Annotated in this window: 105 protein-coding genes, 1 pseudogene and 3 riboswitches (2 of these 109 cut by a window edge); of the genes and pseudogenes, 82 read left to right on the forward strand and 24 right to left on the reverse strand. The window is 54.8% G+C overall.

What is annotated here, in order from left to right; translation table 11 throughout:
• The 4 genes from DNH61_RS13425 to DNH61_RS13440 all read left to right on the forward strand — a co-directional run.
• Positions 1-827, forward strand: the 3' portion of a protein-coding gene (locus tag DNH61_RS13425; RefSeq protein ID WP_111147156.1) for a UDP-glucose dehydrogenase family protein. 496 nt of this gene lie to the left of the window's left edge; only the last 827 of its 1,323 coding nucleotides appear in the window; its start codon lies beyond the left edge, outside the window; it ends in the stop codon at positions 825-827.
• Between the two features lie 303 nt (positions 828-1,130).
• Positions 1,131-1,403, forward strand: a complete 273-nt coding sequence (locus tag DNH61_RS13430; protein WP_111147157.1) for a hypothetical protein — start codon at positions 1,131-1,133, stop codon at positions 1,401-1,403.
• Positions 1,404-1,591: 188 nt separating this feature from the next.
• Positions 1,592-2,545 carry an ABC transporter ATP-binding protein gene (locus tag DNH61_RS13435; RefSeq protein ID WP_111147158.1) on the forward strand — a complete coding sequence of 318 codons (954 nt, stop codon included), beginning with the start codon at positions 1,592-1,594 and terminating at the stop codon, positions 2,543-2,545.
• Positions 2,529-3,323, forward strand: a complete 795-nt coding sequence (locus tag DNH61_RS13440) for an ABC transporter permease (protein WP_245948168.1) — start codon at positions 2,529-2,531, stop codon at positions 3,321-3,323. Before DNH61_RS13435 ends, DNH61_RS13440 begins: the two co-directional genes overlap by 17 nt.
• Positions 3,324-4,161: 838 nt before the next feature.
• Here the strand turns inward: DNH61_RS13440 and DNH61_RS13450 are convergent.
• Together DNH61_RS13450 and DNH61_RS13455 are read right to left on the reverse strand one after the other, a co-directional pair.
• Positions 4,162-5,478, reverse strand: coding sequence for a glutamate-1-semialdehyde 2,1-aminomutase (locus tag DNH61_RS13450; RefSeq protein ID WP_111147160.1), 1,317 nt, complete (start codon positions 5,476-5,478; stop codon positions 4,162-4,164).
• 180 nt (positions 5,479-5,658) lie between these two features.
• Positions 5,659-6,741 (reverse strand): LCP family protein, encoded by a 1,083-nt coding sequence (locus DNH61_RS13455; RefSeq protein ID WP_111147161.1) that lies wholly within the window; start codon positions 6,739-6,741, stop codon positions 5,659-5,661.
• 173 nt (positions 6,742-6,914) lie between these two features.
• Between DNH61_RS13455 and DNH61_RS13460 the strand changes: the two genes are divergently transcribed.
• From DNH61_RS13460 to purD, 21 genes are all read left to right on the forward strand, one after another.
• Positions 6,915-7,994, forward strand: a complete 1,080-nt coding sequence (locus tag DNH61_RS13460; RefSeq protein WP_111147162.1) for an ABC transporter ATP-binding protein — start codon at positions 6,915-6,917, stop codon at positions 7,992-7,994.
• Entirely contained in the window at positions 7,987-8,781 is a 795-nt protein-coding gene (locus DNH61_RS13465; RefSeq protein ID WP_111147163.1) for an ABC transporter permease, read from the forward strand. The genes DNH61_RS13460 and DNH61_RS13465 overlap by 8 nt, the downstream gene beginning before the upstream one ends.
• 4 nt (positions 8,782-8,785) lie before the next feature.
• Complete coding sequence (locus DNH61_RS13470) at positions 8,786-9,580, forward strand: ABC transporter permease (protein ID WP_111147164.1); 795 nt, start codon at positions 8,786-8,788, stop codon at positions 9,578-9,580.
• Positions 9,581-9,683: 103 nt separating this feature from the next.
• Positions 9,684-10,154 carry a thioredoxin-dependent thiol peroxidase gene (bcp, locus tag DNH61_RS13475; RefSeq protein ID WP_111147165.1) on the forward strand — a complete coding sequence of 157 codons (471 nt, stop codon included), beginning with the start codon at positions 9,684-9,686 and terminating at the stop codon, positions 10,152-10,154.
• A gap of 159 nt (positions 10,155-10,313) precedes the next feature.
• The gene (gene guaA, locus DNH61_RS13480; RefSeq protein WP_111147166.1) at positions 10,314-11,852 is read left to right on the forward strand and encodes a glutamine-hydrolyzing GMP synthase; all 1,539 of its coding nucleotides are present in this window, start codon (positions 10,314-10,316) and stop codon (positions 11,850-11,852) included.
• Between the two features lie 226 nt (positions 11,853-12,078).
• Positions 12,079-12,918, forward strand: coding sequence for an HD-GYP domain-containing protein (locus DNH61_RS13485; protein WP_111147167.1), 840 nt, complete (start codon positions 12,079-12,081; stop codon positions 12,916-12,918).
• 61 nt (positions 12,919-12,979) lie between these two features.
• Positions 12,980-13,663 carry a Crp/Fnr family transcriptional regulator gene (locus DNH61_RS13490; RefSeq protein ID WP_111147168.1) on the forward strand — a complete coding sequence of 228 codons (684 nt, stop codon included), beginning with the start codon at positions 12,980-12,982 and terminating at the stop codon, positions 13,661-13,663.
• Positions 13,664-13,754: 91 nt separating this feature from the next.
• Positions 13,755-13,854, forward strand: a riboswitch (purine riboswitch).
• A 121-nt stretch (positions 13,855-13,975) separates the two neighbouring features.
• Positions 13,976-15,364, forward strand: a complete 1,389-nt coding sequence (locus DNH61_RS13495; protein WP_111147169.1) for an NCS2 family permease — start codon at positions 13,976-13,978, stop codon at positions 15,362-15,364.
• 157 nt (positions 15,365-15,521) lie between these two features.
• The gene (locus DNH61_RS13500; protein ID WP_111147170.1) at positions 15,522-17,690 is read left to right on the forward strand and encodes a transglycosylase domain-containing protein; all 2,169 of its coding nucleotides are present in this window, start codon (positions 15,522-15,524) and stop codon (positions 17,688-17,690) included.
• Between the two features lie 195 nt (positions 17,691-17,885).
• Positions 17,886-17,987, forward strand: a riboswitch (purine riboswitch).
• A gap of 290 nt (positions 17,988-18,277) precedes the next feature.
• On the forward strand, positions 18,278-18,763 hold the full coding sequence (purE, locus tag DNH61_RS13505) for a 5-(carboxyamino)imidazole ribonucleotide mutase (protein ID WP_111147171.1): 486 nt from the start codon (positions 18,278-18,280) through the stop codon (positions 18,761-18,763).
• Positions 18,760-19,932 (forward strand): 5-(carboxyamino)imidazole ribonucleotide synthase, encoded by a 1,173-nt coding sequence (gene purK / locus DNH61_RS13510; RefSeq protein WP_111147172.1) that lies wholly within the window; start codon positions 18,760-18,762, stop codon positions 19,930-19,932. The genes purE and purK overlap by 4 nt, the downstream gene beginning before the upstream one ends.
• A 6-nt stretch (positions 19,933-19,938) precedes the next feature.
• Positions 19,939-21,234 carry an adenylosuccinate lyase gene (gene purB / locus DNH61_RS13515; protein WP_111147173.1) on the forward strand — a complete coding sequence of 432 codons (1,296 nt, stop codon included), beginning with the start codon at positions 19,939-19,941 and terminating at the stop codon, positions 21,232-21,234.
• A 75-nt stretch (positions 21,235-21,309) separates the two neighbouring features.
• Positions 21,310-22,206 (forward strand): phosphoribosylaminoimidazolesuccinocarboxamide synthase, encoded by an 897-nt coding sequence (locus tag DNH61_RS13520; protein WP_111147174.1) that lies wholly within the window; start codon positions 21,310-21,312, stop codon positions 22,204-22,206.
• A gap of 100 nt (positions 22,207-22,306) precedes the next feature.
• Positions 22,307-22,549 (forward strand): phosphoribosylformylglycinamidine synthase subunit PurS, encoded by a 243-nt coding sequence (gene purS / locus DNH61_RS13525; RefSeq protein ID WP_111147175.1) that lies wholly within the window; start codon positions 22,307-22,309, stop codon positions 22,547-22,549.
• A 4-nt stretch (positions 22,550-22,553) separates the two neighbouring features.
• A complete protein-coding gene (gene purQ / locus DNH61_RS13530; RefSeq protein WP_111147176.1) occupies positions 22,554-23,249 on the forward strand; it encodes a phosphoribosylformylglycinamidine synthase subunit PurQ in 696 nt (231 codons plus the stop codon).
• Positions 23,227-25,470, forward strand: a complete 2,244-nt coding sequence (gene purL, locus DNH61_RS13535; protein WP_111147177.1) for a phosphoribosylformylglycinamidine synthase subunit PurL — start codon at positions 23,227-23,229, stop codon at positions 25,468-25,470. The genes purQ and purL overlap by 23 nt, the downstream gene beginning before the upstream one ends.
• Positions 25,455-26,942 carry an amidophosphoribosyltransferase gene (gene purF / locus DNH61_RS13540; protein ID WP_111147178.1) on the forward strand — a complete coding sequence of 496 codons (1,488 nt, stop codon included), beginning with the start codon at positions 25,455-25,457 and terminating at the stop codon, positions 26,940-26,942. The genes purL and purF overlap by 16 nt, the downstream gene beginning before the upstream one ends.
• 35 nt (positions 26,943-26,977) lie before the next feature.
• A complete protein-coding gene (purM, locus tag DNH61_RS13545; protein WP_111147369.1) occupies positions 26,978-28,021 on the forward strand; it encodes a phosphoribosylformylglycinamidine cyclo-ligase in 1,044 nt (347 codons plus the stop codon).
• Complete coding sequence (gene purN / locus DNH61_RS13550) at positions 28,021-28,629, forward strand: phosphoribosylglycinamide formyltransferase (protein WP_111147179.1); 609 nt, start codon at positions 28,021-28,023, stop codon at positions 28,627-28,629. Before purM ends, purN begins: the two co-directional genes overlap by 1 nt.
• Before the next feature lie 71 nt (positions 28,630-28,700).
• A complete protein-coding gene (purH, locus tag DNH61_RS13555; protein WP_111147180.1) occupies positions 28,701-30,248 on the forward strand; it encodes a bifunctional phosphoribosylaminoimidazolecarboxamide formyltransferase/IMP cyclohydrolase in 1,548 nt (515 codons plus the stop codon).
• Positions 30,249-30,303: 55 nt separating this feature from the next.
• Positions 30,304-31,569, forward strand: a complete 1,266-nt coding sequence (gene purD / locus DNH61_RS13560; protein ID WP_111147181.1) for a phosphoribosylamine--glycine ligase — start codon at positions 30,304-30,306, stop codon at positions 31,567-31,569.
• Between the two features lie 423 nt (positions 31,570-31,992).
• Here the strand turns inward: purD and sspI are convergent, their stop codons facing one another.
• Positions 31,993-32,226 (reverse strand): small acid-soluble spore protein SspI, encoded by a 234-nt coding sequence (gene sspI / locus DNH61_RS13565; protein WP_111147182.1) that lies wholly within the window; start codon positions 32,224-32,226, stop codon positions 31,993-31,995.
• Between the two features lie 136 nt (positions 32,227-32,362).
• Between sspI and DNH61_RS13570 the strand changes: the two genes are divergently transcribed.
• Together DNH61_RS13570 and DNH61_RS13575 are read left to right on the forward strand one after the other, a co-directional pair.
• Positions 32,363-33,043 carry a potassium channel family protein gene (locus DNH61_RS13570; protein WP_111147183.1) on the forward strand — a complete coding sequence of 227 codons (681 nt, stop codon included), beginning with the start codon at positions 32,363-32,365 and terminating at the stop codon, positions 33,041-33,043.
• A gap of 3 nt (positions 33,044-33,046) precedes the next feature.
• A complete protein-coding gene (locus tag DNH61_RS13575; protein ID WP_111147184.1) occupies positions 33,047-33,859 on the forward strand; it encodes a TrmH family RNA methyltransferase in 813 nt (270 codons plus the stop codon).
• Positions 33,860-33,989: 130 nt separating this feature from the next.
• Here DNH61_RS13575 and DNH61_RS13580 read toward each other — a convergent pair whose 3' ends face one another.
• Together DNH61_RS13580 and DNH61_RS13585 are read right to left on the reverse strand one after the other, a co-directional pair.
• Entirely contained in the window at positions 33,990-34,361 is a 372-nt protein-coding gene (locus DNH61_RS13580) for a hypothetical protein (protein ID WP_111147185.1), read from the reverse strand.
• A gap of 39 nt (positions 34,362-34,400) precedes the next feature.
• Positions 34,401-34,775 (reverse strand): winged helix-turn-helix transcriptional regulator, encoded by a 375-nt coding sequence (locus tag DNH61_RS13585; protein ID WP_111147186.1) that lies wholly within the window; start codon positions 34,773-34,775, stop codon positions 34,401-34,403.
• 214 nt (positions 34,776-34,989) lie between these two features.
• On the opposite strand from DNH61_RS13585, the gene DNH61_RS13590 reads away from it, so the two are divergent.
• The 4 genes and pseudogenes from DNH61_RS13590 to thrS form a co-directional block, all read left to right on the forward strand.
• Positions 34,990-35,526, forward strand: a complete 537-nt coding sequence (locus DNH61_RS13590) for an NAD(P)H-dependent oxidoreductase (protein ID WP_245948169.1) — start codon at positions 34,990-34,992, stop codon at positions 35,524-35,526.
• Positions 35,527-35,754: 228 nt separating this feature from the next.
• The gene (locus DNH61_RS13595) at positions 35,755-37,632 is read left to right on the forward strand and encodes an RICIN domain-containing protein (RefSeq protein WP_181438702.1); all 1,878 of its coding nucleotides are present in this window, start codon (positions 35,755-35,757) and stop codon (positions 37,630-37,632) included.
• 326 nt (positions 37,633-37,958) lie between these two features.
• Positions 37,959-38,711, forward strand: a complete 753-nt coding sequence (locus tag DNH61_RS13600) for a hypothetical protein (protein WP_181438703.1) — start codon at positions 37,959-37,961, stop codon at positions 38,709-38,711.
• 783 nt (positions 38,712-39,494) lie between these two features.
• Positions 39,495-41,171 (forward strand): annotated as a pseudogene (gene thrS / locus DNH61_RS13605) (threonine--tRNA ligase); the annotation flags it as partial.
• Between the two features lie 61 nt (positions 41,172-41,232).
• Here the strand turns inward: thrS and DNH61_RS13610 are convergent.
• Complete coding sequence (locus tag DNH61_RS13610; RefSeq protein WP_111147191.1) at positions 41,233-42,168, reverse strand: DMT family transporter; 936 nt, start codon at positions 42,166-42,168, stop codon at positions 41,233-41,235.
• Between the two features lie 305 nt (positions 42,169-42,473).
• Here DNH61_RS13610 and DNH61_RS13615 point away from each other — a divergent pair, with 305 nt between their 5' ends.
• Genes DNH61_RS13615 through DNH61_RS13625 form a run of 3 tightly spaced genes read left to right on the forward strand, consistent with a single transcriptional unit; the run spans position 42,474 to position 44,972 of the window.
• The gene (locus DNH61_RS13615) at positions 42,474-43,373 is read left to right on the forward strand and encodes a Cof-type HAD-IIB family hydrolase (protein ID WP_111147192.1); all 900 of its coding nucleotides are present in this window, start codon (positions 42,474-42,476) and stop codon (positions 43,371-43,373) included.
• The gene (locus tag DNH61_RS13620; RefSeq protein ID WP_111147193.1) at positions 43,373-44,005 is read left to right on the forward strand and encodes a YczE/YyaS/YitT family protein; all 633 of its coding nucleotides are present in this window, start codon (positions 43,373-43,375) and stop codon (positions 44,003-44,005) included. Before DNH61_RS13615 ends, DNH61_RS13620 begins: the two co-directional genes overlap by 1 nt.
• The gene (locus DNH61_RS13625; RefSeq protein WP_111147194.1) at positions 43,998-44,972 is read left to right on the forward strand and encodes a LacI family DNA-binding transcriptional regulator; all 975 of its coding nucleotides are present in this window, start codon (positions 43,998-44,000) and stop codon (positions 44,970-44,972) included. The genes DNH61_RS13620 and DNH61_RS13625 overlap by 8 nt, the downstream gene beginning before the upstream one ends.
• 50 nt (positions 44,973-45,022) lie before the next feature.
• On the opposite strand, the gene DNH61_RS13630 is transcribed toward DNH61_RS13625, so the two are convergent.
• Both DNH61_RS13630 and DNH61_RS13635 read right to left on the reverse strand, forming a co-directional pair.
• Entirely contained in the window at positions 45,023-46,327 is a 1,305-nt protein-coding gene (locus tag DNH61_RS13630; protein ID WP_111147195.1) for an amidohydrolase family protein, read from the reverse strand.
• A gap of 305 nt (positions 46,328-46,632) precedes the next feature.
• Positions 46,633-47,748, reverse strand: coding sequence for an NADH-dependent flavin oxidoreductase (locus DNH61_RS13635; RefSeq protein WP_111147370.1), 1,116 nt, complete (start codon positions 47,746-47,748; stop codon positions 46,633-46,635).
• 322 nt (positions 47,749-48,070) lie between these two features.
• Between DNH61_RS13635 and DNH61_RS13640 the strand changes: the two genes are divergently transcribed.
• Positions 48,071-49,342: a copper amine oxidase N-terminal domain-containing protein gene (locus tag DNH61_RS13640; RefSeq protein WP_111147196.1), complete on the forward strand. Its 1,272-nt coding sequence runs from the start codon at positions 48,071-48,073 to the stop codon at positions 49,340-49,342.
• A 68-nt stretch (positions 49,343-49,410) separates the two neighbouring features.
• On the opposite strand, the gene DNH61_RS13645 is transcribed toward DNH61_RS13640, so the two are convergent.
• Genes DNH61_RS13645 through DNH61_RS13660 form a run of 4 tightly spaced genes read right to left on the reverse strand, consistent with a single transcriptional unit; the run spans position 49,411 to position 53,633 of the window.
• The gene (locus DNH61_RS13645; RefSeq protein WP_111147197.1) at positions 49,411-50,511 is read right to left on the reverse strand and encodes a glycosyltransferase family 4 protein; all 1,101 of its coding nucleotides are present in this window, start codon (positions 50,509-50,511) and stop codon (positions 49,411-49,413) included.
• Between the two features lie 13 nt (positions 50,512-50,524).
• Positions 50,525-51,505, reverse strand: coding sequence for a GDP-mannose 4,6-dehydratase (locus tag DNH61_RS13650; RefSeq protein WP_111147198.1), 981 nt, complete (start codon positions 51,503-51,505; stop codon positions 50,525-50,527).
• The gene (locus DNH61_RS13655) at positions 51,502-52,551 is read right to left on the reverse strand and encodes a glycosyltransferase family 4 protein (RefSeq protein WP_111147199.1); all 1,050 of its coding nucleotides are present in this window, start codon (positions 52,549-52,551) and stop codon (positions 51,502-51,504) included. The genes DNH61_RS13650 and DNH61_RS13655 overlap by 4 nt, the downstream gene beginning before the upstream one ends.
• Complete coding sequence (locus DNH61_RS13660) at positions 52,548-53,633, reverse strand: mannose-1-phosphate guanylyltransferase (RefSeq protein WP_111147200.1); 1,086 nt, start codon at positions 53,631-53,633, stop codon at positions 52,548-52,550. Before DNH61_RS13660 ends, DNH61_RS13655 begins: the two co-directional genes overlap by 4 nt.
• Before the next feature lie 183 nt (positions 53,634-53,816).
• Here DNH61_RS13660 and DNH61_RS13665 point away from each other — a divergent pair, with 183 nt between their 5' ends.
• Positions 53,817-54,419: a coiled-coil domain-containing protein gene (locus DNH61_RS13665; RefSeq protein ID WP_181438704.1), complete on the forward strand. Its 603-nt coding sequence runs from the start codon at positions 53,817-53,819 to the stop codon at positions 54,417-54,419.
• Between the two features lie 17 nt (positions 54,420-54,436).
• The gene (locus tag DNH61_RS13670; RefSeq protein WP_111147202.1) at positions 54,437-54,637 is read left to right on the forward strand and encodes a hypothetical protein; all 201 of its coding nucleotides are present in this window, start codon (positions 54,437-54,439) and stop codon (positions 54,635-54,637) included.
• Here DNH61_RS13670 and DNH61_RS13675 read toward each other — a convergent pair.
• Positions 54,634-55,905, reverse strand: coding sequence for a glycosyltransferase family 2 protein (locus DNH61_RS13675; protein WP_181438705.1), 1,272 nt, complete (start codon positions 55,903-55,905; stop codon positions 54,634-54,636). The two genes, DNH61_RS13670 and DNH61_RS13675, sit on opposite strands and share 4 nt — an antisense overlap.
• Before the next feature lie 107 nt (positions 55,906-56,012).
• Between DNH61_RS13675 and DNH61_RS13680 the strand changes: the two genes are divergently transcribed.
• From DNH61_RS13680 to DNH61_RS13695, 4 genes are all read left to right on the forward strand, one after another.
• Positions 56,013-57,209 carry a glycosyltransferase family protein gene (locus DNH61_RS13680; protein WP_111147204.1) on the forward strand — a complete coding sequence of 399 codons (1,197 nt, stop codon included), beginning with the start codon at positions 56,013-56,015 and terminating at the stop codon, positions 57,207-57,209.
• Between the two features lie 49 nt (positions 57,210-57,258).
• Positions 57,259-58,032, forward strand: a complete 774-nt coding sequence (locus DNH61_RS13685) for a sulfotransferase domain-containing protein (protein WP_111147205.1) — start codon at positions 57,259-57,261, stop codon at positions 58,030-58,032.
• A gap of 543 nt (positions 58,033-58,575) precedes the next feature.
• Entirely contained in the window at positions 58,576-58,812 is a 237-nt protein-coding gene (locus DNH61_RS13690) for a DUF2249 domain-containing protein (protein ID WP_111147206.1), read from the forward strand.
• 122 nt (positions 58,813-58,934) lie between these two features.
• Complete coding sequence (locus DNH61_RS13695) at positions 58,935-59,660, forward strand: Crp/Fnr family transcriptional regulator (RefSeq protein ID WP_245948170.1); 726 nt, start codon at positions 58,935-58,937, stop codon at positions 59,658-59,660.
• A gap of 431 nt (positions 59,661-60,091) precedes the next feature.
• Here the strand turns inward: DNH61_RS13695 and DNH61_RS13700 are convergent, their stop codons facing one another.
• Entirely contained in the window at positions 60,092-61,408 is a 1,317-nt protein-coding gene (locus tag DNH61_RS13700; RefSeq protein WP_111147207.1) for a hypothetical protein, read from the reverse strand.
• 384 nt (positions 61,409-61,792) lie between these two features.
• Here DNH61_RS13700 and DNH61_RS13705 point away from each other — a divergent pair, with 384 nt between their 5' ends.
• The 18 genes from DNH61_RS13705 to DNH61_RS13790 all read left to right on the forward strand — a co-directional run bounded on the left by DNH61_RS13705 (position 61,793) and on the right by DNH61_RS13790 (position 75,771).
• Positions 61,793-62,833, forward strand: a complete 1,041-nt coding sequence (locus tag DNH61_RS13705) for a hypothetical protein (RefSeq protein ID WP_111147208.1) — start codon at positions 61,793-61,795, stop codon at positions 62,831-62,833.
• Positions 62,820-65,009, forward strand: coding sequence for a molybdopterin oxidoreductase family protein (locus DNH61_RS13710; RefSeq protein WP_111147209.1), 2,190 nt, complete (start codon positions 62,820-62,822; stop codon positions 65,007-65,009). The genes DNH61_RS13705 and DNH61_RS13710 overlap by 14 nt, the downstream gene beginning before the upstream one ends.
• A 4-nt stretch (positions 65,010-65,013) precedes the next feature.
• Positions 65,014-65,580, forward strand: a complete 567-nt coding sequence (locus tag DNH61_RS13715) for a 4Fe-4S dicluster domain-containing protein (protein WP_111147210.1) — start codon at positions 65,014-65,016, stop codon at positions 65,578-65,580.
• A gap of 27 nt (positions 65,581-65,607) precedes the next feature.
• Positions 65,608-66,159, forward strand: a complete 552-nt coding sequence (locus DNH61_RS13720) for a Rieske (2Fe-2S) protein (RefSeq protein WP_111147211.1) — start codon at positions 65,608-65,610, stop codon at positions 66,157-66,159.
• Positions 66,149-66,337, forward strand: a complete 189-nt coding sequence (locus tag DNH61_RS13725; protein ID WP_111147212.1) for a hypothetical protein — start codon at positions 66,149-66,151, stop codon at positions 66,335-66,337. Before DNH61_RS13720 ends, DNH61_RS13725 begins: the two co-directional genes overlap by 11 nt.
• A 63-nt stretch (positions 66,338-66,400) precedes the next feature.
• Entirely contained in the window at positions 66,401-66,724 is a 324-nt protein-coding gene (locus DNH61_RS13730) for a hypothetical protein (protein WP_111147213.1), read from the forward strand.
• Positions 66,721-66,996 (forward strand): hypothetical protein, encoded by a 276-nt coding sequence (locus tag DNH61_RS13735; RefSeq protein ID WP_111147214.1) that lies wholly within the window; start codon positions 66,721-66,723, stop codon positions 66,994-66,996. The genes DNH61_RS13730 and DNH61_RS13735 overlap by 4 nt, the downstream gene beginning before the upstream one ends.
• Before the next feature lie 173 nt (positions 66,997-67,169).
• The gene (locus DNH61_RS13740; protein WP_111147215.1) at positions 67,170-67,532 is read left to right on the forward strand and encodes a group I truncated hemoglobin; all 363 of its coding nucleotides are present in this window, start codon (positions 67,170-67,172) and stop codon (positions 67,530-67,532) included.
• A gap of 166 nt (positions 67,533-67,698) precedes the next feature.
• Positions 67,699-68,409, forward strand: coding sequence for an iron-sulfur cluster repair di-iron protein (gene ric, locus DNH61_RS13745; protein ID WP_111147216.1), 711 nt, complete (start codon positions 67,699-67,701; stop codon positions 68,407-68,409).
• A gap of 194 nt (positions 68,410-68,603) precedes the next feature.
• On the forward strand, positions 68,604-69,137 hold the full coding sequence (locus tag DNH61_RS13750; RefSeq protein WP_146241015.1) for a hypothetical protein: 534 nt from the start codon (positions 68,604-68,606) through the stop codon (positions 69,135-69,137).
• Between the two features lie 79 nt (positions 69,138-69,216).
• Positions 69,217-69,573, forward strand: a complete 357-nt coding sequence (locus DNH61_RS13755; protein WP_111147218.1) for a nucleotide excision repair endonuclease — start codon at positions 69,217-69,219, stop codon at positions 69,571-69,573.
• A gap of 201 nt (positions 69,574-69,774) precedes the next feature.
• Complete coding sequence (locus tag DNH61_RS13760; RefSeq protein WP_111147219.1) at positions 69,775-70,104, forward strand: hypothetical protein; 330 nt, start codon at positions 69,775-69,777, stop codon at positions 70,102-70,104.
• 4 nt (positions 70,105-70,108) lie between these two features.
• A complete protein-coding gene (locus tag DNH61_RS13765) occupies positions 70,109-70,666 on the forward strand; it encodes a DUF2249 domain-containing protein (protein WP_111147220.1) in 558 nt (185 codons plus the stop codon).
• A gap of 19 nt (positions 70,667-70,685) precedes the next feature.
• The gene (locus DNH61_RS13770; RefSeq protein ID WP_111147221.1) at positions 70,686-71,915 is read left to right on the forward strand and encodes a hypothetical protein; all 1,230 of its coding nucleotides are present in this window, start codon (positions 70,686-70,688) and stop codon (positions 71,913-71,915) included.
• Positions 71,916-71,966: 51 nt separating this feature from the next.
• Positions 71,967-72,287 carry a metal-sulfur cluster assembly factor gene (locus DNH61_RS13775; RefSeq protein WP_181438706.1) on the forward strand — a complete coding sequence of 107 codons (321 nt, stop codon included), beginning with the start codon at positions 71,967-71,969 and terminating at the stop codon, positions 72,285-72,287.
• 74 nt (positions 72,288-72,361) lie between these two features.
• Complete coding sequence (locus DNH61_RS13780; protein ID WP_111147222.1) at positions 72,362-73,324, forward strand: multicopper oxidase domain-containing protein; 963 nt, start codon at positions 72,362-72,364, stop codon at positions 73,322-73,324.
• Positions 73,325-73,345: 21 nt separating this feature from the next.
• Positions 73,346-73,789, forward strand: a complete 444-nt coding sequence (gene lpdD / locus DNH61_RS13785; RefSeq protein WP_181438707.1) for a prenylated flavin chaperone LpdD — start codon at positions 73,346-73,348, stop codon at positions 73,787-73,789.
• A gap of 152 nt (positions 73,790-73,941) precedes the next feature.
• Positions 73,942-74,140: riboswitch (cyclic di-AMP (ydaO/yuaA leader) on the forward strand.
• A gap of 263 nt (positions 74,141-74,403) precedes the next feature.
• The gene (locus DNH61_RS13790; protein ID WP_111147223.1) at positions 74,404-75,771 is read left to right on the forward strand and encodes a TrkH family potassium uptake protein; all 1,368 of its coding nucleotides are present in this window, start codon (positions 74,404-74,406) and stop codon (positions 75,769-75,771) included.
• 386 nt (positions 75,772-76,157) lie between these two features.
• On the opposite strand, the gene DNH61_RS13795 is transcribed toward DNH61_RS13790, so the two are convergent.
• Positions 76,158-77,792: a LysM peptidoglycan-binding domain-containing protein gene (locus tag DNH61_RS13795; RefSeq protein ID WP_111147224.1), complete on the reverse strand. Its 1,635-nt coding sequence runs from the start codon at positions 77,790-77,792 to the stop codon at positions 76,158-76,160.
• A 281-nt stretch (positions 77,793-78,073) separates the two neighbouring features.
• Between DNH61_RS13795 and DNH61_RS13800 the strand changes: the two genes are divergently transcribed.
• Positions 78,074-79,390 (forward strand): cell wall-binding repeat-containing protein, encoded by a 1,317-nt coding sequence (locus DNH61_RS13800; RefSeq protein WP_111147225.1) that lies wholly within the window; start codon positions 78,074-78,076, stop codon positions 79,388-79,390.
• Positions 79,391-79,481: 91 nt separating this feature from the next.
• Here the strand turns inward: DNH61_RS13800 and DNH61_RS13805 are convergent, their stop codons facing one another.
• A complete protein-coding gene (locus DNH61_RS13805; RefSeq protein WP_111147226.1) occupies positions 79,482-80,507 on the reverse strand; it encodes a LacI family DNA-binding transcriptional regulator in 1,026 nt (341 codons plus the stop codon).
• A gap of 572 nt (positions 80,508-81,079) precedes the next feature.
• Between DNH61_RS13805 and DNH61_RS13810 the strand changes: the two genes are divergently transcribed.
• The 7 genes from DNH61_RS13810 (at position 81,080) to DNH61_RS13840 (ending at position 93,687) form a co-directional block, all read left to right on the forward strand.
• Positions 81,080-87,391 (forward strand): alpha-amylase family glycosyl hydrolase, encoded by a 6,312-nt coding sequence (locus DNH61_RS13810; protein ID WP_111147227.1) that lies wholly within the window; start codon positions 81,080-81,082, stop codon positions 87,389-87,391.
• A gap of 752 nt (positions 87,392-88,143) precedes the next feature.
• Positions 88,144-88,725, forward strand: a complete 582-nt coding sequence (locus tag DNH61_RS13815; protein ID WP_111147228.1) for a nitroreductase family protein — start codon at positions 88,144-88,146, stop codon at positions 88,723-88,725.
• 91 nt (positions 88,726-88,816) lie between these two features.
• A complete protein-coding gene (locus DNH61_RS27125) occupies positions 88,817-89,236 on the forward strand; it encodes a TFIIB-type zinc ribbon-containing protein (protein ID WP_111147229.1) in 420 nt (139 codons plus the stop codon).
• A gap of 184 nt (positions 89,237-89,420) precedes the next feature.
• Positions 89,421-90,446 (forward strand): LacI family DNA-binding transcriptional regulator, encoded by a 1,026-nt coding sequence (locus tag DNH61_RS13825; protein WP_111147230.1) that lies wholly within the window; start codon positions 89,421-89,423, stop codon positions 90,444-90,446.
• Positions 90,447-90,572: 126 nt separating this feature from the next.
• Positions 90,573-91,739 carry a Gfo/Idh/MocA family protein gene (locus DNH61_RS13830; protein ID WP_111147231.1) on the forward strand — a complete coding sequence of 389 codons (1,167 nt, stop codon included), beginning with the start codon at positions 90,573-90,575 and terminating at the stop codon, positions 91,737-91,739.
• An 83-nt stretch (positions 91,740-91,822) separates the two neighbouring features.
• Positions 91,823-92,548 (forward strand): ThuA domain-containing protein, encoded by a 726-nt coding sequence (locus DNH61_RS13835; protein ID WP_111147232.1) that lies wholly within the window; start codon positions 91,823-91,825, stop codon positions 92,546-92,548.
• A 26-nt stretch (positions 92,549-92,574) separates the two neighbouring features.
• Positions 92,575-93,687: a Gfo/Idh/MocA family protein gene (locus tag DNH61_RS13840; RefSeq protein ID WP_111147233.1), complete on the forward strand. Its 1,113-nt coding sequence runs from the start codon at positions 92,575-92,577 to the stop codon at positions 93,685-93,687.
• Between the two features lie 97 nt (positions 93,688-93,784).
• Here the strand turns inward: DNH61_RS13840 and DNH61_RS26410 are convergent, their stop codons facing one another.
• Together DNH61_RS26410 and DNH61_RS13845 are read right to left on the reverse strand one after the other, a co-directional pair.
• Positions 93,785-93,946 carry a hypothetical protein gene (locus tag DNH61_RS26410; RefSeq protein WP_181438708.1) on the reverse strand — a complete coding sequence of 54 codons (162 nt, stop codon included), beginning with the start codon at positions 93,944-93,946 and terminating at the stop codon, positions 93,785-93,787.
• A 9-nt stretch (positions 93,947-93,955) separates the two neighbouring features.
• Positions 93,956-94,372: a DUF2500 domain-containing protein gene (locus DNH61_RS13845; RefSeq protein ID WP_245948171.1), complete on the reverse strand. Its 417-nt coding sequence runs from the start codon at positions 94,370-94,372 to the stop codon at positions 93,956-93,958.
• Positions 94,373-94,599: 227 nt separating this feature from the next.
• Between DNH61_RS13845 and yunB the strand changes: the two genes are divergently transcribed.
• Positions 94,600-95,436, forward strand: coding sequence for a sporulation protein YunB (gene yunB / locus DNH61_RS13850; RefSeq protein WP_245948172.1), 837 nt, complete (start codon positions 94,600-94,602; stop codon positions 95,434-95,436).
• Between the two features lie 136 nt (positions 95,437-95,572).
• Here yunB and DNH61_RS13855 read toward each other — a convergent pair whose 3' ends face one another.
• The gene (locus DNH61_RS13855; RefSeq protein ID WP_111147234.1) at positions 95,573-96,640 is read right to left on the reverse strand and encodes a M23 family metallopeptidase; all 1,068 of its coding nucleotides are present in this window, start codon (positions 96,638-96,640) and stop codon (positions 95,573-95,575) included.
• A gap of 133 nt (positions 96,641-96,773) precedes the next feature.
• Here DNH61_RS13855 and lipA point away from each other — a divergent pair, with 133 nt between their 5' ends.
• The gene (lipA, locus tag DNH61_RS13860; RefSeq protein ID WP_111147235.1) at positions 96,774-97,679 is read left to right on the forward strand and encodes a lipoyl synthase; all 906 of its coding nucleotides are present in this window, start codon (positions 96,774-96,776) and stop codon (positions 97,677-97,679) included.
• 29 nt (positions 97,680-97,708) lie between these two features.
• Positions 97,709-98,698: a YutD-like domain-containing protein gene (locus DNH61_RS13865; RefSeq protein ID WP_111147236.1), complete on the forward strand. Its 990-nt coding sequence runs from the start codon at positions 97,709-97,711 to the stop codon at positions 98,696-98,698.
• A gap of 144 nt (positions 98,699-98,842) precedes the next feature.
• On the opposite strand, the gene DNH61_RS13870 is transcribed toward DNH61_RS13865, so the two are convergent.
• Entirely contained in the window at positions 98,843-99,457 is a 615-nt protein-coding gene (locus DNH61_RS13870; RefSeq protein ID WP_111147237.1) for a superoxide dismutase, read from the reverse strand.
• A gap of 345 nt (positions 99,458-99,802) precedes the next feature.
• Here DNH61_RS13870 and DNH61_RS13875 point away from each other — a divergent pair, with 345 nt between their 5' ends.
• The 7 genes from DNH61_RS13875 to folE all read left to right on the forward strand — a co-directional run bounded on the left by DNH61_RS13875 (position 99,803) and on the right by folE (position 104,486).
• Positions 99,803-100,225 (forward strand): GNAT family N-acetyltransferase, encoded by a 423-nt coding sequence (locus tag DNH61_RS13875; RefSeq protein WP_111147238.1) that lies wholly within the window; start codon positions 99,803-99,805, stop codon positions 100,223-100,225.
• 215 nt (positions 100,226-100,440) lie between these two features.
• Complete coding sequence (locus DNH61_RS13880) at positions 100,441-100,992, forward strand: DUF402 domain-containing protein (protein WP_111147375.1); 552 nt, start codon at positions 100,441-100,443, stop codon at positions 100,990-100,992.
• A gap of 1 nt (position 100,993) precedes the next feature.
• On the forward strand, positions 100,994-101,623 hold the full coding sequence (gene lepB / locus DNH61_RS13885) for a signal peptidase I (RefSeq protein ID WP_111147239.1): 630 nt from the start codon (positions 100,994-100,996) through the stop codon (positions 101,621-101,623).
• A 171-nt stretch (positions 101,624-101,794) separates the two neighbouring features.
• Positions 101,795-103,027, forward strand: coding sequence for a tRNA epoxyqueuosine(34) reductase QueG (gene queG / locus DNH61_RS13890; protein ID WP_111147240.1), 1,233 nt, complete (start codon positions 101,795-101,797; stop codon positions 103,025-103,027).
• Positions 103,008-103,541 carry a methylated-DNA--[protein]-cysteine S-methyltransferase gene (locus tag DNH61_RS13895; RefSeq protein WP_181438709.1) on the forward strand — a complete coding sequence of 178 codons (534 nt, stop codon included), beginning with the start codon at positions 103,008-103,010 and terminating at the stop codon, positions 103,539-103,541. The genes queG and DNH61_RS13895 overlap by 20 nt, the downstream gene beginning before the upstream one ends.
• Before the next feature lie 97 nt (positions 103,542-103,638).
• Positions 103,639-103,857, forward strand: a complete 219-nt coding sequence (locus DNH61_RS13900; protein ID WP_111147241.1) for a YneF family protein — start codon at positions 103,639-103,641, stop codon at positions 103,855-103,857.
• A gap of 38 nt (positions 103,858-103,895) precedes the next feature.
• Complete coding sequence (folE, locus tag DNH61_RS13905; protein WP_111147242.1) at positions 103,896-104,486, forward strand: GTP cyclohydrolase I FolE; 591 nt, start codon at positions 103,896-103,898, stop codon at positions 104,484-104,486.
• A gap of 83 nt (positions 104,487-104,569) precedes the next feature.
• On the opposite strand, the gene DNH61_RS13910 is transcribed toward folE, so the two are convergent.
• Both DNH61_RS13910 and DNH61_RS13915 read right to left on the reverse strand, forming a co-directional pair.
• The gene (locus DNH61_RS13910; protein WP_111147243.1) at positions 104,570-105,739 is read right to left on the reverse strand and encodes a Fe-Mn family superoxide dismutase; all 1,170 of its coding nucleotides are present in this window, start codon (positions 105,737-105,739) and stop codon (positions 104,570-104,572) included.
• Between the two features lie 86 nt (positions 105,740-105,825).
• Positions 105,826-106,860, reverse strand: coding sequence for an alpha/beta hydrolase (locus DNH61_RS13915; protein WP_111147244.1), 1,035 nt, complete (start codon positions 106,858-106,860; stop codon positions 105,826-105,828).
• A 227-nt stretch (positions 106,861-107,087) separates the two neighbouring features.
• On the opposite strand from DNH61_RS13915, the gene DNH61_RS13920 reads away from it, so the two are divergent.
• Positions 107,088-107,837, forward strand: a complete 750-nt coding sequence (locus DNH61_RS13920; RefSeq protein ID WP_111147245.1) for an IclR family transcriptional regulator — start codon at positions 107,088-107,090, stop codon at positions 107,835-107,837.
• Between the two features lie 69 nt (positions 107,838-107,906).
• On the opposite strand, the gene DNH61_RS13925 is transcribed toward DNH61_RS13920, so the two are convergent.
• Positions 107,907-108,461: a GbsR/MarR family transcriptional regulator gene (locus DNH61_RS13925; RefSeq protein ID WP_111147246.1), complete on the reverse strand. Its 555-nt coding sequence runs from the start codon at positions 108,459-108,461 to the stop codon at positions 107,907-107,909.
• A 233-nt stretch (positions 108,462-108,694) separates the two neighbouring features.
• On the opposite strand from DNH61_RS13925, the gene DNH61_RS13930 reads away from it, so the two are divergent.
• From DNH61_RS13930 to DNH61_RS13945, 4 genes are all read left to right on the forward strand, one after another.
• Positions 108,695-109,894 (forward strand): quaternary amine ABC transporter ATP-binding protein, encoded by a 1,200-nt coding sequence (locus DNH61_RS13930; RefSeq protein WP_111147247.1) that lies wholly within the window; start codon positions 108,695-108,697, stop codon positions 109,892-109,894.
• The gene (locus DNH61_RS13935) at positions 109,894-110,733 is read left to right on the forward strand and encodes an ABC transporter permease (RefSeq protein ID WP_111147377.1); all 840 of its coding nucleotides are present in this window, start codon (positions 109,894-109,896) and stop codon (positions 110,731-110,733) included. Before DNH61_RS13930 ends, DNH61_RS13935 begins: the two co-directional genes overlap by 1 nt.
• Before the next feature lie 16 nt (positions 110,734-110,749).
• On the forward strand, positions 110,750-111,643 hold the full coding sequence (locus DNH61_RS13940) for a glycine betaine ABC transporter substrate-binding protein (RefSeq protein WP_111147248.1): 894 nt from the start codon (positions 110,750-110,752) through the stop codon (positions 111,641-111,643).
• Positions 111,644-111,917: 274 nt separating this feature from the next.
• The gene (locus DNH61_RS13945; protein WP_111147249.1) at positions 111,918-113,456 is read left to right on the forward strand and encodes a methyl-accepting chemotaxis protein; all 1,539 of its coding nucleotides are present in this window, start codon (positions 111,918-111,920) and stop codon (positions 113,454-113,456) included.
• Positions 113,457-113,633: 177 nt separating this feature from the next.
• On the opposite strand, the gene acnA is transcribed toward DNH61_RS13945, so the two are convergent.
• Positions 113,634-115,343 carry the 3' portion of an aconitate hydratase AcnA gene (gene acnA, locus DNH61_RS13950; RefSeq protein ID WP_111147250.1) on the reverse strand. 1,002 nt of this gene lie beyond the right edge of the window, so 1,710 of the gene's 2,712 nt are visible here — the last part of the coding sequence; its start codon lies off the right edge, out of view; it ends in the stop codon at positions 113,634-113,636.

Here is a 115,343-nt window from a genome sequence, read left to right on the forward strand (position 1 = left end):
TGATCGGCTCCGACAGCGAGCAGGCTGCTGCCAGAGCAGCTGATCTGCATGCTCCTCTTACTTCTAATATACTGCATACCGATCTGCGGACGGCTGAGATGATCAAGTATGCGTCAAATGCTTTTCTGGCCACGAAAATTTCATTCATCAATGAAATGGCGAATCTGTGCGATAAGGTAGGTGCAGATGTTCAGGTTGTGGCGGCAGGCATGGGCATGGACCCGCGGATTGGAAATGCCTTTCTTAAGGCGGGGATCGGCTACGGAGGCTCCTGCTTTCCTAAGGACACCCATGCGCTGCTGCAAATTGCCGGCCATGTTGATTATGATTTCAAGCTGCTTAAGGCGGTTATTGAGGTTAACCAGACCCAGCGCAAGCGGGTGCTTGTAGCTCTCGGGGAACAGCTAGGCGCGTTGGAGGGATTAACCATTGCCGTATGGGGAGCCTCTTTTAAGCCGGGGACCGATGATGTCCGTTCTGCTCCATCACTTGATATTGTGCCTGAACTTGTCTCCAGCGGGGCTGCTGTGCGGATGTGTGACCCGGCTGCGGAACTTGGCTTCCGGCGGGCGTACGAACATCCCCAGGTAACCTGGCACAAGGAACCATTATCTGCGGCTGAGGGCGCTCATGCCGTCTGCCTGCTTACGGAATGGCCTGTTTTTACGGAGGTCGATTTGACTTTGCTCCGATCTGTAATGGCTGCGCCAGTGCTGATTGATGGGCGTAATGCCTATCAGGGTGAGGCAGTCAAGGAAGCGGGTCTTTATTATACGGCGGTAGGCCGTCCGGTACTCCGTCAGCTGCGACCTTTTTCCCCGGACTAAAGTGGGGCATGGATAGGGAGAATCCGGCTCTTGACAGTCTGACGGCAGGATTTTTAAGTTTTTGTAGAGAAAATTGACGAATTATGTTTAACGAGTGTGGGGCCTGGGTAATAAGAGATGGTCTGGGTAGGAGATGGACTGCTTACTATTGTGACAAAATAGAACAATGTAAGCGTGATATACCTTGACATGAATCGAGTTATGTCATAAATTATAAGTGTGGATGGATACGTACTGTAACATAGTTGAATATATATGATACAAATGGTATACACACTTTACATTTAAGGGAGTGAATTACTAATGCACGGATCAAATCAGTTCTACTGTGTCTGCTGTAACAAGCTGGAGGAAATGGGCGAAGCGGATGTTCTGTTTAAGACAGGTTATTTCCGTGTCATTCATCCGCTCGGCTGCTGCGAAAGCTGCACACAGGCGGCGGCAGGCAGCGGGCCGGATGACCTTCTCTATGCAGAGCTTGCCGCGGCTGAACCAGGCGGAGACATTTATGACCCCAGCCAGAAGCTCAGGGATGAACGGTTTGACTCGCTGCTTGCCCGCTTGGTGTCTGCGTAGCGCGCGTGATCTTCTTTTGCGGAATAATGAATAAGTTTATACGATCAGCCCGGCATGGATCATGGATCCCGGCCGGGCTGTTTGGTTGTCTCTCTAGAACACTTGGACAATCTCAAGGTTTGATAAAGAACCTTCCAATAGTTTCCTAGCTCCTATATAATAGCAGGAGTATAAAGGGAGGGGAAACAATGCATGAACAAGTACCTGCATCCGCGGCAGCTGGCAAAGACCCGGTCGTCCGCCTGCAGAATGTTACGAAACGGATTGGCGGCAAGACCATCATCGATAAGCTGACGCTGGATGTCCCGACCGGTGAAGTATTCGGCTTTTTGGGACCGAACGGCTCGGGTAAAACAACGACAATCCGGATGATGGTTGGCCTCATGGGACTGACCGATGGGGAAATCATGATTAGAGGCTGCAGCATCAAGACGGAATATGAGAAGGCCATACGCCACGTTGGGGCCATTGTCGAAAATCCTGAAATGTATAAGTATTTGACGGGTTATCAGAACCTTCTGCACTATGCCAGGATGATACCGGGCATTACCAGGCAGCGGATTGACGAAGTGGTCGCGCTGGTTGGGCTTAAGGAACGCATTAATGATAAGGTGAAGACATACTCGCTTGGTATGCGCCAGCGCCTTGGTGTCGCTCAGGCAGTTATGCACAAGCCTTCCTTGCTGATTCTGGATGAACCGACCAATGGTCTCGATCCAGCGGGTATCCGGGAGCTTCGCGACTATCTGCGCCAGCTGGCAAGAACAGAAGGCATTACCGTATTTGTCTCCAGTCACTTGCTGTCCGAGATGGAGCTGATGTGTGACCGTGTGGCGATTATTCAGAGCGGGAGGCTGCTTGATGTCCGGGCTCTGAACGGAGCTGCAGAGACTGGTCTGACCGGCACGGTCGTCCATTTCGAAGTGGACCGCCCGGAGGAGGCGGTGAAGCTGCTTGAAGCCGAAGGTGTACCAGTGACCCTTGCTGGCGCCTTGCTGTCCATGAACATAGACCGGGAAACGGCAGCCGGCATTAACGCACGTCTGGTCGGCGCAGGCTTTAAAGTGTACGGCTTCCGCTCGGTAGCCAAATCGCTTGAAGACCAGTTCCTAGAAGTGACCGGAGGTGAGGGGATTGTTTGATTTCATGCAGCTAGTCGCCAATGAGAATATGAAGATTTACCGCAGAATCCGCACCTGGATTATGCTCGGAATATTACTTGTGCTTGCAGCGGGAACGACTATTGTCTTCTATAGTATTGCCAATGAAATGCCGAACATGTGGATGGTCACGGAGTTGGAGGCAACCTTCTTGTCTTCGCTGATAACCATCTTCGTCGTTATAGTGGCAGCCGAGAGTGTGGCAAGTGAATTCTCGACAGGTACGATAAAGCTGCTGCTCATTCGCCCGTGGAGCCGTTCGAAGATCCTGCTCTCCAAGTACATATCGCTGATGCTGCTGGCTGTATTTTTTACGGCTGTCGTGTTCGTATTTACCGTTCTGATTAATATGATCGTCTTTGGATATTCCAGCGAGCTGGAGCTGGCCGTTGGCTCTGCGGATAACATGGCACCGCTGCCGTATATGCTGATGTTCTATCTGTATAACTTCATCAGCCTGGTCGTGGTGGCTACACTGGCGTTCATGATTTCGTCCGTCTTCCGGTCGTCGGGACTGGCGATTGGTCTGTCGATCTTCCTGACGGTTGGCGGAGGAAACATCCTTGTGGCCGTTCTGGGTATGTTCCAGGCGGATTTGGTGGATTACATCTTGTTTACGCATCTTGACCTAACGGGCCACCTTTCTGCTGGTGAGACCGAGTATACGCTTGGCTTCTCACTCGGCGTGCTTGCCGTCTACTATGCCATCTTCATGGCGCTTGCCTGGTACGTGTTCAAGAAGCGTGACGTGGCAGCGTAGCCGAGAGCTGTTCAGCTGGCTGTGCAGCGAATAGTCTGCATTGAAGGCCGACTTGTCCGGCCATGGTATGCCTGGCGTGCATGCTGTGCCTGCAGTAGCATGCAGTGTAAGCAGTAGCATGTTGTGCATGCAGTAGTATGCTGTGCATGCTGTGCCTGCAGTAGCATGCTGTGCCTGCAGTAGCACGCTGTGCAAGCTGTGCCTCTTGTCCATCCCGTACATCCTGTGCAAGCAGTAGCATGCTGTGCATGCTGTGCCTGCAGTAGCACGCTGTGCAAGCTGTGCCTCTTGTCCACCCCGTACATCCCGTGCTTCTGCTGATATTCACCGCCTGCAAAAAGCCTGCAAATCTGCAGGCTTTAAACCCTGGACAACCCGGAAATATAGATATACCTGCAATAGTGCAGGTATTTGATAGCGAGGGAGCGCTGCGGCTCCATAGCAGCGAAAATACCTGCAGATTTGCAGGCTTTTCGATTAATGGTAGGCAAGCAGCGGAAGAACCTGCACTTTTGCAGGCTTTTCAATCGCTTGGTCGATAGGCAGTGGAAGAACAGAAGCGCCAGCTGGAAAAAGCGGTCCATGACGGTTGGAATCCCAAGCAGCCTCACGCCGCCTCTAGGTTTGGGAATTCCCCACCCCCCGTTTAATTGGAAGGGGTCTGTAGGTTCCCATAAGGACTGCACTTTTGCAGGAATTTCTGCGGCGCAATCTAATCGGCAATCGGGAATAACGCAAATTACGCTCTCTAATCAGCAAGTGGCAATCAGCAATCGACAATATGAAGCAGCCCCACAGGTCGCGTGCGATAACCTGTGGGGCTGCTTCTCATTTATTTTTAGGCCATGACCTTGAAGGCGCGGTCGGCCGCTTCCAGCGTGAAGGCGATATCCTCTTCGGTATGAGCCACAGTCAGGAACCAGGCTTCATACTTGGAAGGCGCCAGACAGACGCCCTGGTCCAGCATGTGCCGGAAGAACGCGGCGAACTGCTCGCCGTCCGTATCCTGGGCTTCGTCATAGTTCGTGACAGGATGGCTGCAGAAATGTGTCGAGAACGAGCCTCTAATCCGGTTCACGGTCAGCGGGATGCCGTGACGCTCAGCAGACTGTTCCAGCCCTTCGGTGAGCCTTGCCGCCAGCGCGTCCATCTGCTCGTAAACGCCTGGCTGTTCCAGTACCTCAAGACAGGCAATGCCGGTTGCAACGGAAGCAGGATTACCGGCCATCGTACCAGCTTGGTACGCAGGACCAAGCGGCGCAACCTGCTCCATGATGGTCTTGCGGCCGCCGTAGGCACCGATTGGCAGTCCGCCGCCGATGATTTTGCCGAGTGCCGTGAGGTCCGGCTCAATGGCAGCCTGATCCGCAAACTCGTGGAACGTCTGGGCGGAGCCGTAATGGAACCGGAATGCGCTGATGACCTCGTCGTAGATCACAAGCGCGCCTGCATCCCGGGTCATCCGGCAGAGGCCTTCGAGGAAGCCGGGCTTTGGCATCACCATGCCGAAGTTGCCGACAATCGGCTCAACCATGACAGCTGCGACATCATCGCCATATCGCTCCAGCGCAAGCTTTAACCCGTCCAGATCATTGAAGGGAACCGTGATAACCTCCTGCGCGATACTGATCGGAATCCCTGCGCTGTCCGGGATGCCAAGCGTGGACGGACCGGAGCCGGCAGCTACCAGGACAAGATCGGAGTGGCCATGGTAACAGCCGGCAAACTTGATGATTTTGTTGCGGCCGGTATAAGCGCGTGCCACACGAATGGTTGTCATGACCGCTTCCGTACCGGAATTCACGAAACGCACTTTATCAAGCGAAGGGATCGATGATTTCAGTTTGCGTGCCAGCTCAATTTCCAGCTCCGTTGGTGTACCGTACAACGTGCCGTTAGCCGCCGCACGCGTTAATGCTTCCGTAATATGGGGATGAGCATGTCCGGCTATAATAGGGCCGTAAGCTGCGAGGTAGTCGACATACCGGTTGCCGTCGACATCCCAGAAGTAGGCGCCTTCGGCGCGCTTCATGAATACGGGAGCACCGCCGCCGACAGCCTTGAAGGAACGGGAGGGGCTGTTAACGCCGCCTACAATGTGCTGCAGCGCTTCCTGATATAATGCCTCCGAACGGGGGCGTGAATTGATTGACATATGTAAATACCTGCCTTTCATAAGCGTATGACGACCCGGAAGCACCGGAACATCCCGCCTTCCTGTTCATAATGGTCTAGTCCTATTATAAGCCAAAAAGAAGAAGAGGGAGATTACGGTGCCAGACCGTATGCCCTCTTCCCAGGTGAACATTAAACGACAATTCGCGGTTAAGGCCTGTCAGCCGGCTGAGCCGCTTGCAGTACCGCCGGTCCCGTCTCCGCTGGACTCGATCCCGCGGGCTCCAGAGCCTTGGGTCGATGTTCCCTTGGCAGGCTCAGGAATGGACGTGTCTCCCTTCAGAACCTCCTGAACGTAAGTCTTGAGTTCTTCTGTGTTCCGGATGCCAAGCACACTGCCAACACCCTGAATCCGTTCATCAGCAAGCAGATTCATCGGTGGGACCTGGGCCGAGCCTGCCATATGGAGATCTAGGCCAAGCTGTCCGAGCTTCAGCATATCGGAAACCTCAAGATTTGTCTCAATGTAAGGCTGTATGCTCTCCAGTATTTCCTTCATGCGGACGAGGTTCCAGGTGGACTGCATTTTCGTGGCAACGGCATTCAGGAAATTCCGCTGGCGTTCTGTCCGTGTGAAGTCGGACATGGCATCGTGACGGAAGCGGACATACTGCAGCGCTTTGTCCCCGTCCAGATGCTGGTAGCCCTTCTTCAGATTAATATCGTAACGGTTCTTGTCGGCATTGTCGGTATATCTCATATTCTTCTCAACTTCATAGTCAACACCGCCAATGGCATCAACAAGAGCTTTAAATCCTTCAAAGTCTGCATAGATATAATATTGGATATCGAGTCCAAGCAGATCACCGACTGTCTGTGCAGCCAGCGGCGGACCGCCAAGTGTGATAGCCGTATTAATGCGGTTGCTGCTGTGGCCGGGAATGTCAACATAGGTGTCCCGCAGCAGGGACAGCAGATGGGCTTTCTTGGTAACCGGATCGATGGAAACAACCATCATGGAGTCTGAGCGGGCAACCTGGCCTTCGTCCAGTCCTCTGGCATCGCCGCCAAGGAGCAAAATGTTTACCCGTTCCGTGCCGGTCCATTCCGGCGGCTTCTCAACAGAGACATCGATGACATCCTTGAACCGGGACTCCGTCTCCGTCTTCTTGAAATTGTCCAGCGCATTATAGATGCCGATTCCTTGATAGGCCGCATAGGCCCCAATTATAATAGCGACTCCCAATATACTGTATAAAGCCCACTTCCACGGCCTTTTCTTCTTTTCGGCCCGCACTTTCATCCGGCTTAGACCATCCTCTCTTATTGTGCTTCCAATGTTTTAATATAAAATGTATGATTACATATCATAAAATTATAATTTGTCAGGCGCTGTCTTACAAGTGGTATACTAAATGTCGGATAAAACCCGCCATTTCCCGGGAAATGTCGAGCAGGAGAGGAGAACAATAGACCATGCCGGCAATTGACGTTAAGGATTTAAGGAAAGAGTTTCGCGTACAGAAGAACAGGGAAGGCTTGGCAGGTGCGTTCAAGGACCTGTTCAAGCGTGAATACACAGAAGTGACGGCTGTTAAGGATATCAGCTTCACGATTCCAGAAGGCGAGATTTGCGGCTATATCGGCGAGAACGGTGCAGGCAAATCGACTACAATCAAGATGCTGACCGGCATCCTCGTGCCTACTTCGGGCCAGCTGAAGGTGAACGGTTACGTCCCTTATCAGGAGCGGGAGAAATTCGTGCGCGAGATCGGCGTCGTCTTCGGGCAGCGCAGCCAGCTCTGGTGGGATATCGGTGTTATTGAATCCTTCCAGCTTCTCCGCAAGGTGTACAGAGTTCCGGAGGATGATTACCGCAAAAGGCTGAATGAGCTTGTCGAGCGCCTTCAGCTGGGTGACCTGCTTACCCGTCCGGTTCGCAAGCTGAGCCTTGGCCAGCGGATGCGCTGCGAGCTTGTGGCTTCACTTCTGCATAACCCGTCGATCCTGTTCCTGGATGAGCCTACGATCGGTCTGGATATCGTCGTGAAGACGGAGATTCGTGATTTTCTCAAGATGCTTAACCGCGAGCACGGCACGACGATTCTGCTGACCACGCATGACCTGCAGGACATTGAAGCGCTCTGCTCCAGAGTCATCATGCTGGATGACGGACGAATTATCTATGATGGCGGATTGGAAGAGCTCAAGGAAAAATGGAGCAAAGGCAGGGAGATCCGCTTCCAGTTCACAAGCCGCCCGGACATCAACGAGCTTATTCCGCTCACGCGGGATTTTCCGGATGTCCAGTGGACCTCCGAAGACGAGCTGACAGCGAGCATGTGGCTGCCGCATCATATTAATGTGTCGGATGCCTTGTCACGAGTGGTTGGCGCGAAGGAGATTCGCGATATCAAGATCATCGAGACCAACACCGATGAGATCGTTCGTGAAATTTACAAGTCCGGCTCCGCAGAAGCGCGGAAGCATGGCCAGACAAGCGGTGAAGACGGCGGCAGTCCGGCAGGGCAGAAGGAGACGGTCCCGAATGCTTAGCGCTTATATGGACCTGATCCGCATCCGCTTCCTGATGATGCTGGCTTACAGGGTTAACTATTACAGCGGTATTGTTATTTATGCGATTAATATCGGCGCGTATTACTTTTTCTGGAACGCCATCTATATGGACGAAGAGGTGATACGGGGCTTTACGCTGGCCCAGATGACGACCTATGTGGCCGTTTCCTGGATGGCGCGGGCCTTCTATTTCAACAACCTGGACCGGGAGATTTCCAATGAGATCAGAGACGGCAGCGTCGCCATTCAATTCATCCGTCCTTATGTCTATCTGGTTGTGAAGATGATGCAGGGCTTTGGGGAAGGACTGTTCCGGCTGCTGCTGTTCATGGTTCCGGGGCTTGTTGTGGTCAGCCTCATCTTCCCGATCGAGTTCCCGTCTGATCCGAAGACCTGGCTCCTGTACGCGCTGATGCTGCTGCTGAGCTTCCTGATCAACTCGCAGATTAACATTCTGACGGGCTTGTGTGCGTTCTTCATCGAGAACATTGAGGGCATGATGCGGATGAAGCGCGTGCTGGTCGATTTGTTCTCGGGTGTCGTCATTCCGATTGCGCTCTTCCCGGGCTGGCTTGCCGCTATCGTACAGTGGCTGCCGTTCCAGGCGATTGCTTATCTGCCAAGCTCTGTCTTTACCGGGCGGACAACCGGCGATGCGGCCCTGCAGGCCTTGATGCTTCAGGTGATCTGGTTCGTCGTTCTCATCATCCCGATTTGGCTGCTGTGGCGCGCGGCGCGCCACCGTCTGTTCGTGCAGGGGGGTTAAGGCGATGCTCTTTCATGTGTTGCTGTTCTGGGAATATCTCGAAAATTATGCCAAGACACGGCTGACCTACCGTGCGGACTTCTGGATCGAAGTGCTCTCGGACCTGGCCTTCCAGGCGATGAACCTGATTGTCATCCTGATCGCTTTCCAGCATACGCCGACACTCGGCGGGTGGACGGAGTCGGAGGTAGTGTTCGTATACGGCTTCTTCATGGTGCCCTTCGGCATCTTCAGCTGTTTCTTTAATCTGTGGAACTTCAGCGACCGCTATATTGTAAAAGGCGAGATGGACCGCATTCTGACGCGGCCCGCCTATAATCTGGTTCAGATCATGCTCGAAAATATGGACCCGCCATCGCTGTTCGGCTCGCTTGTCGGGCTGGTCATTATGGGCATTACCTCGGCCCAAATGGGCATGACGTACGGCTTGCTGGACATTCTGGTCCTGATCCTGCTTGTCGCAGGAGCGGTGCTGATCTATTTTGGCATCTACACGGCACTGACGGCGATTGCCTTCTACTCGGATTCGCCGACAGGCATTCTGCCGCTGATGTACAATATTCAGAACTACGGCCGTTACCCGGTCAATATCTACAACAAGGTGATGCGCTTTATTCTGACCTGGCTGATTCCGTTTGCGTTTGTCGGCGTGTACCCGGCCGCTTATTTTCTGGAGCGCAGCGGGTCGGATGACATCAAGATGGCGTTCCTGACCCCTGTGGTAGGGCTGGTATTCGCGGGAATTGGCCTTGCGGTATGGAATTACGGCGTTAAACGCTACAGAGGCGCAGGCTCCTGATGTCAGCGCCTGGCAGGCGGAACCGGCTTGAGACCGGGACCGCCTTCTTTCCATGCTGGTCTATACTGATTTGTGTTATTACATATCGAAGGAGGATTTCATGATGAGCACCGTTATCGGCGCACCTGCGCCAGACTTTACACTTCCTGCCCCAGGCGGCAAGCAGGTTGCGTTATCTGAGCTGAAGGGGAAGCATGTTCTGCTGTACTTCTATCCCAAGGATATGACGCCAGGCTGTACGACACAGGCGTGCGATCTGCGGGACAGGCATCCGGAGGTTACCGGCCTGAACACCGTCGTGCTGGGCATCAGCCCCGATCCCGTCAAGCGTCATGAAACGTTTGCGGCCAAGCATGAGCTGCCGTTCACGCTGCTGTCCGATGAGGACCATGAGATATCCGAGCTGTACGGCGTCTGGAAGCTGAAGCAGATGTACGGAAAGCAGTTCATGGGCATTGAGCGCTCGACGTTCCTCATCGACAAGAATGGCGTACTGGCGAGGGAATGGCGGAAGGTTAAGGTGGCCGGGCATGCTGACGAGGTTGTGGAGGCGATCCGGGAGCTGGAAGCTTAAGCAGCGGATAACCGGCGAAAGCACGCTGCGGGTTCGGCAGAATTGTGCAGGCAGCCGGCAGGCGGTCCGGATATACTGTCAGATCCTGCAACCTTCGTTCTTGACTGGCTGAAAAGCCGTTCGCTATAATATGCCTTATGAATTAAGGGAGGCCGTGGAATGGACAAGCCAAATGAAATCATCGTCGTTCTCGATTTCGGGGGACAGTATAACCAGTTGATCGCACGCCGGATTCGTGACTTAGGTGTGTACAGCGAGCTTCTGCCGTATAACACACCGGTTGAGAAGATTCGGGAGCTGCAGCCGAAGGGGATTGTATTCTCCGGCGGTCCTGCGAGCGTGTATGAAGAGAATTCACCCCTGATTGATCCGGGCGTGTACGAGCTTGGCGTGCCGATCTTCGGCATTTGCTACGGCATGCAGCTGATGGCCCATCAGCTGTCCGGCAAGGTGCAGCGCGCGGGCAAGCGCGAGTACGGCAAGGCTGAGGTAGATTTCGTAGAAGACAGCCAGCTTGTGCTTGGACTGGAGAAGCGCCAGACGGTCTGGATGAGCCACAGCGACCTGGTTGTGGAGCCGCCGGCAGGCTTCCGTATTGACGCGAGCACCAATCATGCGCCAGTAGCGGCGATGAGCAATCCGGACAAGAAGTTCTTTGCGGTACAGTTCCATCCCGAAGTGCGTCACTCCGTCTTTGGTAACGACATGATCCACAACTTCCTGTACTCGATCTGCGAATGTGAGGGCAACTGGTCGATGACCACGTTCATAGACGATACAATCCGCGAGATTCGTGAGCAGGTAGGCGACAAGAAGGTACTGTGCGCGCTGTCCGGTGGTGTCGATTCCTCCGTTGTGGCGATTCTGATCCACAAGGCGATCGGCGACCAGCTGACGTGCATGTTCATTGACCACGGCCTTCTCCGGAAGGGCGAAGCAGAGAGTGTCATGGAGACCTTTGTCGGCAAGTTCGATATGAAGGTTGTCAAGATCGACGCTCATGACCGGTTTCTTGGCAAGCTGAAGGGTGTCGATGATCCCGAGCAGAAGCGCAAAATTATCGGCAACGAGTTCATCTATCTGTTCCAGGAAGAGTCCGAGAAGCTCGGCGAGTTTGAATTTCTGGCACAGGGCACGCTGTACACTGATATTGTGGAGAGCGGAACGGCTACAGCTCAGACGATTAAGTCCCATCACAATGTCGGAGGCCTGCCAGAGGACATCAAGTTCAAGTTGGTTGAGCCGCTTAAGGCGCTGTTCAAGGATGAGGTCCGCAAGGTCGGCGAGGAATGCGGCCTGCCTGCAGCGATCGTATGGCGCCAGCCGTTCCCGGGTCCGGGACTTGCGATTCGCGTGTTGGGCGAGGTAACCGACGAGAAGCTGGAGATCGTCCGGGAATCGGATGCCATCCTGCGTGAGGAGATCGCGGCAGCCGGGCTGGAGCGCGAGATCTGGCAGTACTTCACGGCGCTGCCGAACATGAAGAGCGTAGGCGTTATGGGCGACGCCCGCACCTACTCCTACACCGTCGGCATCCGCGCCGTAACCTCGATCGACGGCATGACCGCCGACTGGGCGCGTATTCCGTGGGATGTACTGGAGCGCATCTCGAACCGGATCGTCAACGAGGTCGACAACGTCAACCGTGTTGTGTATGACGTGACCTCCAAGCCGCCCGCTACGATTGAGTGGGAATAGACCAAATTATGTAAAATAGGCAAGCTGCTTTTCCGGATATTATATCCGGGAGGGCAGCTTTTTTTCTGTACAGGGCTCTTATAACTCCCATTTTGTAACTGTGGTTACAGAATTCTGGCCGGATCCTGTGCTACCATGGTTTAACAAGTTGCCTAGAGAGTGGATTCATACCTATTACTTAGGTCGGAATCCACTCTCTAATGTTCGGGATATTGGAGTGTGCAGAATGATGGTAGTACCGGTACGAAAGCTTCGCGAAGGGGACCGGCTGGGTGCCCCGGTTTATTTTAACGATGGGCGGATGCTCATGCCCAAGGGGACAGTCTTGAATATCAGCCTGATTACGGTGCTCGGGGGACTGAATGTGGACACCGTCATGATTGATAACATGGCTGCCGGTCACAAGCAGAGTACCCATCCGGCCCATAAGGCGGAAGAGCTGCAGCGGGCAGCTTATGAAACAGCGCTCAAGGTCTTCACAGATGCTGAACGGAGCGGGAGCTTCCAGGCCGGGGCAGTTATGGAGCTGGCCACCGGGCTCGCAGCCTTCGCGGTTGAGTCTCCCGTATTCCCGCTCGTGGAGCGGCTGAAGGGTGACGGAAGCAAGTGGTCCGAGCTGGCGGCGCATAGTGCCCGCGTCTGTATGCTTGCTGTGGCGACCGGGCGCCAGCTGCCCTATACGGGCCAGCATCTGAGAATGCTTGCGGTTGGCTCTCTGCTGCATGACATCGGCTATGCAGGCAAGGATCAAGCGCAGAGCCGGACAGAGCATCCTCAGAGGGGATATGAGATGATTCGCCGCCTGCCGGATCTGCCGCTTCTCTCCGCGCATATCGTGCTGGAGCATCATGAGGAGCTAAGCGGGAAGGGCTTTCCCCGGGGGCTGCGGGGAGATCAGGTCCGCTTGTCCGCCCAGATTTGCGGGATTGCCAATACATATGACCGGTATGTGAATGGAGAGCAGCCAGGGTCACACAAGGAAGGAATCGAGCATCTGTTGTCGAAAATAAAGGTATCGTACGATGGAGCGGCTGTCCGGGCGTTTATCCAGGCGGTATCTGAGTAGCAGCCGGCCGGCAGTGTAATGTCTCCATCCCAAGTCCACTCGGGAGAAATGGGGGAGACCTATGCCGATCAACAAGGAGCAGCTCTGCTCTGCTATCCCTTTTTTCGGAGCCATTGATCCGGATCTGCTGGATAAGGTGCTGCCATACGTCCGGGAGATGGTCTGCAAGAGGGGAACCATCGTTTTCTTCGAGAAGGATGAAGGAGATACGATGTATTTTATAAGGTCCGGCTCAGTGGATATCTATACCTTTGACGGTACGAAGAAAGTGATCCTGGCCACACTGCGGGAAGGCGACTATTTTGGAGAAATGGCGCTGATCCGGCCCGGGCTGGTCCGTTCGGCCACTGCGGAGGCAGCAGAGACGGTCAAGCTGTATACGCTTGGGCGAAGTGACTTTGAACACTTGGTGGCTTCAGACCCGCGCCTTGTTATTCATCTGCTGGAGGATACAATGGAGCGGCTGCGCAGGGCTAACCGGCAGATTTATGAGCTGACCTTCCTGAATGTAAGGACCCGTATTATCAAACGGCTGGCGAGGCTGGCTGAAGAACATGGCAGACGAACAGATGAAGGCGTTCTGATCGATATGAAGCTGACGCATCAGCATCTGGCTGACATGGTGGGAGCGGTGCGCGAGACGGTCACCAAGGTTCTGCTGGAGCTTCAGGAGAATAACTCGATTCGGGTGGAAAACAAGAAGATTCTAATCTTCGACCCAGAGCAGATGATGCGGCTGGAGTAACGAAAACCGAACATTTCATGTGACAAATTAAGCGATCATTCGATATTTTTCGTTGACAATACGTATAAACGGCGCTTAGAATAAGTTTGAAAAACAACAGCATAGTTCTTTTCGTATAATCCCGGGGATTGGCCCGGGAGTCTCTACGAGGTCACCGTAATGATCTGACTACGAAAAGCAGGAACAGTATACCCCGGTAACCGGAACCGTATGGGCATACTATTCCTCTTTTGCGCAGAACCTAGAGACGATAATACGCTCGGAGGTTCTTTTTTGTTTGTTCGGATAACTTATTGGGAGGCGTATTAACCAATGGAACGTTTCTTTAGGCTCAGAGAGCTGGGCACGAATGTCAGAACGGAAATTATGGCAGGCTTGACGACATTCATGACGATGGCCTACATTCTGGCTGTCAATCCCGGCATTCTTTCGGGTGCGGGACTGGATTTTTACAGCGTGTTTCTGGCAACCGCACTTGCAGCGGGTATCTTTACGATCGCCATGGGATTGTTCGTTAATTTCCCTGTAGCGGTAGCGCCGGGTATGGGTCTTAACGCTTATTTTGCAGCTACGATTCTGGCATCAAGCGCTACAGATACCCCAATATCTCCTGCCATGGGTCTGACGGCGGTATTCATCTCGGGTATTATCTTCATCATTCTGACGGTAACGCAGGTCAGACAAATGCTGCTTGTCGCTGTACCGGACAGCCTCAAGCACGCGATTACGGTCGGGATCGGGCTGTTCATCACCATCATCGGCCTGAAGGGAAGCGGCATTCTGACCATTGCGGTTGAAACGACTCAAGATGTGCCGGCTGGCACGTACACGAACCTGCTGGGCTTTGAATCGGTCATTCACCTCGGCGATTTCGCCGATCGCGGCATGCTGCTGACGATCATCGGCGTTCTGCTGATTGCGTGTCTGATGGTTATGCGTGTTCCTGGCGCGATTTTGTTCGGTATCGTCCTGACGACGGTTATTGCGGCGTTCACTGGCGATATCAACACTTCTTCGCTTGAGAATGCAACATGGATTCCTGATTTTGGGCAGCTGAACTTCTGGCATTTTGACTTCAAGGGTGTCCTGGAAGTTGGTCTTATATCCGTTATTCTGACCTTTACCTTCGTGGAGCTGTTCGATACCTTCGGAACGCTCGTGGGTACGGCGAACCGCGCAGGCGTCATGAAGAACCCGGAAGAAGGCAAGAAGACCGTCGGCAAAGCGATGTTCGTTGATGCGGTAGCGGTCAGCGGCGGCGCGATGCTCGGAACAAGTACGGTTACGGCATTCGTGGAAAGCTCCTCCGGCATCGCGCAGGGCGGACGAAGCGGCTTGACGGCTGTTACGACGGGCGTATGCTTCCTGCTCGCACTGTTCCTGGCTCCTGTAGTGGCGCTGGTACCGGCGGCTGCTACGAATGCGGCGCTGATCATTGTAGGCGTGCTGATGATGCAGTCCGTCAAGGAAATTGATTTTTCCGACATGGTATACGCGATTCCTGCATTCCTGACCATCACGCTGATGCCGTTTACGTATAACATTGCGAACGGTATCTCGTTCGGTATCGTGTTCTATGTTCTGCTGGCTGCGCTGGCGAATATTTCGGGCCGTGCCGAGAAGAAGTATTCCATTCATTGGCTGATGTGGGTGCTGGCTATTCTGATCGTCCTGCGGTACGCATTCCTCGGCGGGCACTGATCTTACTAAACTGATCGATAGCAGCGGGCATTCTGACGGATCGTATGATCCGGCGGATGCCCGTTTTGTTTTGCCCGGCCATCCCCCAAATGCCTCCCTGCTTGCGAATGTTCTTTACCAAGTGTATGGACACAGCAAGAGAAGGGAGAACAGTGTCATGACGAATCAGCGTAAGAAGCATCACAGCAAGTGGCGGTATGTCCGCAGAGCAGCGGGAGCCGTCCTTATCGCGGCGGCAGCCTTGCTGCTGATAGGAGCTTGGTGGGTTTCTTCCCAGGATATAAGCAAGCTTAGAGAGCCGCTGCATGGGCAGACGCTGCTGCTTGACCGCAGCGGCGGGCAGTATGCGGCATTATCCTCCTCCAAAATCATTCCGGTTCCGTTAGCCGATATCCCGGAGCATCTGGTTAACGCCATAGTAGCTGTTGAGGATAAACGGTTCTATGAGCATGAAGGGGTGGACCTGAGTGCGCTTGGCCGGGCGGCATTTCGCAACATCAAGGCAGGGGGAGTCGTGGAGGGCGGCAGCACCATTACCCAGCAGCTGGCCAAGAACGTCCTGCTGAACGCAGACCGTACCATGGCCCGCAAGCTGAAGGAAGCGGCTATGGCGGTCAAGATTGAGATGGTTTATGACAAGGATGAAATCCTGGAAATGTATATGAACCAGATCTATTTTGGGGAAGGGGCTTGGGGCGTAGAGCAGGCGGCCAGGGTGTACTTTGACAAACAGGCTGCAGAGCTGAGTCTTGCGGAGTCTGCTATGCTGGCCGCACTGCCGAAGGCCCCTTCCCATTATTCCCCCTACGCGAGTAAGGACAGGGCGCTGGAACGCCGCAATCTGGTGCTGCAGCTGATGGCGGAGCAGGGCTATATTACGGCAGACGAGCAGGAACAAGCACAGGCCGAGCCAATCCGCACCTCGGGCGGGAAGCAGGAGATGTCTGCACGCAAGTATCCGTATTATGTGGATTATGTTCTAGAGGAGGCGGAGGAGGTATTTGGCCTGACCGAGCGTCAGCTCCTGAGCGGGGAATACCGCATCTATACGCATCTGGACCCGAAGGTGCAGGAAGCGGTGGAACAGGCATACGCTGATGACAGTATGTTCCCCGAGCAGGCGGATGATATCCCGGTTCAGAGCGGAGCGGTGGTCAGCGAGCCGTCCTCCGGTGCGGTTCGAGGATTGGTTGGCGGACGCGGCGGGCAGGTGTACAGGGGGCTTAACCGGGCAAGCCAGATCCGCAGGCAGCCGGGATCGGCCTTTAAGCCGGTATCCGTCTATGCTCCCGCGCTCGCGGAGGGTTACACGGCGGGTTCCCGCCTTTATGACGGCGAGTTGGATATTGGCGGCTATAAGCCGCGCAACTATGACGGAAGCAGCAGGGGAGAGGTATCGTTGAAGGATGCTCTTGTCCACTCCTACAATGTGCCTGCCGTATGGCTGCTGAACGAGATTGGGATCAGCAAAGGCTGGGATTTCGCGCTTAAGGCGGGATTCGAGCTGCTGCCTGAGGACCGGAATTTAAGCTTGGCACTGGGCGGACTGCAGCAGGGCGTGTCTCCTTTGGAGCTTGTCCAGGCATATGGCGCGTTTGCAAAGGGCGGTGTGATGGTGGAGAACCATGCGATTGTCCGGATTGAGACCAAGGAGGGCAGGATAGTCGGCAAGGCCAGTCCTGAGGAAACCAGGCTGCTCAGCGAGAACCATGCCTATACGATGACGCTGCTCCTTGAGGAGGCGGTCAATACGGGAACCGGAACCCGTGCGGCGCTTGAGCGTCCGGCTGCGGGGAAGACGGGTACGACACAGCTGCCGGACACGGAGATGTTTCAGGGATTGGACGGGTCGAAGGATATCTGGTTTGCGGGCTACACGCCCGAGCTGGCCGCTGCGGTCTGGATGGGGTATGACCAGACGGATGCAGACCACTACATGCGCGTCACAGGCGGGACCTACCCGGCTGCCCTGTTCCAGCGAATGATGAGTCTGGCCCTTGCCGGTGAGCCGGTGCGGCCGTTTCCTGTACCGGACGGCTATGACCCGTCCCTCGCGGGTGCCCGGGAGTCCAGGCAGGAAGGCAAAGCCAATGCCAGACAGGATGACAAGGGAGACAAAGGCAAAAAGAAAGACAAGGAGAAGGAAAAAGAGAACGAGGAGCGGGAAGAAAACCGCAAGGATAAGGGGAAGAAGGAACCGGAGCAAAGCGGGCGCGCTGACGGCGCTGACGACGACTCTGACGACGATGACAATGACGATCGGGACCGGGAACAACCAGGTAAGGGGAACGGAAGAGGTAACGGGAAGAAGGAGCGGGAGGATTAGCAGCGGGCAGGCGCACCGGGATGAAGCATGATTTTTCATGAAATAAATCATCAGCCGGGCTAGGATTTCGATAGTTCAAGAGCTAATCGAGCAAAAAACCGAACTATAGCTATTGAAATAAATTTCATTGTTCGTGTTCTGGCGTTGACAACCTACAGGAGGATTGTTAAACTAAAGAAGGTTTTAAGCGTAATAAAGTGAACTTTCATACTATCTCGTATAAATTCAGGAATATGGCCTGGAAGTTTCTACCCGGAAACCATAAATTTTCGGACTACGAGCATGATAATAGAAACAGGTTGCTCCCTAGACGGGCAGCCTTCTGCTGTCTTTTTCCGTACAACAGCACTCTGGTGCTGTGTGCAGCGGTTGCATGGCATTCGCGCCAAGCCGATTCGAATGATGAGGCGGTGCTTGCTGCGTCTGGACTGGCGCGGGTGCGCCGGCCCTGGAAATGCGAGGAGATCGGGACAGACGGCATATTATCAGCTCGCGTCCCGTATCGGGGCCCTTCCGGCAAGAAGGGTTCCGACGGGACTTTTCTATTTTGGGCAGTATGGCACTTTATATAGAAGGTGGGTAACAACATGTCAGCACTTGTTGGCGTCATCATGGGCAGCAAATCAGACTGGGATACCATGAAGCTGGCTTGCGATGTTCTGGAAGAATTGGAGATTCCTTATGAGAAGAAGGTTGTATCGGCTCACCGCACACCGGACCTGATGTTCGAGTATGCTGAGACGGCAGCCGCGCGCGGCCTGAAGGTTATTATTGCAGGCGCGGGAGGCGCTGCGCATCTGCCCGGGATGGTTGCTGCGAAGACAATCCTTCCGGTTATTGGCGTTCCGGTAAAATCATCCGCGCTGAGCGGAATGGACTCCTTGTTGTCCATCGTCCAGATGCCGGGAGGCATACCAGTTGCGACTGTCGCCATCGGCAACGCCGGAGGCACGAATGCGGGACTGCTGGCGGCACAGCTGCTGGGCGCATTCGATCCGGAGCTGCAGCAGCGCGTGCAGGCAAGGCGTGACCGGATCAGCAGAGAAGTCATGGAAAGCAGCAATACGTTATGAGCAGCACTCGTACCCAGCCGCATGCACCTGTGCTTCCGGGCAGCACCGTGGGAATTCTCGGCGGCGGCCAGCTTGGACGAATGATGGCTTTGGCGGGAAGCGCCATGGGCTACCGGTTCATCACTCTTGATCCGGCGGATGATGCGCCCTGCGGGCAGGTGGCAGAGCAGATCAAGGCTGCTTATGACGACCATGAAGCTGCCCGCCAGCTGGCCTCGCGCTCGGATGTCATCACCTATGAATTTGAGAATGTCGATGCCGGCGTAGCCGAAATGCTGATGGCGGAGTCGCTGGTGCCGCAGGGCAGCAGGCTGCTGCATACCACGCAGCACAGGCTTCGGGAGAAGAGAGCAATTGAAGCGGCGGGTGTGCGCGTGGCGCCCTATGCGGAGATTACCAGCCTTGCGGACCTTGAGGATGAGGCAGGGAGATTTGGTTATCCCTGCGTGCTCAAGACGGCAACAGGCGGTTACGATGGCAAGGGCCAGTGGGTGATCAAGGGCGGCCATGAGCTGGCAGAAGCCTACGACACACTGGCTGGAGCGGGCACGGAGCTTGTGCTGGAGCAGTTCATCCGCTTCGATAAGGAGCTGTCCGTTATCGCGGCCAGAAGCTCCCGGGGTGAGATCAGAACGTTCCCGGCTGCGGAGAACATCCATGTGGACAATATTCTGCATCTGTCCATTGTCCCAGCACGAGTACCAGAAGCGGTGCTGAAGGAAGCAGAGGAGCTGGCGAAGGCGATTGCCGAAGGGCTTGAAGCGGTAGGCCTGATCGCCGTTGAGATGTTCTGGTCGTCGGTGGACGGGCTCTATGTGAACGAGCTGGCCCCAAGGCCCCACAACAGCGGGCATTACACAATGGAAGCATGCCGCACCTCGCAGTTTGAGCAGCATATCCGCGCGGTCTGCAACCTGCCGCTTGGCGATCCGTCGCTGATGACGCCGGTTGTGATGGTGAACGTGCTCGGCGAGCATGTGCAGCCGCTGCTGGAGCGGCTTGGGGAGCATGACGAAGCGGCTGACAGGCACGGGGTGTCCCCGAAGGTGCATTTGTACGGCAAGCAGGAAGCGAAGGATAAACGGAAGATGGGCCATGTCAACGTACTGGCTGCCGATGTGGAATCGGCACTGGCCTGGATAGCCGAAACGACGATTTGGAGGGTTTGATCGATTATGTTGGAACGTTACAGCAGACCGGAAATGAGAGCGATCTGGACAGAGGAGAATAAATTCAAGGCATGGCTCGAAGTAGAGCTGTGCGCCTGTGAGGCATGGGCAGAGCTTGGCGTCATACCGAAGGAAGACGTAGAGGCGCTGCGCCGTTCGGCCGACTTTGATATCGACCGGATCTATGAGATTGAGCAGGAGACCCGCCATGACGTCATTGCGTTTACCCGTGCGGTATCAGAGAAGGTTGGCCCGGAGCGGAAATGGGTGCATTACGGCCTGACCTCGACCGATGTCGTAGACACAGCGCTTGGCTACCTGCTGCGGCAGGCGAACGAAATTCTGCGTGCCGATATTGAACGGTTTATCACGATCCTCCGCGACCAGGCAATCGCCTACAAGGACACGCCGATGATGGGCCGTACGCATGGTGTGCATGCCGAACCGACAACCTTCGGCCTCAAGCTGGCGCTCTGGTATGAAGAGATGAAGCGGAACCTCGAGCGCTTCGAGCATGCGGCAGACGGTGTCCAGTTCGGGAAAATCTCCGGTGCTGTCGGAACGTATGCCAACATCGATCCATTCGTGGAAGAGTTCGTCTGCCGGAAGCTGGGCACGAAGCCGGCTCCGATCTCGACGCAGACGCTGCAGCGCGACCGTCATGCGGAATATATGGCGACGCTGGCGCTGATCGCGACTTCGCTTGATAAGTTCGCCACGGAAATCCGCGCGCTGCAGAAGAGTGAGTTCCGCGAGGTGGAAGAGCCGTTTGCGAAGGGCCAGAAGGGCTCGTCGGCCATGCCGCACAAGCGCAACCCGATCGGCTGCGAGAACATCTCCGGTCTGGCGCGTGTGATCCGCGGCCATATGGTCTCGGCTTATGAGAACGTGCCGCTCTGGCATGAGCGTGATATCTCGCACTCCTCTGTGGAGCGTGTTATCCTGCCGGATGCGACCATGCTGCTGAACTACATGCTGAACCGTCTCGGCAACATTCTGAAGAACCTGCAGGTGTTCCCGGAGAATATGAAGCGGAACATGCAGCGGACCTATGGCGTACCATTCTCCGGTCGCGTGCTGACCAAGCTGATCGACAAGGGCCTCAGCCGCGAGCAGGCGTATGATACGGTACAGCCGCGTGCCATGCAGGCGTGGGAGGAGCAGCGCCAGTTCAAGGATATCATCCTGGAGACGCCGCAGATCACAGAACTGCTCAGCGTGGAAGAGATTGAGGACTGCTTTAACCCGGCTTGGCATCTGAAGCATGTGGATACGATTTTCCGCCGGTTAGGCTTGTCCTAGGATACTCCGCACGCTTTGACGATATAGAAGCTTCTATTATTACAATTGCAACGCCAGGAGAAGGAGGCAGGAATAATGAGCCGACAAGCGCTGGAAACAGCAGAGCATATGATCAAGGCCCCGCTGCTCTACAAGGGCAAGGTTCGGGAGCTGTACGATCTTGGCGAGCATTATCTAATTGTGGTGACTGACCGGATATCGGCATTCGATTATGTGCTGGATCCGGCTGTGCCAGAGAAGGGCAACGTACTGAACCGCCTCAGCGCCTTCTGGTTCAACCTGACAGAATCGCTGCAGCCTAACCATGTCGTGCATACGGATGTGGACAAGCTGGGTAGTCTGGTAACGGACGCGGAGCAGCTGAAGGACCGGATCATGGTTACGAAGAAGGCGCAGCGGATTGATATTGAATGTGTCGTGCGGGGCTACATCACGGGCGGCGGCTGGAGGCAGTATCAGCAGTCTGGAACGGTCAACGGCATTGAACTGCCGGAAGGCATGCGCAAGAATGCGCGGCTTGGGGAGCCGCTGTTCACCCCCGCTGCCAAGAACGATGTCGGCCATGACGAGGATATCCCGTTCGAGCGGATGTGTGAGCTGGTCGGAGCTGAGCTTGCGGAAGAGCTGAAGGAACGGAGCCTGAAGCTGTATGAGTTTGCAAGGGGCTACTGCGAGGAACGGGAGATCATACTCGCGGACTGTAAGTTTGAATTCGGCATTATTGACGGACAGGTCATCCTGATTGATGAGCTGTTTACGCCGGACTCTTCGCGCTTCTGGGCGAAGGAAACCTATGCGCTTGATATTGAGATCGACAGCATGGACAAGGAGCCGGTCCGCACCTATCTGGCCGGTACCCCATGGGACAAGAACAGCGAGCCGGACAGGCTGCCGGATCTCGTCGTGGAAGAGACGACCCGGCGCTACATGGATATCTACAACCGCCTCACAGGCGAAAGCATAGCGAATTAATACGATTCAGATATGAACGCTGGCTTAATAAGCCAATGCATGTTTAGCGGAACAGTTGAGTAAAGCAGGGCTTCACCCATTGAACAGGAGGCTGGAAACGATGAAAGCAACGGTTTATGTCACCATTAAACAGAACGTATTGGACCCGCAGGGCGCAGCGGTAGAGGGCGCGCTTCATTCGATGGGTTTTCAGGAGGTCGGCAAGGTCAGAATCGGCAAGTACCTGGAGTTTGAACTGGATACGACAGACCGCCTGGAAGCGGAGCAGAGAGTGACGCTGATGTGTGAGAAGCTGCTGGCGAATACGGTGATTGAAGACTACCGATTTGAATTGGAGGGCTAAACCGATGAAGTTTGCAGTAATCGTTTTTCCGGGCTCCAACTGTGATATTGACTGCTACAAAGCGGTTGAGCAAACGATCGGACAGCCGGTTGACTATGTATGGCAGACAGCCACGGATTTATCTGCATACGACGCCATTATTGTGCCGGGAGGCTTCTCCTATGGCGACTACCTGCGCTCGGGTGCGATTGCCCAATTTGCCCCGGTTATGGCGGAGGTTGTGAAGGCTGCTGAAGCGGGCAAATATGTGCTTGGCATCTGCAACGGGTTCCAGATTCTGACCGAAGCACGGCTTCTGCCGGGCGCCCTGCGCCGCAACAAGAATCTGAAGTTCCGCTGCCACTCGGCGCTGCTGGAGGTTGTCAATAACGAGACCCCATTCACGAACGAGTACAGCAAGGGTGAGATTATCGATGTTCCGATCGCGCATGGCGAAGGCAACTACTACTGCGACGAGACGACACTGGCGCAGCTGAAGGCGAACAACCAGATCGTGTTTCGCTACGTGGCGGGCGCGAATCCGAACGGCTCGGTAGAGGATATCGCGGGAATCTGCAATGAGAAGGGCAACGTGGTCGGCATGATGCCGCATCCGGAGCGCGCAGTGGACAAGCTGCTGGGTTCGGAGGACGGCAAGCGGATGTTTGCATCGATCTTGAATGTATGGAGGGAACAGCATGGCGCAGCAGTTAACAGCTAAGGAACCGACTCCGGAGCAAATCGCGGAACAGCAGATCTACAAGCAGATGGGCGTAACGGACAAGGAATTTGACCTGATCTGCGGGCATCTGGGCCGCAAGCCCAACTATACGGAAATCGGCGTATTCAGCGTCATGTGGTCGGAGCACTGCTCCTACAAGAACTCCAAGCCCGTACTGCGCCGCTTCCCTGTCACAGGGCCGCGCGTCCTGATGGGCCCAGGCGAAGGCGCCGGCATCGTGGATATCGGTGACAATCAGGCTGTCGTGTTCAAGATCGAGTCGCACAACCATCCATCGGCGATTGAGCCTTATCAGGGTGCTGCGACCGGTGTCGGCGGCATTATCCGCGACATCTTCTCGATGGGCGCGCGTCCGGTTGCGCTGCTGAACAGCCTGCGCTTCGGGCGTCTTGAGAATGAGCGCGTGCGCTACCTGTTCGAGCATGTGGTCAGCGGTATTGCCGGCTACGGCAACTGCATCGGCATTCCGACGGTAGCCGGTGAAGTGATGTTTGATGAGAGCTATGAGGGCAACCCGCTTGTCAATGCGATGTGCGTGGGCCTGATTGATCATGATAAAATCCAGCGCGGCGTTGCCAAGGGTGTAGGCAACCCGGTGTTCTATGTCGGTCCTGCTACTGGCCGCGACGGCATTCACGGCGCGACCTTCGCATCCGAGGAGCTGACAGAGGAGTCGGAAGCGAAGCGTCCGGCCGTTCAAGTGGGCGACCCGTTCATGGAGAAGCTGGTTATGGAAGCATGTCTGGAGCTGATTGATACGGGCATCGTTCTCGGTATTCAGGACATGGGCGCAGCAGGTCTGACCTGCTCGAGCGCAGAAATGGCAGCGAAGGCCGGCAATGGTCTGGAGCTGTATCTGGATGAGGTGCCGCAGCGCGAGGAAGGCATGACGCCTTACGAGATGATGCTGTCCGAATCGCAGGAGCGGATGCTGTTCGTTATCGAGCCGCAGCATGAAGCGCAGGCGAGAGAGATTTTCGAGCGCTGGGGCATCCTCTGCGCCAAGGTTGGCAAGGTGACGGATGACGGCCGTCTGCGCTTGTTCCACAAGGGCGAGCAGGTTGCCGACATGCCGGTTAAGCCGCTTGTTGACGAGTGCCCGATTTACAATAAGCCTTCCCAAGAGCCGGCTTATTACGCAGCTAATGCCCAGATTGATACTTCTGCATACGGAGAAGTAACGGATCTTACCGGCGCGCTGGAGAAGGTGCTTGCGTCCCCTACGGTTGCGAGCAAGGAATGGGTTTACAGCCAATATGATTACATGGTTCGCACAAGCACAGCCGTCCGTCCGGGCTCGGATGCAGCAGTCGTGACCGTGCCGGGCACGCGCAAGGCCCTGGCGATGACAACGGACTGCAACGGCCGTTACGTGTACTTGGACCCTGAAGTCGGCGGACGGATTGCGGTTGCTGAAGCGGCGCGCAACATCGTCTGCTCCGGTGCCGAGCCGCTGGCGATCACGGACAACCTGAACTTCGGCAACCCGGAGAAGCCGGAAGTATTCTGGCAGATTGAGAAGGCGGTAGACGGCATGGCGGAAGCCTGCCGCGTGCTGGACACGCCGGTTATCGGCGGCAATGTGAGCTTGTACAACGAGAACGCCAAGGGTGCGATCTACCCGACGCCGGTTGTCGGCATGGTGGGTCTCATTCATGATATTGACCATATTACAACCCAGGCCTTCAAGACAGAGGGCGACGTCGTCATCCTCGTGGGCGAAACGAAGGCCGAGCTTGGCGGCAGTGAGCTGCAGTACGCGCTCTACGGGCGTACGGAAGGCCGTCCGCCGGAGCTGGAACTTGCCCTGGAGAAGAAGGTGCTGGGCGCCGTGCTTAGCGCGATTCAAGGCGGACTTGTTGCTTCGGCGCATGACCTGTCCGAGGGCGGCCTCGCGGCCGCAGCAGCAGAGTCCTGCATCAGCGGCGGCATCGGCGCAGCGCTTGAGCTGAGCACGGACCTGCGCGCGGATCACGCGCTCTTCAGCGAAACCCAGTCGCGCATCCTGCTGTCGGCGAAGCCGGACAAGGCGGAAGCGCTGCTGGAGCAGCTTGGCGCAGCAGGCGTAGCCTGCGCGCGAATCGGAACTGTCGGAGGCAGCAGCCTGACCATTAACGTAAACGGACAAGCCGGCATTGCAGCACCGGTCACACAACTGGAGAAGGTCTGGAAGGATGCGATTCCATGTCTGATGAACTGAAGCAGCTTTCCAAGCTGTGGACGGACGGAGGCGGCCATTACAACGAAGGTATTGGCCGGGATGACATATTCGACAAGCTTCGTGAGGAATGCGGTGTATTCGGGGTGGTCGGCCACCCTGACGCCGCTTCTCTCAGCTATTACGGGCTTCATGCCCTGCAGCACCGCGGCGAGGAAAGCTGCGGCATCTGCACCGTAGACCGGGAGCAGGATGGTGTGTTTAACTATCACCGCGGCATGGGCCTGGTCAAGGAAGTATTCGACAAGGATAAGCTGGATGCCCTTCAGGGCGACCGTTCAATCGGCCATGTCCGTTACTCGACATCCGGCGGCAGCGGCCTGGCGAACGCCCAGCCCTTGGTCTTCAAATACCGTGATGGGGATCTTGGCATCGCGACCAACGGCAATATCGTCAATGCGCCGGAAATCAGGCGCGAGCTGGAGGCGAACGGCTCGATCTTTCAGACGACAAGCGATACCGAGGTTGTTGCCCACTTGATCGCGCGTTCGCCGAAGGATTTTGTCAGCGCAGCCAGAGATGCGCTGCAGCGCATTATCGGCGGCTACGCCTTCCTGATTATGACGAACAGCAAGCTGCTTGTTGCCTCCGATCCGCATGGCCTGCGCCCGCTCGTCATCGGGCGGCTCGGCGAGGCGTATGTGTTCGCATCGGAGACCTGCGCGCTTGAGACAATCGGCGCGGAGTATGAGCGTGATGTGGAGCCGGGCGAGCTCATTATTTTTGACAGCGAAGGCATGCATACGGAGCGCTATGTTCCCCTGGAACGGCGTGCGGTATGCGCGATGGAGTACATCTATTTTGCCCGGCCGGACAGCGATATCAGCGGGATTAACCTGCACTCCGCGCGCAAGCGCATGGGCAGCCGCCTCGCTATTGAATCCTTCGTCGATGCCGATGTGGTGACCGGCGTGCCGGATTCCAGCATCTCGGCGGCGATCGGCTATGCCGAGCAGACGGGCATTCCGTATGAGCTGGGGCTGATCAAGAACAAGTACACCGGCCGCACGTTCATCCAGCCCTCGCAGGAGCTGCGCGAGAAGGGCGTCAAGATGAAGCTGAGCGCGGTGCGCAAGGTGGTTGAAGGCAAGCGGGTGGTCATGATTGACGACTCGATCGTGCGCGGCACGACCTCACGCCGGATTGTCAATCTGCTGCGGGAAGCAGGGGCGACGGAGGTCCATGTGCGGATCACCTCGCCGCCATTCGCGAACCCGTGCTACTACGGCATCGATACGCCGGACCGCAAGGAGCTGATCGCCGGCTCCAAGACGGTTGAGGAGATTCGCCAGCTGATTAATGCGGATACGCTTACCTTCCTGAGCAACGACGGCTTTACAGAGGCGGTCGGCGGCAATGAGGGCGAGCATAACCGGGGGCTGTGCATGGCGTGCTTCGACAATGATTACCCGACTCCGGTCGATTTTACATCAGATAAATCCTGCAGCTGCTGAAGCTGCATTAGAACAATACTGAAGGAGTGACCATGGTGGCAGAAGCGTACAAACAGGCCGGCGTCGATATTGCGGCAGGCAACGAAGCGGTCGAACGGATGAAGAAGCATGTGAAACGGACGTTCCGGCCGGAGGTACTGACGGATCTGGGCGGGTTTGGCGCCTTGTTTGGCCTTAATAAGGACAAGTACGAGGAGCCGGTGCTCGTATCGGGAACGGACGGCGTCGGCACGAAGCTGAAGCTGGCGTTCGCCATGGACAAGCATGACACCATCGGAATCGACGCCGTAGCCATGTGCGTGAATGACATCATTGTACAGGGCGCGGAGCCGCTGTTCTTCCTCGATTATCTGGCCTGCGGCAAGGTGGTGCCGGAGAAGATTGAAGCGATTGTAAAAGGCATTGCGGACGGCTGCGAGCAGTCCGGCTGCGCACTCATCGGCGGCGAGACCGCAGAGATGCCGGGCATGTACAGCGAAGAGGAGTATGATATCGCTGGATTCACGGTTGGTATCGTGGACAAGAAGAAGATTATCGACGGTTCGGCCATCAAGCCTGGCGACGCGGTCATCGGACTCGCTTCCAGCGGCGTGCACAGCAACGGCTTCTCGCTGGTGCGCAGGCTGCTGCTGGAGCAGGCTGGCTATTCGCTGCAGGATACGCTGCCGGAGCTTGGCGGCGCGAAGCTTGGCGACGTCCTGCTGGAGCCGACGCGCTTGTACGTGAAGCCTGCACTGCAGCTGATCGAACAGGTGCAGGTCAAGGGCATGGCGCACATTACGGGCGGCGGCTTCATCGAGAATATTCCGCGCATGCTGCCTGAGGGCGTCAACGTGGAGATCGACTACGGCTCCTGGCCGGTATTGCCGATCTTCAGCCTGATGCAGGAGAAGGGAAGCATTACGAACCGCGATATGTTCACGACCTTCAACATGGGCATCGGCCTTGTCGTTGTGCTGCCGGAGGACCAGGCTGAGCAGGCGCTTGAGCTGCTGAAGGGCATGGAGATGGATGCATACCGGATCGGCCGTGTAACGGAAGGAAGCCGTGTGGTGACCTTTACGGGAGCTGAAGTCTAATGGCCAAGCTGAAAATCGCCGTGTTCGCATCCGGCAGCGGGACGAACTTCCAGGCGATCTCGGATGCGGTTCAGGCAGGAAAGCTCGATGTGTCCATCGAGCTTTTGGTTTGCGACAAGGCAGGTGCGCCCGTTGTTGAGCGGGCGGAGCGTGCCGGTGTGGACACCTTCGTGTTCGCGCCGAAGTCCTTCCCGTCACGTGAGGCTTATGAGGAAGAAATTTTGGCGGCATTGAAGCACCGGGGTGTGGAGCTGATTGTTCTGGCAGGGTACATGCGTATAATCACGCCCGTGCTGATCGAGCCGTATTACGGCCGTATGATTAATGTTCACCCGTCGCTGCTCCCGGCATTCACCGGCATCAACGCCGTCCGGCAGGCGCTGGAGTACGGAGTGAAGGTGACAGGGGTTACCGTGCATTATGTGGACGGCGGCCTCGACACCGGACCCATCATTGCCCAGCGTACCGTCGATGTGCTGCCGGGGGATACGGAAGAGACGCTTACGACCCGCATTCAGGAGACGGAGCGGGTGCTGCTGCCCTGGACCATAGGACAGATTGCCGAGGGGCATGTGCGGCTGGACGGCCGGCATGTTCATGTAGGCTGATCGGATAGATGACTGCTAACGGATCCGGGGAACTGGGTTCAAGACAACCACTATTAGGAGGGACCTGTATTTTGGCTATTCGCAGAGCGTTAATCAGTGTTTCGGACAAGACAGGCATCGTGGAATTCTCCCGTGCGCTTGCCGCGCAGGGTGTGGAGATTATTTCGACCGGGGGAACGGCTTCCCTGCTTGAGAAGGAAGGCATTCCGGTGATCGGGATTTCGGATGTGACCGGCTTCCCGGAAATTATGGATGGACGCGTCAAGACGCTTCATCCGGCTGTACATAGCGGCCTCTTGGCCGTGCGGGATAATGAAGAGCATACGAAGGCGATGAAGGAGCTGGGTCTAGATTATATCGACCTGGTTGTCGTAAATCTCTATCCGTTCAAGGAGACGATCGCGAAGCCAGGCGTGTCCTATGAGGATGCGATTGAGAACATTGATATCGGCGGTCCGACAATGCTGCGTTCTGCTGCCAAAAATCATGCCTTCGTCACGGTAGTGGTTGATTCTGCTGACTACACAGGCGTGGTGGAAGAGCTGCAGGCCGGCGGTGATACAACGCTGGAGACACGCAAGCGCCTGGCGGCCAAGGTGTTCCGTCACACGGCAGCCTACGATGCGCTGATTTCCGACTATCTCTCCAAGCTGAACGGCGAGCCGCTACCAGAGTCTTATACAGTAACCTATGAGAAGGTTCAGGATTTGCGTTACGGCGAGAACCCGCATCAGCAGGCGGCCTTCTACAAGAAGCCGCTGGCTGCGGAAGGCAGCATTACAACAGCGGTCCAGCTGCATGGCAAGGAGCTGTCCTATAACAATATCAGCGATGCGAATGCGGCGCTGGCCATTGTGAAAGAATTTGAAGAGCCGGCTGTCGTAGCGGTTAAGCATATGAATCCGTGCGGCGTGGGAGTTGGCACGACCGTTCATGAAGCGTTCCAGAAGGCGTATGCGGCTGATCCGACATCGATCTTCGGCGGGATTGTTGCGGCTAACCGGACGCTGGAGCGCGAGACGGCGCTGCTGCTGCATGATATTTTCCTCGAAATCGTTATTGCACCGGACTTCACGCAGGAGGCGCTGGACGTTCTCATGCAGAAGAAGAACATCCGCCTGATGAAGCTGGGCGAGCTGAACGCGCCGAAGGAGCGCAAGCCGGAATGGCTGGTTACCTCCGTGGAAGGCGGCATGCTCGTACAGCAGAGCGATGTGCATTCTCTGACAGAAGCTGACCTGAAGGTCGTAACGAACCGCAAGCCGACCGACGAAGAGCTGAAGCAGCTGCTGTTCGGCTGGAAGGTCGTGAAGCATGTGAAGTCCAATGCGATTCTGCTGGCGCAGAATGATATGACCGTAGGCGTTGGCGCTGGCCAGATGAACCGTGTCGGTGCAGCCCGGATTGCGATCGAGCAGGCAGGCGAGAAGGCGAAGGGCGCAGTACTGGCTTCGGATGCCTTCTTCCCGATGGGCGATACGCTGGAGCTTGCGGCCAAGGCAGGCATAACGGCTGTCATTCAGCCAGGCGGCTCCATCAAGGATGAAGAGTCTATTGCCGTGGCCAATGCACACAACATCGCGATGGTCATGACCGATGTGCGCCACTTCAAGCATTAAGAATACAGCACACTTTCGAGCGAAGACGGATTCTTACAGACAGGGGGCACTTTCATTGCGGGTTATGGTTATTGGCGGCGGCGGGCGTGAGCATGCCATCGTCTGGGCACTAAGCAAGAGCGACAAGGTAAGCAAGCTGTACTGCGCACCGGGTAACGCGGGAATTGCGGCCTTGGCGGAATGCGCACCGATCCCGGTGAGCCATTTTGCAGATCAGATTCAGTATGTAAAAGATCACGCCATCGACCTGGTCGTCGTTGGACCGGATGATCCGCTGGCGGCGGGTATTGTGGATGCTCATGAGGAAGCGGGTATTCCGGTATTCGGACCCCGCAAGAATGCGGCGGAAATCGAAGGCAGCAAAATCTTCATGAAGAAGCTGCTGAAGGATTACAACATCCCGACGGCAGCCTATGAGACCTTCACGGATTATGACGCGGCGCTGTCCTATCTGCGCAGTCAATCCGCGCCAATCGTCATCAAGGCTGACGGTCTGGCAGCAGGCAAAGGCGTGACTGTCGCAGCGACATTGGAAGAGGCGGAAGCGGCACTGCGCGGGATGATGGTGGATAAGGTCTTCGGAGAAGCTGGCACGCAGGTGGTTATCGAGGAATTCCTGGAAGGCCAGGAAATGTCGATTCTCTCGTTCGTGGACGGCGAGACGGTCCGTCCGATGGTAGCGGCACAGGATCATAAGCCTGCCTATGACGGAGATAAGGGACCGAACACTGGCGGCATGGGCACCTATACGCCGCTGCCGCATATCGATCCGGCTCTTATTGAAGATGCGATTGAGAATATCATTAAGCCGACGGCACGGGCCATGGTCAGCGAAGGACGCCCGTTCCGGGGCGTGCTGTTCGCGGGTCTGATGATTACCAAGACGGGCGTGAAGACCATTGAGTTCAATGCCCGGATGGGCGATCCGGAAACCCAGGTCGTGCTGCCAAGACTGAAGACCGACCTGCTGGACATCATCCTGGCTGCGGTTAACGGAAGACTGGATCAGCTCGAGATCGAGTGGAGCGACGAAGCGGCCGTATGTGTAATTGCGGCATCTGAAGGCTATCCGGCTTCCTATCCGAAGGGCCGGGCAATCAGCGGAATTGAGGAAGCGGAAGCAGCCGGTGCTCTGGTTTTCCATGCAGGTACTGCAGAGGAAGACGGGCAGCTGGTCACAGCCGGCGGACGTGTGCTCGGCATCGTCGGCCGCGGAGCCGATCTGGAGGAAGCCCGGAAGAAGGCCTATGAGGCACTGGAGCTTATCCATTTTGAAGGCATGCATTACCGGTCGGACATTGCAGCCAAGGCACTTGTGTAGCGATGCCGGTTTTTGCAGAAAATAAACGCTGATTCGTCTGTAATTAGGACGGCAGCTGTCTGTTCTTGTCACTTCATAGCTGTTGATTCTACTGGTAATGGATCTCCTCCGGGAGGTCCTTTGCGAGTAGGATCAGCGGCTTTTTTTGCATAAACTAAATGTTCAGGATCTGAGTGTTCGCCTATTCCTTCAGGAAGAGTGATTTGCGGTGATAGAGGACGAATGCAACCGCCCAGATGATGCCGAGCAGGATAACGGTTGTTATCCAGTGACGGGTTATCCAATCTACGATTGTGCCCACTGACAGACCTCCTTGGCGGACGTTATTTCCATATACCGGTACAGCCCGCCACATGGCGGCAGGCTGTCTGTTGTTATGTCATACGGCACGGCATCTAACGCTGTGCAAGTGTCGTCCTCCGATTACTGACGCTGCAGAGGCGGCGGGGTATGGACCAGGTGATTATGCAGGGTGCCGACAAGCTGCTTCTGGGTGGATGGATCGCTGTCCTGCCAGATCAGCTCGAAGAGTACGCCGAGACCGGGCAGCGTCCGCTCATCATTGCCAATGGAGCTTTCAATGACTTCGTTCAGTTCCTCCTCTGACTTGTCATGAACCCGTTGGATGATGGCCTGGCGCAAATTGAGCGTATTCATGTTCAAATCCCCCTGTCAAAAAGGTGTTTTCCCGTTTAATATTGCCCCGGGACAGCTTGATCATCCTTTTCAGCCGTTTAATCAAATGTGGTATAATGAGGAATACGCAGTTATCGTTGGGAGAGTGACAACTGTCATGGCGAAGAAGCAGTATGCGGTTATCGGTATGGGACGTTTCGGTTCAAGTATTGCCAAGTCGTTGTCAGGCCTCGGCTTCGAGGTGCTGGCGATCGACGAGAGCGAACACCGGATTCAGGAAGTGGTGAACAGTGTTACCCATGCGGTAGCGGCTGATTCTACGGATGAGGAAGCGATGAAGGCACTTGGCATCCGCAACTTTGATGTCGTCGTTGTGGCCATTGGCCAGGATATACAGGCAAGCATTTTGACAACACTGATTATGAAGGATCTTGGGGTACCCTATATTATTGTCAAGGCACAGAACGATCTGCACGGCAAGGTCTTGAACAAGATCGGTGCGGACAAGGTGGTCTTCCCGGAACGGGATATGGGTCTGCGGGTGGCGCATCACCTGATCTCGCCGAACATTCTCGATTTCATCGAGCTGTCGGATGAGTACAGCATCGTGGAGCTTAAGGCACCGGAGAGCATGGTGGGCAAGAACCTTAAGGAGCTCGACATCCGGGCAAAGTATGGCTGCAACGTCATGGCCATCAAGACGGGAGTCAAGATGAATATATCGCCATATGCGGAAGATACGATTCGTGAGGGTGATGTTCTGGTCATTGTCGGGGAGAATAAAGACCTCGCAAAGCTGGAGCTCAGCTATTCAGACAAGAAAGCGGGTAAGGCGTAACGTATGATTAATGGGCCAGTTCAGCATATCGCATCACAGCAAAACGCGAAGGTCAAGGAATGGGCAGCGCTGCTCGAGAAGAAGCAGCGGGACCGAACAGGACGCTTCATCCTCGAAGGCGTGCACCTGATTCAGGAAGCGTTGAAATCGGGTGCGCCGGTGGAAACGGTCGTATACGATGCGGAGCGGGGACTGCCGGCCGAGCTGGAACCGCTCCTTCGCTCTGAAGACGGTTATCCCTGCACCCTTGTGGAGGCATCGGCAGCCGTCATGAGCAAATGCACGGGTACCGACACCCCGCCGCCCGTGTTCGGAATCGTCATCAAGGCGGAAGCAGACACGGCGCAGCTGTATGGCCCCGCCGCCCTTGTCGTCGTGCTGGACGGACTGCGTGATCCCGGCAATGTCGGGACCATCATCCGCAGCGCGGACGCAGTTGGCGCCTCGGCCGTCGTCATCGGCAGGGGAAGTGTCGACTTGTACAACCCGAAGACAGTCCGTTCAACAATGGGCTCGCTGTTTCATCTGCCGGTAATAGAGGCGGACCTTATGAAGCTTCTGCCCGAAGGGCGGGAGAGGGGCATCCGTCTTGTAGGAACGAGCCTGCAGGCGGAGCAATCCTGCTTCAGCTATGACTGGAACGGTCCGACCTGGCTGCTGCTCGGCAACGAATCCAATGGCTTGTCCGCCGAAGTGTCGGCCTTAGTGGATGGTTCCGTGCTGATTCCGATGCGCGGCCAGGCCGAGTCGCTGAACGTCGCCATGGCGGCTACCGTGCTGCTGCATGAGGCGATGCGGCAGCGGCATTACCGGTAAGCAGTTATATTCGTGAAAAACAATACCCCTCGAACCGCACTGGATTATCTCTTCCAACACGGTTCCGAGGGGTGTTTTTGTTTTACTGCATACCGTCCTCTCTAGTGACACCTCCGCTTCGCCTACACCGTTAAAGGACTAGGGCTGTGAAAAACTCCTTAATGTCAGCCAGGTCGTTGGTCTTCAGCACGACATCCTCATCACTAGTAACAATCAGACAAGGGAAGTCTTCAAGCTCAAGAACATCCGCCATTTGATTGTTCTTCTCCGTGCTTATGTCATACAGCTGAATGCCCTGGATAATTTCGAGCAGCTTAGGATTGGAATTCCAGTATACGAGCAGCTGCTGATCCAGGTCAGTTGCCTCTTCATAAAACAAATGGATTCTGTATGTGTCACTGGAGTCTGATGATAGATACTTCATTACATCTTCCTTGCTCGTATTCGTGCACCCGATCACAACGAGCAGCGCTGTAAGAATAAATGCCTTCATGATCCTCATAAACTCACCCCTTTGCGAGTTGTACATAGTTCACATTAATTAGCTATGCGTGGTTTTCTCCCCGGAATCAACAGCCCTCTCGGCGTCCTTCTCCAGGTGATGGAAGCCCCAGCCGCACATGGCGGTCAGGATGCTATGCAGCGACCTTCCATACTCCGTTATCGAATATTCGACTTTAGGCGGAATTTCTTGATAGACGACTCTGGAGACAAGGCCGTCTTGTTCCAGCTCGCGGAGTTGATTCGTCAGCATTCCTTGCGTCACATTGGGCAGAAGCCGCCGCAATTCGCCGAACCGTTTGGTTCCGTCCTGCAGCAAAATAAAGAGAATCAACGGCTTCCATTTCCCGCCGATCACCTTCAATGTCGTCGTGATTCCGTCCGTTTTGCGTCCGCCGTTCGTTGTGTCGTGCATGGGCGCACCTCCGTATCAGTCCTGTTATTAGGTTAGCAAGGTATCTTGATCATGGGTAGTACGATGATTAAGCGTACATAGTCCCTTCAACCATACCACTGGTTCCAAGGAACGTAGATAGTACGGAAAATCTGCGTACTTTACACGGATTCCTTTCTCCGTAAAAATGGAAATACATCGCGATGTTAGTAAGAACGGCGAAAGGGTGATTGTCTTGAATATGATGGCCATTGTTGCCCATCCCTCCATGGAGACGTCCAAGATTAACGCAGCGTTATCCCTGGAGCTCCAGCGTTCCGGCATGTTCATGCACGAGTTGTATCGGGAGTACCCGGATTGGAGCATCGATGTGGAAAGGGAGCAGGCATATCTGCTGAAGTATGATAGAATTATATTACAGTTTCCCTTTTACTGGTACAGCTGTCCGCCGCTGCTGAAGAAATGGTTCGATGACGTACTGGTACCCGGTTGGGCGTTCGGGCCCGGTGGTGACAAGCTGGCAGGGAAAGCGTTCATGGTGGTCACGACGGTCGGCGGGACCGAGAAGCAGTATCGATCCGGGGGATTCAACAAGTATACGATGAGCGAGCTGCTCCGTCCGATCGAAAGAACGCTGACGCGCTGCCATGCCGATTTTCTTCCACCATACGCTGTATACAATACAACGTTTGCTTCGGAAGACGAAATCAAGCAGGAAGCGACACGCTGCGCAGCAATCGTGCGTGCACCCGTGGAGTCGCTGATTAGTTAAATATGCAGTGAACTATGTAGTGAATCATGCAGTGAATCATGCACAGCATCCAGGTCCTGACCGTCAAGCATTCTTGATGACTCAGGACTTTCTTTGCATTAGCATAGGGCACGAGCACAGTTTGCAGCTCTGAAAGTAACTGTAAGCGCTTATAATTAGGAAGGGAGGTGAGGCGGGAAGCGAAGCTGGGTCGATTAAGGAAGCAATAAAATGAGGAAGAGGAAAGGAATGAAGCTGATGAAAAGGATCGGAATCGGCATGCTCTGTACGGTTATGATGGCGATCACCGTTATGTCGGGGGCAGGAGGGATGACGGGATCTCGCGTGCAGGCTGCGGCGTATACGGCAGTAGTGAATCCGGGAATTCAGCACCAGACCTGGGAAGGCTGGGGGACTACGCTGGCCTGGTGGGCGAACCGGGTGGGCGGTGCTTCCGAACAGGTACGCAATAAGTACGCGGATCTGCTGTTTGGCGGAAACGGGCTTGGACTCAATATAGTCCGCTATAACATCGGCGGAGGAGAGAATCCGTCCTATCCGGATCATATGGAGCTGCGGGCGCGTATCCCTGGTTATAAAGCATCCGCAGCAGCGGCATACGACTGGTCGCAGGATGCCAATCAGCGCTGGATGCTGAATGCCGCCAAATCGCGAATTTCGCAGAGTGAGTTCATCGCAGAAGGCTTCGCGAATTCACCGCCCTGGTGGATGACGAAGAGCGGCAGCGTAACCGGCAACCATGATGCGGCCGAGAATTTAAGGGAAGACATGTACGATGATTTCGCGGATTATCTGACGACGGTTGCCGGACACTTCCGCAGCAGCTGGGGCATTACCTTCCGCACTCTGTCGGCCTTTAATGAGCCGAGTTCGGCTTACTGGTATTTTGGCAACAGGCAGGAGGGCAATGTCATGTTTCCGGCTAATCAGGAGATTATAATCGAGCACCTGCACCGTTCTCTGCAGGCAAAAGGACTGCCGATTGGCATCAGCGGTCCCGAAGAGACGAGCATTGATCTTACGCGGAATACGATCAACAGCTACTCGCAAGCGACCAAGGACAGAATTGTGCAGTTCAACTCCCACACTTACTCTGGCAAGGACCGGGTCGGCTTGAACCAGGCGGCTGCCGGCAAACGGATCTGGAACTCCGAGCACGGGGATGGCGAGGCGAGCGGCATGACGATGTCGCGTAATATTTTGTGGGATATCAAATACATGAAGAACAGTGCCTGGGTGTACTGGCAGGCGGTTGAGCCGAGTGGCGGCTGGGGCATGATTGAGACGGATTTAAATAACGCCGGGGCAGACTTAGGCCAGTATACAATTAAGAAAAAGTATTACGCGATGGCCCAGTGGAGCAAGTTCATCCGTCCGGGCTACAAGATCATCGATATCGGGGACGGCAACTCGATTGCGGCCTACGACAGTGCGGGAAGCAAGCTGGTTATTGTGACGATCAATGATTCCTCGTCTGCGAATACCGTAACCTATGATCTGTCGCATTTCACAGCGGTTACGGGAACAGTGAGCGGATTCCGCACGAGCGGCACGGAGAATCTCGCTCCCCTCTCAAACGTAACCCTGTCCAACAAGCGCTTCACTCAAACACAGCCTGCGGGCTCAATAAGCACCTTTGTCATCACGGGAGTTTCCGCAGGTAATGGCGTAGTAATTGATACGTCTGCGTATTACAAGCTGAAGAACCGCAGCAGCGGCAAGGTAATGGACGTCAGCGAAGGAGCGCTTGCCGACAGTGCGAACGTGATTCAATGGACGGATAACGGGGGAACGAATCAGCATTGGCAGTTTGTCCCCACGAGCGAAGGCCATTACAAGCTGGTGAACCGCAACAGCGGCAAGGTCCTCGATGTATATGGACGATCGACGGATAGTGGCGGCGATATCGTGCAGTACACAGACAATGGGGGAACGAATCAGCAGTGGAAGCCTGTTGTTGTAGAGGGTTACTTGAAGCTGGTGAACCGCAACAGCGGCAAGGTGGCGGAAGTGTCCGGTGCTTCCTCGGCCAATGGCGGGGACGTGATCCAGTATACGGATAACGGGGGAACGAACCAGCATTGGCAGCTTATTAAGGTGAACTGACAGGCTGTTGTAGGATGTTTGGATGTTATGGGAAAAAGGGCAGTGCGCTCAGTGGTGAGCGGCCTGCCCTTTGCTGTGGCAGCCCCGGAATATGGGATGAATACCCGCATATACTTGGTCTCTTTCAGCCATACTAAATTGACTAGGCAGGCAGCCTGACCGGGTAGTTGTGAAGCAGCCTGCAAAGCTAAGGGAACTGTTTCATCCCTGAGGGGAGGCATTTGCTTACCGTGCATTATGGTACATACTGGTATTTAGGATTGGTAGTCATGAGTGTTGGGGCATTGTTTTTTGCCAATTATAAAAGCAGAAGTCCCAGAAGCCTCGTGCTTTTCCTGGGAATGGTGGGTGTCAGCTATTGTATAGAATTCGTTATCTACATCCTGCTGGGGAGTTATCATTATTACCCCGGGTTGCAGAAGCATAATGCTTATTACGACAGCAATATCGGTTCAGGCATTTCTAATTTCCTTACGCTGCCTTCATCGGCAGTCATTATGGCTGTATTTCGGAAAGGCTGGCTTTGGATTGCGGGATTTACAGCCTTATTTGCAGCAGTGGAGTGGCTGTTTTTGCATCTGCATATCTACCGGCATAACTGGTGGAGCATTGGTTATACCGCGTTAGGCTTGCCCTTCTACTATCTGGTGGCAAAGGCTTGGTTCAGCCGCATGATGCAGCCGATGAAGGGGTTTTTGCTATTTATCACACTGTTGCTCATTACGGGAGCCGTCCTCGGCACACTTATGTTCCTGCCGATTGCCTTCTTTGAAAGCAGGACCTACCACATCGGGTGGTTTAAAGACCTGTCCCATGATACAACGGCCTTTACTACCATATACTGGATTGGGTTGGCCTCGCTGTACACTGCGATCTTCAGCTTTCGCTGGACCTATGCCTGGCCGAAATATGTGATATCGTTGGGAATACTGATCATCCTGATGTTAGTCTTGTCCCAAGCCGGCATACTCCGTTCGCATGTCTGGTGGGACCCGTATTATTGCGTATTGGTTTGCCTGCTGGTCCTCTTGTACTTGGCTGCTCTGAGAAAACGGTTATTGGCTGGACCGGCTGTTTGACGTACCAATGAAGCTGTTGACAATTTAAGATGGCGGGTTCTATAATAGGCACTAATCAACAGCGAAGACCAAGGACAACCAGACGTGGAAGATACCGGAACAGAGAATGGGAGCACCGGCTGAAACTCCCTGCGGCAATCACAGGTCTGTACCACCTTGCAGCTGCCTTCCCCAAATCGCGCCAAACCTGCCAGGCAGGAGTGAGAGTGAGAGTATGGAACGCCGGGAATTCCCGTTACAGAATTGCAAAGGATCTGAAACTGCGTATCGACTTAATGCAGCGGCAGATTGAATTTGGGTGGAACCACGAGCACGCTCGTCCCTATGCGGACCGCGTGTTTTTTTGTTTTTACCGACCGATGATCGTATAAAGGCTAGGACCAAGGACAACGATGCATGAGAGATACCGGAACAGAGAGAGGGAGCACCGGCTGAAACTCCCTTGCGGCAATCGCAGGCATATACCGCCTTGCAGCTGCGCTCCCCAAATCACGCCGTGCTTACCGGGCAGGAGTGAGAGTATGGAACGCCGGGAATTCCCGTTACAGAAGTCAGAGAATCTGTCTGCTTGACGCTTGTATAGAGCTGCTGGAGGCAGATTGAATTTGGGTGGAACCACGAGCGCGCTCGTCCCTATGCGGACAGCGTGTTTTTTTTGTGTTCACATACATTTATCGAGATGGACAGGAGTGATTGGATATGAATAGTAACCAAATGAAAGGGCAGGATCAGTCTAAGCAGCCGGGTCAGCTGGAGCAAATGAGGCTCCTTACAGCGGTCCGTCTGGCCCAGGCAGTCAAACGGAGATATGAAGGCGCAAGGCTCGGCATCGGTGCAGTCACGGATAATGGATTCTATTATGATCTGGATGTTCCTGCGTCTCTGTCTGAACAGGATCTGGCAGGGGTTGAGGAAGAGATGAAGCAGCTTGCCTCCTCTGGGTCATCGCTGTCATGCCGTAAGGTTGCGCATGAAGAGGCCGTACGCCTGCTGGAAGCGGCGGGGGAGCTCCTGAAGGCTGAATGGGTTCAGGAATTAGACCGGGAGCAGCCGCTGACACTTGTGGAGGGGGATGGCTTCATCGATGTGCTGCCGCTGACTCTGGATGAAGATGCAGTTTCGCATGAACTGCCGGCCTGCAAGCTGCTTAGTGTGTCGGGTGCTTATTGGCTTGGCGACAGCAGCAGGCCGGTGCTTCAGCGGATCTATGGGGCGGCGTTCAGTGAAGCTGCGGAGCTGGAGGATTACCTGGCTGCCTACGAGGAAGCCCAGAAGCGGGATCACAGGAAGCTGGGCAAGCAGCTGCAGCTGTTCATGTTCGCGGATGAGGCGCCAGGGATGCCCTTTTATTTGCCCAAGGGGACTGTCATCCGGAATGAACTAGAGGCGCTGTCGCGGGAATTCCTGCAGAAGTATCGTTATGAAGAGGTGCGGACACCAATCATGATGGACCGGCAGATGTGGGAGCAGTCGGGGCATTGGGATCATTATCACGAGAATATGTACTTCTGTGAGCTGGATCATCATCAGTTTGCGGTAAAGCCGATGAACTGCCCGGGCCACATGCTGATGTTCAAGAACAGGCTTCGCTCCTACAAGGAGCTTCCGATCAGGCTTGCCGAGTTTGGCCAGGTGCATCGTCATGAGTTCAGCGGCGCGCTAAACGGACTGCTGCGTGTCCGTACATTTTGCCAGGATGATGCGCACATCTTCGTGCGGCCGGATCAGATCGGGCAGGAGATTGGCGGAGCCATTGAGCTGATCAAGGAGATGTACGGCATATTCGGCTTCGAGTACAGTCTGGAGCTGTCCACAAGACCTGAATCGTCGATGGGATCGGATGAACAGTGGGAAGCGGCGGAGGCAGCCTTGTCAGACGTGCTCGGGCAATCCGGCCTGCCCTACCGGCTGAACCCGGGGGACGGTGCTTTCTACGGGCCGAAGATCGATTTTCACATCAAGGATGCGCTGAACCGCAGTCACCAGTGCGCTACGATACAGCTGGACTTTCAGATGCCGGAGAAGTTTGACCTGTCCTATGTAGATGAGCACAATGAACGGCAGACGCCAATTGTCATCCATCGTGCAGTCTACGGCTCGATCGACCGTTTCCTCGGTATTCTGATTGAGCATTATGCAGGCGCGTTCCCTGCTTGGCTGGCTCCCGTTCAGGTCGCCGTTATCACGGTTGCAGACCGGCATGCCGCTTACGGCGCGGAAGTCTGCAGGCTGCTGAAGGATGCGGGCATCCGGGTGGAGCTTGACGAACGCCAAGAGAAGTTGGGCTACAAGATCCGGGAGGCCCAGCTGCAGAAGACTCCGTACATTGCGGTTATAGGGGACAAGGAGCTTGTAGACGGCACAGTGACAGTTCGGGCGCGCGGCAGTGAACAGCAGCAGCTGCTGGAGCTCGGGACTTTCCTCTCCCAGCTGCAAGGCATCCTTGCGGAAAGGAAATAATAGCCTGATGAAGCTGACAGCTGGAGCGTGCTTGGCCTCAACATTTACCAGCAGGCCACGCTCATCTTCGGGCATACAAGCTGTGCAGCAGCATGCCGGCCATAATGACAGCTAAGCCGGTCAAGGCAGCACCCCCAGGCAGCGGAGCTGCCAGGAAGATAACCTCTCCGGCCATGACGAACATGACCTGGGTGGATTGGGTTGCTTCGACGGCAGCCAGCTTGCCCTGATCATTCCGGACACGGTCGGTTGCGATGAAGAAGAGCGTCGTGGCGATGACACCGGAACAGACCGCTACGATGAAGGTCTGCAGCAGCTGTTCAGCAGTTGGCGGACCGGCCTCCATATAGCCGGCTGCTGCTATGACAAGCCAGCAGGGAAGACTGGCGAGCGTCATGCCGAATACCCGCTGGAATGTATCCAGCCTGCCTCCGCAAAGCTCCATCATCTTGCGGTTGCCAAGCGGATAGGCGAAGGCGGCAAGGACCACTGGAAGCACGCTGGCAGCGAGCAGACCTGGCGTAATATCGTCTGCCTGCTGGGATTGAATGATGACAATTCCCGCTAGGATGAACAGCGAGATCATAAGCGCCCTGCCTGGAATACGGTGCCTGACTTTTACCGGACCGCTGTCCGTTTGAACCATATGGTGAAACAGCGGACCAAGCAGGACGCCAGCCACAATGGTGAGCTGCCAGGTTCCTGCAACCAGCCAGCCTGGACCATATGCGGCTGCGTAGGTGATGGGGGCGTAGAACAGTACGAAGCCGACGAAGCTCCAGCCGAACCAGCGGACGGGCTGCCGCTTTATTTCCTGGAGTACAGGCTGGACGTTTCCCCTCAGCATCACAATCAGGAAGAGAAACGGAAGCATGAACAGGAAGCGCAGGGATGAGCTCCACAGCCAGCTTCCGCCAGCCAGCTCCATGGAGCGGTTAAGGATGAAGGTAACGGCAAAGAACATAGAGGCCAGAATGCCAATCGTAATTTCCCTCATAGCAGCAATTGAACCTTTCGGAGAATATGACTTGACTGTAACTGCAAAGCTGAATCGCGGGCTAAGCCTACGCTGAACGCTAAGCCTTTGTTATGTATCGGTATGCTCCGCAATCTTGAGGAATGCCTGGTGGCAGGTCGATTGGGGCATGGCGCATGCAAGCCCTTTTGCTAGAGCTATTTTAATATAATTCCTGGCTGTGGTCATCCACCCGTCATACGGCGAACATCGGGGTTGCTGTGAAACGCGTTCCATACTTTATACTGGCGATGCGCCAAGCAAAACTGGAAGGATGGGGGAAGCGGATGAGGATAATCGCGATTGATCTGGATGGGACGCTGCTGTCGGATGACTTGACCGTTCATCAGAAGGATGTGGAGGCGATCAGGGAAGCCCAGCAGCGGGAAGACCTGCTTGTCATTATTGCAACGGGGAGGGCGCTGTTCGATGCCCGGCAAATCCTGGATCGGTATGGCCTGAGCTGTCCGGTTATTGCCTCCAACGGGGCACAGATTTGTGTGGATGACCAGCTGCTGAGCCTGCATGCGATGGAGAGGGAGACAGTCCGGCCGATGCTCGAGTGGCTGAATGCCAAGGGCATGTACTGCCAGGTCTATCTACCGGATGCCATCAAGGTATCGGACAGGGGAATTTCCCAGCTGAAGAGCCAGCTCAAGGAGGTATTGGCTGCTGATCCTGCTTATAAGGAGGATATCTTCTGGAAGTCGATCAAGGCGCAGGTCTATCAATATGGTCTGGAGGAAGTGGAAGGAAGCATAGGGGCGGATGATTACGAGGGTGTTATCAAGCTCATGATCGTTTCACCAGATAGGGAGTTGCTCGCGAAGGCCAATGCTTATCTGCAGGGGATTGAAGGCTGCGTGGTGTCCAGTTCGGGGACCTATAACCTGGAAGTGATGGGTACAGGCGTGGATAAGGGGACCGCTCTCCAGGCGATCTGCCAGCATTATGGCACAAGCGCCGAGTCGGCTGTTGTGATCGGGGATAATCAGAATGACCTGCCGATGTTCCGGGTGGCCGGCACCGGAATTGCCATGGGAAATGCGAGAGGAGAGCTTGTGCAGATTGCCACACATCATACTCTGTCCAACCGGGAATGCGGTGTAGCGCATGCCTTTCACAGCTTGATCCTGCAGCCGCAGCAGGAACCAGGCCGAAGCGGGCTGATTGGAAGTGAGTCCTGATGCCGAGTCTGGTTAAGCGGTGCTTGATCTATCTGGCCGGCCTGTTCATCTTGTCTTCAGGTGTAGTTCTCATGATAAAATCAAACGTCGGCATCGCTCCCTGGGATGCGCTGAACGTGGCTTTATCCGAACGCATAGGCCTCACCGTCGGCTCTTGGGTTTTTATCGTCGGCGGTATTCTGATCTTCGTGAACAGCATCATCAGGAGGAAGGTTCCCAACTTGGCCGGCCTTATCCCAATCCTTATCATCGGCGTGTTCGTCGATCTGCTCAATCTTAAGCTGTTAAGCTCCATGGAGGTTGAACCGATTCTCCTCCGGTGGGTTCTGTTCGTGGGCGGCTTAAGTGTGCTTGCCTTGGGGATTGTCATCTATCTGAGGGCTGCCCTTCCCACAGTGCCGAATGATGAGCTCATGCTCGCCATCACGGAGCGGACCGGGTGGGGGATTCATGTGACGAAGACCATCGGTGAAATTGCCGCTCTTCTCCTGGCTGTCATGTGGCAGGGGCCGGTTGGTCTTGGTACAATTATCGTAGTGGTCTGTCTGGGGCTGTTCGTGGGCCTGTTCGACCAGCTGCTCAGCAAGGCCGGAGTACCGCGATCATTTACTGTGAGGAGTATGGATGAGTAACATTACCGAAATTGCCCGCAGGGCGCGTGTCTCCCGCACAACCGTATCCAGGGTGCTGAATAACCATCCCTATGTGAAGCAGGATAAGCGGGAGGCCGTTCTAAAGGCCATGCAGGATTTGAACTATGTGCCAAATCTTAACGCCGTTAACCTGTCCAGGGGAAAAACCAATGTGATCGGCGTGATCGTTCCGACGATTAACCACCCCTTCTTCAGCAACCTGATCGAGGGGATTGGAAGAGGCTGCTACAAGCATCATTACAGAATGCTGGTGCATCAATCCAACTATGACCCGGGTCATGAGATTGAGTTCTTCAACATGCTGAAGTATAAGCTGATTGACGGTCTCATACTGGGATCAAGCATGCTGTCTGGACCGGTTCTGGATGAGCTGTCCCATTATGGAAGTGTCGTATCCTGTGAAGCATCAGGCAGCCGCCTGATTACCAAGGTTCTCGTCAACCATGAGTCGGGCATCCGGATGGCAGTTGAACACTTGCGCTCCAAAGGACATCGGCGGATTGGACTCTGCATCGGCAACCCGGCAAGCGGGATTGGAATCAGCAGGAAGAAGGCATTTAGCGCTCTGCTTGAGGCTTATGGCCTGGAGTGGCGGGATGACTGGTATTATGAAGGGAAGTATTCTATTGAAGACGGCTCTGCTGTTGCAGCATCCATCGCCGGTCAATCTCTAGCGCCTTCAGCCATGGTAGTGGGAAGCGACTATGTGGCCGCTGGTCTTATCAAGGAGGCGGCAAGGCAGGGAATCAAGGTGCCGGAAGAGCTGGCGGTTATCGGCTTCGACAACCAGCCCATTGCGCAGGTGATGGATCTGACCACCATCCAGCAGCCGATTGTGCAGATGGGTGAGACTGCTGCGGCAGCACTCCATCTTATGCTGACAGAAGCCGAGCGTCCATCGGATCAGACGCTGGAGCTTGAACTGATTGTAAGACAATCTACTTGAAGAAGCCCGTATGACACCGTCACGCAGGCTTCTTCCGGTTCGCTATGATCTTATGGTACGAGCTGCGGCATCCGGGCCTTGAAGTGATGCCGGGTCTTGGTCTCGTCCATATAGCTGTAAGGCTTGAAATCCATTCTCTCCAGAACATCCAGGTAGCCGCAAGCACGGAGAGGAACGAAGGAAGTCATATCCCATACAGCCTGCTCACCAAAGCCGATGGCCCGGATATTATGCATAAGCCGGTCAATCGTATACGAGCCTGCCGCCACATAGCCTTTGCCCTGATACCACAAATTATTGCCTTCGACTTTCTCCAGAGGTTGTCCGCACATAGAATCGGTATCGATACGGTCTGTCATTGCGATGATGCTCTTCGAGCCTGTCAGCTCCACAACCCTGCGCGCAACCTCCAGATCTACATGCTCGCTGTCGAAATTCATGCAGATCGTCAATTGGCCTTCCGCCGCATAGCGGATCAAAGTGCCCGGCACCTCTCCAACCATCTGGTTGATGGTATCCAGATTCCACTCATTAAGCTGTGCCTGCCGCAGCTGCTCAATTCTATTCTTGCGTTCCATAGGTGTCCGCCAGCTGTGCTTGAAGGTATTGGGCATATCATTGAAGAGATGGTCCGTCAATACGGCGTCAGGGCCAGCGAAGCCGCTGCGTCTTTGAGCGGTCTCTACAACATTATGGATCAGTTTGGCCGTTTCCTCGGGATAAGCCTTCTGAAAATGGCCCAAAGCCGGCTTGATGCCTGCCTCCACAAGGGTATCTACGATCCATTCGATACTCGGATGATCGGCCGTCATATACGGCTTCAAGTAGGATTGCTCTGTCATGGCATCCGGCGAGAGGACGGTGTAGATCAGACCAAGCTGCCCGCAGGAAGCCAGCTTCCCCCATTCGCTTTTGGTTGGTGCCCAGTTGCCCTTCTCAGGCGTACCTGCAAAGCTCGCAAGCAGCGGTCCTTCCAAGGAAATCCCCAGAATATTGCCATATCGTCCCTGCTGCTTATGCTCATGAAATTGCTTCATAAAGGCCAGGAATTGATCCAGTTGATTATGAGGGAGGAAGATGGAAGGCAGGCAGAAGATGCCCTCCTGCTCGGCCCGGAGGTTTACCTGCTCAAGGTCCAGTTCCTCCAGATTACTGAAGTCATAGTCGCCAATTCCGTGACAGTGGAATTCCATCGGCAGGGCGCCGACGAGGTAAGCACCAGACTTGCGGAACAAGCCTTGTTCACCAAGCTCGAAATCCAGCCATTCCTGGTTCCGGTAGCTGATACGGGAAATTTTCATTGCGCCATCGTAGTCGAGATAAGAAGGGCAAGTGAATTCCGAAGCTTTATCCATAATTTAATCCCCTTTCCGATTTGAAAATGAGGAACGATTTTCCTCAAAGGGAATTGTAAAATATGGAACCAGTACCATAACAATACTTTATACTGATTTTGATGTAATTTTTATGTAAACAATAGAAAAACACCAGCCGTAACGCCGTCTTCTTATTAAGAAGAGGTTGCGCCAGCATGGTGTTCTTCCTTCAGTGTAGGATATGGAACGGGTACCATGTCAAGGGGAGAAGGGTAGAGAAACAGAGCTCCATTCCCCATAGGGAACAGAGCTCTTATATCACATGGCTTATGCCGCTGGCAGGCTTATACGCCCGGGAACCAGCCTGGAGTGTTGACGATTGCTTGCCAGAGCGGATCTGGAATAACCAACTCCTGCTGTTTATCCTTCTCGATGACGGTCCGGATTTCATTCTCCCTGCCAGACTGCACTTTTTCGGTCCAATCCGGGTCCATAATCAGCTCACGGCCGATGGCGAGCAGCGGAACACCGGTTTCCATTGCTTTAATCGCGTCATCAGGGGTGAGGATGGAGCCGACGCCAATAACAGGTGCCCTGCTTCCGACAGTATCCAGCACAAGCTCAAGCCGGGTTTTATCGGTTACTGCGCTCCGCCTTGGCATGGAATCATACTCCATCAGCGAGATGTGCAGGTAATCCAGCTCCTTGTCTGCCAGCGTGTTCAGAAGAGCCAGCGTGTCATCCATCGTAATGCCCGGTGTCTCAGGCTCTTCAGGGGAGAAGCGGTAGCCCACGATGAATGGCTGCTTGGCGTGCTCGGCAACAATTCGTTTCACCTCATCCACAATCGCGAGCGGGAAGGCCATGCGCTTCTCAAGCGTTCCTCCCCAGCGGTCTTCCCGGCGGTTGGAATGCGGGGAGAAGAACTGCTGGATCAGGTAGCCGTTGGCACCATGGATTTCCACCCCGTCATAGCCTGCTTCAATCGCACGGCGGACAGCCTGGCCGAAGTCACGGATGATGGCTTCAATCTCCCAGTCATCAAGCTCCCTTGGCACAATGTTAGGGTTCTGGTCGGAGCTTACCGCGCTTGCGCTGACAACATCGCTGCTTACGAGATCAGGCGGGCACATCCGGCCGCCATGGAAAATCTGCAGAATGGCTTTCGCGCCTTTGGACTTAATCGCGGAAGCAAGTCTTTTCAGGCTGGGAATCATGTCGTCGGAGACAGCGGAGAATTCCCCCTGGAAGCCCTTGCCGTTCGGTGTTGCGAATGTGCAAGCCGTAATGACCATGCCAGGCCCGCCCGAGCGGCGTTCATAGTATTCAATTTCCGCGTCTGACACCGTACCATCCGGATTAGACGAGAAATTCGTCATCGGTGCCATGACGATCCGGTTCTTCAGCTCGACACCGTTCAGCGTGAAGCCTTCGAACAGTGGAGCAAATTTCTGGTTCATTGACATCATAACAACCTCCTCAATAACGTTATGTACCCCGGTTAGCCAACCGGTACACAAATAAGCTCCTCACAACTGTAACATCGGCAATTACATTTCGTCACAACTGTAATCATATCGTATACAATTTAATAAATCAAGCAGGTTAGGTAAAGTAAGTGTGTGCTCATGAATTGTATGGTGAATCGTGTTGTGCAGATCTAGGAGGAAAGACCTGTTTTGGTAACACAGGCAGGATTAGGATAGCCTTAAATCGAACAATTCATGTCGATATATTGTGCAATTATGACCTGCATCAAGGGAAGGAAGGGAATGTAACCGGATGAGAATGACACGAAAAACATGGCTGGCCTTTATGCTGTCAGTCTGCTTGCTTGCTGCAAGCTTGCCTGGCCAGGCACATGCCGCTTATGACTCGCAGTTTGTCGATCGTATAGCGGAGAAGTATGACAATCTTCAGAGTAAGTACCTGAAGCTCTATGAGAAGGACCTTGACAGCATGGAAGAGGCCTACGAGACGTACCTGCAGGAGCAAAGTGCTGAACAGGAGAGGCTGAACCGGCTGCTGGAAGCAGATCTTGCCTATCTGTCAAAGCTCTTCGAAGAGGATTACGATCGTCTGAAGCAGGCTAACAGTTCCAATAACAATTACGACAGCCTCCTCAGGTCTTACCGCAATGATATGAACCCGAACTATTCGTCCGGCGTCATGTGGGCATATGCCAATGAGAGCAATGAAAATTACAGCTCAAGCGCCCACTGGAAACTACATAACGAGATCAACCCGAACTACAGCTCAAGCGCGATGTGGAGCTATGGGAATGAGATCAACCCGAACTATTCGAGCAGTACGATGTGGTCCTATAAGAATGAGATGAATGAGAATTATTCGTCCAGCACGATGTGGAGACTGAAGAACGAATCCAATGTGAATTACTCCACAAGTACAATGTGGAATTACAAGCAGGGTTATCTGAGCCGGAGCGAAGCCGAGAAGAAGATCAATGCTATCTTGTCAGAAGGCGAAGAGAAGCTTGCGGGTATTCGAAGCAAGTCGCTGTCCAAGCTGGCGGCTGCACGGAAGACGGCGATGGCGGCCATCAGCGGCACGAAGCAGTCCGCTCTGGCGGCGATCCTGGACAAGCGGGAGAAGGCAGTGAAAGAGCTGAACACCATCCGCACCAAGATAACGGGAGAGCCCCTGCCTGTAAAATCGCTCGTCCTAAATCTTGACAGCATCAAGGTATATATTGATGGCGAGCTGCAGCAGTTTGAGCAGCCGCCGATGCTGGTCAGCGGCAGCACGATGGTGCCGATGCGGGCGATTTTCGAGCGCTTGGGTGCTGAAGTAACCTATACAGCTGCTACAAAGACTGTTAAGGCGAGCAAGGGGGCAACGAGCATCAGTCTGAAGCTGGGCAGCAAACAGGCGGCAGTCAACGGCCAGTCGGTACAGCTTGGGGCGGCGGCCCGGTCCGTAAACGGCCACACGATGGTTCCGCTCCGGTTCATCAGCGAGGCACTCGGAGCCGGCGTGGAGTGGGATAAGAGTACGATGACGGTAACCATTACAACCAAGCCATCGGCACAGTAACCGGTGCAAGAAAAGAAGGCTGGCTCAACAAGGCAATACATGCCTTGATGAGCTGGCCTTCTTGCTGTTCAGCGGCCCAGTGCGGCCAGCCGTTTCTTCATACGAAGCCCGGCGGCTTCGGGCGAGAAGTCGCGGTGGATTGCCATACGGCCTTTGGCGGCAAGGGCCCGCCGCCATATACGGTCCGAGACGAGCCGCCGCATATAGTGGGCTGCATGCTCGATGTCTGGTTCCGCCCAAATCTGATGGCGCTTATACGGCCCGTAATCTCTGCCGACGCGGACAAGCTTGTAATTGACGGGACAGGAATTGCCCGTGTTCATGAAGGTCATGTTACCGGACCAGCCGGTCGCGATAACAGGCTTGCCGAGATACATTGCTTCTGCAAGCGGCAGGCCGAAGCCTTCAGAGCGGTGCAGAGAAACGACGCTGTCAACCGCCATAATAAGGCTGTTGACTTCATAGCGGCTGAGTGTACGGTCAAGTAGGTGGATGTTCGGCCGCCCGTTTATCTTCGAGAGCAGCCGCTTCATGTCATCGGGTGACTGGTCGGCATGATTGATCTTAATGACAAGCGCAGCCGAACGGTCTTCCGGCTGGAAGGCCCGCAGGAAGGCTTCGATGGCTGCTGCCGGGTTCTTGCGCTCCTGAAAGCTCAGCATGTCGTACATAACCAGGAATAGGAAGGTGTGGTCTGGCAGTCCGAAATAGCTTCGCTTCAGCTGCTCCGGAATATCAACCTGGACACCATGGGGCATCAGTGTGACCGGCACGGGTGATTTGGGAGCCAGACTGTCACGGACAAAGATGGAAGGAGCCCACACTTCATTCACAACCTTGAAGCTGGGCAGCCAGAAGTCAGGAAACTCAGGCAGTTCCCAATGCCAGTAACCGATGAAGTAGTCCGCAGATGTCCAGAGCTCGGGATCAAGCTGATGCAGCACCGGCATTTGGTCAGCGTTGACATGAAAGACGGAGGTGCGGTATACCGGCTTAGAAATCAAGTGATGGGACCAGGACTGGTCTTCTGACCGGGAAATATTGCCCCTTGTCACCTTGACGATGCTGAAGGGGATGTCGGCAGCCTTCATTGCTCGGGCGGCAAGCCTGCAGGATTCACCGACCCCGGTCTCCGCTTCCGCATAGCCGACAAGGTTAATGCCGTTCATCTGTCTTCACTCCTTAGGCCTGCGGAGCCTCGCCGGGAGTGCGGAGCTCTGCGCGCCAATAGTTCAGCAGGTCCTTCATTGTGGTTTCAAACGGGATTTCCGGCCTCCAGCCGGTTTGGGTGCTGAATTTGCCGGCATCTCCGAGCAGAATCTCCACATCGGAAGGGCGCAGTCTTGCCGGATCGGTCTCGATTTTGATGCTGTGGCCGGATAGGGACAGCAGCAGCTGAAGCATGTCGGATATTTTATAGGCTGTGCCGGAAGCAATATTGTACGTCTCTCCGGGCTCTCCCTTCTCAAGCGCCAGCCAGTAAGCTCTCACTACATCCCGCACGTCGGTAAAGTCACGCTTGGCTTCCAGATTGCCGACATGGATAACGGGCGGTCGAAGGCCAAGCTCAATCTCGGCAATCTGCTTGGCGAAGTTCGATGTTACGAAGTTCTCGCCCCTGCGCGGGCCCGTGTGATTGAAGGTGCGCGTACGGATGACATGCAGGCCGTAGCTCTCATGATACTGGTAGCCCAGATAATCCTGCGCGACCTTGCTCACCGCATACGGGCTTAGCGGCCGCAGCGGATTCGTTTCCTTAATCGGTGTCTCCTCCGGATGTACCAGGCCGTACTCCTCGCTGGAGCAGGCAATCAGAATTTTGCTCGAGAGGCCCTGTTTGCGCACGGCTTCGAACAGATTAACCTGGCCGGCAATATTGTTCACCAGCGTCTCGGTTGGCGAATTCCAGGAGGTCGGAACGAAGCTCTGGGCGGCAAGGTGGAAAATCAGGTCCGGCTGGACCGATTGAATCATCTGACTGACTGAATGAGGGTCTTTCAGCTCGCATTCGGTCAGGTGAATGCTGGACTGCAGATGCTGAATGTGATTCATACGGCTGCGCAGCCGGTAGCTTCCGTGAACTTCGATCTGCCCTTTGGCCAGCAAATATTCGGCGAGATGGCTGCCGACAAAGCCTGTAATACCGGTAATAAGTGCTTTCATCCTCCAAATTCCTCCCTATCAATATTGCTGGCGAGAGCCGTATCCAGCTTTGCCAGGACAGCTGGCCAATTGTACTGACGCGCTGTCTGTACGGCGTTAGCTGCAAGATATTCGGCAAGGCGCGGGTCACACAGAACTCTCTCTATAGCACGCGCTGCTGCTTCGGCATCGTCCTTGTCAACGAGCAGGCAGTTCCAGCCATCCAAGCAGAACTCCTCATTGCCTTCGGCTTTGGTACAGACAACAGGCGTACCGCAGGCCATAGCTTCCAGCATTGGCAGGCCAAAGCCTTCATGCCGGGAGGTCTGCACAAATACGCCGCTGGCCTTATATATGGCGGCTACTTCCCGGTCATCAGGTGCCTGAACATGCCGGTGAGGCAGTGCAGGCAGCCGCTCGGCTTCCGTTCCGTAGGTAAGGAATTGAATGCCGGGCATCCTGCGGTGAACGAGCTGGACAGCCTCCCGGGTGACCGAATAGCCTTTGAGGGGCTGGCTTTGGCGGCTGCAGGCGGCAATCTGGTTGGGATTATGCGCAGCATCTCGCCGCGAAGGGCTGAACAGCCCCTGGTCGATAGCGATCGAGATGCAGGCAGCCCGCTGGCCAAATCGGCTGAACAGCTGTTCTTCGACCCATGACGAAATCGTCAGGTAGTTCATAGGCAGCCGGTAAGTAGCCAGAACCTGTTCGCGGATATCCGGCCGGTCCGGATCCTGGTAATAATACTCCTCAATATCCTGTACCAGGTAGTAGGGTGTGCCTCTGCCTCCACGCCTCGGGTCACAGCTGGACCATACAACCGGCGCGGTACGCCACCAGGTAGCCACCTTCAGGGCATCCTGTCTGCGGAGTTCACGCTCAAGATGATGATAATTCGGGAACTGCCGCAGCGGAGCGGCAAGAGGAAACCAGCGGGGAAGGCCTCCAAGCGCGTATATTTCGGTCTGATAACCGCACAAGGCCAGACGATCCGCCAGCTCGAAGACATTCTTGATGCCCCCGGCAAGGCCTGTTGTTTCCAATACGAAAATGATACGCGCCTTCATAGCGATTCTTCTTTCGCGCTGTTGCGCACGCTCTCCAGATGGTGACGGATATCCTGGAGCCGGCTCTTATGGCAGATCAGAATGGCCGTATCCGTGTTCACAATGATAAGGTCCTTGAGACCGACCGTGGCGATAAGGGTATCCGTATCGTTGAAGATCGTACAGTTATCCGTCTCGGAACCGCCGTGCTTCCCGTAAATCACATTGCCGGAGGTATCACCCGGACTGATCCGTTCCAGGGCTCCCCAGCTGCCAAGGTCATCCCACTTGAAATGAACCGGCAGCATGAAGATGGAGGAGCACTTCTCTATGACGCCATAGTCGATAGACTGTTTCTCCAGCTGTTCGTACATCTTGCTGATCGATAGAGAAGCTGGCGTCTGTCCAGGAAGAGGAAGATTCCGGATATGTTGAAGGGTCTGATACAGCCGGGGCATGTGTTCTGCCATCAGCTTTAGAATGGTCGCTGCTTTCCATATATATGTTCCGCTGTTCCAGTAGTGCCTGCCATCGGCATAAATCTGCTTGGCGACTGGCAGTGGAGGCTTCTCCGTAAAGCCGGCTGCCGGAATAAATCCGCCGGGTGCCATATCCGGCGGAACAGGCCCGGCCTTGATATACCCGAGCCCTGTATCAGGGCGATCCGGCTGAATGCCCAGTGTAACAACCCGCTGTCCTTCAGCTGCGAAACCGGCCGCTTGTTTAAGCGCCGCCGTGTAGGCTGCATTATCGCCAATATACTGGTCTGCGGGCAGCGTGATTAAGACAGGATCCTGGCCTTCATCCAGCAGACGGATTGCTGCAAGTCCGATTGCCGCTGCTGTATCCCGGGCCGCGGGCTCAATAATTATCTGATGACCGGGCAGCTGAGGGAGCTGCCTGCTGACAAGAGGGACGTATGGCTGCAGGGTAACGACATAAATATCTTCGGGCGGCAGCAGCTGCAGGAGACGCTGGTAGGTTGCCTGCAGCATGGTCTTCTCCTCCAGGACGGCGAGAAACTGCTTGGGCCGTTCGCTGCTGCTGTAAGGCCAGAATCTGGTGCCCTGCCCCCCGGCAAGGATGACTGCTTTCACATTCACGCTCAAGTCCCCCTAACCCATAAGTAGACTCTTCTTAGCTTATGGATGATCTCGACGGGGAGGCACGGCTTCTGACATTGGCCGTACTTGAGATAGGCACTTTCCCTATCTTTACGGGAGACGAGTTGCCTGAGTCGGGCGGGCTACATACGTTGCTACATATCAAACATGAGGGGTGAGCATGTGGAGGCCTTGGAGAGTACGGTTAGAAGTCTTAATGAGAGACTTAATGCACTCGCTAACTTAGTGAATGAGCTGATGGTTAATGTAAGCCTGATCCGCGAGCAGGTGGAGGAAGTCACCACGAATCTTGGCAGCCTTACGAGCCAGGTCAGCTATCTGAATACTGCGGTAGGCGAGCTGCAGAGTTCGGCTGTGCAGACGAACACGGCAATCGGCGACCTGCAGAACCTGGCATCGCAGAACAATACTGAACTAAATGCGCTTGGGATTCAAGTTAACCAGCTTGCAACGAATCTGGGCTCGCTTCAAAGCGAAGTGGAGCAGTACGATACGGCGATTGATACCCTTACGAGCCGGCTGGCATCGGTAACGGCTTCACTTGCGACTGTGCAGGCTGAATTGAACCAGCTGACGGCACCTATAAGGGCAGTCCGTGAGCAGCTGACCCAATTAAATGGCAGCACGGTTACAATCGACACGGATGCCGGCACCATTACAGGTGAAGTCATTTCAGTCGGTACGGACTACGTGGAGATAGAAGAACCGTCGGGGGCAATCGTACTTATTCCGCTGTCCAATATCAATCTGGTTGACGCAGCCTAAGAAGGGAGGAAGCCATTGTGAATTTTCAACAAGCACTGCAGCAGTATATTGGCCGCACGATTGAGGTGCTGACGGTTGGCAGCCTGCTAACCGGTACATTACTTCGGGTAGGGGAAGGCTTTCTGGTCCTTCGCACCTCCAGCAACTACTACAATCCGGTAGAAGGAGACGTAACAGTCTTCTTCACGAATATTGAGTTTGTCCGTGTACTGCCTTAACAATCCACCTGCAAGGCTGAGCTAAACCATTCCCGCCAAGCCGGGTACAGAGCTTGATTGGACTGGGAGGCACTGCCGTCTCGGACCCGCCGGTGATACAGCGGCTGGGGCAGATGGACTATGCGGCAGGCCTTGGCCAGCCGGCAGAGGATCTGAATATCTTCATAGAGTCTGCCATCATATAAGCCGTCTTCCCACCAGCCGCCGATAGTCCGCAGAGCGTCAGTCCGGTACATTCGCGGTGCAACTGGGAGGCCCTGTGCCAGCAGCCGGTCTGGGTTAAGGCTGGCTGGAGATGAGGTAACGCCCCGGTAGATCAGCTGCTTATTAAAGCGCTCCTGCCAGTCATACCGGTCGGCATACAGGACGCCGGCATCCGGGTTTGCTGCAGCTGCCTCCGTCATGATGCGCAGTGCCCCGTCCGCAAACCAGTCATCCGCATCGAGCTCAAGCAGCCAGCGGCCGCGCGCGGTATCAAGTGCCCGGTTCAGGCAAGCCGCCTTGCCGGCATTGCGCTCATTGCGCAGCAGACGGACTTGAGGAACGTTTTTATACTGCTCAAGCTGTGCGGAGGTACCGTCGTTCGAACCATCATCGACAATAATCAGCTCCCAATTACATCCTGCCTGCAGTCTAACGCTTTGAATGGCCCAGTGGATATGCTCCGTCTCATTATAAGCACAGATTACAACGGAGACGGCTGGCTCCGCTGCCATATGAGCGGCCGGAACACGGCCGGCTGGCTGCAGAAGGGGATGGATATGCTGCCATTCCTCCTGACTCTTATGCCAGGCCGGTCTTACCTTTGTTGGCATCCTTAACAAGCCAGTCAAGGGTTCATGCCGTAACTGCCAGTTGTGAGCGTCCAGCCGGTTCATCAGCTGTACGCCTATATAATGTGGGAAGGGCAGACTGCTGCTATCGGCGAATCCTCCGGCTTCCCGTACGGCTTCAAGCCGCCACACGAGCGGTCCGCGGGGGGAGTTGTCTGGCTCAGCCGGACAAATACCCGCCAGGCCAGGAGTATTCCTCATATCTTGGAATATCCAGTTGTAGAGAGCGGGTCTGAAAGCAGGCGTAATGCTTTCCCCGGCGTGCAGCGTAATGAAGAACGGCGATCTGGAAGCAGCTGTTTGCCTGTTTAGCTCAGCGGCATGCTTAGCCTTAACCCGGCTGACCGGCATGTCGGGGAAGATCGCACGCACATTAGTGTAAGTCCGCCCGGCTGCCAGAGCATCGGAGTGGAAATCCAGGATATAAAAGAACATAATGGCCTCCTGCAGGGTGTGTAGGATATGTAGCATGATATGCAGAATGGGGCAAAGGGTGAGAAGCGCCTATAGCAAGAGCAACGGAAGGAAGGGGGAAGATAGCGGTGTCCATAGGCATGTGTACCATTGTTGCTGGCAATTACATCGCTTATGCGCGTGTACTCGCACAATCCTATCTGAAGCAGCATCCCGAGGGTAAGGCTTACGTGCTTCTGGTTGACAGAGAATTGCCGTCTGTCCAGGAGCATGCAGAAGGGTTTGAATGGATCAGAATGGATCAGCTAGGCATTCCGGATATGGAGGCCTTTTGTTTCCAATATGACATAACCGAGCTGTGTACGGCAGTAAAGCCGTATTTGCTGGAATATCTGCTGAAGGAGAAACAGCTGAAGAAGGTCATTTACTTTGACCCGGATATCTGGATCATGAGACGGCTGGATGAAGTATACCGGCAATTAACCACTCATACAGCGGTTTTGACCCCGCACCTGACAGCACCCATTCCGCTGGATGGCCGCAGGCCCTCCGAGCAGGATATTATGAAGGCCGGGGTATACAATCTCGGTTTTATTGGCGTGTCTGGGGGAGCAGAGGGCGGCAGGTTCCTGCAGTGGTGGAAGCAGCGGCTGCGCCGTCACTGTCTGGCTGCAGTTGAGGAGGGGTTGTTCGTTGACCAGAAGTGGATTGATCTTGCTCCCCATATGTTTGGATCCTTCGCCATTATAAGAGACCCGGGATACAATATGGCTTACTGGAATCTGCATGAAAGACGGCTGGAGGCGTATGGAGAAGAATGGAGGGTGAACGGCCTGCCGCTAGTGTTCTACCACTTCAGCGGCTTTCATCATAGCCTGCAGCATATATCCAAATACCAGGACCGTTACGGTTGGGACAGTCAGCCCGCATTGCTGAAGCTGTTCGGGCAGTACCGCGAAGCCGTTATGCTCAGCGGGTTTGAAGCAGCGAAGGACCTGCAGTGCCCGTTCAATTACTTTGATAACGGCATGCGCATACCGGATTATATCAAGAGAACGTACTACCGGCTTGGCGAGCAGGAGGCAAGCAGATTCGGCAACCCGTTTCAGACCGGTCCGGAAGGAAGCTTTTACCGCTATATCTTCTCACCTGTCCATGAGCGTACTTCTGTGCCTGTTCTCGTACATGAATTGTACCGCATCCGTCCGGACCTGCAGGCAGCCTTTCCCCGGCCGTTTGATGCGGATCAGCGGCGGCTGCTGAACTGGGCCAGAATCAATATACCGAAGACTTATGGCATTGAACAGCGATTCATGCAGTTCTGACAACCGCTAAGGGAGTGAGTGAACAGTATAAGGAAGGCGGGGATGAAGCGTGGAAAATCAGGATTGCCTTACGCCGCGGATATTCGCTAACACGTTCCCGAAGAGCGGCACTGGCCTTCTGGAGCAGCTGCTCTGGGGGCTGCCATACGAGAAGATGATCCGGCGCGTGGTTGAATCGGAGGAGAAGCTGGAGGAGCGGGGGATCGCACCCGGCGAGATTGTATTCCGCCATACCGTTCATACAGCAGAAGATTATGATCTGAACTCCCGCAATGAACAGCTGCTGGCCTATCTTAAGGAGCATCAGGTGAAGACATTCTTCCTTTACCGGGATCTGCGGGATGTCTGCGTCTCGAATGTGTTCTATATAACCGATATCGCCGGGCCGGCGCATCCGTTGTATACGTACTTTACAGAGCGTCTTCATACCTTTGAGCAGCGGCTTACAGCTGTTATTACCGGTGTAGAGGGGCTTGACCTTGGCATGCCGGACCATTTCCGTCGGTTTGCCGGGTGGCTGGAGGAGCCGGATGTCTGCCCGCTGGCTTATGAAGATTTGGTAGGCCAGGGCCGCAGAATGCATGTGGAGCGGATGGTCCGTTATCTGTGGGATTCGATTGCACATTGCGGCAGAGACCAGGAGGGGGTAGCAGAATCCATGCTGGCATCCGTTGAGCCGGGCAAGCCGCAGACCACCTTCCGTGTCGGCAAAGCGGGCCGCTGGCGGGACTATTTTACAGAGGAGCATATCCGTCTGTTCAAGGCAGAAGCGGGAGACCTGCTGATCCGCCTTGGCTATGAAACATCGTATGACTGGGATTAGGGGCAGGCATGCACGGCTGATGGTATGTAAAAGGGAAGAAGCGCCCCGGGGGGCGCTTCTTGTGTCGGTTGCTGCTGTAGTGGTGCTCGTGATGTCTGCCGTCCTGCTGCAGCCGCTTCTGGTTGTATCGTGCTGTTAGTCTGGGTGAGCTGCTTCTAGGCTGTTATTCTGGGGTGTACGCTGGGATGTTCAGCAGCTGCAGGCATGTCCGGCTCTAAGGTGGTGATCCTCTCTGCTGCTCTTGCTCGAGTTGTAATCCGGAGGATCTTGTTTGTTCTTGACTTTATTATGCAGGGATCCGTTTAGGAAAGAATAAGGGAAATGTTTGGTTTTCGTTAGATTGCACTTAACCTTCCTAATGAATGCTGCTTACTTTTGTAGGATGAACGGCGGGTAACACGAGTATCCTCCCCGGTGTATGATGCAGATCACGATTATTCGTCTGTATAGGTGACACGGCTCACAAAGCAGGAGCGGGAAGTCTCTTATAATGAGTGCATGTCAGAAGACGACAGACGATAATCAACCCGGGAGGACAACACAATGAGCGAATTTGCCGCCGTAGTAAAAGCACCGGATTACCCGCCGCAGCTGAAGCATAAGGTTATCTTCGAGACCTTTGACGGACTGGATGCAGGACAAGCGATGCTGCTGATAAATGACCATGATCCGAAGCCGCTGTACTTTCAGTTCCAGGCGACCAGAAGCGAGCTGTTTACATGGGATTATGTAGAGCAGGGACCGGAGCTGTTCCAGGTGAAGATCGGCAAGAAGAGCTGAGCAGCCCGTAAGCATATAAGCACAGGCAGGAGCCGGAAGGTAACCATCCGGCTCTTGCTTTGCTGCATGCTTTAAGGGTATGGTTTTGTCATAGAGGGACTGAGAAGGGGCTGGCAGCTGCGATGAAGCTGCGAGGAGCCGGAAGGAGTGATGGCATGGCAGGAGCAGGGAACGCCAAGGAGATTTTGCAGCAGGTTCCGATGTTCAGAGATTTGTCCGAGGATGAGCTGGAGCAGCTGAGCTGGTATGCAATCAGCAGGACGTACAAGAAGAAGTCGGTGATCTTCAGCGAAGGCACAGACAAGGAAGCGGTGTTCTTCATTCAATCCGGATTGGTGAAGACGTTCAAGACCGATGAGAACGGGCATGAGCATATCGTATCCTTCCTGAAGAAGGGCGACATGTTCCCGCATACCGGACTGTTTAATCCCCACCCTTATCCCGCGACCGCCGAGACGATCGTTCCGACCGTGCTGCTGGCGCTGCCGGTTAAGCCGTTTGAACAGTTCCTGATGCAATCCACGGGTGTGGCGATCAAGATCATGCGGGTCATGAGCGAGAAGCTGCATGAGCTGCAGGGCAAGCTGCAGGAGCTGACGGGGCAGGATGTGCAGAACCGGGGACAGCTGTTCCTGCTTAAGCTGGCGGAGAATTACGGCAGAGAGACGGACGGGCATATACATATCAAGATTCCGATGACCCATCAGGACATGGCGAGTGCGATCGGTACAACGAGGGAGACGGTAAACAGGCTGCTGAACCAGCTGCGCAAGGAAGGGATACTGGAGACGAGCCGCTCTGGCTTCATCGTGCATGATCTGGAGGCGCTCAAGCAGTGGCGGGAGTAATGAACGAATTTGCTGTGTGGAGGGTCACTTCTGCTGTGTTTGGCAGCATAGTATCTGGGGGGGAAGCGGGACCGCCGTGCCGGTTGAAGTTGCAACTGCGTTTAGGGGGCACTTAGCTGCCGCCGCCTTCTCTCCTAAGCCGGCACTGCCGGCTAACGAAACTCTCACACGTTAATCCTGCAAATTCGATGCCTGCCCAATTGTAACGAACATGAGCAGTCTTATTTGACGATTTGCGGCGTATTTCCTGAATTATTGGGACATTAGCGACGCTCAGGATCGTTACAGAATGAAATTAGCCTTTTGACGGCGAATAGCGTTCGTGAGTTTCGTCCCTCGATTGTATGATTTTCTGACTAAGTTGCAGTAGTTATCTCTGAAAAAAATGGGCTATTCGTGTAAGTAACCGTATCACGAGCTGCACAATAAAGTCATGCGCTATGCTTCTCCGTATGGTCCCCCGCCGCATCCCAATCCCATAAACCCGCAGCAATGAGGCTGATGCCCGCAAGCATGGCAAGGCTTGCTCCGAGAAGCAAGGCATTCAGATCAGGAATTGGAGTTCCCAAGTAAGAGCAAAGGCCGTCTGCGAACAGCAGCAGCTCATGAATCGTCAGGCCGGCCGCGAACAGGATGCTGCCCGGTCTCATGAGCTCCGATCTTAGCAGCCTCGATCTAAACAACCCCAACCACATCAATCCTACCCCCTGCAGCCTTCCCGTCGTTCCGGACCGTTCGCTTCTCAGCAGGGCGAGTAGAGCCGCCGTCACGAAACCGAGCAGGACGAGATGCAGATAGCCAATGATCACACTTCGCGTTGAGAACGCCAGCGTCTCAAGAGCTGGTACAGAAGAGAGCAGCTCCATTATCATTTTGATACCGAGCGACAGAATGGCCAGCCTCCATAACAGCATGCTTCCTGGTATCCCGGCCAGCTGCTGACGGAATGTGCCTTCTCTGCAGGAGTCTCTTAGCAGAACCAGGAAAGCCGTGACAGCGGCAAACTGGCAGACGGCTGCTGCGGTGGCAGCAGCATTCAGCCAGACGGGGAGCTCCATCCAGAGCAGGGACAGCAGCAGCGCTGGAATCAGCGTGAGACTGTACAGCATGTAATGAAGGCGGCCCAGCACAACTTGACCCTGGGGCAATCCATGCCGCTCCAATGCTTGATAGATGCACGCGAAGATGGCAAGCGTGAACCAGCCGTTGTACTGGAAATGCAGGTAACCATAAATAGCCGCGTCATACCAGGGGCTATCCTTCCACCCGCCCGCACTCATAATGGCCAGTGACCAAGGACCGACGGAGGAGAACACCAGGTAGAAGAGCGCGGCCTTGACACATCTAACGGAGACCGGAACAGCCGGACCACGGGGCAGTCTGCGCCAGAACCAGGCGGTGAAGCTATAGGACAGCAGAATATGAAGGGTAGAGAAGGCGATGGAGAATAAGCCGTATCCCTGGAGAGAGAAGGCTGCAAACATGCCAATAACGGTCAGCTGCGTGGCCGCCCAGTTGAGCTTAAGGAACCGGGACTGCTGATCGGCCGCAGTCAAGAACCGGCTGCACAGCAGCAGGAGCAGCGCGGAGTAAGCCCAGCCCAGCAAGGCAAGATGAGAGTGGGCATGCAGCAGGCTGCTGTAGGCTCCCTGCCAGGAGGGGATTAGAAACATACTGCGGATTATCAAACCGGTAACGGCTGTCACAAGCAGGTAGAGAAGCGGGTAACGAATCCAGTGTCTTGGCATAGCAACCTCCGGCGCCCCCTGATAGGATTGCTGAAGCCAGCGGGTCGCTTATGTAAGTTTTATCGTAGCCGGGAAAGGCCATGTTTTTTGTGAGCCCTCTCACAAAAAACAACGATTATTTTCTAACTCAATGATTTGAATGTTCTGTGTCAAATGGTGGAAACTGTGTTCCCCCTCACAACTCCACACTTCTTTTAAAAGTAGCGTTGATTCAGGAGGTAAAGCGGCTAAGGCAGCTGTAAACCCAAAGAGAATAGTCACGAAATATACATATTTTGTGTGATGGAAATCATATCAAGGCTGCCGTGTGATAAAACTCACTGAGCCTCTGCCGGCCGTCATGGTTTAATGACCTTACCGGCAACTTAGAAGGGGGACTAAATAATGGACCGCGCTTTCGCGTCGAAATTTGCAAAATCGGTATTCCTCACGGTTTGTGGACTCATTGTGCTGATGTATATCGGATCCAGATTTTTTACGCATGTTGACTTGGCGCTTTACGGTTATATGGTCGGTACGGTGGTATTCATCTGCGGATTCTTCTATCGTTTCATCGCTTGGGGGGAACGCCCGCCGACCAAGATCATCATCAAGAAGGGGATCAAGCTGCTCTTCCGCAAATCGACGCCGAAGACGTCGGCAGACCATCTGGTTACTTACCGCTTCATCTGGAACAGAGGCTGGTGGAGGTGGCTGCAGCATATCCTGCTCGGCTGGGGCTGCATTATCTCGGCCATGGTTACCTTTCCGCTGGTATTCGGATGGATGTATTTTACGATGGAAGATAACGGCTTTTATACCGTAGTGGGATTCGGCCTTGATATTATGACGATCCCGGCAGACGGATTTCTTGCTTATCTATTCTTCAATGCCCTTAATATTTCGGCCTTCATGGTGATCGGCGGCGTCTGCATGGCGCTGTACCGCCGGATCAAGAACATGCAGGCGAAGGCGGAGCAGACCTTCGTGTACGATTTTCTCCCGCTGTATCTGCTGCTCTTCGTTAGTATCACGGGGCTGCTGCTGACTGTCTCCAACATGTTCCTGCATGGCTGGGGCCATCCGGTTATGAGTCTGATTCATCAATGGTCGGTCATTATGACGCTGATCTATCTGCCGTTCGGCAAGCTGGCGCATATCCCGTTCCGGCCGCTCAGTGTATTCGCCCGCAATTACCGTGAGCACTACGGCCAGCAGGCGATGAAGCCATGCAGTGTCTGCGGTACGCCATTCGTATCGATGGAGCAGTCCGGCGATGTGGTGGATGTGCTGAAGCAGAACGGCATGCAGTTCAATATGGAAGATGGCTTTAATCTGGCAGAGCTGTGCCTGCCATGCCGCCGCAAATACCGCTTGTCACGGTTCACCGGTATCCCGACTCACACGATTCCCGTCAAGGAGGCGAACCAGAATGCCAAAGGATAAATTCTTCAAGGAAATAGCTAACAAGACACATCCGAACGAGAAGCTGGTAGCCACTCACTGCTCCTACTGCGGCATGCAGTGCGGTATGAATCTGCGGGTAGATACGTCCAGCAACAAGATCATTGGGGTGGAGCCCCGCTATGACTGGCCGGTTACACTGGGCAAGATGTGTCCGAAGGGCGTGACGGCTTATCAGCAGACCAATCACAAGGACCGCCTTCTGCGGCCGTTGATCCGTGATGACGCTTCCAAGAAGGGGACGAAGGAAGGCTTCCGCGAAGCCAGCTGGGAGGAAGCGCTGGATCTGATCGAGCGCCGGTTCAAGGAGCTTCAGGCGAAGCACGGCAAGGATACGCTGTCGGTATTCAGCGGTGTATCAATGACCAATGAGAAATGCTACCTGACCGGCAAATTTGCACGGCTTGCCCTGCAAACCCGCTACATTGACTATAACGGCCGCTTTTGCATGTCGAGCGCAGCGGCTGGATTCCTCCGCACATTCGGTGTGGACCGGGGATCGACGCTGCCTTGGACAGACCTGCACGAGACGGACTGCCTGTTCATCGCGGGCAGCAACACGGCAGAATGCCACCCTACCTCCATGTTCCGTATCTGGGAGGTGCAGAACCGCGGAGGCTACCTAATCGTGGTTGATCCCCGCGAGACGCCGCTGGCCCGCCGTGCCGATATTCATTTGGATCTGCGTCCGGGCACCGACCTTGCGCTGGCAAACTGCATGGTAAATCTAATCATCCAGAACGGACATGCGGATAAGAGCTTCGTTGAATCGCACACGAACGGATTCCAGGAGCTGCTTGAAGTCGTGAAGGAATTCACGCCGGAATACACAAGCGAGATTACCGGGGTGGCGCCTGAGAAGCTGATCCGTGCTGCTGAAATCTACGGCAAAGCGCCGGAAGCGGTCGTCATGTTCGCACGCGGCATTGAGCAGCAGCACAAGGGTGCGGATAATGTATCGGCGTATACGAATATGGCGCTTGTCACCGGCAAGATCGGCCGGCCGAAGTCCGGCGTTGCCACCTTCACGGGTCAGGGCAACGGCCAGGGCGGGCGTGAGCATGGACAGAAGTCCGACCTGCTTCCCGGCTACCGCAAGATTACAAACCCGAAGCATGTGGAGGAGATCTGCGAGGTCTGGGGACTGGACCCGGAAGAGATGCCTGGCCCTGGCGTATCGGCTTACGAAATGTTCGAGCTGATGGAGCAGAAGACGATCCGCGGACTGTACCTGTTGTGCTCCAACCCGGTTGTCTCGGCGCCTAACGTGAACTATGTGCGGGCTGTCATGAAGGACCTGGATTTCATGGTCTGTTCCGATATCTATCTCTCCGAATCAGCGGAATATGCCGATGTCGTCCTTCCGACCACGACATGGGCGGAGGATGAAGGCACCGTTACGAATCTGGAAGGCCGCATCATCAAGATCAACAAGGCACAGGAGCCGGTGGGCGAATCAAAGCCGGACTGGCAGATTGAGATTGAGATCGCCGAGCGGCTGGGCCGCGGCAAGTACTTCAGCCACCTGAAGACGGCCAAGGACATCTCGGATGAATTCCGGCTGGCCACGAAGGGCGGCTATGCAGACTATTACGGCGCGACCTGGGAGAAAATCGACCGCCAGCATGGCGTATTCTGGCCCTGTAAGGACGAAGCGGACCCGGGAACACCGCACATGTTTCTCGACAAACAATTTTATCATCCCGACGGCAAAGCCAAATTATGCGCACTGCCGTACCGGCCGCCTGCGGAAGAGCCTTGCGAGACCTATCCGCTGCGCCTGACGACCGGCCGTGTCGTCTATCACTACCTGTCCGGCAACCAGACCCGGCGTATTCCGTTCCTGCGTGATATGTGTCCGGAGCCTTACGTAGAGGTTCATCCGGAGACGGCCGCAGCATACGGTATCGCACACGAGGAGGTAGTCCGGCTGCACACAAGACGCGGGGAAATGAGCTGTAAGGTAAAAGTGACGGAAGCGATCCGTCCGGATACGGTATTTGTCCCTTATCACTTCGGCCATGACGACTCTGTTAATCTGCTGACGATCCCGGCTCTTGACCCCATGTCCAGAATGCCGGAATTCAAGGCCTGCGCCGCTCAGATTAACAAGCTGGAGAGCGCTTCGTCACCACTAACCAAGGCAACAGGAGGCTAACCCGATGAAACAACACCTATACATCGAGATGGACAATTGCATCGGCTGCCGCAGCTGTCTGGCTGCCTGTACGCAGTGCGGAGGACATGATGAGCGCAACCGGAACTACGTATACGATGTGAATCCGCTGGTGGACCGGCAGACGATCCCGCTGATGTGCCTCCACTGCGTTAATCCGGCCTGTGCCCGGAGCTGTCCGGCTCAGGCCATACAGGTTACCGAGGAAGGCGCGGTGCTGTCGGCCCTGGTGGAGAAGTGCATTGGCTGCCAGAACTGTACAATAGCGTGTCCATACGGCATTCCCAAATTCGACGAAGAGCAGAACCTGATGTACAAATGCGATCTCTGCTATGACCGGACCAAAGAGGGCATTCCGCCGATGTGTGCTTCCGTCTGCCCGACCAATACGCTGCAGTGGCTCACAGAAGAAGAACTGGCGGCTAAGAAGGCACAGCACCAGATGGGCAAATGGACCGCAAGCCGGGATTTCCTGGACCCGCTTGAGGGTGAAACGAATGTCAAGATCAGCCTGCCGGGTATTATACAAGGGAAGCAGAAATTGTTCGTATAACATCACGAGCGAAGAGGAGGATGCCTTATGGAGCGGAAACCGCAGGAACGGGAGTCTAAGAAGGAAAGCGGCAGTGTACCGTTTCCCGAAGATAATTACACGCACAATATACGCAAGGCCGGAGAGCGCAAGCTGGACCGGAGAGGCTTCATGAAGATGATGGTAGGAGCCGCTGGCATATTCGCGGTCTCCACGCTGCCCTGGGGCGGACTTGCCGCCAAGGAGCTGGCAGGGATCGGCAAACGGAGATATGAGCCGGCGAAGATTGCGGATCTGAATCAGATCGGAGTAGGCGAGGCAGTCGAGTTCGCCTATCCGGGCAAGCATGATTCGGCGCTGCTGGTGCGGCTTAGCGATAATGATTTTCGCGCATACCAGAATGCCTGTACCCACCTGAAATGTCCGGTGTTCTGGAGCAAGGAGCAGGGTGAGCTTGTCTGCCCGTGCCATCACGGCTTCTTCGATGTCAAGACCGGCAAGCCGACAGGCGGGCCGCCGCAGCGCCCGCTGCCGGAGATCGAGCTGAAGACGGAGCAGGGCGCGGTGTTTGCGACAGGAGTGAAGCGTTATGAAACGTAGCTGGAGAGGCGTAATCTACCTGGCGCTTGTTCTGTTCCTGTCCATTATCGTTACACAGCAGACGGTGAATGCCTACTTTTACGAGCGATATCAGCTGGTGCTGGTCTTATGTGTTATTAATATATTGATCTTCCCGCTGGCCTTATTGATCTACCGCAAGGAGCGCGATAACGATTGACCGGATTCGCATAGTTTTCTTGAGAGCAGCCGGGGCAGAAGCTAGATCAGGGAGGGGGATATCATGCCAAGCGAATACACACTGAATATGTGCTTTATCCGGCCGGCCGGGGATGCCGCAGGCTTTCACCATGAGATCGAGCAGGAGATGACCCGCTTGTTCCACAAGGGTGTCCGGTGGAGTGCGGAGCGGAAGCTGCAGGATGAGCTGGATATTGCCGTTGTTGAAGTCAATGGCTTGACTCACCTGAATACAGAAGAAGAAGTGCTCGGTTCGCTGGAAGACCGCATGGACTCGGATTGCTGGGAGTGGCTGGGCGGCTTTGAGCTGCATGTCATTCCGAAGATCGACGCTGGAGCGTGCCGGCTGAAGGTGAGACGGACATGAACTGGACCGAAGAGATGCAGGGCTGGGCTGGCCGTTTCATTGAAATCCGGATCGAGGATCAGGCGGGGGATGATCCGATCGCTCAGCCCCGGATTGAGATGCTAGCTAAGCTTCGGATGTCAGATGACGGTGATGTGCTGGAATGGTATTTCAACGACAGGCAGTTCCTTGCTGTCCCGGTTTATAACGATGGCAGGACAGTTCGCGAGGGCAAGCTGTTTCGTTCGGCAGATGAGGGCAACAAGTTAGTCTACCGTATAGCACTGATATAAGTAGATATAAGTGAAAGCGAGCCTGTCCCCCTCAAGGATGGGCTCTTTGGGGTTTGGATATGGGAGGATAAGCTGTTATTCTATAGGAGACAAGCTGCCGCCGGGGAAAGGTGCCAGTATGTGATAAGCGGTACAGCAGCATATAATTTCACGAATAACAAGGAGATGATTAGATGACAGAGCAGACGCTGTTTACGAAGCTTGGCGGACAGGAGACGATTGACAAGGTAGTGGACAGCTTTTACGACAAGGTGCTGGCTGACCCGCTGGTTAATCCGTTCTTCGTACATACGGATATGGCCAAGCAGCGCCGGCATCAGGCGGCTTTCATCGGATTTGCCCTGGGAAGCGGAGCAGCTTATACAGGCAAATCCATGGCGAAGGCGCATGAGGGGATGAACCTGCAGCCGGAGCACTTTCATGCAATTGCTGCCCATCTGAAGACTACCTTGGAGGAGTTCGGTGTCGCAGAAGAGGATGTCAGTCAAGTACTGGTGCAGGTATCAACACTTAGAGACGATATCCTGTATAAGTAGCCGTAAGTATGCTGCTGGGCTGGCTTACGTTCACATGCCTGCCTTATTGACCATGGAAGCTGCCCGGACAGCTGTGACGAATAGATGACAAGCGGGCAGAAATGTGCGCTGACTCACACATTTGGCTGCCTCGTGGCCGTACCATTAGGCCATGGAGGTGATTTTAATGACAGTGGTGTTTACGGGGGATGAATCAATAGGCGCAATCGTGGGCGAATTCCATGGGGCAAGCAACCTGCTCAAGGAGCACCGGATTGACTTCTGCTGCGGAGGTGACCGGACTCTAAACACGGTACTGAAACAGAAGGGGATCGAAACGGATAGCTTTGTGAAGAAGCTGAACGCCATGGCAGCCCTTGCGGTCGAAGCTCCTGCTGGAACAGACTGGCGAACGGCACCGTTAACCGAGCTGGTCGGGCATATTATCAGGAAGCATCATGATTACCTGCGTGCGGAGCTGCCGGTACTTGGAGAGTTTGTTGCCAAGGTTGCGCGCGTGCATGGGGCCAATCATCCGGAGCTCATCAGGCTGCATCATTACTATCAGGAGCTGCGGACCGATCTGGAAGAGCATCTGGCGGCCGAGGAGAGGGAAACCTTCCCGCTGATAGCTGAGTACGAAAGTGTTCAAACCAGGGAAGCACTTGCGCAGGCGCTGGCGACGATCAACCGCTTGGAGGATGAGCACAGCCGGGCTGGTGAGCTGCTTGGCGACATGCGGCTTGTGACTCACGATTATATGCTTCCTCCGGATGCCTGCAGAACCTACACGCTTGCCTTCCGCAAGCTTGAGGATCTGGAAGCGGATATGTTTGAACATATCCACCTGGAGAATAATATTCTGTTTACCCGTTTGGCAGCGATGGCTGCACGTTAAGACCGGGGGAGACGGCCACTGCCGTCTGATTGGACCGCCATGCGCTGTGTTTCCTGGACAGTTCACAGCCGCATCATTACTCTCTTTCCGCGCCATGGGCGCGGTTTTTTTTTGCCGCTTTCCAGCATTCCTGAATAAGTTTGCGGCTTTAGCAAAGAATACGCAAAAAAAAAGGAATGGGGCTGCTGTCATTGGTGAATAAACTGATTTTATGGGCTCTGCTCATCGTGCCATGGTTTACCTTGTTTTTTATGAAGAAGGAGAGTATTAAGCGTTATATGCCTGTTGGCATATTCACGGCATTAATTACGACGATTACATTCGAAATCGCCTACCATTATGAATGGTGGATCGCCAAAGACAAGATTGTACCATGGGGACATATTACCAATCCCGCGTTTCCCTATGGCGCTTTTCTGGTCCTGACGCTGTGGATTTTTTATTTTACATACCGCAATTTCTGGCTGTACATGTTCGCGAATATTGTACTGAACGCAGGTCAATGGTACTTCGTCCAACGAATATTCGAGCAGCGGAACATGGTTGAGCTCGTTAACATTTCACGGTTTCAATTACTGCTGCTTGGCACGGTACAGGCGCTGGTTATCTATGCTTATCAGAGATGGCAGGAGGGTGTCTTTCAAGTGCCGGAGAAGCCGAAAGGGGATGGGAAGCATGAATTTACTGCAGAACCCAGACGTTTCCGGGGGAAGGAGGGGGCCAGATAAAGCAGGGCAAAATGTAAGAGACGCCTGCGGCCAGTTGTGGTACGATGGACTTCTATAAGGATAGAGGAAGTGATGCAGCGTGATAAATATTACGATACCCGAGCTGGATGTCACCATTCATAAGCAGGAGGCGCCCGAGCTGAGCCACATTTACGGATTTACCGATTTTCACCTGATTACCAGGGAAAAGGGCGGCATCTTCATGTTCTACAACGGGAAGGACGAGCTCCTGTTTGTCGGCAAGGCCCGCAAGCTGCGGCAGCGGATTAAGAAGCATTTTGAAGATACGGTCTCGCCAATGAAGAACCACCGCGATGAAGTAGTGAAGATCGAGGTCGCCATCGTTGACGACCCCGTTGACCGGGAAATCTACGAAACCTATATTGCGAACAAGCTCGGAGCGAAATACAACACTGAGAAAATAGCCGGCAAGTAAACAGGCTGACCGGCAAGTAAGGCGATATGCCATCCCTTAGCAAGGGGTAGCGTATTGCCTTTTTGTTTTGCCTCCTGCCAGTGCCTGCCTTGCCATGGAACCTGAAGGATATGTGACCGCGCTCACATAACAGAGATGTGTTTCCTTTTACAATAGCATTATCAGTTGAAAATCATTCTCACAACAAGGCAGGGGACGCTTATGGCACAAGTAACGGTGGTTGACGATAGAACGATCCGGATTAAAGTAGGGCTTGAGGACGCCGTCGCGATGGTCGGCGAAGCTGCCCGCAGCCCTAAGGACTATGCACGTGACATTATAACGATCTACGAGAAAATGCCCGAGTTCGAATATACGTATTTCTGCTTCTACGCTTACGGTTCAGCCGCGCTCTTCGAATGGCTGCTGGAGGTCGATCCGAAGGTCTATACGTCTTTCAGTCTCGATGCACCGGACAGCTTCTTCTATGCTTTGTACGGCGGCATGGCAGGCCTCTATGAAGAGGCAGCCAAGCAGATCAAGGGGGACTAAGGCTATGGGACAACAACCACAGGTCATTGAACTGGATGTACGCCCGCATTTGCGCAAGAAGCTCGAACCGTTTCAGATCATTATGGATACGGTCAAATCCTTGGATAAATCAGATACATTTGTCCTGCATGCCACATTTAAGCCGACACCGCTGCTCGTGCTGCTGAAGGGCAAGGGTTACCGGAACAAGGTGGAGCAGGTCGATAAGGAGCACTGGGTCGTAACGTTCATACACAAGAGCCGCAAGGATGGATTTCCCAATGAGGAGGGAGCATCCGAGCCGGGGACAGAAGAAAAGACGGAGCAGCTTCATGATGGGGCGGACACAGATAGCGGGGAACCGCAGGTGTTCAAGCTCGATAACCGGGGGCTTCAGCCGCCGCAGCCGATGGTCCGCACGCTGGCCAAGCTGCAGCAGGCAAAGCCGGGCGATACCGTCGTCATCCACAATGACCGTGTGCCGATGTTCCTGATTGAGGAGCTCCAGGCGCTTGGCTTCTCCTATGAGGTGGAAGAGCAGGAGGACGGTACGGCTGTCGTAGCCATTCTTAAGACGCAATAATACAACGGAGGTGGCCGGCATGTTCCGATTGCCATTCGCATTCATCCTAACAGGCATGATCAGCTTCGTGCTGTTCCACCTGCTGACGTTTGCTGATTTTGCCGGCTGGGCGGCAGCGGAGCCGCGCAGCCCGGATGGCTGGTTTCAAGCGCATCTGATTGTACTGGGCTGGGCTACAATGATCGCGATGGGGGCGGTATACCAGCTGATTAACGTTATCCTGCAGACTAAGCTGTACAGTATCCGGCTTGGTTATGTGCACTATGTACTCTTCACCGCGGGAGCAACGGGCCTGCTTGCAGGCTTCAAGCTGCTGGACACCCAGTGGATCGCCGCCTTTGCAACGCTGGCATTCGCTGGGATCATGCTGTTCGTCTTCAATTTAGCGGCAACGCTGTGGAAGGCCGGGCAGTGGAATGCCATCACGGTCAGCACCGCTTGTGCCGCCGCTTATCTGGCGCTTACGGCACTCAGCGGGATGCTGATGGGCCTGAATTTCCGGTTCAACTTTCTTGGCGGTATGCATGAGGCGCTGTTTGGCACCCATATCTGGCTGGGTACGGTTGGCTGGTTTGGCATGCTGATCACGGGCTTTAGCTATAAGCTGCTGCCGATGTTCTATCTGGCGCATGATTACCCTCAGAAGCTGCAGGCCTGGATCGTGCTGACATGGAATGCAGCCGTGCTTGCAGGTGCTGCCGGCTTCCTCGGGGGCTGGTTGCCCGTCAAGGTATTGGCAGCCGGTCTGCTGGCCGCAGCGCTGGTGCTGTATAACGTGCATATCTCCCAGATTGCACAGAAGCGGTTCAAACGTGATCCCGGGGCGGGTATTGCCTGGGCGGTATGGGCTTCCCGCATGCTGATGCTGGCATGCGCGGCAGCTGCAGGGTTAATGGCGGCATTCCCGGAGCTGATGGGCCGGCCAACCCTCGTTGTATTTGCCCTGTGGCTGTATCTGTACGGCTGGGTAGGGATCACGATCATGGGCTATCTGTCCAAGATCGTTCCATTCTTATGGTGGACGCATAAATATGGCCCGCTCGCCGGCAAGCAGCAGGTTCCTACTATGGGGCAGCTGCTGGCAGAGAAGCCCGTACACACAGGACTTGCGGCCGTCATTCTCTGCATGGCCGTTCTCCTGTTGGGAATCGGTACAGGTACAGAGAGCGTTACGATGATCGGCGGCAGCGTCCTGTCCCTGGCTGCTGCAGGTTATATGGCGATGGTGGCGCAGGTGTTTACACGCTGAGGAAACGCAAAGAATAAAGCACTTACTTAATACATTTAGGAGGATGCTCACATGTATACGGAAGAGCAGCAGCAGCTGACCGGGCAGGTCATGTCCTGTCTGGAGCATGTCTACGACCCCGAGCTGGGCGTCAATATTGTCGACCTCGGCCTGGTATACGGCGTACAGGTCCAGGATGAGGGCAGAGTTAAGGTACAGATGACATTGACGACTCCGGGATGTCCCATGCACGATATGATGACCCGCAGTGTGGAGCGGGCGGCAGAGGAGCTGCCCGGCGTAAGCAGCGTAATGGTTGAGGTTGTGTGGGAGCCGGCCTGGTCGCCGCAAATGATGTCTGATAAAGCGAAAGCGCAGCTTGGTATGGCATAGATTAGCACGCTAAGGCATGGTATCTGTGATAGGGAAGGCAGACGGCTGCAGGAGAGCAGAAGGGAGAATGGGGCATGGGTCAATTTACGTTCAGGCGCCTGGCATCTGTGTTGATGGTAATAGCCTGCGCAGCTGCCTTGTATGCGGGAAGCAGGCCGGAGGAAGTGGTTGCCGACCCGAAGCCAGGCGGTCAGGAGGAGCAGGAGGCGCTGAGCCAGCCGCCGGTTGAGCCGGAAATCCGCCGCGAGGGCAATCAGGTCTATATAACGATGACAGCGCAGGTTACGAACGTGGAAATATCCGAGGGGGTTATCTATAACGCCTGGACCTTTAACGGCACTGTGCCCGGCCCGGTACTGCGGGTGAAGGAAGGGGATATGATACACTTTACCCTGCGCAATCTGGACCCGGTTATGCCGCATTCAATGGATTTCCATGCTGTGCATGCGTCACCGTCCAGCAAATTCATAGATGTCCATCCGGGGGAGGACGGCACATTCGTCTATCCGGCGAACAGTCCGGGAGTCTTCATGTACCACTGCGGAACGCAGCCTGTTCTGCTGCACATTGCCAACGGCATGTACGGGACCATCATTGTAGAGCCGGCGGACGGCTATCCGACCGACGCCGAGGTGGATCGTGAATATACAATTGTACAGAGTGAATTCTACGAAGAAAATGACTACCAGAAGTTCCTTGATGATGAGCCGGCATACGTGGTGTTTAACGGCGATGATTTTACGCTTAAGGAGCAGCCGTTTACCGCACGGGTCGGAGATAAGGTAAGATTCTATGTGAATAATATGGGGCCGAACGAGGTCAGCTCGTTCCATATAGTCGGCACGATTATGGAGGATGTCTATCTGGATGGAAATCCGAGGAATCGCCTGTACGGTATGCAGACGGTGATGCTGCCGGCGAGCGGCGGGGCTGTAGTAGAGGTTACCGTAACCGAGCCGGGCGATTATCCGATTGTTACGCATCAGTTCAATCACGCCGCTAAGGGAGCCATGGCTGTGCTGCGTGTAACAGAGTAAGGCGCAGGGGAGGAAGACGGAATGAGGGAACATCCTGGAGGAGCTGGCGGGACCTTGGGAGAAGGGGAATCGGCTTGGAACCAACCACAGGACCATCCAAGCCCCTGCCGGGTGGACATCCTTCAGCTTCCTATGGGCCGGGACATTGTGTTCATGGTAAGCGGCGGGGAAGCGCATATCGGGGCATCAGCAACGGCAAGCTTATCTGCTGAAGGTGTTATGGTGGAGGTTTCTGTTGTGCCCGGTCACAGGGAAGGGGAGCTTGCAGGAGAACTGGCGGAACTGGCGGCCCGCAGGCTGGGCTGCACGGTAACGGTTATAGCTGGTATCCATGTTGACCGCCCAAGCCGGGAAGATATCGAGGCGATTGTCCAGGAAGCCAGAGCACGGATGCGAGAACAGCTCGATGAGATGGCCGGCCTGGGTGCTAAAACTTTGAAAATGGCACCGACAGCAAGAAAATAAAAGCTGCACGAAGCAGGTGCATTATTGCCGCTGAGATTCCGCCTTTTTTCAACGGGAAAGGGCGGTTTTAGCTGTTTTCATCCGCTTTACAGGAATGACGCAGAGGCGTAATATACGAAAGGTAGACCCGATTGGAAGATGAATACAGTAACACGTTCAAATCGCTTAATTTTTCGCCAAGGCGGAAAAGCGGGGGAACCAACACACGAGATCCGGGCAGGATTGCATCTGCCGTGCTCTGGGTCCGTGAGGGGTGAATCCGGTGTGCAGGAGCATGTTCTGCACACTGGTAGGGCGACTCTCAACGCCCGAATCCGTCAGCTAACCTCGTCAGCGTTCAAGAGGCGGCCGAACTGCCGCTGCCAAGCTTGCTGCCCGGTATACCGCAAAGCAGCTTATGAGAGGAAGGTGAATGCTTGTGTATCGTTTTGCGACGACCGCAGGGAGATCCTCTGCGGCTTTTTTGCCGTTAAGCGAACCGCTAATGCAGAGGGCGTGACAGGTGGAGGCAGCTGCTTTCAAGCAGCTGAGAATAGGGTAGAGAGATGAAGTACAGAGCAGAATAGAGAGATTACGGTTATTAACCGAAACAGATTACGGAATAGGAGTCATGTATGTCAAGCGATACCATTATAGAGAAGCAGAAGAAGCAACGGAAGCTGCTGCTGACTGCCCCCCAGATCATACTGTTCGGCTTTGCCTTTTTTATTGTACTCGGAGCTGTTTTGCTGGATCTGCCGATAGCATCGGCCAGCGGGGAGAGCGTCGGGTTTCTGGATGCCTTGTTCACCTCTACCTCGGCTGTGTGCGTAACCGGTCTTGTTGTATTTGACACTGCGGGCACCTTTAGTCTGTTCGGAGAGCTTGTCATCATGATATTGATTCAGATTGGCGGGCTTGGCTTCATGACATTCGGTGTCCTGTTTGCGGTACTGATCGGGAAGCGTATCGGCCTGAAGGAGCGGCTGCTGCTTCAGCAGTCCACTGGAGCCATATCCTTTCAGGGCGTTGTCAGACTTTCCCTCGGCATCTTCCTTACCGCCTTAATAATTGAAGTGATAGGCGCTGCCCTGCTTGCGGTCCGCTGGAGCCAGGATATGGACTGGATGCGAGCGATTTATTTTGGCGTATTTCACTCCATTTCCTCCTTTAATAATGCGGGCTTCGGCTTGTGGAGCGACAGTCTGATGCGTTATGTGGGCGACCCGCTCGTAAACATTGTCATCGTAGGACTATTTGTAGTTGGCGGTATCGGCTTTACCGTTATTCTGGATATCTATAATAAGCGAAAATGGCGGAACCTGACGCTCCATACCCGGATAGTACTCATCATGTCGCTGATCCTGTCCGCTGCCGGCTTCCTGTTCATCTATTGTGTCGAGCTGTTCAACCCGGCAACCTTCGGTGCGCTTTCCAGATCGGAGCAGCTGTGGGCGGGCTTCTTCCAGGGTCTAGTACCGAGAACGGCGGGCTTTAACACCCTGGATATCGCTGCAATGATGACCGCTTCACAGTTCTTTATGATCCTGCTCATGTTCATCGGCGCGTCCTCCGGTTCAACAGGCGGCGGAATCAAGACGAACACATTTGCGGTCCTGATGCTGACTGTATGGATGATTATAAGGGGTAAAGAGGATCTTCATCTGCTGAAGAGGAGAATAGCTCACGAAATCATTCTCCGGGCGCTCGCGGTCATCATCATTTCGATGGCGGTTGTGCTGACGTCGACCCTGCTGCTGTCGATTACGGAGCATACCCTGCAGAAGGACTTCCTGGAGCTGCTCTTCGAAGCGACTTCGGCATTCGCGACGGTCGGCATGTCCATGGGCCTGACCCCTGAGCTGTCGCCTGCCGGCAAGGTCATTATTATCGCAACCATGTTTATCGGACGTCTGGGCCCGTTAACACTTGCCTTTGCCCTGACACGCAATACGAAGGCGGTTAAGTACCGCTACCCGGAAGAGAAGGTGCTGATTGGCTAATCGTCTGCTGATACATTAGAATCTGCAGCCTGCTCCTATTCTCCTCACCCGTCCCTATTAACACGCCTGTGCCTCCGTTGCAGTCCCAAAGAAGGATAGGCTAATCGGCTGGAGAATATAATACCATACGCGGATTATGACAACAGGAGGGATTGAAGGTGGGCGTGCCAGGAGGCGTGTGGGTAGGAGCTGTCATTATTTTGGTAATTCTCACATGGATGACCCTGTGGGTTACGAAGAAGGCCTATTCCAAGAGATGGGATGAGCCGGAAGAATAGGAATATGCCGTGCAAGCGTGCGCGGATAATAGAAGAAGCACGAGAGGCAAGAGCTGCCTTTCGTGCTTCTTCTCGTTTGAGGGGGCAATCCGGTATATGCCAGCCAATTTAGCTTATGCTGCGCCCCGCGGCAATCGCGACCTGCTTCTGCATGGACTCCTGAATCCTGCCGTCGCTGTGGCGCTGGCTGTTAAGAAAGTGGATGCAGAAGTGGCCGTTATAGTTGTTATTAGCGATCGTATCATCTCCATGGGGAAATGAGTGCATAGCCGCGGCGAGACGCCTCCCATCGACCTCGACCAGGATGGCCCGCGGGGTCCACGAGTAGCTTCCTCCCCATATCTCTTTCATGATCTGTGCATCCCGGGCGGTCAGCGGCTCGCTGTCTGCATGGTTGCCGCCCATTGTATGCTTCACGCGAAAGGTCCGGCCAGTCTGAAAATCGGTTATGGTGGCCGTCTTCCCGGTTGAGAATACATACCTGGCTTCCGTCCACCAGTCCAGAACCTCACCGTGCCTTGAGGAGACGGCCTGCTTGATTGGAACGTGGTAGACAGCTACACGAACCGACTGCCCGATGCGCAGCACGGTATTGTCTGTCATGCCATTGAGCTTAAGCAGATCCAGATAAGGCATACCATACTGCTGGCTGATGCTCCAGAGGTTATCACCGGAGCGAACCGTGTGGCTGCGGTAGGTCGCGGTTGCGCCAGCTGATGCCGGGGGTGTCTGCGGAGCTGCAAGGGCTTGTTCCGGCGCAGCGGTCATGGTCTTGGGCGCAGCAGGTATGACTAACCGCCCGCCGGGAGAAATTTTATCGCTGGCTAACCGGTTTGCCGCGGCTAGTGCATGAACGGATACACCGTAATTTCGTGCAATAATCCACAGGGATTCCCCGCTGGATACGGTGTGGAAGGCACGCGGAATAACGAGCTGCTGGCCTTGCTGAATCAGGTCGCCCGGCAGATTATTAGCCTTACGCAGGGCATCAATGCTTGTATTGTACAGCTGAGATATTCTCCACAGCGACTCGCCTGCGCCCACGATGTGAAACGGCGAAGATACAGATAACAGGGCCGATTTGGTCTGCAGGATTGCTCGCTTGGCATCCCCATCCCAGCTGACATCCAGGCCAAGTGCTTCGCCTACGAACCGAAGCGGGACCATAGCGGTTCCTTGATACAAAAAGGCCGATGGCGTGGCAATGGTCCGGCCATTCACGACAGCCGAAGGAGAGCCGATCTGAATGGTTATCGTGTCGGTATTTTGCCTGATGACGACTGTACGGGTTGCCGGGTCCCAGCTAACAGCAGCCTGCAGGGACTCCGAGATGATCCGGATGGGTACATATACCGTATCATTCAGCAGAACAGCCGGTGCTGCCAGCTGTCTGCCATCCAGAAATACGGTGGCAGCTGCGGCGGAAGCGGTATTAGATTGTAGAGCACCAGGCGGCAGGCTGCCGGCGGCCGTATGCTCCCCGCTGCCAAATAGGGAGACAGCCAGAATCGCTATGCCGCCGGCAATAAGCCGTATACGTGAGACGCTGTAGTTGGGATAGTGCCTGATCAGCAGCTGCCTGGCTTCCTCTACAACAGAATCAGTTGTGTCAGGATAAGAATGGCATCTATCCCCAGGTTCTTCCGCAAGCTCCATTTCATAGGCAGCCATAATGGTATCGAGGCAGTAAGAACCGTCTTCAAGCTGCAGAAGCCTCATTTGCCCCTCATTTACGATGTTCATCAGTGCCTCCCGGGTGACCGAAGTGGTCTGATTCTATATACTTTACAGCATTGCCGGAATGCGGAAGAATCATCCGGCGGGCATGAACAATACGGTTACGAGCGTACAGGCAGGTTTTATAGAGCATGGATTGTGACATAATTGATTGTATTAGCGCTGCCTGGTTGCACAAGATGAAGGGAACATAGTATGATAGTAACCACAATATACCCTACGGGGGTAGTGTTGAAATTGACAGGTGAATGATATAAGCATAGTTATATAAAAAGGAGCGGATACACATGAAGCAAAGGATCAAGCTGGCAGCCTCAGCAGCGGTTATAGCTGTATTCCTTGCAGGCTGCACCGGGAACGGAAATGCCGGCACAGGAGAGATTAATCAAGGCGCCGGAAATTCGGGGAATGCCGGACAGGCAGCGGCCAATTCAGGGGAGGCTGCTCCGTGGATTGCTTCGAAGAATACGACCCGCGTAAACACGGATGATCCTGCAGAGGCGGCGGTGCTTGTCTCCAGGATGCTGTGGATGGCGACAGACGACAGCAACCGGCCGGGCGGCATCATTGTTGTGAATCCGGCGGACTGGCAGACAGCGCTCGCAAGCGTGAATCTGGTCCATCATCCCTTTAACGGACCTGTCCTGTTCACGGACGGCGAGGGGAGTCTGCCGGACGTGACACAGAAGGAGATGGAGCGGCTGAAGCCTGCCGGAATCGCAGAGGGCGTACAGGTGCTGCTGGTAGGCCAGCTCAGCGAAGAGGTGAGCAGCCAGATAGAAGCGCTCGGTTACCGTGCCGACAGAATTGAAGGAGGCAGCCCTGCTGAAACAGGGAGACAGATCGATGCGTACTATGCCAAGCTTACGGGCAGTGTCCCGCAATCGGTTGTAGTAGGCTCGATGGAGCAGGCGACGTATACCCTTCCTGCAGCGAATTGGATTGCCCATATGCCGGAGCCGCTGCTGTACGTTACCAAGGATTCGGTTCCGCAAGAGACGGCTCAGGCGCTCCAGACAAGGGGCGGACAAGCCAATATCTATTTGCTTGGACCGGAAGCGGTAGTTTCCAGTGAGGTAGAGCAGAAGCTTCAGGAATACGGCCGGGTTGTCCGGATTGCGGGGGAGGATCCGCACCGCAACGCGATAGCTTTTGCCCGGTACGCCGACCCTGCAACCGGATTTGGGTGGGGAATCACCCAGCCTGGCGCTAATTTCTCTTTCCTGAGCGCTGGTTCAGACCCGGCTTTGGCGATTGCCGCCGCACCATTCTCTCATCTGGGCAAACATTCGCCGCTGCTGCTTGTTGATAAGAGCGCTGTGCCGGATGCCGTATCGGAATATTTGGCGGAGCTTCAGCCCAAGTTTGATAAGACGCCGACGGAAGGCCCTTATAACCACGGGTGGCTGACTGGTAGTGAAGCTCAGCTTACTGCGGGCGTACAGGGGCAGCTGGATACACGGCTTGAGATCGTCTCGAGCACGGGAGCCGGACACGAGAGCCACGGGGGCAGCGGGCATAACGGTACGGATGCAGATAAATCCCCTGATACAGCTGCTGAGGAAGAAGCACAGCCGGACAACAGTCACAGCGGTCACCATTAGTTACGGAATAAAAACAAAAGAAGCACCCCATACGGGCTCAGCCGGCGGCTGTCCTGTATGGGGTGCTTGCGTTAGAGCGAGCAACGCTTCCTTATTTGTGAATGGTGTGCAAAGAAGATTCCCGCGGGAAGAAGCGGTGCGGAATCAGGACCCGGTTCTGGTGAACCGTCTCGCCTTTCACAGCGCGCAAAAGGGTCTGGGATGCTGTATACCCGAGCTGATAGATGCCGATGTCAACCGAACTGATCGGAGGAGAGGTCAGCTCTGACATAGGGGTATTGTTGAATGCCGCGAGGCACAGGTCCTGAGGTACCTTGTAGCCAAGCTCAGTGAGTCCGCCCAGAACGCCGAAGGCGACCAGATCGTCCATCACCACAAGCGCAGTCGGACGCTCAGGCAGGTTCATGATATATGACATAGCCCGATAACCGCTCTCCTGGAGGAAATCGCCTTCTACGATCCACTCGGGGTTGACCGAAAGATTTTCCTGCTGCATAGCCAGTTTATAGCCTTCCAGACGGTCACGGGAGACAGTCAGGGTAGGAGGTCCGCTTACGAAGCCGACTCTTGTATGCCCCTGTGCGATCAGATGGCGGGTTACGTCAAATGCTGCCTGCACATTGTTATTGTCAACTGTCAGGATATCAGGATGCTCATCGTTGCGGCCGATCAGGACAAACGGGAACTTCTCTTCCTTCAGGAACGATATGACCGGATCTGCCTGGCGGGAATACAAGAGGATCACACCGTCTATACGGCGTCCCCGCACAAGTCTTGTGATCGCTTCCACTTCCTCGCGCTCCGTTGTGCCTGTAGCCATCAGCAGATCGTAGCTCGACCTCGCTGCCTGTGTTACGACACCCCGGATCATCTCCGAGAAGAAGAGATTGAGAAAGAGCTCCTCAGCGGGGCGCGGCAGCAGGATGCCGATCGTATTCGTCACTTTAGAGACGAGGCTCTTGGCCATTATATTCGGATGGTAATTCAACTCTTCCATGATGGATTTCACCTTCCGCACCGTAGCCGGGCTGATCTTCGGATGCCCGGATATGACGCGTGAGACGGTAGACGGGGAAACTCCCGCTTGCTTGGCTATATCAACGATAGTAACGCTCATAGTAGGAATCCCCTTTACATGCAAACGATTGAAGCTTCAACCAGCTGTCACGCCGCTTTCATTTTCCCTTTATGGTAATGCATAGAGAGGCATGATGTAAACAACGTTTATTTGGCTGTTTCCGCCAGAACAAAGCACCCGGCACAGGATACGAAACAAGACAAATGTGAAAATCAACGTAAGAAAGAGGGAAATTTAGCGCTTTCAAGAAAACTGCTGATGGACCCCTATTTATGCCGCCTAAAGGGCGGATTTTCCTTTTTTACAACAAATCAAGGAGGATATATGATAATAAAGCGTTTACAATAAAACGCGGATACATATCCAACATGTCATAAACTGCCCAAGTTCCAAGAGCTTGCAGTTCATGCATGTGTATTGTGCAAACGTTTGTACTACATTAAGCAGGAGATCGGCAGGTTGTCACAAACGCTTTGCGCCTAACAGAAAGGGGGCAGATTCTCACTAAATACAGGGGTCAGTAATCGAAAACACCTTTGGTTGGAGATGCGCAAGTGGCTGGGAGTCTGCAATTTTGGCATGAATGATCACATAGCAGAGGAGTCGATGAAATGCTAAAAGGTTTCGCACGGTTCAGGAAAATATCCTCAGCCGTTCTGGCGGCCGCGCTGATTGTGCAGCTGCTGTCTGTTCTGACGGTTTCGGAAAGCGCTTACGCTGCAGTTCAACCGGGAAGTGAGGCTGCGGGGCCGGCATTCATGGAACAGCCAGGGGAACACAGCACCTGGTCTGTTACAGGCACAATGAACAATTGGGAGCTTGACCATGAGCCAAGCAGAATGAAGCATCTGACCGGCGGCTTTCATGCCGTAACGCTGCCGCTGGCAGCGGGCACCCATGAGTTCAAGCTGACCCGCAATAACAGCTGGGACGGGGCGATGGGGGATGAAGGCGGAAACTTTAAGCTGACGCTTCCCGAAGCCGGGGATGTGAGCTTCTATGTGAATGAGGATATTCAGGCTGCGAGAATATCGGTGCCGGGAGTGAAGGGGCTTCCGCAGTATACGGCTTCCTTCCCGGAAGACAAATGGCCGAGGCTTGCTGGGGATTTGCAGACCCGGCTAGGCGAGGCGGCCGATTGGTCGCCGGCAGATTCGAAGCTGTATATGATTGATTATTACTTTGACGGATCGGTGTTCAAGCTGCAGCGGTCACTGCCTGCCGGAACCTATGAGGTGAAGGCGGTCTTCGGTCCCGACTGGACGGAGAACTATGGAGCAAACGGTGCGGATGGGGAGAACCTCAAGCTTACAGTGGAAGACGGCAGCTATACCGTATTCACACTCGATTATGCGGGAGAGCGGAAGCTGACGGCGGACACGGTCAGCCCTGGCGGAACGGACGGGCAGATCAGAACGGAGAGCCTGCTGTTCGACAGCCGCAGTATGACCTTTAAGCGTCCATTCGGTGCTATTGCCGAGCAGCAGCAGGATGTCACGCTGCGCATAGCCACTGCACAGGATGATGTCCAGCTGGCGCGTGTAGAGCTGACGGACGCGAAGGGGCTCGCGCAAACCTATGACATGCGCAAGGCGACGGTATTGGAGGGACGTGACTACTATGAAGTTACGATTCCGAAATCGGCTTTTGCAGGGATTGGCATATGGGGCTACAAATTCATTCTTGTTGACGGACCGGTTAAGGTCGAGTACGGAGATGACGACTCCCGCGGTGGGAGCGGCACTGCTGCTGAAGAGGGGGCGCTGCCATTTGATCTCACCGTATATGCGGCTGATTTCCAGACACCAGACTGGATGAAAAATGCGGTCGTTTATCAGATTTTCCCGGACCGCTTCTTCGACGGAAGCAAGGACAACAACCGCGCGAAGGTGGTGGACGGCTATCGCGGCGAGGTTGTGAAGACGGATGGGCAGGATAGAATCCTGGCTTATCCGCTGCAATACTTTGACGGAGGGGTACCCGGGGAGCCGGTTCCTGAACAGATAGCAGGCACCTGGAGCACGATTCCGGAGAATCCAGACCGCAGCACGCCGGAGAACAAGCCTTACTACCCGGATGCCGTGACGGATGGCATTTGGACCAATGAGTTTTACGGCGGGGATATCCAAGGGGTGCAGCAGAAGCTGAATTACCTGGAGTCGATCGGTGTAACGGCGATTTATTTTAACCCGGTGGCATGGGCTGCTTCTAATCACAAGTATGATGCAACGGACTATAAGCATCTTGATCCGATGTTTGGCGAGCCGGTCTACAATACGCCTGGCGATCCGAAGTCGGGGCTGAATGTGGAGCAGACCAGAATCGCTTCCGACAAAGTGTTTATTGCTTTTGCACAGGAAGCGCGGGCTAGAGGCATCAAGGTGATCACAGACGGCGTATTCAACCATGTCGGCGATGACTCGATCTATTTTGACCGGTATGAGAAATATCCCGAGATTGGTGCTTACGAGTATTGGGCGAAGGTGTACGACCTGCAGAATGAAAGTCCGGGCATGACGCTGGCGGATGCCGAGCAGCAGGTGCGGGATGACTACACGGCCCGGCTGAACCCGGCTACAGGAACAAATTACAAGTACCCGGAGGACTTCGAGTTCACGACCTGGTTCACCATTCTCAACGAGAAGACGAAGGACCGTGACGGCGTTGCAACCATTTATAAATACGATGCCTGGTGGGGCTATGATTCTCTGCCGGTTATGGATGCGGTCGAGCCGCAGCCGGGTGATGAGCATGCCCTTGAAGGCGTTCATGAGTGGAACCTGCCGAGCTACCGCGAGTATGTCATCGGGCATGATCTGTCCGGACTGAGCGATGAGGAAGCGGAAGCAGCTATGCAGAACACCGCGTCCCAGCGCTGGCAGTGGATGGGGGCAGGCGGCTGGCGCCTTGATGTTGCGCCGGACGTATCGGAAGGCACGTGGGAGAAATTCCGTGAAGCTGTCAAGTCAACTGCAGGACGTCTGGATGCAAGCGGAAATGTCATTGAAGAACCTATTATTCTGGGCGAGGAGTGGGGCGTGGCTACCCATTATCTGCTCGGCAACCAGTTCGATTCGGTCATGAATTACCGGTTCCGGGCAGCGCTGCAGAGCTTTATGAGCGGCGGCAGTGCAGCTAACTTCCATCAGTCGCTGGAATCCATTCGCGAGGATTATCCGGAGGAAGCATGGCAGGTCATGCTGAATCTCGTAGGCTCGCATGACACGACGCGCTCCGTGACGAAGCTGGAGTATCCGGGCTATGAGGAGGAGCGGATCAAGACCGCGCCGGCTGCATCGGAAGCGGCTCTGAAAGATCAGGAGCTAGTGGCGATTTTCCAGATGGGCTATCCGGGTGCCCCCATGATCTATTATGGGGATGAAGTCGGGCTGGAAGGCACCAAGGACCCGGATTCACGCCGGACCTTCCCGTGGGAGCGTGTTGCTGAAGAGAACGGCAGCTTCGCGGGCACAGGCCGTTATGCCGGGCTGTTCGACACTCATCAGAAGGCGGCCGCGGCACGGCATAACAATAAAGTGTTCCGGACAGGCGAGCTTAAGCTTGCGTACGCGGAAGGCAGTGTGATTGCTTATGCCCGGAAGAATGAATCCAAGGGCGGCCTTGTGGCCATTAATAACGGTACAGAAGCTGCGACATTCGAAGCGAAGGCTGCGGGCTTCCTGCCGGATGGCTTGACGCTTGCGGATCAGCTGGGAAGCGGCATAACGGCGGTGGTGAAGGACGGCAAAATTGCCCTGACCCTGCCTGCCAAAAGCGGCGTTATGATGGTCTCGAACGAGACGCTGACGCCTGTGCCTGATGTGATGCAGCTGCAAGCTGCGGCGGGCAACGGATCAGTCACGCTGTCGTGGGAGCCTCTGCAGAATGTGGATGGCTACCGGGTGTACCGTTCACTGATGGAAGGCGGGGCATTGGAGCTGGTTGGCACCGTGACCGGAGCAGCTGAATTCAAGGATGACGCTGTTGCGAACGCTACGCGATACTACTATGCCGTAACTGCGTTTGCAGGCAGCTCGGAGGGCAGAGTGGGAAGGATGATATCCGCTATGCCGTCTTATCCGATTCAGTCGGTTGAGATTACGCAGCCTGCAGCGGATATGACCATCAGCGTTGGCCGCAGTACGTATGCCATCGAAACGGCAGTAAACGTACCGGGTTTGACGGACTATCCGGCTTATGCCGGAAAGGCGGCCCCAGAGCTGCAGGGACGGCTGTATTACTATTCTGAAGGCATGAACCCGGCTGACGCGGATTACACGGCGCTGAAGTATCGCGGTGATCTGGCTGACGGCAGGAAGAGCTATGAAGCAGCGTTTGAGCCGGTGACAGCCGGGGCCTATACGTACTATGCTGCCTTTACGGCTGACCAGGGAGATACGTGGACGAAATCGTCAACTGCCAGCTTGATGGCAGAGCAGGATCAGACGGACACAACTGCGCCGGAAGCGCCAGTGCTGGCCGAAATCCTGCAGGAATCCAGCCGGGCGGCTCTGAACTGGACATCGTCGGATAATTCGGTGGCGGGCTTCGAAATATACCGTGCGGCAGCGGATGCAGACAGCCCGAATTTCCGCAGGATCGCAACCGTCAGCAGCCAGGCGAGAAGTTATCAGGATTTCACCGTCAGCAACGACAAGGCCTACCGTTACAAGGTCGCAGCCTATGACGCGGCTTACAATCGAGCGGTATCCAATGAAGCCGCCGTTACACCGAAGCTTGTAATGATCGATGTCACGATGCGGCTGCATGTACCGGAGTATACGCCGGCAGCGGATGACATTACAATTGCGGGAGATTTTAACGGCTGGAATGTCAGCTCCACGAAGCTGCAGGTGCCGAGCGGGGCGACAAGCCGGAGTATAGTGGAGTATACCTTCAAGATGATGGCCGGCAAATCTATTGAATACAAGTATGCGCGCGGGCGCTGGGAGACAGAGGCCTTCACCAGCCATGCAAGGATTCCGGATGACCGGAATGACCGGGGCAATTGGGCATACAGCTCCACCGACACCAATATGAAGCTGAAAATCACCAACCAGGGCGGCAACCGTATGATTGTCAATGACTATGTGCTGCGCTGGGCGGATATGCCGATGATTGTCTCGATGCCGCGAATCTCCTATGGAGAAGATATCGAATACACAACGGCAGAGAGCAGCTTCAAGCTCAAGGCCAATGTGCCTTATGGCGTGCAGTTCACAATTAACGGCCAGCCAATTCCGGAGCAGGCTATGGACGCATTTGGTCATGTGGAGCTGGACAATATCCCGCTCAACCCGGGATTGAACACGTTCACGCTGCATATCGAGCCGACGGCCGAAACCCTCGCTGAGCCATGGTATACGGATAAAGGCCGGGCCGGTCAGGCAACAAAGACGATAGTCTTGAACATCACACGTACAGATGGCTCAGGCGGAGAGCCGGGCGGGGAGCCTGGCGGGGAGCCTGGCGGTAACCCTGGTGGAACGCCAGGTGGAACGCCAGGTGGAACGCCAGGCGGTAATCCAGGCGGGGAGCCTGGTGGAACGCCAGGTGATAATCCAGGCGGGGAGCCTGGTGGCAATCCAGGGGGAGACCCTGGCGGGGAGCCTGGCGGCAATCCAGGTGGTAACCCTGGCGGGGAGCCTGGCGGCAATCCAGGTGGTAACCCTGGCGGGGAGCCTGGCGGCAATCCGGGAGGTAACCCTGGCGGGGAGCCTGGCGGCAATCCAGGTGGGACACCGGGTCAAACACCAGGTCAAACACCAGTCCCCGGCGCTGTGCCGGCTGAAAAGGATCAGACCACGCAAACCGTTGACGTCAAGCAGCTTGAATCAGCGTTGAACGAAGGGGGCGCCACCTTGGCGATAGGTGAGGGCATCAAGCGGGTTGTGCTCCCTATGACAACTGGCGAGAAGCTTAAGAACGGAACCCTGACGCTGAAGCGAACAGGACTGGACATGACGCTGCCAGCCGAAGTGCTGCGTGATGCCGCAGCACTTGCGGACGGAAGCAGCGGTCAGCTGATCATTGATATTAATCCGCTCGGGGAAGCCGGAGGGGCCCTTCTGACGCAGGCCGGCAGCGGCACAGTGAACGTGACGCCTGCAGGAGAGATTTTTGATTTCAGTCTGGCAGTCATGCAGGAGGATGGCAAGCGCCATAACCTGACTGCTTTTGAGAAGCCTGTCGTTCTGACCTTTGCGGTTGGCGAGTCGATATCCCGTGATATGAGCGGTATTTTCTATATCAGTGAAAATGGAGAACTTGAATATGTAAGAAGCGTTTGGAAGGACGGAACGGTTTCCGCAGCTGTCAGTCATTTCAGCATGTACGGTGTGCTGACTGTGAACCGCAGCTTTACGGATGTGGGGCAAGATCACTGGGCGCTTGCGGCGGTCAAGTCGCTTGCAGCCAAGCAGATTATTAGAGGGACGGGAGCAACCAGCTTCCAGCCGGACCGGAGCGTAACTCGAGCTGAGTTTGCGGCGATGCTTGTCCGGGCACTTGGCTTGGAGGGAGAAGGAGGAGGAGCCGGCGCCGGTTTTGCCGATGTTGCGGACAGCGCATGGTATGCGGAAGCAGTAGCGGCTGCGTACCAGTCTGGCATTGTAACAGGCAGAAGCGGTGAGCGCTTTGCTCCTGACGAACTGGTTACAAGAGAGGAGATGGCGGTCATGCTGATGCGTGCTGCCGATAAGCTGGCACTGTCCGGATCGCCGGACGGCCGTAACACAGGAAGCCGTGATAGCATCTTCACAGATGCCGGCGCCTTTAGCTCCTGGGCGGCGGATGCAATCAACCGGGCTGCGGCAGCGGGACTGCTGCAAGGCCGCTCGGGCAACCGGTTTGAGCCTCAATCAAATCTAAGCCGCGCTGAGAGCGCGCAGTCATTGTATAACCTGCTGCTGCAGGATTCTTAATAGAATCCTGTCAAATGGCTGGAAGGCTGGGAGCAGGACCGTATTGCTGCCTCGGCGGCCGGTTATCCCGGCAGGCTTAGCAGAGATAATAAGGGGGCCGTCCGATAGGGACGGTTCCCTTCTGCTGTTTGGCGCCATTATATCTGGCAGGGCCGTCCGGCGGCCGTCTCAGCGTTGGACCTACGAAGTAGACTATCCTTCAACTATGCATATATACCAGGAGCTGGCTCTGAACACTCCGCAAGCGAATGAAGTCATCTCATTCTCGGCTTCCTTCAGACTTCTAATCTGCATGGCTAACGAAACTCTTACATGCTAATCCTGCAAATTCGATGCCTGCTCAATTGTAACGAACATGAGCTGTCTTATTTGGTGATTTAGGCCTGAATCCCTGGATTATTGGGGCATTAGCGACTGTCAGTTTCGTTACAGAACAGAATCGGCCTTTTGGGGGCTAATAGCGTTTGTCAGTTTCGTTAGCGTATAAGCGCAGCCTTGTAACCCGGGTTTGCATCCGGCAGGCAGGAGCGTATACAATCAGGTTAGAGGGTAATGAGATTCATTATCAATGGTGATGCATGATAAGGTTTACTTGCTGCGCGGCAAACGGCCAGCTGCCTCATGCTAATCAACAAGCTAGATTAATAAACCTAATTAATAAAATTACTTAACAGGCTGCATTTATTAACAAGCTTAATTAGCAGGCTGCTCTGCTCGACCGGCGGTTAATACATGGTGAGGAGGCTCATAACATGAATGTTTACGAAGCGATACGGGGCAGAAGGACAGTTGGCCGGGTCAAGCAGGACCCGGTGCCGCGGGAAAAGGTTGAACGGCTGCTGGAGGCGGCGAACTGGGCGCCCAGCCATCATGCGACAGAGCCGTGGAGATTCTTCGTGATGACGGGTGAAGGACGTGATGTGCTGGCTCAGGCTTATGCGGATATTGCCGCTGAGCAGGCGCAGACTGCGGATGCGGAAGCGTTGGCCGAGCTTAGGGCCAAGCATGCGGCCAAAGCTTATCGTGCGCCTGTAATTATAGCTGCAGCGGTCTCGCCATCCAATGCTCCCAAGGTAGACCGCAGGGAAGAACTGGCCGCGGCGCATGCAGCGGTCCAGAACCTGCTTCTTGCCGCTCATGCGGAAGGGCTCGGGGCTATCTGGCGCTCGGGTGAGCCGATGTACGACCCGATTATGAACAGCGCCTTTGGCCTGAAGGAAGGCGATGTGCTCGTAGGTCTTATCTATCTCGGATATCCGGATATTGAGCTTCCAGAGGGAAGAAGGCGGCCGGTTCAGGAGAAGACGGTCTGGCTTACGGGACAGCAGGTCTAATTCAAATAGGTTACGGCTTTAGTCAGGTTTTAGAGACGAACGGGTCGATTGGCACGTATAATAAGCTCATAAGGGAAGGGAGGCTGATTCAATGAATTGTCCGGTATGTGACGGCATCAGAATGAGAGAAGTTGAGAAGGACGGCGTTATGATTGATATCTGTCCGCAGTGTAAAGGGGTATGGCTCGACCGCGGCGAATTGGACAAGCTGATGGGCGGCGTCCGGGAGATCCGGGAGGAATTCAACCAGTGGCACAACGAGCGGCACAGAGAGCAGAGCGGCGGCCAATATGGAAGCCAAGGCAGCAGCGGCGGCCAATATAACCCAACTCCGGGAGGCTACAGCCCTAATCCAGGCGGTTTTGGCGGGAATCAGGGGAATTACAACAACAGCCGTCCAGGGCAGTACGGCAGCCAGCCGGGCCACGGGCACGGGAACTATAAGGACCCTTACTACGGGAAGAAGAAGAAAAAGAACTTTCTCGACCAATTGGGAGAGCTGTTCGACTGAACAAAGCCGGATCCGCCAGCTTCAATCAATGCCTGCAAGGGCATGTGAGGCTGGCTTTTTTCTGCTTGAGCAGGAGGACAGGAAATATATAGACCCAGCGATTTGTTGACAGCAGGACTGCCGCATGGCAAAATGTACACGTGTACATGAAAGCGAATACAACTTAGGGTGGTAATCAACAGATATGGCAACACGCAGTGAGGTGGCTAGACGGGCCGGGGTTTCCGAGGCGACGGTATCAAGAGTGCTGAACGGTGTCGGACCGGTAAGGGAGGAAACCCGGAAGAAGGTAATGGAGGCAGCGAGGGAGCTCGGCTATCACCTCAATGCCGTAGCAGCCAGCTTTGCGAGAGGCCGAAGCGGGAACCTTGGGGTGGTGCTTCCGCATGTGCCGAAGGTCCGGCTGTTCTCTACCTACTACTTCTCCGAAATCTTGAGCGGAATCGGAGAGGCGGTCCGCGAAGGGGGATACGGGCTCCTGCTGCTGCATCGGAGCCCTTCGGAAACGTATGACTACCCTTCGCTCTTCCACAGCCGCAGGGTCGATGCCTGCATTGTGCTGGGGGCAAGCGATCTGCCGGAGGAGAGGGCCAGCATTGGCTTTGCAGCCGGACAGGGACTGCCGCTGTGCCTGGTTGACCATGATTATAAGGGGCTGCAGATCAGCTCGGTCGCAGCGGATCACCGCAGCGGAAGCCGGGAAGCGGTCAGACATCTGCTGGCGGGCGGGTCCAGGAGGATCGGCTTCCTGAACGGCTCACCCCATTATGCAACAAGCAGGCTGCGGCTTGAAGGTTATGCAGATACAATGGCGGAAGCAGGAATAACGCTTGATGAACGCCTGCTCTACCAGGGCAATTACAGCCGCAAGAGCGGTTACGAGGCAGCTGGCATCGTTCATAAGGACAGGATGGCAGGCCGTGTTGATGCGCTCTTCGCGGCTAACGACCGGATGGCAATCGGGGTGATTCAGGGACTCAAAGAGCTGGAGCCGCGTCTGGGGCACTTCCCGGTTGTAGGCTGTGATGATTCGGATGCCGCACGTCTGTCTGATCCGCCGCTGACTACCGTTCAGGTCCCCTTCTACGACATGGGCCGGCTGGCGGCGGCAAGTCTGCTGGAACAGCTGGGAGAAGGCGGCAGCGCAGTGTTTCAAGAGGTGCTGCCCACGAGCCTAGTCGTCCGGCAGTCGTCGCAGCCTGTTGTCTGATCATGAAGTCCTTCAGCCTGCAGACGATCGTCCGGCGGGTTACGAATCAAATCCTAAGCGCCGCGGAACAGCAGCATCAGAAGTTTACAAGCAGCGGGGATAATCAAGTCTAGGAGGAGAAGAATCATGGAGCCAAAAGAAATTCGTGTAGGTATGGTAGGCTACAAGTTTATGGGCAAGGCTCACAGCCAAGCTTACAGGGATGTACCGATGTTCTTCCCGGATTCTCCGAAGCCGGTTATGAAGGCAATCTGCGGCCGGGACGCGGAGGCCGTTCGGCAAGCAGCCCGCCAATTCGGCTGGGAGAGTGCCCTGACGGACTGGCGAGAGCTCGTAAGCCGCAGTGACATTGATGTCATTGATATCAATGCCCCGTCGAACGTGCATAAGGAAATTGCGATTGAGGCAGCAAGGGCCGGCAAGCATATTTTCTGTGAGAAGCCGCTTGCGCTGTCGCTGGCCGATTCCCGGGAGATGCTGCGGGAAGCCGAGGCAGCGGGCGTAAAGCACATGGTCGGCTTCAACTACCGGTTCGCACCAGCCGTTCAGCTGGCAAGGAAGCTTGTATCTGAGGGAAGGCTTGGACAGATCTATCATTTTCGTGCGTGGTTCCTGCAGGACTGGATTCTTGATCCGGACTTCCCGCTTGTATGGCGGCTTGATAAATCGGTTGCCGGTTCCGGCTCGCATGGCGATCTCGGCGCCCATCTGATCGACTTGGCTCACTTTCTGGTCGGTGACATGTCCGAGGTTATTGGCATGAGCGAAACCTTCGTTAAGGAGCGCCCGATGCCTTCGTCCATGACAGGTCTCAGTGCCAGCGGCAGCTCGGACGGCCCCAAGGGGCCCGTAACTGTAGATGACGCGACGCTGTTTATGACACGCTTTGCAAACGGGGCGCTGGGCAGCTTCGAAGCGACCCGGTTCGCCGCCGGACACCGGTGTACGAATGCCTTCGAGATTAACGGCAGCAAGGGCAGCGTGAAATTTGATTTCGAGCGGATGAACGAGCTGCAGGTTTATTTTACCGGGGATGATGAGGATGTTCAGGGCTTCCGGCGCGTACTTGCGACCGATCCGGCCCACGCCTATATGGATGCCTGGTGGCCTGCGGGACATACGATTGGCTATGGCCAGACGTTTACGCATGAGGTGGTTGAGCTGCTGCAGGCGATTGAAGCGAACAGGCAGCCAATACCGAATTTCCATGACGGAATCAAATGCCAGGCGGTGCTGGAGGCGGTGGAGCTGTCCATTGATGAGCGGCGCTGGGTTCGAATCGACGAGCTGTAGGATGTACGGCGGATTGGCGGAAGGGCTAGGAGCGCAATGGCAGGCTAAGCAGGGAAAGGATACCTGAAGGGAGCGGATTGAATATGCGCAGGGCATTAATTGTATGGGGCGGCTGGGACGGCCATGAGCCGAAGCAGGTCGCAGGTATTTTCCGGGAGCTGCTGGAGAAGGAGCAGTTCGAGGTGGAGGTATCAGATACGCTGGAGGCATTCGCAGATCGTGACAAGCTGCTGGGACTGGACCTGATCGTACCGGTATGGACGATGGGGCGGATTGAGCAGAAGCTGGTTGACCACGTTTCGGCTGCTGTCCAGCAGGGCGTTGGCCTTGCCGGATGCCACGGGGGCATGTGCGATGCTTTTCGCGAGAATGTCGATTGGCAGTTCATGACCGGCGGCAACTGGGTTGCTCATCCAGGCAATGACGGGGTGGATTACACAGTGGAAATCCGGCACAGCACAAGTCCGCTTGTACAAGGCATCGGAGACTTTGCCGTCAAGAGCGAGCAGTATTACCTGCATGTCGACCCTGCGGTTGAAGTGCTGGCGACGACCCGGTTTCCGGTTGTTCCCGGCCCGCATTCGGCTAACGGCCCGGTTGATATGCCTGTCATCTGGACGAAGCGCTGGGGAGCCGGCAGAGTCTATTATAATTCGCTTGGCCATGTCGCGGAGATTGTCCGTATGCCGGCCGTGCTGGAGCTGATGAGACGGGGCTTCCTCTGGTGTGCGGAAGGCAAAGATGCGGCGAAGGCAGATCAGGGACAAGGCACAGAGATTTATACCGGCATGGCGGACAGCCAGCTGTAATTTAGCGGACAGGAGAGTACGCTGCGATGAATAAGCTGAAGGCTGGAATTATTGGTACAGGCAATATCAGCGGCATCTATATGCAAAATGGCGGCCGCTTTGGCTCTATGGAAATTGCCGCCTGTGCTGACCTGGATGTCGAGCGGGCAAAACAAAGAGGGGCTGAATACGGCATTCGCGGCTGCTCGGTGGAGGAGCTGCTGGCCGACAAGGAAATCGAGATGGTTATTAATTTGACCATACCGCAGGCGCATGCCGCCGTCAGCCTGCAGGCGCTTGAGGCAGGCAAGCATGTATACCTGGAGAAGCCGCTCGCGGTAACGCGCGAGGAAGGGCGCCAAGTGCTGGATAAGGCGAACAGCGCAGGGCTGCTGGTTGGAGCGGCACCCGACACCTTTCTTGGCGGAGGGATTCAAACCTGCATTAAGCTCATAGCTGAAGGTGCCATCGGCATCCCTGTCGGGGCAACGGCCTTCATGATGTCCGGAGGCCACGAAAGCTGGCATCCCGATCCGGAGTTCTATTACAAGCAGGGCGGAGGCCCGATGTTTGATATGGGACCCTACTACCTGACTGCGCTGATTGCTATGCTGGGGCCGATCGCCCGCGTGACAGGCTCTGCGCGGATTTCCTTCCCGGAGAGGACGATTACAAGCAAGCCCAAGGCCGGACAGAAAATAGAGGTTGATGTGCCGACCCATGTTGCCGGTCTGATCGACTTCGTCTCCGGTCCTGTCGCTACGCTGGTGACCAGCTTTGATATTAAGGGAGGCTCCATGCTGCCGCGGATCGAGCTGTACGGAAGCGAGGGGACACTGCAGGTGCCGGATCCGAACACATTCGGCGGACCGGTCCTGCTGTGCCGCGCCGGGTCGCGTGAGTGGGAAGAGGTCGCGCTGTCGCATGGCAGCAGCGATAATGCCCGCGGCATAGGCGCAGCCGATATGGCAGAGGCCATCCGTACCGGACGGAAGCACCGGGCATCAGGCCAGCTTGCGTACCATGTGCTCGAAGCCATGCATGGCTTTCACGACGCTTCTGAACTCGGCTGCCACTACGGCATGCAGAGCACCTGCGAGCGGCCGGAGCTGCTGCCAGCCGGCCGTGAGAACGATTTATCCGGATCAGCACGAGGCTGAATCATGCCTCCAGAGTCCGCAAGACTAACAAAGCCTTCGGCCAGCGCTTGTTAAGCGCATGGTCCGAAGGCTTTTTTTTTCATCCATAGCACCGAACCTACAGATGCTCCCGGTTCACCTGTTCATTGCGGATCATCTGCTCCAGCTTCTCGATCAGCCGGTCATGCTCGGGAGGGGATTGACGGAGCTTGAACAGGCTCTTCCTCTTATCCCGCTTCAGCACCTCGAGCATGTATTCCTTCTCCTTCAAGGTAAACATCTGTCCTCGTCAGCCCCCATTCCGTTCGAACGCGACAAGCCAGTCACCCTGAATGGCGGCGTAGCCTGAGTCCCCTTCAACCAGCAGGCCGTAGAGATTCTTCACATCCGCAAATTCCCGGCGCTGCCCATTATCGAACTCGAGCGTGATGTAATAATAGGTGCGCGAGCTGCGGGACGTGGAAGGGTGCATGCTGCCATCGGCGCTATGATGGTGATTTGTATTCGTGTGCGAACGCACTTCAGTACGCTTGGCAACGACCCGTGCATAGACAGTCTCCCGCGGGGCATTCTTGTTCTTCATATAGCGGGCTCCGTTCATGATAATGCCGCCAATAACGACAACGAAACCGATGACCATCAGAATGGGAATGATGGTGAACATCAAGTCGAAGCCTGCGCCTGGCCCAAAGTCACTGTTAAACATATAATTTCCTCCAGTCTTGTAACGGCAGCAAGAAGAGCGTGCCTGATGTCTTTTTCATGTTGTACGTATAGAGAGCCTGTTATGTTCCGTTAAACTGATCGGCTCCATTATACCATGATGCCTTGAATACGAGCCTTAGGCGGATGACAGGACCTGGGGAAACACGAAATGTTTTGGGAGCTGCCCGCATAAGCATGGGATAAGGAGCCGGACAGGAGGGGTGCGCCGTGGCAGGTTGGAGAAGAAAACGCTGGAGAAGCAGGCGGACTGGCAGGCGGGGCGGCAAGCTGGGCAGACGGAGGCTGTGGCTTCTGGTCATGCTGCTGATGCTGGCCTTTGCCATCCAGTCATTCGTATTTATAGAGCGGAATCTTAAGCCGCCGCTGATGAACGTCGCCGCGATTCGTGTGAAGCAGATTGCGACGGAATCCATCAATAAAGCGATCTCAGAACAGGTGGCCGGTCACTCCGATTTTGAGAAGCTGGTGGAATGGAAGACGAACGGTGACGGTAAAATATCGGGCTTCATGCTGAACTACGGCGAGCATATGCGCATTACATCCGAAACGATCAATACCGTGCAGAGCATGCTTGGGGAGCTCGGTCAGGTGCCGGAGCATATCCCGGTAGGGCAGGCGCTCGGGAGCGCAATTATCAGCTCGTTTGGACCGCGGGTCCCGGTACGCTTCGAGCCGGTTGGGGCCGTTAAGGTGGATCTGAATACCCGCCAGACGGATGCGGGCATCAATATGATTCTTGTGGAAGTTTATATCCGGATTCAAGCGGAGGTCGCGATCATCATTCCGTTCGATACGAAGCCCGAGATTGTGGAGACCGAAATTCCTGTCTCCTATCTGCTGGTTGTTGGCGATGTGCCGATGTACTACTATGACAACAAGGGCAATCCGGTTGGCGGGATGGGACAGGAGCCTCCGAGCATCGCGCTTCCGATGCAGGCGCCTGGAGGAGCCGCCGGGGAGCCGGGAGCAAGCGAAGGTCACGAAGCGGAGGATAATTCATCAGCAGAGCCGGAAGACCAGTCAGAACAGAATACCGGCGCGTAAAAAGGAATAAGGCGAGTCCATCGTCAACGAGTCCAGCGCGGAGAGCAGCTACAATGATTATCAGCCCTTTACCGGCCTAATGGGGCTGGTAAAGGGCTGGCGCAGGTAAGCTGCAAGGGTGCTGGAGATGCGGGTGTTACTTGTTCTTCTGCTTGATCCTGCGCCATTCTTCGCGCTCCCATGCCTTCAGCATAGGGTAGGGATCAAAGGACCATTCGATCAGTCCACGGTCCCGGTACACCCCGTAATGCAGATGGGGCGGAAACTTGCCCTGGGTGCCGGGCTTGCCGTAGCCTGAACTGCCAACCCATCCGATCACTGTGCCGGGCTTAATGACATCCCCGACCTTCTGTGTCTTGTCGAAGCCGGACAGGTGAGCATAATAGTGATAGACATTGTCAAGATCGCGGATGCCGATTCGCCAACCGCCGAATTTGTTCCAGCCCTTGACTTCAATCACTCCGTAGCAGGTGCTGCGGACAGGGACGCCGTAACGGGCAAAAATATCGGTTCCCTCATGAATCCGGCGGCCGCCCCAGCTTCTCGCTGATCCCCAGGTGCTGCGGTATGAATAGTCGCTTCTTACAGGCAGCGGGAAGGCATGCTCGTCGAGATCGAGCCGGTCGAAGGCCTCATAAACCTTGGAGAACTGCTGCACCCGCTGAACGGAACGGGTATTGTGATAGTACTCCCATAAGCTGATGGCAAAGTCGTCAGCTGTTGTGCCATAAGCCAGGATATGGTTGGCAACTGTATATAAGATATCTGTATCATTCGCAGGGTCCGCCAGTCCGTCGCCATCTCCGTCAAGGCCAATGCCCCCAAAATATCTAAGTGTCGCGGGGGAAGCGGGCTGCTCCTTGTCAGGATTCATCGCGCCGGCCCAGCGCTCGGGGGGGATATAGATGCCGAGTAAGCCCGCTGGTTTGGGACGGGATTTCGGCCGCGCCTTGGTGAGGGTGCGTTCGTATTGGTCAATGGCGGCCAAATAATGCCACGGAATACCGGTAATGTCTCCAATCTGCTCAAACAGCTGCTTGCGTAAGACGGCAGGCGGCTCCGCTTTCGGAGCCGGAGCTGCGCCCCCTGGGGCTGAAGCAGCTGCAGCAGTGCCGCCGGCTGCCAGCGACAGGAGCAGCGCTGCCAGAGCGGCCGCTGCACAGCGGTTCAGGGCCGTAAGTTGTATTTTCCAGATACGCTGCATGTTGAATCGTCGCCTCCTTTTATAGCGTTAGCTTACTGCATATCATTGGTTTTTATCCGATTCATGATATAATAAGGACACGGATCATTAACAAGGGCGGCTTGTCCGCTTACAGGAAAGCAGGTCATGGTGCATGAGAACGAAACCACGCAGCAAAGAACCAAAGCCGGACTGGCTTCGCATAAAGTTGGCTACAGACGGCAATTATGCCGAAATTAAGGACATGATGCGTTCGAAGACGCTTCACTCGGTATGCGAGGAAGCGCGCTGCCCGAACATATATGAGTGCTGGGCAAACCGTACAGCCACCTTTATGATTTTAGGCGATATTTGTACACGGGCATGCCGATTTTGCGCTGTCAAGACCGGACTGCCGACGGAGCTCGATCTTCAGGAGCCAGAACGCGTGGCGGAAGCGGCCGAGCAGATGGGGCTTCGCCATTGTGTCGTAACCTCTGTAGCGCGGGATGACTTGGCCGATGGCGGGGCATCCATCTTCGCGGGCACGATCAAGGCGATCCGCGCCAGAATGCCGCTGTGCAGCGTAGAGGTATTGATCCCGGATTTTCAAGGAAACTGGGATGCACTCAAAATTGTCATGGATGCCAAGCCGGACATTCTAAATCATAATATTGAAACAGTCGAACGTTTGTCGGACAGGGTTCGTGCCAAGGCCAAATATTCCCGTTCGCTTGAGCTGCTTCGCAAGGCGAAGGAGCTGCAGCCGGATATCCCTACGAAGTCAAGCATCATGCTTGGAGTCGGAGAAACATGGGACGAGATTATTCAGGCGATGGATGACCTGCGGGCGCATGACTGCAATATCTTGACGCTTGGTCAATATTTGCAGCCAACGCCGAACCATCTGGAGGTTGAGCGCTATGTTCACCCGGATGAGTTCAAGGCGCTTAAGGAAGAAGGCATGAAGCGCGGCTTCAGCCACGTGGAATCCGGACCGATGGTCCGCAGCTCCTACCATGCTCACGAACAGGTACAGTCCGCGGCACAGGCGCAGCCGGCAGGCCGTGCAAACGCATAACACGACGGATTGGAAATGGGGGCTCATCGTTGATTCAGATCGGCGGCAGAACATATGAACTCTTGCATGAACATAAGAATGCCTGGAACCTTGAAGCATTCAAGGGACGGTACAGCGATGTTCTCGAAAGATATGACTATATCATAGGTGATTGGGGCTACAACCAGTTAAGGCTGAAGGGCTTCTTCAAGGAAGGGCATCCGAAGGCGACGAAGGAAAGCACCATTGCGAATTTAGCAGATTATATTAATGAATACTGCAATTTTGGCTGTGCCTACTTCGTTTTGCAGAAAACATCCAGCGGCAAGGTGGCTGATGGTGATGCTGTCTTGATTAATCTGGATGAAGAGCAGGAAGAGCAGCTGTTTCAGCAGCCGAATCATTACCGTTCCCGGCGGCAGTCGAGCGAGCTGGAGGCGGCACCCCTTACGACGGCAGCCGCCAGAGAAACTGAGGATCAAGCCTTTACCTCAGCCCGCGAAGGGGAGAGCAGCGGCAGGCCCGGACGTTCCCGGGAGCCGCGGCACGGCGGGCAGCGTTATGGAGCAAGAGAGGGCGGACAGCCCGGCCGCAGCAGAGACCGTCAGGGAGGCCGCGACAGCGGTGCATCCGCTGGTGCCAAGGAAGGGCGCGACCGGGAAGGCAAGGCTAACCGGCCGCAGCAGGGAAGCGGACAAGGCACACCTGCACAGGAGCACAAGCCTCGGCAGCGCTACCGCGGCCGGGAGGGGCGTCAAGGCCAGGAGCACCAGAAGGGCAAGGGCTCGCCGCAATCCCCTGAGCAGCAGGTACAGGGAGGACGGGCCGGGGGCAACCGGCAGCCCGGCAGTGAGCAGGGCAGGAGACAGCAGCATCAAGCTGGAGCCGGTACGCCTGGTTCTGAGCAGTCCCGCCCGCCACGGCAGAAGCCGGAGGGGCGTCAAGCGGATGCGCAGGGACGACCTCAGCAGGCAAGACAAGGAACACCGGGTGAACAGGGCGGTTCAGCTGTTCAGCGGGGGCAAGGCGGACAAGAGTAGCAGCAGAACGAATGACAGGAAGCCGGCGGATGAGCAGTCCGCCGGCTTCCTTTTACATGTAACAGTACTCGCAGAGCAGCAACGCCCCCGGTTAACAGAAACGGCCGGTCAGGTATTGGTTCCCGACCGGCCGTATACAGGCAATTACTTCTTCGCAGCGTCGTAGCGCTTGCCTACTTCTTCCCAGTTCACAACGTTCCAGAATGCAGCGATGTAATCCGGACGCTTGTTCTGATATTTCAGGTAGTACGCATGCTCCCATACGTCCAGACCAAGCAGAGGCGTGTCGCCTTCCATGATCGGGCTGTCCTGGTTAGGCAGGCTGTATACCTTCAGGTTGCCTTGCGGCGTCAGAGCAAGGAATGCCCAGCCGGAGCCGAAGCGTGTTGCGCCAGCTTTCGCAAAGTCTTCCTTGAATTTGTCGAAGCCGCCCAGCTCGCTGTTGATGGCATCAGCCAGAGCACCTGTTGGCTGACCGCCGGCGTTAGGGCCGATTGTTGTCCAGAACAGGCTGTGGTTAGCATGGCCGCCGCCGTTGTTGCGGACAGCGGTACGGATTGATTCAGGTACGCTGTTCAGGTCAGCGATCAGTTCTTCAACCGATTTGTTCTGCAGCTCAGGAGCGGACTCCAGTGCAGCATTAAGGTTCGTCACGTATGTGTTGTGATGACGGTCGTGGTGAATCATCATCGTCGTCTCATCGATGTGCGGTTCCAGTGCATTGTTCGGATAAGGAAGTGCTGGTAGTTGATGTGCCATGTAATTGAAAACCTCCTATATGTATTTTTTATCAAGCTCATTATCGCCTATTCAGGGTAATAAATCAACATTAATGTTTAGAAAGTCGGTGCTTGATCCGAGCTTCAGCAGACCACTACTATTTACCCGGAGTAGGATGGCATGAACCGCCAATTTTTATACCAGACTAACAAATCTATAACTATTTTTAATGAAAACGCTTAAATTAAAGCGTTTTCATCCTAAATCGGTCATTTTGTTAAATTTTTTAACGTTTTTTTAAGGTTTATGCAGGATTTCGTTAAATCCTGTCGTATTTCTATATATTAGATATTACTATGACGTGATTGCGGGGGACTTACGTTCATGCAGGTTCGTTCTTTTCAACTGTCGGATTACCGGCCATTAACGCAGCTTTTGGAAACGACTTTGACGGAAGTTTGCTATGAAGAAACGATGGAAGCCTTTGCTCGGCAATTGTCATGGGACAGCGATCTCGTGCTCGTGGCTACGAATAATCAAGAGGTTGTCGGTATGATTATCGGCACGATCGACCAGAACCGGGGCTACTACTACCGGATTGCTGTTCATCCCGAATATCAGCGTCAAGGAATCGGCAAGCTGCTGATTGGCGCGCTTCGCCAGCGGTTCGAACAGCGGAATGTCAGCCAGATCCTGATCACTGCAGACGAGTATAATGAACCAATCTTATCGCTTTACGAATCAATGGGCTATGCTGCCAAGGATTTCTTCAGATCCTTTCAGAAGCTCAGTATTGTAGCAGGCTAATTGGTAGTCAGCACAATTATAGCCAACCCTGCATAAGACCGTATAAGGACTCCCTTATACGGTCTTATCTTTTTTATGACAGAATTCTCTACGTAAAAGTGGGAATGCAGCCGATACTATAGCCATGGGAAGGCCTACGGGCCTGCTGGCAGGTATACCGGGTATACGGGGACAGACGTTTTTCTTATAATAGATGCAAGGGCAGGTTTTGAATGATGACATCATACGAGAGCAGAATCATCAAGAGCTTCAAGCATAACGGTTCTCTGCACCGGATGTGGCTGGAAAATTGGCTGGTGCCTGCAGAGCGGCTCCACGAGGAGCATGCGGCGGAATCCATGATCGTTCTGATAAATGAAGAGACGCCGGTGCTGGAGGGTAGCGGCAAGCGCTGGATCAGCAAGGTGCCGGCCGTTACCTTTTTTGCGCCGGGACACTGGTTTAACGTGGTTGCTCTTCTGGAGCACGCGGGTGTTCGCTATTATTGCAATGTGGCGTCGCCTGTTCACCAGTATGAGAATGTGTACACCTATATTGACTACGATCTGGACGTGATCCGCTATCCGGACGGAGCTTCTCATGTCGTGGACCGGGAAGAATATGAGATGAACAAGCAGCTGTATCACTACCCCGGTGACCTTCGCAACAAGGTGGCTTCCGGGCTGGGCATGCTTCTGGACAAGATACGCAGGGGAGAGCCTCCCTTTCGCTCGGATGACCTGGTAAGAAGCTACTATAATACATGGAAATCAGAAACCGGGGTGTAGGATGAACGAACAAGTAGTGGAGAGCACAGAGGAAACAGGAACCAGGAGCGCAAGGTCCAGAAGAAAGCAGCAGAATAGAGAACCAGAAGAGAAGAGAGGCAGGCCAAGATGGCTTAGCGAGCTGCTTGACTGGGCACGGACGCTGGGGATTGCTTTTGTCATCGTCCTGCTGGTCCATCTGTTCGTCTTCAACCTGTCGACGGTGGACGGTCATTCAATGGAGCCGACGCTGGAAGACAAGCAGTGGCTGTTCGTCAACAAGATCGGTTACCTGATTGGCGAGCCGGAGCGGGGAGATGTCGTCATCCTGGAGGATCCGATGGATTCGGAAGGCAAGGCAGAGTACCTGGTTAAGAGAATTATCGGGGTGCCCGGGGATACGGTCGAAATACGCAGCGGCAGGATGTACCTGAATGGGGAGCAGCTTGTCGAGTCCTATACAGATGTGGACATTGAGGATGTGGATTATGGACCGCAGAAGGTAGGGGAAGGCACCTACTTCGTCATGGGGGATAACCGGCACCTGGGTGCGAGCAAGGACAGCCGGACATTTGGGCCCGTGTCTTCTACGCTGATTAAGGGCAAAGCACAGTTCGTGATCTGGCCGATCACGCATATGAACAAGCTGTAGGAACGGGCGCAGCAGAAACCGAAGCCCGGCGGGCGGAATGAGAACTAAAGGGCTGTAGCAATAACAATTGGAATAACCGCTGAGGCGAGCTGGCGCGAGAAGCGATTCGGCGGCTGTCCTGGCGGTTTTCGAGTTTGTTTGAATCCAGGCGAAGTGGAGGAGGGATAACAGATGCCGGAGGGGCAAACGACGGATCGTTACTACCAGCAGCTGAAAGAAGAACTGCTCCAGGCACTGCCAGAGCTTGGTATTGATAAGCTCGGCGTTGCTTCGCCAGAGCCTTTCACGGCCCTAAAAGAACGGCTGATCCGGCACCGGGCACTGGGCCGGGAGTCGGGCTTTGAGGAGCCGGATCTGGATAAACGGACGGACCCGTCCCTGTTATTCGACCGCCCGCAGTCGATCATCGCAATAGCGATCGCTTATCCGTCGAAGCTTCAGGATGCACCCAAATCCGAGCCTGGCGCGAGGCGGGGGATTCTCTCGAGGTCGGCCTGGGGCATGGATTACCATCATGTTCTGAGAGACCGTCTGGCAAGGCTTGAGTGGTGGCTGCGGGAACGTGTTCCGGAGCTTCGGGCGGAGAGTATGGTGGATACAGGCGAGCTTGTCGACCGTGCGGTCGCCGAACGTGCGGGCATCGGCTGGAGCGGCAAGAATTGCGCCGTAATTACACCGGAATTCGGTTCCTGGGTATATCTCGGCGAAATGATTACCAATCTGCCGCTTCCCCCGGACAAGCCCGTAACTGATCAATGCGGCACTTGCACCAAATGTATAGATGCATGTCCGACAGGGGCACTGGTGGGGCCTGGGGAGCTTGATGCCCAGCGGTGTGTTTCGTTCGTCACACAGACCAAGGGCTTCGTCTCCGATGAGATGATGCGCAAGATCGGCAACCGTCTGTATGGCTGTGATACCTGCCAGATTGTATGCCCGGTGAACAAGGGGCTGAACTGGACACATCAGCCTGAACTGCAGCCTGATCCCGAGAAGGTCAAGCCGCTGCTTGTGCCGCTGCTCACGATGGGCAACCGCGCGTTCAAGGAGGCTTACGGCAGCAGTGCTTCTGCGTGGCGCGGACGCAAGCCGATTCAGCGCAACGCGGTCATCGCGCTTGGCAATTTCAAGGACCCGTCTGCTGTTGAACCGCTGCGGGATGTGCTGCTGCAGGACCCGCGGCCGGAGCTGCGCGGAACAGCGGCGTGGTCACTCGGCCGCATAGGCGGGCAGAAGGCTGCTGCAGTGCTTGAGGAAGCAGCGGGCCGGGAGTCCGATGAGCAGGCGCTTGCCATGATCAGGGAGGCGCTGGCTGGACTGCGTGCGGCAGCCAGCGGGCAGGCAGGAGAAGTCAGCGATCAGGACAGGGAAGGGGTACAGACGGGTGGAGGCAGAACGGATTAATTGGCGTGAGCTGGATTCACCAATCGGAACGCTGCTTGTCTGTGCAAGCAGCAGGGGCATCTGCCATGTGGAATTCGGCGGCTATGCCGAACGCCTGGAGCAGATGGAGGCGTGGCTGAGTAAGCAATGGCCCGGCAGCGGGGCGGCAATGGCAAACACTGCCGCAGGCCCATCCAAGCTGCTTGATGAGGCGCAGCGGCAGCTTCATGACTATTTCGAAGGCCGCCTGCGCAGCTTCGACCTGCCACTGGAGCTGCGCGGAACTTCATTCCAGAAGGCTGTTTGGGGGGAGCTGGCACGTATCCCCTATGGTGAAGTGCGCTCCTACAAGCAGGTAGCGGAGCAGCTTGGCAAACCGCTTGCGGTTCGTGCGGTCGGCGGTGCGAATAACCGCAACCCGGTGCCGCTCATTGTCCCCTGTCACCGGGTAATCGGGGCTAATGGATCCATGGTCGGCTTTGGGGGCGGAGTTGAGATCAAGACTTATCTGCTGGGGCTTGAGGGCTATGCCTAAGGGATTGCAAGTTGACCTTGGGACATGCTATGATAGGGAGCATTGCTGGTTAATTTAAGGATTTTCACATAGAGAAAGGGTCAGGTGATTTGTACACATGTGGGATATTATTATTCCAATCATTACGCTGATCGTCGGATTGGTCATCGGATTTGTAGTCGGCGTGTTCTATCTGCGCAAGCAGCTTGAGAAGATGCAGAGCGATCCGGAGATGCTGCAGAAGATGGCCAAGCAGATGGGCTATAACATGAACAAGCAGCAAATTCAGCGCGCGCAGCACATGATGAAAAATCAAAACAGGCCGGGCCGCAGATAATCTGCCAGCCATACCAGGCGTCGAAGGGAGACTGAACAATGGCCGGTGTTAAGGATTATCTGAACAGCAGAGTTTCAGACAACAGAGAACAGATTGAACATCATATTAGAGAAATCCTGAAGCTGATCGGTGAGGATGTTGAGCGCGAAGGCCTGCTTGATACGCCTGCCCGTGTAACGAGGATGTACGAGGAGATCTTCGCTGGATATGATGTTGACCCGCGTGATGTACTGGGTGTAACCTTCGACGAGCAGCATGAAGAGCTCGTAATCGTCAAGGATATCGTTTACTACAGCCAATGTGAGCATCATATGGCACCGTTCTTCGGTGTTGCGCACATCGGTTATATTCCAAGCGGCAAGATCGCCGGTCTCAGCAAGCTGGCTCGTCTGGTGGAAGCCATAACGCGCAAGCTTCAGGTCCAGGAGCGCATTACCACACAGATCGCGAACATCATGGAAGAAGTGCTTCAGCCTCACGGCGTAATGGTCGTGCTGGAGGGCGAGCATCTGTGCATGTGCGCAAGGGGCGTGAAGAAGCCGGGAAGTAAGACTGTAACGTCTGCTGTACGAGGTGAATTCCGTACCAATACGGCGCTTCGCACGGAGTTCATGTCACTTCTGGGCTAGTAGTATCTAATCCTATAGAACCATACAAGGGGCTGTCCCCAAGCAGGTTTTCCTGCTTGAGGGCAGCCCTTTATGCATCAGTATTAATAAGGCGTCCAGCGGATGGTTGAGGCTGCACGGAACCGCTCTTCCACATGCGGCCAATTGACGACGTTCCACCAGTTCTTAATATAATCCGCACGGCGGTTCTGGTGCTTCAGATAATAGGCATGCTCCCAGACATCCAAAGGCAAAAGCGGAATAACATCCCACTGGGACAGATTCTGATGTTTCTCGGCCTGCAGGATCTCCAGTCTGCTGCTGCGCGGGCTCCAAACGAGAATCGTCCATCCGCCGCCTTCGACCTTTTCCGCCGCTTCGGAAAAATGCTTCTTGAAGGCCTGCATGCTGCCGAAGTCCCGTTTGATGGCTTCGCCAAGCGGGCCGTCAGGGTCTTTAGAACCGCCTGGCTTCATAGTGAACCAGAATATCGTATGCAGATAATGCCCAGCACCGTTAAAGGCAAGCTCTCTCTCCCAATGCTTGACGAGCTCGAATTTACCTGTTCGTCTGGCATCCTGTAGCATCTTTTCCGCTTTGTTGAGACCGTCGACATAGCTCTGGTGATGCTTGCTGTGATGAACCCGCATAGTTGCTTCGTCAATGTAAGGCTCAAAAGCGTTATAGGCGTACGGCAGTGGAGGCAGCGTATGCCCGCCGACAGGGACAGACTTGGAACCGCCTCCTGAAAGTCTGGCGTGATCTTCAGGCTCTTCAGGGGCTTCCTCTGGCGTCCGCGTATTCTTATCTAGGGTATCGCCGGCTGCAGCATAAGCCGGATCGGATGCTGCTCCTGAGAGCCCCGTCGCTTCAAGTGTCTGTAGGAATGAGCGGGACTGCTGGATCACATGCCCGGTTAAAGCTGGAGCGGCTGGATTGGCGGATAGTGCGGCGCTGTTCTCATGAATATGCTGCAGCTGGCGGATGAACGCCTCGGATTGCGCCTGGGCAGCCTGCAGCAGCGCTTCCACTTGAGTCTCGGCCGTGACAGGAAGCCGGGCCGGGTCCTGCTGCCAGTGATGAATCCACATGGCGGCACAGCGCTCTGTGCTCTCGAAGACAGGACACCATTGCTCCAACACTCTTGCATATTCCGGTTCAAGGTTAGGCACGAGCTGTTTAATGACGGCGGCATACTGCTGCTCCTGCTGCTTCCAGGATCGGACTTCCTCGAGCCACCTAAGGGGCATATAAGGACCATAAACAAAAAGCACGTCATAACCTCCTCCTGCGAAAATCCTCTCCATGAAGGATATTCGCAAGGATGAAGGGCTATGACGTGCTATTTACATCCTGCGTTTTAAACCGACGGGTTAGCATATACCGATTGATGTACCTGGCTCAGGAAGACAACAGCCCGCTGGATGTATTCCTTCGGATAGACCTGAAAGATCAGCTCATGCTTGCCGCCGGGAACAATCCACTCGTTTGACAGCATATGTGTCTGATTAGCCGATATTTCCTGGGCAATTTCGACAGGTGCTTTGGCATCCTGAGTGCCGTGGACAAAGAAGATCGGAATGTCGAAGTTAGTCTGACGGACCTTCTTCGCCGGAATTTCATTCATATTAAAGCCAGTCCACAGCGGCAGCATCCATTCAATGAGCGGAAGGGATGGATACCGCGGAACGGGAGCGATTTGGGTCAGGTTGTGATATAGCGTATCTGCATCTGTAATAAACATGCTGTCCAGGATCATGGCATCAATATCGTCAGATACCAGAGCGGCCTGCAAAGCTGTACCCCCGCCCATTGAGAAGCCCCATACCACAATTTCCTCTGCGCCCTGGCTCTTGGCGTAAGAGACAGCGCCCAACAGCTGCTGGGCCTCTTCAACGCCGCCAGTGGCGGGCAGACGGTTGGTAGCGGAAGCATAGCCGTAGTCAAACATCAGGACATTATATTGGAGGCCGTGGAGCAGGTTGGCCAGATCATACATAGGAACCCAGGTTTCTTCACGGTTCGCGCCGTAGCCGTGGCTGAAGACCACGGTCCGCTCCGTACCGGCAGCAGACGGAATGTACCAGCCATCGACAGTGCTTCGCCCGCTGGCACTCGGGAAGGTTATGTCTTCGTATTCCAGTCCCTTGGCAAGCATCGGGTTGGACGTGAGCGGCGCCACATAAGGGTGGGCCAGTGTCCAGGCGACATAGCCGTGGAAGGCTATGAACGAGAACAGAAGCAGGGCCAGCACGGATGCGACCAGGGATACGAGAAAATGCCACCGGCTTCTCCGCCTGTTCATCGCGGGATTTTTCTCAGGCAGATCCGCATAAGGATTGGAAGTAAACCCGCCTTTAAATAGCGGCAATGATGTCAGCACGGTCATACGCATGGAAGAACCCCTCCTCAAGAACAACAAATATGACATTGAAAGCGCTTAACAACTTCTATTAATATAATCGTATGTCTTTTGAACCAGGTTGTCAATTGATGTCGGCACATTGTTAAGCACTTGTAATCTGCCTGTAAAAGAAGGGTTCTACTTGGCGGATAGATTTCATTTAGGTTATACTGTATGTAATTGTGTTTCATGTGATGAAACTCCAGGAGGCGGTTTAGTTGGAGGAAAATAAGTCGAATGTACGCGCCGTTGAGCGGGCGCTTGATATACTGCTGTGCTTTAATGAGAAGAGTGAATGGGCGATGACCGAAATCGCAGAGAAGGTAAACCTGCATAAGAGTACGGTTCACCGAATGCTGGCTACCTTGGAGGACCGGGGCTTCGTAACCCGGGATGCCCTGTCGGACCGTTACCGGCTTGGCATCCGGATCTGGGAGCTGTCAACGCATCTGTCCACAAGTGATGACCCGGCCGTTATGCTGCTCCCGGAGATGGAACGGCTGAGAGATATGCTGGGTGAGACCATAAGCCTCTACATTCGTGACGGAAGTGAGCGGATCCGCATTCAGGCGGTGCAGAGCAATCAGGCCGTCCGCAGGGTTGCGCCAGTAGGGGCAAGGCTGCCGCTGTATGTTGGTGCTTCCAGCAAGGTGCTGATCGCATTCGGCGGCGAGCATGCGCTTAGGCAGCTGCTGGATTCGGCGGATTGGCCGGAGACGATTGATAAGGAAGCTTATGCTGAACAAATCAGCCAAATCCGTCAATCAGGCTACGCCACCAGCATTGAGGAAAGGGAGCCTGGCGCTGCTGCGGTGGCTGCCCCTATCTTTAACCGTGCGGGCCGGCTTGCGGCCGCCCTGTCTGTGTCTGGGCCTTCCGGCAGGCTAACGCTGGAGAAAATGCGCGAGCAGGTCCCGATTCTTATTGATACGGCCAAGCGGATGGGGACTATGCTGCTGGAGGAATAGGGAGGAAGAACAACATAAAGAAGGCGTGCGACCCGCAGGGCTGCACGCCTTCTTTATGTTGATAGCCGCCTATTCCTTTGGAATAAACTCGAATATTTTGCCTGTCTCGAGCGTCTCAATCAGCCGGAGCAGCCATTTGTAATAATGCAGGGCCTCCGTAATCTTGGCTTCATCAACATCAAGCAGCTGCAGGAAATCCGGGTCGCCTTCAGCTTCTCCCTTGAGGCTGTGTATCTCTTCCAGCGACTTGGCCAGCGCCTGCATATTTCCCTCAACAGCCTTGCGCCATTTAATCGAGAAGTAGTCGCTGAAGTTCTGGTACCAGTCCGGAACAACCTCGTACAGATCCTTCCGGGTCCCTTTTCCCCATACCTTATTAATCATCTTCAGATCCATAAGCGTTCGCATCCCGGTGCTCATGGATGTCTTGCTCATCCCCATCGTTTCACTCATATCATCAAGTGTTATCGGTTTGTTTTGGAAGTACATATGGCCATACAGATGACCGATGGAGAGGGTGATGCCATACAAGTCCATGTTCTTGCCAATAGATTCAATCACGCGCTGGCGCGCGCGGTCCAGCTTGCGCTGCTGGTCGGATGTAAGATCCTGAAGATCTTTCATGGTTCCCTCCTAATTTATAAGTAGCTCGGTCACTACACGTATTGTAAGCATACCCCTAATTAAAAGTAAAGAAACAGTTTATTAAGTAAATTTAAGATAAACGGAGTAAACCATACATAAAGTGTGTAAAGAAAAAACTGTACAAAGAAATATCCAGGGATTTGCGCTTTGCTGATATTTCCTGGAACTAGTACACTTGTCGGAGTCAAGAGGGAAGGCAAAGGAGGTACGGCATGGCAATTATAGAGGTCAAAGGGTTGACCAAAGTATTTGGGCCAGATCCGCAGAGAGCGATCCCGCTGTTAGAGCAGGGAATGACGAAAGAAGCCATATTGAAGGAAACCAGGCTGACGGTAGGCGTGAATAACGCAAGCTTCAGCGTTGAGCCGGGTGAGATATTTGTCATCATGGGGCTGTCCGGCAGCGGCAAGTCTACACTTGTGCGTTTGCTAAATCGCTTGATTGAGCCGACAGCAGGCCAGGTCCTGTTCGACAGCACGGATGTGCTGAAGATGACCGCAGAGCAGCTGCGCCATTTTCGCCGGAAGAACATGGGTATGGTGTTTCAGAAGTTCGCGCTCTTCCCGCACCGGACGGTCCGGCAGAATGTTGAATACGGACTTGAGGTTCAAGGCATCGACAAGAAGAAGAGAAGTGAGATTGCGTTTGACGCACTGAAGCTGGTAGGGCTTGAGAATTGGGCGGACAGCTATCCGGATCAGCTCAGCGGCGGCATGCAGCAGCGTGTGGGACTGGCCAGGGGGCTGGCAACGGACCCGGATATTCTGCTGATGGATGAAGCGTTCAGCGCGCTTGATCCACTTATTCGCAAGGATATGCAGGATGAGCTGCTGGAGCTGCAATCCAAGGTGCGCAAGACGATTGTGTTCATCACGCATGACCTGGATGAGGCGCTTCGCATCGGCGACCGGATTGCCCTAATGAAGGACGGGGTTATCGTTCAGATCGGGACTCCAGAGGAAATTCTTATACAGCCTGCCAACAAGTATGTGGAGCGGTTCGTAGAGGATGTGGACATGTCGAAGGTGCTGACGGCCTCGCATGTCATGATCAAGCCTGAGACCGTCATGCTGGACCGGGGCCCGCGTGTTGCCCTGCAGCTGATGCGCGAGCGGGAGATTTCCAATCTCTATGTGACGGATAAAGGAATGAAGCTGCTTGGCGCGCTGACGGCTGATCAGGCTTCGGCTGCTGTTAAGGAAGGCCTCACAATTGAGGATGTCATGGAGCGCGAGGTGCCTCGGGTGAGTCCAGACGTCATGCTGAATGAATTGTTTGAGATCATGGCGGACACGAGGGTTCCTGTAGCCGTCGTGGGAGACGATGACCGTCTGCGCGGTGTGCTGATCCGTGGAGCCGTACTGGCCGCTCTTGCCGGCAATGCGAACCCGGAAGCAGGTGAGAGCGCATGATGGACATACCCAAGATTCCGATAGGGGATGCCGTTGAAAGCATAGAGAAGTGGATGAAAACCTACTTCGGCGGGCTGTTTGATATAATCCGGGCAGTTATCGGCTGGATGGTGGACAACATTGAATATGTGCTGACACTGCTGCCGCCAATTGTTCTCATCGTGCTGCTGGCGCTGCTATCCTGGCGGATGGTAGGGTGGAAGTTCTCTATCTTCACGCTAATCGGACTGCTGCTGATTGATAATCTCGGCTTCTGGGAGCTTTCGATGAAGTCAGTGTCGCTGGTATTGACAGCATCCATCTTGTCGATCGTCATCGGGATTCCAATCGGCATTGGCTGTGCGAAGAGCAGCATGTTCCGCAGCATCATGACACCGGTGCTTGACTTTATGCAGACGATGCCTGCATTCGTGTACCTGCTGCCCGCGGTATCGTTCTTCTCGCTGGGTGTTGTCCCGGGTGTCATTGCGTCGATAATCTTCGCTATCCCGCCGACGATCCGGCTGACGAATCTTGGCATCCGGCAGGTACCGGCCGAGCTTGTTGAAGCAGCCGATGCATTCGGCTCGACTCCGGCTCAGAAGCTGTTCAAGCTGCAGCTGCCGATGGCGATGCCAACGATTATGGCGGGTATTAACCAGACAATAATGCTGTCGCTGTCGATGGTCGTTATCGCGTCGATGATCGGCGCGCAGGGAATCGGGTCGTACGTATACCGTGCGGTTACACAAGCGAATACCGGTATCGGCTTCGAAGCGGGTATTGCCATCGTGATTATGGCGATCCTGCTCGACCGCTTGACTCAGAATGTCTTCAAAACCAAAAATAAAGCAAACTAGGAGTGATTGAATCTTGATGAAGAAGTGGACAGTTATCACGGCGTTAATCCTTGTGGCGGCCCTGCTCGGCGCCTGCTCGAATAGTGGAAATGAAGGCGGAAGCAGCAGTCCCAAGACTGAGAATAAGTCGATTAAGCTTGCTTACGTGGCCTGGGATTCAGAGATTGCGAGCACGAACGTGGTCAAGCATGTTCTGGAATCCAAGCTGAACTATAAGGTAGAGATGCTGCAGGTTGACGCAGGACCAATGTGGGTTGGCCTTGCGGACGGCAGCGCGGATGCCATGGTAGCCGCATGGCTGCCCAGCACGCATGAATCCTATATGGAGAAGTATGCGCAGGAAGTTGTGGATCTTGGTCCTAACCTGGATGGAACAAAGACAGGTCTCGCGGTACCTGCCTATATGGAGATTAACTCGATTGATGAGTTGGCAGATGCCGCTGCGGGCGAAGGTGTGAACTATCAGATTATCGGCATTGAGCCTGGAGCTGGTATTATGATGGCAACCGAGCGTGCGCTGGAGGAATATGCGCTGTCCGACTGGACACTGGTTGAAAGCTCCTCGGCCGCAATGGCTCAGCAGCTGATCCAGTCCTATGATGAGCAGAAGCCGGTTATCGTAACGGCATGGACGCCGCACTGGATGTTCGCCAACATGGAGCTGAAGTACCTCGAAGATCCGAAGGGCGTGTACGGCGGTGAAGAGCAGATCCACACGATCGTGCGCAAAGGCCTGGAGGAAGACAAGGCTGACGCCTACAAGTTCCTCGACCAGTTCGAGTGGACAGCGGACGAGATGGCAGCTGTCATGATCGCCATCCAAGAAGGCAAGTCCCCTGAAGAAGCAGCCGGCGCATGGGTAGAAGCCAATGCGGATAAGGTGAACACTTGGCTGGAAGGCATTGAGTAATCCGTTCTTTTGAAGAGGCAGGATAGTCAGAGCTGTATTTTGTATGGGGAAGAACCCGACCTAGTGAGGTCGGGTTCTTGCTTGTGCGCCACACATTACAATTAACTAGTTAGTGAAAAAGTCCGCTGCTCAGACGACCTGCTTATCTTCTCCAATAGCAGATAAAGTGTTAATTCGACAAAAATTTCATTGTACTGTCTCGAATTACCTAGTAAAATAGTAACAGGATTGGTTCCGTGGCCGAATCTATTATACAGCGAAGAGAGGCACCAAGATGAGAAGGATCTGGACAAGCAAGCCCACACAGGAATTAAATTATGAGGTTTTAGTCAATTTTGTTGTCACATTAGTGAGCTGGGTTATGGTGCTGATCCTGTCATCAGGGTTTCTGTTGGAATATAGCAGGGGAACCCGCTCCATTGGTTTTGTAAGTCTGATGCTTGCTGCAGGCTTGGGAAGTATACTGGCTGGTACTGTTATTTACTTAAGGAATAGGTCTAGCTCCTGGATACGCTATGTAACCTTTGCCGGATTCTATATTATGTATATATTTAGCCTGCTTACAGCCACGACTGCGGCAACCTTTACGTTCGTATTTCCGCTTGCCGTATTGTTCTGTATGTATCTTGACCGCTGGTTTATGTCCATCGTTTGTTCGCTGATCGTGCTGCTTAATGGTATATATGTCGTCAGGCAAGTTGGTTTGACCGATGTATCGGTGGTTGGAGAGGCAGCGTTCAACCAGTTCAAGACAACTATGCTGATCCATGTATCCGCCGTCGCCCTGTTCCTGACAAGCTTGATGGCGGTCGTCTATATTTTTGGCCGGTTGAAGAAGACAATGGACGTGAAGATGACGGAGGTCAGTGAGGCCCGGGTTACCGAGCAGAAGCTGTACGGAGAGATGGCAAAAACCGCCGATATACTGGACACTAATGCTGGCCAGGTGTATGGGATTGTGAAGGAACAATATGATTCTTCAGTAGCGGTATATTCTATTATTCGCGACATCAGCCAAGGTGCGAGCCATAGTGCCGTCTCCATCCAGGAGCAGACCGAGTTCTTTCATGAGATTCAGTTGAAGGTGGAGCAGACCTCCGGACTATCAGGTGAAATGCAGGTGGCTGCGGAGCAGACGAGCCAGAATGCAGCCAGCGGACTTGAACTGATCAGCCAGCTTCGCGAGAAGTCATCCGAGGCGGATTCTCATACTACAGCGGCAGCAGAAGTTATTCATGCGCTGCATGATAAGACAGAAGAGATACAGCGTATGACAGGGCATATTTCCAGCATTGCCAGACAGACGAACATCTTGTCACTTAACGCTTCCATAGAAGCGGCCAGAGCGGGTGAGGCAGGCAAAGGATTTCAGGTAGTAGCCCAAGAGGTGCGCAAGCTTGCGGAGCAGACGCAGCAGCTGTCTTCCAGAATTGAAGAGGTCACAGAGACATTAGCGGCAGATTCAGTAAGTTCCGTACAGGCTATGGAGCAGCTTCAGCAGATTAACGCCAGTCAGTCCGGCCTTGCCGCAGAAACAGGTGATCTGTTCCAGGCTATTAACGGCCACCTGAATAAGGTGAAGACGAAGATCGGCTCCGTCCATTCTAATGTGAGAGATATCCTGGCCTCCAACACCAAGATTAATGAAGCGATCACAACGATATCGGCTGTCTCGGAGGAAACGCTGGCTAGTACGGAGGAAGCGACCTCCGTTATGGAGCAGCATGCAGCGGAAGCCCAGCGGGCCAAGGGCCTGGTTGAGGAACTGCTCCACACTTCTGAGGAGATGAAGAAGCTGAACATTCGAGGATAAAGCACAATTAGTTGCAGAGAGTAAATATTCTAAGCTCGGGGCTTGGATGTTTGCTCTTTTTTTATTATTACAGCAGTATCACTCAAGTCCAGCATAGGAAAAGAAACCTTTCCTTAAGGTAGTTGCATTACCAAGGAAAGGTTTCTTAACGTTCTGGCAGATGTCGCTTCTGCCTCTTTACATATTCTTGATCATTTCACGAAGAACAGTCTGCAGAATACCGCCGTTACGGTAGTAATCTACATCCACCATGGAGTCCAGCCGAACCGTTACCGTGAACTCAAAGGACGTGCCGTCTTCACGGGTTGCCTTCACGGTTACTTTCTCGCCAGGCTGTACTTCATTGGACAGACCAATGATATCGAAGGTTTCCGTTCCGTTGATGCCGAGAGTGGACCAGCCTTGACCTTCCTGGAACTGCAGCGGCAGAACGCCCATGCCGACCAGGTTGGAGCGGTGGATACGCTCGAAGCTCTCCGCGATGACTGCTTTGACGCCCAGCAGGAAGGTACCCTTCGCTGCCCAGTCACGGGAGCTGCCTGTGCCGTATTCCTTGCCGGCAATGACTACGAGGTTCGTGCCGTCCGCCTGATACTTCATCGAAGCATCATAGATGGACATCACTTCGTCAGTAGGCAGGTACTTCGTAACGCCGCCCTCAGTGCCCGGCGCAACCTGGTTGCGGATCCGGATGTTGGCGAACGTACCGCGCATCATTACCTCATGATGGCCGCGGCGGGAGCCGTACGAGTTGAAGTCCTTCTTCTCTACGCCATGAGCGAGCAGGTATTCACCCGCCGGGCTGTCCGCCTTGATGTTGCCCGCTGGCGAGATATGGTCCGTTGTAACGGAATCGCCGAGCAAAGCCATTGCCTTCGCGCCCTTGATATCCTCGATATCGGCAACGCCGTCCGTAACATTCTCGAAGAACGGCGGATTGGCGATGTAAGTGGACTTCTCATCCCACTCATAGGATTCGCCTTCCGGTACCGGAATCGTATTCCAGCGCTCATTCTGAGTGAAGACATGCTCATACTTGGCACGGAACATATCCGGTGTCAGGGACGCTTGCGTTGCCTCTGCAATTTCAGCATTAGTCGGCCAGATATCCTTCAGATAAACCGGCTGACCGCTTGGATCATGGCCGATCGGGTCATTCGCCAGATCGATGTTCACTGTACCGGCAAGCGCATAAGCGACGACAAGCGGAGGAGAAGCCAGGTAGTTCGCTTTCACCTGGGCATGCACGCGGCCTTCGAAGTTCCGGTTACCCGACAGGACAGCCGCTACTGTCATATCGTTGTCGGCGATCGCCTGGCTGACTTCGTCAGGCAGCGGGCCGGAGTTGCCGATACAGGTTGCGCAGCCATAGCCGGCAACATGGAAGCCGAGCTTCTCAAGCGGCTCAAGCAGGCCGGCTTTGAGCAGGTAGTCGGTTACGACAAGGGAACCAGGCGTAAGCGAGCTCTTCACGTACTCAGGCTTCACGAGGCCGCGCTCAACAGCCTTCTTGGCAACGAGGCCTGCGCCGAGCATTACGGTGGGGTTAGAGGTATTCGTACAGCTGGTGATTGCAGCGATCACGACTGCGCCCGTACCCATTTTGCTCGTTTTGCCGTTCGGGTGCTTTACTTCAACGACTTCTTCAATCTTATCGTCGGAGAGGCCGTATCCGCCCTTCTCAATCGGTGTGCGGATGATATCGTTGAACGCATCCTTCATGTTCGTCAGCTCGATGCGGTCCTGCGGACGCTTCGGTCCCGCAAGGCTCGGTACGATCGTGGACAAATCCAGCTCGATCACATCGGTGAAGACCGGATCTGGCGTTTCGTCTGTGCGGAACATGTTCTGCGCCTTGTAGTAAGCTTCGACCAGTTCAATCTGCTC

This window comes from Paenibacillus sambharensis, from assembly GCF_003233845.1.
GTDB classification, from domain to species: Bacteria; Bacillota; Bacilli; order Paenibacillales; family Paenibacillaceae; genus Paenibacillus_I; species Paenibacillus_I sambharensis.

Bases quoted from the DNA above. Each gene is read 5' to 3' on its own strand.
- DNH61_RS13430 (WP_111147157.1), top strand. From the start codon at position 1,131: ATGCACGGATCAAATCAGTTCTACTGTGTCTGCTGTAACAAGCTGGAG.
- DNH61_RS13435 (WP_111147158.1), top strand. From the start codon at position 1,592: ATGCATGAACAAGTACCTGCATCCGCGGCAGCTGGCAAAGACCCGGTC.
- DNH61_RS13450 (WP_111147160.1), bottom strand. From the start codon at position 5,478: ATGTCAATCAATTCACGCCCCCGTTCGGAGGCATTATATCAGGAAGCG.
- DNH61_RS13455 (WP_111147161.1), bottom strand. From the start codon at position 6,741: ATGAAAGTGCGGGCCGAAAAGAAGAAAAGGCCGTGGAAGTGGGCTTTA.
- DNH61_RS13460 (WP_111147162.1), top strand. From the start codon at position 6,915: ATGCCGGCAATTGACGTTAAGGATTTAAGGAAAGAGTTTCGCGTACAG.
- DNH61_RS13465 (WP_111147163.1), top strand. From the start codon at position 7,987: ATGCTTAGCGCTTATATGGACCTGATCCGCATCCGCTTCCTGATGATG.
- DNH61_RS13470 (WP_111147164.1), top strand. From the start codon at position 8,786: ATGCTCTTTCATGTGTTGCTGTTCTGGGAATATCTCGAAAATTATGCC.
- bcp (WP_111147165.1), top strand. From the start codon at position 9,684: ATGAGCACCGTTATCGGCGCACCTGCGCCAGACTTTACACTTCCTGCC.
- guaA (WP_111147166.1), top strand. From the start codon at position 10,314: ATGGACAAGCCAAATGAAATCATCGTCGTTCTCGATTTCGGGGGACAG.
- DNH61_RS13485 (WP_111147167.1), top strand. From the start codon at position 12,079: ATGATGGTAGTACCGGTACGAAAGCTTCGCGAAGGGGACCGGCTGGGT.
- DNH61_RS13490 (WP_111147168.1), top strand. From the start codon at position 12,980: ATGCCGATCAACAAGGAGCAGCTCTGCTCTGCTATCCCTTTTTTCGGA.
- DNH61_RS13495 (WP_111147169.1), top strand. From the start codon at position 13,976: ATGGAACGTTTCTTTAGGCTCAGAGAGCTGGGCACGAATGTCAGAACG.
- DNH61_RS13500 (WP_111147170.1), top strand. From the start codon at position 15,522: ATGACGAATCAGCGTAAGAAGCATCACAGCAAGTGGCGGTATGTCCGC.
- purE (WP_111147171.1), top strand. From the start codon at position 18,278: ATGTCAGCACTTGTTGGCGTCATCATGGGCAGCAAATCAGACTGGGAT.
- purK (WP_111147172.1), top strand. From the start codon at position 18,760: ATGAGCAGCACTCGTACCCAGCCGCATGCACCTGTGCTTCCGGGCAGC.
- purB (WP_111147173.1), top strand. From the start codon at position 19,939: ATGTTGGAACGTTACAGCAGACCGGAAATGAGAGCGATCTGGACAGAG.
- DNH61_RS13520 (WP_111147174.1), top strand. From the start codon at position 21,310: ATGAGCCGACAAGCGCTGGAAACAGCAGAGCATATGATCAAGGCCCCG.
- purS (WP_111147175.1), top strand. From the start codon at position 22,307: ATGAAAGCAACGGTTTATGTCACCATTAAACAGAACGTATTGGACCCG.
- purQ (WP_111147176.1), top strand. From the start codon at position 22,554: ATGAAGTTTGCAGTAATCGTTTTTCCGGGCTCCAACTGTGATATTGAC.
- purL (WP_111147177.1), top strand. From the start codon at position 23,227: ATGGCGCAGCAGTTAACAGCTAAGGAACCGACTCCGGAGCAAATCGCG.
- purF (WP_111147178.1), top strand. From the start codon at position 25,455: ATGTCTGATGAACTGAAGCAGCTTTCCAAGCTGTGGACGGACGGAGGC.
- purN (WP_111147179.1), top strand. From the start codon at position 28,021: ATGGCCAAGCTGAAAATCGCCGTGTTCGCATCCGGCAGCGGGACGAAC.
- sspI (WP_111147182.1), bottom strand. From the start codon at position 32,226: ATGAATACGCTCAATTTGCGCCAGGCCATCATCCAACGGGTTCATGAC.
- DNH61_RS13570 (WP_111147183.1), top strand. From the start codon at position 32,363: ATGGCGAAGAAGCAGTATGCGGTTATCGGTATGGGACGTTTCGGTTCA.
- DNH61_RS13575 (WP_111147184.1), top strand. From the start codon at position 33,047: ATGATTAATGGGCCAGTTCAGCATATCGCATCACAGCAAAACGCGAAG.
- DNH61_RS13580 (WP_111147185.1), bottom strand. From the start codon at position 34,361: ATGAGGATCATGAAGGCATTTATTCTTACAGCGCTGCTCGTTGTGATC.
- DNH61_RS13585 (WP_111147186.1), bottom strand. From the start codon at position 34,775: ATGCACGACACAACGAACGGCGGACGCAAAACGGACGGAATCACGACG.
- DNH61_RS13595 (WP_181438702.1), top strand. From the start codon at position 35,755: ATGAAGCTGATGAAAAGGATCGGAATCGGCATGCTCTGTACGGTTATG.
- DNH61_RS13610 (WP_111147191.1), bottom strand. From the start codon at position 42,168: ATGAGGGAAATTACGATTGGCATTCTGGCCTCTATGTTCTTTGCCGTT.
- DNH61_RS13615 (WP_111147192.1), top strand. From the start codon at position 42,474: ATGAGGATAATCGCGATTGATCTGGATGGGACGCTGCTGTCGGATGAC.
- DNH61_RS13620 (WP_111147193.1), top strand. From the start codon at position 43,373: ATGCCGAGTCTGGTTAAGCGGTGCTTGATCTATCTGGCCGGCCTGTTC.
- DNH61_RS13625 (WP_111147194.1), top strand. From the start codon at position 43,998: ATGAGTAACATTACCGAAATTGCCCGCAGGGCGCGTGTCTCCCGCACA.
- DNH61_RS13630 (WP_111147195.1), bottom strand. From the start codon at position 46,327: ATGGATAAAGCTTCGGAATTCACTTGCCCTTCTTATCTCGACTACGAT.
- DNH61_RS13635 (WP_111147370.1), bottom strand. From the start codon at position 47,748: ATGAACCAGAAATTTGCTCCACTGTTCGAAGGCTTCACGCTGAACGGT.
- DNH61_RS13640 (WP_111147196.1), top strand. From the start codon at position 48,071: ATGAGAATGACACGAAAAACATGGCTGGCCTTTATGCTGTCAGTCTGC.
- DNH61_RS13645 (WP_111147197.1), bottom strand. From the start codon at position 50,511: ATGAACGGCATTAACCTTGTCGGCTATGCGGAAGCGGAGACCGGGGTC.
- DNH61_RS13650 (WP_111147198.1), bottom strand. From the start codon at position 51,505: ATGAAAGCACTTATTACCGGTATTACAGGCTTTGTCGGCAGCCATCTC.
- DNH61_RS13655 (WP_111147199.1), bottom strand. From the start codon at position 52,551: ATGAAGGCGCGTATCATTTTCGTATTGGAAACAACAGGCCTTGCCGGG.
- DNH61_RS13675 (WP_181438705.1), bottom strand. From the start codon at position 55,905: ATGTTCTTTTATATCCTGGATTTCCACTCCGATGCTCTGGCAGCCGGG.
- DNH61_RS13690 (WP_111147206.1), top strand. From the start codon at position 58,576: ATGAGCGAATTTGCCGCCGTAGTAAAAGCACCGGATTACCCGCCGCAG.
- DNH61_RS13695 (WP_245948170.1), top strand. From the start codon at position 58,935: ATGAAGCTGCGAGGAGCCGGAAGGAGTGATGGCATGGCAGGAGCAGGG.
- DNH61_RS13700 (WP_111147207.1), bottom strand. From the start codon at position 61,408: ATGCCAAGACACTGGATTCGTTACCCGCTTCTCTACCTGCTTGTGACA.
- DNH61_RS13705 (WP_111147208.1), top strand. From the start codon at position 61,793: ATGGACCGCGCTTTCGCGTCGAAATTTGCAAAATCGGTATTCCTCACG.
- DNH61_RS13710 (WP_111147209.1), top strand. From the start codon at position 62,820: ATGCCAAAGGATAAATTCTTCAAGGAAATAGCTAACAAGACACATCCG.
- DNH61_RS13715 (WP_111147210.1), top strand. From the start codon at position 65,014: ATGAAACAACACCTATACATCGAGATGGACAATTGCATCGGCTGCCGC.
- DNH61_RS13720 (WP_111147211.1), top strand. From the start codon at position 65,608: ATGGAGCGGAAACCGCAGGAACGGGAGTCTAAGAAGGAAAGCGGCAGT.
- DNH61_RS13725 (WP_111147212.1), top strand. From the start codon at position 66,149: ATGAAACGTAGCTGGAGAGGCGTAATCTACCTGGCGCTTGTTCTGTTC.
- DNH61_RS13730 (WP_111147213.1), top strand. From the start codon at position 66,401: ATGCCAAGCGAATACACACTGAATATGTGCTTTATCCGGCCGGCCGGG.
- DNH61_RS13735 (WP_111147214.1), top strand. From the start codon at position 66,721: ATGAACTGGACCGAAGAGATGCAGGGCTGGGCTGGCCGTTTCATTGAA.
- DNH61_RS13740 (WP_111147215.1), top strand. From the start codon at position 67,170: ATGACAGAGCAGACGCTGTTTACGAAGCTTGGCGGACAGGAGACGATT.
- ric (WP_111147216.1), top strand. From the start codon at position 67,699: ATGACAGTGGTGTTTACGGGGGATGAATCAATAGGCGCAATCGTGGGC.
- DNH61_RS13760 (WP_111147219.1), top strand. From the start codon at position 69,775: ATGGCACAAGTAACGGTGGTTGACGATAGAACGATCCGGATTAAAGTA.
- DNH61_RS13765 (WP_111147220.1), top strand. From the start codon at position 70,109: ATGGGACAACAACCACAGGTCATTGAACTGGATGTACGCCCGCATTTG.
- DNH61_RS13770 (WP_111147221.1), top strand. From the start codon at position 70,686: ATGTTCCGATTGCCATTCGCATTCATCCTAACAGGCATGATCAGCTTC.
- DNH61_RS13775 (WP_181438706.1), top strand. From the start codon at position 71,967: ATGTATACGGAAGAGCAGCAGCAGCTGACCGGGCAGGTCATGTCCTGT.
- DNH61_RS13780 (WP_111147222.1), top strand. From the start codon at position 72,362: ATGGGTCAATTTACGTTCAGGCGCCTGGCATCTGTGTTGATGGTAATA.
- lpdD (WP_181438707.1), top strand. From the start codon at position 73,346: ATGAGGGAACATCCTGGAGGAGCTGGCGGGACCTTGGGAGAAGGGGAA.
- DNH61_RS13790 (WP_111147223.1), top strand. From the start codon at position 74,404: ATGTCAAGCGATACCATTATAGAGAAGCAGAAGAAGCAACGGAAGCTG.
- DNH61_RS13795 (WP_111147224.1), bottom strand. From the start codon at position 77,792: ATGAACATCGTAAATGAGGGGCAAATGAGGCTTCTGCAGCTTGAAGAC.
- DNH61_RS13800 (WP_111147225.1), top strand. From the start codon at position 78,074: ATGAAGCAAAGGATCAAGCTGGCAGCCTCAGCAGCGGTTATAGCTGTA.
- DNH61_RS13805 (WP_111147226.1), bottom strand. From the start codon at position 80,507: ATGAGCGTTACTATCGTTGATATAGCCAAGCAAGCGGGAGTTTCCCCG.
- DNH61_RS13810 (WP_111147227.1), top strand. From the start codon at position 81,080: ATGCTAAAAGGTTTCGCACGGTTCAGGAAAATATCCTCAGCCGTTCTG.
- DNH61_RS13815 (WP_111147228.1), top strand. From the start codon at position 88,144: ATGAATGTTTACGAAGCGATACGGGGCAGAAGGACAGTTGGCCGGGTC.
- DNH61_RS27125 (WP_111147229.1), top strand. From the start codon at position 88,817: ATGAATTGTCCGGTATGTGACGGCATCAGAATGAGAGAAGTTGAGAAG.
- DNH61_RS13825 (WP_111147230.1), top strand. From the start codon at position 89,421: ATGGCAACACGCAGTGAGGTGGCTAGACGGGCCGGGGTTTCCGAGGCG.
- DNH61_RS13830 (WP_111147231.1), top strand. From the start codon at position 90,573: ATGGAGCCAAAAGAAATTCGTGTAGGTATGGTAGGCTACAAGTTTATG.
- DNH61_RS13835 (WP_111147232.1), top strand. From the start codon at position 91,823: ATGCGCAGGGCATTAATTGTATGGGGCGGCTGGGACGGCCATGAGCCG.
- DNH61_RS13840 (WP_111147233.1), top strand. From the start codon at position 92,575: ATGAATAAGCTGAAGGCTGGAATTATTGGTACAGGCAATATCAGCGGC.
- DNH61_RS26410 (WP_181438708.1), bottom strand. From the start codon at position 93,946: ATGTTTACCTTGAAGGAGAAGGAATACATGCTCGAGGTGCTGAAGCGG.
- DNH61_RS13845 (WP_245948171.1), bottom strand. From the start codon at position 94,372: ATGTTTAACAGTGACTTTGGGCCAGGCGCAGGCTTCGACTTGATGTTC.
- DNH61_RS13855 (WP_111147234.1), bottom strand. From the start codon at position 96,640: ATGCAGCGTATCTGGAAAATACAACTTACGGCCCTGAACCGCTGTGCA.
- lipA (WP_111147235.1), top strand. From the start codon at position 96,774: ATGAGAACGAAACCACGCAGCAAAGAACCAAAGCCGGACTGGCTTCGC.
- DNH61_RS13870 (WP_111147237.1), bottom strand. From the start codon at position 99,457: ATGGCACATCAACTACCAGCACTTCCTTATCCGAACAATGCACTGGAA.
- DNH61_RS13875 (WP_111147238.1), top strand. From the start codon at position 99,803: ATGCAGGTTCGTTCTTTTCAACTGTCGGATTACCGGCCATTAACGCAG.
- DNH61_RS13880 (WP_111147375.1), top strand. From the start codon at position 100,441: ATGACATCATACGAGAGCAGAATCATCAAGAGCTTCAAGCATAACGGT.
- lepB (WP_111147239.1), top strand. From the start codon at position 100,994: ATGAACGAACAAGTAGTGGAGAGCACAGAGGAAACAGGAACCAGGAGC.
- queG (WP_111147240.1), top strand. From the start codon at position 101,795: ATGCCGGAGGGGCAAACGACGGATCGTTACTACCAGCAGCTGAAAGAA.
- DNH61_RS13900 (WP_111147241.1), top strand. From the start codon at position 103,639: ATGTGGGATATTATTATTCCAATCATTACGCTGATCGTCGGATTGGTC.
- folE (WP_111147242.1), top strand. From the start codon at position 103,896: ATGGCCGGTGTTAAGGATTATCTGAACAGCAGAGTTTCAGACAACAGA.
- DNH61_RS13915 (WP_111147244.1), bottom strand. From the start codon at position 106,860: ATGCGTATGACCGTGCTGACATCATTGCCGCTATTTAAAGGCGGGTTT.
- DNH61_RS13925 (WP_111147246.1), bottom strand. From the start codon at position 108,461: ATGAAAGATCTTCAGGATCTTACATCCGACCAGCAGCGCAAGCTGGAC.
- DNH61_RS13930 (WP_111147247.1), top strand. From the start codon at position 108,695: ATGGCAATTATAGAGGTCAAAGGGTTGACCAAAGTATTTGGGCCAGAT.
- DNH61_RS13935 (WP_111147377.1), top strand. From the start codon at position 109,894: ATGGACATACCCAAGATTCCGATAGGGGATGCCGTTGAAAGCATAGAG.
- DNH61_RS13940 (WP_111147248.1), top strand. From the start codon at position 110,750: ATGAAGAAGTGGACAGTTATCACGGCGTTAATCCTTGTGGCGGCCCTG.
- DNH61_RS13945 (WP_111147249.1), top strand. From the start codon at position 111,918: ATGAGAAGGATCTGGACAAGCAAGCCCACACAGGAATTAAATTATGAG.